Consider the following 114,666-nt stretch of genomic DNA (forward strand, 5'->3'; position numbering starts at 1 on the left):
CCAACGCTCCGCGTTGCCGCCCTCCTCCGCCTTGCGATCGCACGCACCAGACCCCGCTCCCTGATCCGGCCTGATCCAAACGAAAGACCCTAGTCAGCTCCCGAGCGGCCTGCGGTACGTCAACAGGTAGCGCCAGAAGAGCAGTTGGCGCATCCGGCTGCCGGGCAGGAGGCGGGCGGCCTCGGCGCGGATCTGCGGCAGTCTCATGTCCGGCTCTTTCACGGGCGGCTTGAGCGGGGGCGTGTACGTGCCGCGCAGGCGCTCGGTCGCGTACACCGCCACCCTGGCCACCGCGTTGGCCGGCGATGCCACGACGTCCCACGGGGTCATCCCGGCGTAGCAGCCGAGCACGAGCAGGGTGCCGCCGGGCGCTAGGGCGGCGCGCAGGCGCGTGACCGTGTCGAACGGCACGTGGTGCAGGCTCGCCAGACAGCTGATGACGTCGTAGCGCCCTTCGGGCAGCTCCTCGGTGGTCACGTCGGCCTGCCGGTACCGCACCCCGCCACCGGCCGCCGCCGCCTCGGCGACGACCTCCGCCGACGGGTCGAGCGCGTCGACCTCGTAGCCACGCTCGGCGAGCCGCCGCGCGAAGCGGCCGGTCCCGCAGCCGATGTCGAGCGCGGCGCGGCCGTGCGGCGGTCGGGTCGGGGGCAGCTGCCGCAGGAGCAGGCGGTGGTAGTGGTCGTTGTGGTCGAAGGGCATGCGGGGGAGCTTCGCACACGCCGCGGCGGCGGAGCAGCGCCGCACGGTCGGCGTCTGGCGACATCGATACCGCTGTGACCTGCGCAAACGTATGCCGACGTGGATGCGGGTCCGTGTCCGCGGAAGAAACTTCGAAGAATTTCGGTGACGATGTCGAAACGGGCGTCTCCCGTTCGACGCAGGGGTGAGAGGCGAGGAGAAGCCCCGCCGCCATCCGATGGGAGACCACCATGCCGCGCTATCTGACGATGATCCGCATCGACGAGAACAACGCCCCCGAGGGCGGCCCGAGCCCCGAGCTGCAGGAGCGCATGGGTGCGCTGCTCGAAGAGATCACCAAGGCCGGGGTCATGCTCGACACCGCGGGGCTGCGGCCGACCTCCGAGGGCACCCGGGTGACCTGGGACAAGGGTGAGCTGTCCACCACCGACGGGCCGTTCACCGAGACCAAGGAGGTCATCGGCGGCTACTCGATCTGCCAGGCGAAGGACATGGCGGAGGCGGTCGAGTGGACCAAGCGGTTCCTGAAGACCCACGAGGACTACTGGACGATCACCGCCGAGGTCCGCGAGATCGAGGGCTGACGCTCCGCCTTTGCGGCCGTGGCGCCGGGGTGCTCTGATGGGTGGCCGTGAGCCACCCTCCGGAGCACCCCCGCCGCACCGTGGAAACCGTCTTCCGCATGGAGTCCCCGCGGATCATCGCGGGCGTCGCGCGCATCGTGCGGGACGTCGGGATCGCCGAGGAGCTGGCGCAGGACGCGCTGGTCGCCGCCCTCGAACAGTGGCCGGCCGAGGGCGTGCCCGACAACCCGGGCGCCTGGCTCATGGCCACCGCCAAACACCGCGCCGTCGACCTGGTCCGCCGCCGCGAGCGCTACGCCCGCAAGCTCGCCGAGGTCGGCCGCGACCTGGAGAGCGCGCCGCCGCACGTCGATGAGCCCGCCGACCCGGACGACATCGACGACGACCTCCTGCGCCTCGTCTTCACCGCCTGCCACCCGGTGCTCTCCGCCGAGGCCCGCGTGGCGCTCACGCTGCGGCTGCTCGGCGGCCTGACCACCGCGGAGATCGCGCGCGCCGTGCTCGCCCCCGAACCGACCGTGGCGCAGCGCGTGGTGCGGGCCAAGCGCACCCTCGCCGCGAAGGGCGTCGCCTTCGAGGTCCCCTACGGGCCCGACCGCGACGACCGGCTCGGCTCCGTCCTCGAAGTCATCTACCTCATCTTCAACGAGGGGTACGCGGCCACGGCGGGCGACGACCTGCTGCGCCCCGCCCTCTGCGAGGACGCGCTGCGGCTCGCCCGGGTGCTCGCGGGCCTGATGCCCAAGGAGTCCGAAGTGCACGGCCTCGCCGCGCTGTTGGAGCTCCAGGCGTCCCGCTCGGCGGCGCGGACGGGCCCCGCGGGCGAGCCGGTGCTGCTCGAGGACCAGAGCAGGGCCCGCTGGAACCAGATGCTGATCCGGCGCGGTTACGCCGCGCTGACCCGCGCGCAGGCCACCTCCACCGGCGCCCTCGGCCCCTACGGGCTGCAGGCCGCGATCGCCGCGTGTCACGCCCACGCGGCTACGTACGAGGAGACCGACTGGCAGCAGATCGCCGTGCTCTACGGCCTGCTGGCTGCCCGCACCCCGTCACCGGTGGTCGAACTGAACCGTGCAGTCGCGGTGTCCCGGGCCGAGGGGCCCGAGGCGGGGCTGGCCCTGGTCGACGCGCTTTCCGGTGAACCGGCGTTGCGTGAGTACCACTTGCTGCCCAGTGTGCGGGGGGATCTGCTGGTGCGGCTTGGCCGTTCGGCCGAGGCGCGGGTGGAGTTCGAGCGGGCGGCCTCGCTTGCGCGCAATGTGCGGGAGCGGGAGTTGCTTTTGGTGCGGGCCGCCGGGTGCTGAGGTCTTTTCGGGCCGGTTCGGACTCTGCGGGCTCGCTGTGGCTGGTCGCGCAGCTCCCCGCGCCCCTTACGGGGCACTCAGCCCTGCGGCCCTTACGGGGCACTCAGTCCTGCGCCTCTTACAGGGCCGGGTGGCCGATCAGCATCGTCGGGGCGCCTGCCACCCGGGTCATGAAGACCGTCGCCGCGTTCTTCCCTTGCGGCTTCACCTTGCGGCGCAGTTCCTCCGGTTCCACCGCCGAGCCGCGCTTCTTCACGGTCAGGATCCCGACCTCCCGCTCCCGCAGCAGCGCCTTCAACTTCTTCACGCCGAAGGGGAGTTGGTCGGTGATCTCGTACGCCACCGCGTACGGGGTCGGGTGCAGTGCGTCGGACGTGACGTACGCGATGGTCTCGTCGATCAGCCCGCCCTCGACCCGCGCGGCCACCTCCGCCACCAGGTGCGCGCGGATGACCGCGCCGTCCGGCTCGTACAGATAGCGCCCCACGGGCCGTACCTCGGGGTCCGGCAGCATCGCGTCGAGCGAGGACCACAGGCTCGCGCCGCCGGGCAGCAGCGTCGCGCGGTGCGAGGCGGCGGCGTCCGTGCCGAACCACAGCACCGCCTCCTTCACGTCGCCGCCGTCCGAGATCCACTCCGCCCCCGCCTCGGCGGGTACCGCCTCGTGCGGGATGCCCGGCGCGATCTTCAGCGCGGCGAGCGGCGCCTTCAGCGCGGCGGTGACCGCCCAGGACAGCGGCGGCGAGTACGCCTCGGGGTCGAAGATCCGCCCGCCCGTCGCCCGGCCACCACCCCTGGCCGACGCGCTGCGCGCGGCTCCTCCTCTCGCGCCCCGGCGCGCCGGGTCCACGAAGACCGCGTCGTACGCCGACGTGTCGACCTCGGTGACATCCGCCTCGCGGACCTCGATCAGGTCGGTGAGCCCCAGCGCCTCGGCGTTGGCGCGGGCGACCGCGCAGGTCAGCGGGTCCCGGTCGACGGCGAGCACGGAGATGCCGGCCCGCGCGAGGGCGATCGCGTCGCCGCCGATGCCGCAGCAGAGGTCGGCGAGGGACCGGACGCCGAGCGCCCTGAAGCTCTCGGCGCGGTGCCCGGCGACGGAGGCACGGGTGGACTGCTCGACGCCGTTGGGCGTGAAGAACATCCGGGCCGCGTCCGCCGCGCCGAACTTCGCCGCGGCCCGCTGCCGCAGCCGCGCCTGCGCGAGGGCGGCCGACACCAGCGGGGCGGGATGGTCGCGGCGCAGCCGGGTCGCGGCGGCGAGTTCCTGCGCGGGCGCCACCTCCCGTACCTCGTCGAGCAGGGCCAGGCCCGCGTCGGTGCGCAGGGCGGCGAAGGCGGCGAGGGGGTCGCCGAGGTCGGTCTCGTGGCCGCTCGGCGTGTTCGGGTCGTTCACCTGCCCCATTGTGGGCCAGTCGGTGGATGGTGCGCGGCCGGCGGCGGTGTCGGCCGGTCGACAGGGCCTTGAGCTGCGAGGATCCGGCGCCATGCAACTAGTACGACAAAAGGAAGAATCCGCCAGAAGACGGAAGAATCAGGCTCGCGCAGCGGCCGCCGCGATCACGGTCGTCGCGATCGCGTCGGGCTGTACCGCCGGGGGCGGCTCCGACACCGCCGAACCGGCCCACGGACAGCAGCCGCTCCAGGCCCCGCCCGCCCGCGCCCTGGACTCCTACGCCCAGCGGCTCGGCGTCGCCCAGGCCGCGCGGGCCGCCGCGGCCAAGCGGTGGGGCCTGGCGAAGACCCCGCTCGCGGCGCCCCCGGCCCCCGCGACGAAGCCCCGCCTCACCACCCGCAAGGGCTTCGAGGTCAAGGGCCAGTCGAGCCTGCCGCCCGTCTTCACGACGATCCCGACCAAGGAGAAGGTCGTCTTCCTCACCATCGACGACGGCGCCGAGAAGGACCCGGCGCTGCTGAGGATGATGAGCGACCTGAAGATCCCGTACACCGCGTTCCTCAGCGACTACCTGGTCAAGGAGGACTACGCGTACTTCAAGAAGATGCAGTCGCGCGGCGTCACCCTGAACAACCACACCCTCAACCACCGCTATCTGCCCGGACTCTCGTACGAGGCGCAGCGCCGTGAGATCTGCGGCATGCAGGACGTCATCGCGAAGCACTACGGCAAGCGGCCCGAGCTCTTCCGCCCGCCCTACGGCAACTACAACCAGGACTCCCTGCGCGCCGCCAAGTCCTGCGGCGTCAAGGCGGTCCCGCTGTGGGCGTCGGAGGCGTTCGCCGACCACATGGAGTGGCGCGAGTGGGACCGGGACCTGCATCCCGGCGACATCATCCTCACGCACTTCCGGGGCCGCGCGGACTGGAAGGGCACGATGCCCGACATGGTCCGCAAGGTCATGAAGACGGTCACGGACAAGGGGTACGCGGTGGCCAGGCTGGAGGACTACCTGTGACCCCCCGGGCGCGAGCGCGCCGCCGCCTCCTCGCCGGGGCCCTGCTGTGCGGCGTACTCGCGCCCACGCTCCTCACGGGCTGCGCGGAATCGGTCGACCCGATCGAACGCCTGGGCAGAAAGGCGGCCCAGAAGGTCCCGAAACGAAAGCCGACGGGCCAGGCGGGCCCAGTGCCCCGCTGTGGGCAGGCGTTCCGCAAGGCGGAACCGGTGGGCACAGCCCCCGGCGCGGAGGAGCGAAAAACGAGGCAGGGTGACGTCGCGGAAAGGGAACCCCACCGGGGCGAGGCCCGTTGCCCTGACAGGGGCACCCCCACGCCAACCCCGTCGGGGAGCACCCCAACCCGCTAAAGCCAGGCGCAGCCGATTGGCACTCCGCTTGACCGAGTGCTAATCCCCGTCCTAGTCTCGCTTCTGGCACTCCCCGTTGGAGAGTGCCAACAGCGACGGGCAGGTCCGGCACCCGCGACGACGGATCCACCTGGTCGCCACCCAGACTGTTAACCCCGTAGATCTCCGAAGGGGGAGACCGGATCGTGACGACCGCAAGCTCCAAGGTTGCCATCAAGCCGCTCGAGGACCGCATCGTGGTCCAGCCGCTCGACGCCGAGCAGACCACGGCCTCCGGCCTGGTCATTCCGGACACCGCCAAGGAGAAGCCCCAGGAGGGCGTCGTCCTGGCCGTGGGCCCGGGCCGCTTCGAGAACGGCGAGCGTCTGCCGCTCGACGTGAAGACCGGCGACATCGTGCTGTACAGCAAGTACGGCGGCACCGAGGTGAAGTACAACGGCGAGGAGTACCTCGTCCTCTCGGCTCGCGACGTGCTCGCGATCGTCGAGAAGTAGTTCACCCGAAGCAGAAGCACTGCTTTGAGCTGCGCCCCTGGTCACCCAGCTGATGCCGGGCGGCGAGGGGCGCAGTTCGTTGCTGAACATTCCGGGGGATCCCCCCGGACCCCCCTGAGTTTTCGAGAGGGCTGAACCGCTCCCATGGCGAAGATCCTGAAGTTCGACGAGGACGCCCGTCGCGCCCTTGAGCGCGGCGTCAACAAGCTTGCCGACACGGTGAAGGTGACGATCGGCCCCCGCGGCCGCAACGTCGTCATCGACAAGAAGTTCGGCGCCCCGACCATCACCAACGACGGCGTCACCATCGCCCGTGAGGTCGAGGTCGAGGACCCGTACGAGAACCTCGGCGCCCAGCTGGTGAAGGAGGTGGCGACCAAGACCAACGACATCGCTGGTGACGGCACCACCACCGCCACCGTGCTCGCCCAGGCCCTGGTCAAGGAAGGTCTGCGCAACGTAGCCGCCGGCGCCTCCCCGGCCGCCCTGAAGAAGGGCATCGACGCCGCCGTCGCGGCCGTCTCCGAGGAGCTCCTCGCCACCGCCCGTCCGATCGACGACAAGGCCGACATCGCGGCCGTCGCCGGTCTGTCGGCCCAGGACCCGCAGGTCGGCGAGCTCATCGCCGAGGCGATGGACAAGGTCGGCAAGGACGGTGTCATCACCGTCGAGGAGTCCAACACCTTCGGCCTGGAGCTCGACTTCACCGAGGGCATGGCCTTCGACAAGGGCTACCTGTCGCCGTACATGGTGTCCGACCAGGAGCGTATGGAGGCCGTCCTCGACGACCCGTACATCCTGATCCACCAGGGCAAGATCTCCTCCATCCAGGACCTCCTGCCGCTGCTCGAGAAGGTCATCCAGGCCAACGCCTCGAAGCCGCTCCTGATCATCGCCGAGGACGTCGAGGGCGAGGCCCTGTCGACCCTGGTCGTGAACAAGATCCGCGGCACCTTCAACGCCGTCGCGGTGAAGGCCCCCGGCTTCGGCGACCGCCGCAAGGCCATGCTCGGTGACATCGCCACCCTCACCGGCGGCACCGTCATCGCCGAAGAGGTCGGCCTCAAGATCGACCAGGTCGGTCTCGACGTGCTCGGCACCGCCCGCCGCGTGACCATCACCAAGGACGACACGACGATCGTCGACGGCGGTGGCAACAAGACCGAGGTCGAGGGCCGCGTCGCCCAGATCAAGGCCGAGATCGACGCCACGGACTCCGACTGGGACCGCGAGAAGCTCCAGGAGCGCCTCGCGAAGCTGGCCGGCGGCGTGTGCGTGATCAAGGTCGGCGCCGCCACCGAGGTGGAGCTGAAGGAGAAGAAGCACCGTCTGGAGGACGCCATCTCCGCGACCCGCGCCGCGGTCGAGGAGGGCATCGTCTCCGGTGGTGGCTCCGCTCTGGTGCACGCCGTCAAGGTCCTCGAGGGCAACCTCGGCAAGGAGGGCGACGAGGCCACCGGTGTCGCCGTCGTCCGCCGCGCCGCCGTCGAGCCGCTGCGCTGGATCGCCGAGAACGCCGGCCTCGAGGGCTACGTCATCACCTCGAAGGTCGCCGAGCTCGACAAGGGCTTCGGCTTCAACGCCGCGACCGGTGAGTACGGCGACCTGGTGAAGGCCGGTCTCCTCGACCCGGTCAAGGTCACCCGCTCCGCCCTGGAGAACGCCGCGTCCATCGCGTCGCTGCTCCTCACGACCGAGACCCTGGTCGTCGAGAAGCCGGCCGAGGAAGAGGCCGAGGCCGGGCACGGCCACGGTCACGGTCACTCGCACTGAGGCACGAGCTTCCCGGAAAGCCCCCTGTTCCCCTCGGGAACAGGGGGCTTTCCCCATGCCGGTTTGGCACGATGGCGCCATGCGGGTGCGGGGGGATCGCGCGGTGGCGATCAGGGGAGACGCAGACGTCGTCGTCACGGGCGACCACAGTCCGGTGACCCTGGTCCCCCGGGCGCGCTCGGCGTACTGGGAGCAGGTCAAGCGCATCGTGCCGCCTCGATGCGCCGGGCGCGAGAGCGAGTTGGCGGCGCTCGCCGACATCTGCCGCGCGGCCGACGGGCCGTCCCACACCTGGCTGCGCGGCGGGGCCTGGGCGGGCAAGACCGGGCTCCTGTCCTGGTTCGCGCTGCACCCGCCGCCCGGGGTGCGGATCGTGCCCTTCTTCGTCACGGCCCACTACGGCGCGTACAACGGCGTCGCCGCCTACGTCGAGATCGTCATGGAACAACTCGCCGAACTCGTCGGCGAGAGCCTGCCCGCCCACCTCACCGCCGCGGGCCGCGAGACCCAACTGCTGCGCCTGTACGCGGAAGCCGCCCACGCCTGCGCCGCACGGGGCGAACGCCTGGTCCTCCTGGTCGACGGCCTCGACGAGGACTGCGACGCGACCACGGGACCGGCGGCCCACAGCATCGCGAGCCTGCTCCCGGCCGCCCCGCGCGCGGGCATGCGGATCCTGGTGTCGAGCCGCGACAACCTGCCGCTGCCCACCGACGTGCCGGAGGGGCACCCGCTGCGCGCCCCCGCCGCCGAGTGGCCCCTGACGGACTCGCCGCACGCCCAGGTGGTCCGTGCACAGGCCGAGCGCGAACTGAACCGGCTGCTCGCCGATTCCGAGGAAGCCGATCTGCTGGGTCTGGTCACCGCGGCCCGCGGCGGGCTCACCGTCGCCGACCTGGCGGCGCTGACCGGCAGGTCCCCCTACTGGGTGAAGGACACCCTGCGTACGCGCGCGGGCCGCAGCTTCGCGGTGCGCGAGGGAGCCTGCCTCCTCGCCCACGAAGCGCTGGACGCCATGGCCCTTGAGGTGCTCGAAGGGCCCGCACTGGACGGATACCGGCTGCGGCTGCACGCCTGGGCCGACGACTGGCGCGCCCGCGGCTGGCCGCCGGAGACGCCCGCCTACCTGCTGCGCGGCTACTTCCGGATGCTCCAGCGCGACGGCGACCGGGCACGCGTGGTGCGCTGCGCGCTGGACGAGGCCAGGCACGACCGGATGCTCGCGGTGACCGGAGCCGATGCGTCCGCCATGGCGGAACTGGACGCCGCGGAGCGCCGGCTCATCGCTTCGGACGACCCGGACACCCTGCTCCCGCTGTTCCGGCTGGACATCCACCGCGACAGGATCCGGGGCAGGAGCCACGGCCGTACGGAGACGCTCGCCTGGGCCTGGGCCGCGCTCGGACAGCCGTCGCGCGCGGAGGCCGTGGCGCGCGGCCTGACATCCCCGGTGTTCGTGCGGCCCGCGCTCGCCCGGGTGGCGGAGGAGCTGGCCCGGCAGGGCCACACCGAGCGTGCCACGGCACTGGCGGCCGAGGCCGAGGCGTCCCAGTGGCGCCAGCCGGACCGGCCAGGGGCCGCCGCGGACGCCGTCCTGGTGCACCGGGCCCTGGCCTCCGTGGGGTTGCACGAGCGGGCGGACGCGGTGCTGCGCACGCCCCGGACCCCCCTGGCCGACGCCGACCTCGCGCCGCGGGTCGTCGAGGCGTGGCTGGCGTACGGGGAGTTCGAGCGGGCGCTTGCGGCGGCCCTGGCACAGTCCGCGCCGGGGCCGCGGGCGTCCTGCCTGCGCGCGCTCGTGCGGGCCCTGCTCGTGGCGGGGGAGGAGGACCGGGCGGTGGAGGTCTTCCTGGCCGGTGCGGACGGACTGCCCGCCGGTGCCGGTATGCGCGTCGTGCTGGCCCTGACGCGCAGCGGGCGGGCCGAGGAGGCGAAGGCCCTCTGGCGGCAGGCCCGTTGGCGCGGCGTCACCCTGCGGGACGTCGTCGACGTCGCCGGGGTGCTGGCAGAGGCGGGCCACCCGGACGAGGCGCTCCACCTGTTCGACGAGATCGCGGACGGAGCCGACGGCATCAGCTCCCAGCACGTGGCCCTCCTCCTCGTACGAAGCGGTGAACTCGACTCCGCCGAGGCCCTGTTGACCGGCACGCCGGGTGGCGATGCGGCGTCGGCTCTGGCCGGAGCCCTGGCGCGCAGGGGCGAGGTCAACCGTGTGAAGCGCTTCCTCCGGACCGTTCTCCGGCCCGCCCGCGAGGAGGCGCTGGCCGCCGCCGTGGAGGGCCTCGCCGCGACCGGGCGGTTCCGCGCGGCGGAGTCGCTCGCGGGGTGGGACGGCGCGGCCACCGGGCTCGACCCGCTGGCCAGGGGCGCCGTCACCTGGGCACGGGCCGGGCACAAGGAGGAGGCGCTGGCCTTCCTGGCCCGCGTCGAGGACCGCGTCCGCGACCGGGCCGGCACGCTCGATGCCCTGTCGGACCGCGCCCGGGTGGCACGGGAACTGGCCGTCGCCGGGCACCGCGCCGCGGCCCGTGAGGTTCTCACGGGGATCGAGGAGGCTCTTCGGCGCACGGGTCCCTACTACCGGCCGTACGTGGCGAGCGCGGCGCGGGCGCTGGCGCACGCGGGCGAGGTCGACCGGGCGGGGAAGCTGATCGACCGCCTGCTCCGGGAGACGGAGGGGAACGGCAGCGCGGAGACGGAGGCGTGGCCCGCGTTCGTGCGGGCGTGCGTCGCGGCCGGGCGGTACGAGCGCGCCGAGGAGACGATGACCGCGGCGCGCGGCCGGTCCCGTGACGTACTCCTGGCCGGGGCCATGGCGGTCCTCGCCGAGTGCGGCGAGCGGGCACGGGCGGTGGAGTGCGCCGTCGCCGTGCGGGACTCCCCGTGGCTCTCCGCGGTGACGAAGGCCAGGGCGCTGCACCTGCGGGGACTGCGGGACGAGGCGCGCCTCCTGCTCGCGGCCCCGCCCGGGGCGACGGGGACGGGCCCGGCCCGGTCCGGTGCGGCGGTGGCCCTCGAACTGGCCGAGCGGTTCGAGGCCTGGGCCGCCATCGGGGACCGGCGCAGGGCCGGTGCGGTCGCCGACGAGGTCCTGCGCCGACGCCGCGCCACCTGGGAGATCTCCGTGGGCTGGCGGCTGGTCAGGGCCCTGGTGCGGTCCGGGCTGCACGACAGGGCGAAGTGGTTCGTCCGGCACATCCCGCAGGGCGACGCCCAGGACAGCGCGCGGGAGTCCCTCGTCGAGGCGCTCGTCGAGGCGGGCGAGACCGCGGACGCGCTGAACTGGGCCCGGCCGTTCCTGGTCAGGGGGAGCGGGTTCGCCGATGCCGCCGCGGCCCTCGTGCCCGCGGTCGACGCGGGACGGGGCCGCTCGCTGGCGCTGCACGCGCTGCGGGAGGGCGAGTGGTCGTTCGCGCTCCCCGCGCTCCTGCACCTGGAACCGGCCGCCGTCCCCCTCCTCGTCGACGCCTTCCGCGACAGGCCTACCGCGGCCCGTACTTCCGCCCCGTCCGCGACGTCACCCCACCCAGCAGCGCCCGCGGCGTCACCTTCACCACGCCCATGAGGGCCTTGTAGCGCGGGTCGGGGATCGACAGGGTCCGGCCGCGCGCCAGGTCGGTGAGGGCCGTGGTGACCAGTTTGTCCGCGTCGAGCCACATCCAGTTGGGGATGTTGGACGTGCCCATCCCCGCGCGGTCGTGGAACTCGGTCCGCACGAAGCCGGGGCACAGCGCCATCAGCCGTACGCCGGAGCCCGCCAGGTCCTTCGCCGCGCCCTGGGTGAACTGCGCGATCCACGCCTTGGACGCGCCGTACGTCCCGCGCGGCACGAACGCCGCCACCGACGCCACGTTGACGACGCCGCCCCTGCCCCGCTCCCGCATCGACTCCGTCGCCGCCGACGTCAGCCGGAGCACCGCCTCGCAGTGCACCTTGAGCATGGTCAGCTCGTCGGCGAGGGAGACCTCCAGATAGCGGCCCTTGTTGGCGAACCCGGCGTTGTTGATCAGCAGGTCGACGGGGTCCCTGCGCCGCGAGAGCCGCTCCTCCACGGACTCGATGCCCGGGTCCGTGGAGAGGTCCGCGGTGAGCACCTCCGCCTCGATGCCGTGCCGGTCGTGCAGCTCGGTCGCCTGCTCCCGCAGCCGTTTGGTGTCGCGCGCCACCAGGACGAGGTTGTGCCCGTCGCCCGCGAGCCGCCGCGCGAACGCGGCGCCGATGCCGGCGGTCGATCCCGTAATCAGAGCCGTAGTCATGGTCCAAGGCTAGTGAGCCCGGATCACCGCGGGCGACGTGGTCAACTTCCGTACGCCCTCGGGGGACTACTCCCCGGTTCCGTACTTCTCGACGTACTCGCGTGCGTCGTGGATCGTCTCGGGGTGCAGCGCGGCACCGGCCGCCAGCATCCGCGGCAGCAGCGAACGCTCCGTGGTGATGGCCCGGAAGTGGAGGGCGACGGTGACGTCGTGCGCGGGGCGGTGCGCTATCTCCACCGTGTCGCCCGCCCGGATCTCGCCCGGCTCGATGACCCGCAGATACGCCCCGGGGACGCCGTGCTGGGTGAACCGCTTCACCCACGCCTTCTCGCCGAGGTGCCCCTGGAACGTACGGCAGGGGATGCGGCTGCTCGTCACTTCGAGGAGCGGGCCGGAGCCGCCGATCCGCCAGCGCTCGCCGATGCGCGCGCCGTTCACGTCGATCCCCGACGTCGTGAGGTTCTCGCCGAAGCCGCCGTTGGCCAGCGGCCGCCCAAGGAGCGACTCCCAGGTGTCGAGGTCCTCGCGCGCGAAGACGTACACCGCCTGGTCGTGCCCGCCGTGGTGGCGCTTGTTGCCGATCTCGTCGCCCGCGAGGCCGCTGCCGCCGACGCCCTTCACGCCCGGCGCGGTCACCAGAACGGGTTCGGCGGTCGGCTTCTTGTCGATGGCGGTGCGGCCGTCCGCGGCGTCGGTGTACTCGACGGTCGTGCGGCGGCCCAGATTCACGGAGAGCAGCTTCATGAGAGAAAGGCTAGGCCAGCCCACCCCAAAGCCGCGATGCAATATTTCGCGACATGTCCAAGTGTCGCTTATGCTCGAATCATGATCGAGGCCCGTCATCTCCGTGTCCTGCGCGCCGTGTCCGCCACCGGCTCCTTCTCGGCGGCCGCGCGCGAGCTCGGCTGCACCCAGCCGGCCGTGAGCCAGCAGATGAAGGCCCTCGAATCCTCGGCGGGCACCCCGCTGCTCATCCGCACCGGCCGCGAGATGCGGCTGACCCAGGCCGGAGACGCCCTGGTCAGGCATGCCGCGGGCATCCTCGCCGGGCTCACCGCCGCGGAGGAGGAGGTCGCCGCCATCGCGGGCCTGCGCGCGGGCCGGGTCCGGCTCGTCTCCTTCCCCAGCGGCAGTTCCACGCTTGTGCCCGGCGCCCTCGCCGCGCTGCGCGCCGCGCACCCGGGCACCCGCGTCTCCCTCGTCGAGGCCGAGCCGCCGCGCTCCGTGGAGATGCTGCGCGAGGGCGACTGCGACGTGGCCCTCGCCTTTCGGTACGAGGGGGCCACGGGCGCGGAGGAGTGGGAGGACCTCGTCGTACGTCCGCTGCTAGCGGACCGGCTCGTCGGGCTCGTGCCCGAGGGGCACCGGCTCGCCTCGGCCGCGTCGGTCACCATCGGTGAGTTCGCCGACGAGTCGTGGATCGCGGGCTGCCCGCGCTGCCGCAGGCAACTGGTGGAGGTCTGCGAGGGCGCGGGCTTCGTACCCCGCATCGACTTCGCGACCGACGACTACCCGGCGGTGATCGGTCTGGTCGGCGCGGGTCTGGGCGTCGCGGTGCTGCCCGAGCTCGCCATCGAGTCGGTGCGCCCCAAGGGGGCCCGCACCGTGACGGTCGAACCGGCCGTGCAGCGCGAGATCGTGGCGCTCACACTGCCCGATCTGGCCCAGGTGCCGGCCGTCGCCGCCACCCTGGACCACCTCGCGCGGGCCGCCGCCCGCTGATCATCCGTACGTACGCGGACATGCCGGTGCCCTTGCCCGTACGCGCCAGAGGAAACGTTCCTTCAGTGGTGTGACGCCGCGGCCGCCGTCGTGGCCGACGCCGTGACCAGGCGGTTGCGGGCCCGCCCCATGAGCTCCTCGCGCTCGTCCTCGGTCAGTCCGCCCCATACGCCGTACGGCTCGCGCACCGCGAGCGCGTGAGCGGCGCACTCCGCGCGCACCGGGCAGCGCATGCAGACCTCCTTGGCGGAGTTCTCACGCGCGCTGCGCGCCGCGCCCCGCTCGCCCTCCGGGTGGAAGAAGAGCGAGCTGTCGACCCCGCGGCAGGCCGCGAGGAGCTGCCAGTCCCAGAGATCTGCGTTCGGTCCGGGAAGGCGGGAGAAATCTGCCATTGCTGGTCCCCTTGAAGCCGTTTTGACGCGGATACGGTGCCCATGACCGTACATCTACTGTCTAAGGAGATGAAAATATGACTCATTGCGAATCTAGCCACAGACACCAGGAAAAGGGAAGAAAAGGCGCTAAATGGGGCATAGCTTGTGATGAAAGGTTGAGGGTCTCTCGCGCTGTCTGCGCTGTGTCCGCGCCCTCACGTAGAGTGCCGAAGATGGCCGACCGCCCCGTAACTCTTTCGGGTGACCGTCGTTGAGAGTGCGAGGCGGTTGAAAGAACAAGCGCTCGGGCAGGTGTCCGAGAGCGTCAACCGCACAGGTGACGAATATGTACCAGCCTGGAGGCTCAAGGTGACGCGCAGCAGCTGTGAGAGCCGCGGAGGACAGTCATGACATCCGTCCTCGTCTGCGACGACTCCCCGCTTGCCCGAGAGGCGCTCCGCCGCGCGGTCGCGACCGTGCCCGGTGTCGAGCGTGTGACGACGGCGGCCAACGGCGAGGAAGTCCTCCGCCGCTGGGGCGCCGACCGCTCGGACCTGATTCTGATGGACGTACGCATGCCCGGTCTGGGCGGCGTCGAGACCGTCCGGCGGCTGCTGTCCGCCGACCCCGGTGCGCGCATCATCATGCTCACCGTCGCCGAGGACCTGGACGGCGTCGCGCTCGCGGTCGCCGCCGGTGCCCGCGGCTATCTGCACAAGGACGCCTCGCGCGCCGAACTGCGGGCGACGGTGACCCAGGCGCTCGCCGACCCGACCTGGCGGCTCGCGCCGCGCAGACTGCGCTCGGCCGAGATGGGCGCCGCGCCCACGCTCACCGCGCGTGAGATCCAGGTCCTCGAGGGCATGAGCCACGGCCGCTCCAACGCGGAGATCGGACGTGAGCTCTTCCTCTCGGAGGACACGGTGAAGACGCACGCCAGGCGCCTCTTCAAGAAGCTCGGCGCCTCGGACCGGGCGCACGCGGTGGCGCTCGGTTTCCGCTGGGGCCTGGTCCGCTAGATGTGTCGCCGCGGGGGCCCGTCGCTCCCCGCCCGCCACCTGGTGGGCGGGGTCGCGGACGCCCGTCGCGGCCCGCATCGGGAGCGATTGCTGTCGCTTCGCCGCCGATGCCGCATCCTTGAGGTGTGGAGTTCCTCGGGGACGAGTCGATCGAGCGGGAGGGGAGGGCGCAGGAGATGACTTCCGGCGCGCCTGCTCATAACGCTTCAGTGCACAACTATGGACGCGGTGCCACGGAACAGTCGCCGTCAAGGCACCATGGACCGATGCGCGATGACAAGACGACGGTGATCGGTGCCCTCGTCCTTCGCGCCGTAGAGGGTGACGAGCAGGCCACGCACGACCTCCTGGCGCACGTGCACCCGCTCGCGCTGCGCTACTGCCGTACGCGTCTCTCCCGACTGCCGGGTGACGCTCGGCACTTCGTGGAGGACCTGGCGCAGGAAGTCTGTGTCGCCGTGCTGCTCGCGCTGCCGCGCTACAAGGACACCGGGCGCCCCTTCGAGGCGTTCGTCTTCGCGATCGCCGCGCACAAGGTGGCCGATCTCCAGCGGGCGGCGATGCGCCATCCCGGATCGACCGCCGTGCCCTCCGACGAGATGCCGGAGCGGCCCGACGATTCGCTCGGTCCCGAGGAGCGCGCGCTGCTCAGCAGTGACGCGGAGTGGGCCAAGAAGCTCATGGCCAACCTTCCGGAGAACCAGCGCGAGCTGCTGTTGCTGCGGATCGCGGTCGGTCTCACGGCCGAGGAGACCGGGCAGATGCTGGGGATGTCGCCGGGTGCGGTGCGGGTCGCGCAGCACCGGGCGCTGAGCCGGCTGCGGGCGCTCGCCGAGCAGTAGAAGGCCGGGTGCGGGGCGGTGGCGCGGGGCCGTGCCGCGTACGTGTGAACGTACAAAGCTTGCGGATGATCTTGATCGTGGAATGAGACACCCTCGGATCCCGTTAGCATGGACATCCGCACCGATCAAGGCCATTTGGGGAAGGTGTCATGACTGCAAACGGCGGTTCTTCGACTGGGGTGCCCGATAAATTCGCGACGCTCGGGCTGACCTACGACGACGTGCTGCTGCTGCCGGGCGCGTCGGACATGGCGCCCGACCAGATCGACACTTCCTCGCTCATCTCGAAGAACGTGCGGGTGAACGTCCCGCTGCTCTCCGCCGCGATGGACAAGGTCACCGAGTCCCGCATGGCGATCGCCATGGCGCGGCAGGGTGGCGTCGGCGTGCTGCACCGCAACCTCTCCATCGCCGACCAGGCCAACCAGGTCGACCTGGTGAAGCGCTCCGAGTCCGGCATGGTCACCGACCCGATCACGGTGCACCCGGACGCGACGCTGGCCGAGGCCGACGCGATCTGCGCGAAGTTCCGCATCAGCGGCGTCCCGGTGACCGACCCGGCGGGCAAGCTTCTCGGCATCGTCACCAACCGTGACATGGCCTTCGAGTCGGACCGCTCGCGCCAGGTGCGCGAGGTCATGACGCCGATGCCGCTCGTCACCGGCAAGGTCGGCATCTCCGGCGTGGACGCCATGGAGCTGCTCCGCCGCCACAAGATCGAGAAGCTTCCGCTGGTCGACGACGCGGGCATCCTCAAGGGCCTCATCACGGTCAAGGACTTCGTGAAGGCCGAGAAGTACCCGAACGCCGCCAAGGACGGCGAGGGGCGCCTCCTGGTGGGCGCCGCCGTCGGTGTCGCGGGTGATGCGTTCGAGCGCGCCCAGGCGCTGGTCGCCGCGGGCGTCGACTTCATCGTCGTCGACACCGCGCACGGCCACTCCCGCCTGGTCGGCGACATGGTCGCCAAGATCAAGTCCGACGCCCCCGGCATCGACGTGATCGGCGGCAACATCGCCACCCGTGACGGCGCGCAGTCCCTCATCGACGCCGGTGTCGACGGCATCAAGGTCGGCGTGGGACCGGGCTCCATCTGTACGACGCGTGTCGTCGCCGGCATCGGCGTGCCGCAGGTGACGGCCATCTACGAAGCCTCGCTCGCCGCCAAAGCGGCCGGCGTCCCGGTCATCGGCGACGGTGGCCTGCAGTACTCCGGAGACATCGCCAAGGCGCTCGTCGCCGGCGCGGACACGGTCATGCTGGGCTCGCTGCTCGCCGGCTGCGAGGAGTCCCCGGGTGAGCTGATGTTCATCAACGGCAAGCAGTTCAAGTCGTACCGCGGCATGGGCTCGCTGGGCGCCATGCAGACCCGCGGCGAGCAGAAGTCCTTCTCCAAGGACCGCTACTTCCAGGAGGGCGTCGCCTCCGACGAGAAGCTGGTTCCCGAGGGCATCGAGGGCCAGGTGCCCTACCGCGGCCCGCTCGCGGCCGTCGTCCACCAGCTGGTGGGCGGCCTGCGCCAGTCGATGTTCTACGTGGGCGGGCGCACCGTCCCGGACCTCCAGGCCAACGGCCGGTTCGTCCGCATCACGTCCGCGGGCCTCAAGGAGAGCCACCCGCACGACATCCAGATGACGGTCGAAGCGCCGAACTACAGCCGCAGCAAGTAGTCTTCCGGCGCCACGCGCGCGTGGAAGGGGCGGCCCCGGATCACCGGGGCCGCCCCTTCCGTGTGTGTCGGGGATACTGGACAGGCAGACCAAGAGGGAAAGGCCCCACAACGTGACTGAGATCGAGATCGGGCGCGGCAAGCGCGGCCGCCGCGCGTACGCGTTCGACGACATCGCCGTCGTACCGAGCCGGCGCACCCGCGACCCGAAGGAGGTCTCGATCGCGTGGCAGATCGATGCCTACCGCTTCGAGCTGCCCTTCCTGGCCGCCCCCATGGACTCGGTCGTCTCGCCGCAGACCGCCATCCGGATCGGTGAGCTCGGCGGCCTCGGCGTGCTGAACCTCGAGGGCCTGTGGACGCGGCACGAGGACCCGCAGCCGCTGCTCGACGAGATCGCCGAGCTGGACGCGGAGAACGCGACCCGCAGGCTCCAGGAGATCTACGCCGCGCCGATCAAGGCGGACCTGATCGGCCAGCGCATCAAGGAGGTGCGCGACTCCGGCGTCGTCACCGCCGCCGCGCTCTCGCCGCAGCGCACCGCCGAGTTCTCCAAGGCCGTCGTGGACGCGGGCGTCGACATCTTCGTGATCCGCGGCACCACGGTCTCCGCCGAGCACGTCTCCGGTGCCGCCGAGCCGCTGAACCTGAAGCAGTTCATCTACGAGCTGGACGTCCCGGTCATCGTCGGCGGCTGCGCCACGTACACCGCCGCCCTGCACCTGATGCGCACCGGCGCCGCGGGCGTCCTGGTCGGCTTCGGCGGCGGCGCCGCGCACACCACGCGCAACGTGCTCGGCATCCAGGTCCCGATGGCCACCGCCGTCGCCGACGTCGCGGCCGCCCGCCGTGACTACATGGACGAGTCCGGCGGCCGCTACGTGCACGTCATCGCCGACGGCGGCGTGGGCTGGTCCGGCGACCTGCCCAAGGCCATCGCGTGCGGCGCCGACTCCGTGATGATGGGCTCCCCGCTGGCCCGCGCCACGGACGCGCCCGGCAAGGGCCACCACTGGGGCATGGAGGCCGTCCACGAGGACGTGCCGCGCGGCAAGAAGGTCGACCTGGGCACCGTCGGTACGACCGAGGAGATCCTCACCGGTCCCTCGCACATCCCGGACGGCTCGATGAACTTCTTCGGCGCCCTGCGCCGCGCGATGGCCACCACGGGCTACAGCGAGCTCAAGGAGTTCCAGCGCGTCGAGGTGACGGTCGCGGACTCGCAGCACAAGCGGTGACGCGCGCGCTGGACGCGTGACGTCATGAGAGGCCCGGACGCCGACGCGTCCGGGCCTTTCCCGTGTACAGGGGGCACGCGTGCGTGCCTAGAGGCGGTGGGCGGCGCCCGCCGGGGTCGCGCCCCGGGTGTCCAGGAGGAGTTGGGCCTTCACCGCGAGTCCTTGCAGGTCGTACGTGCGGTGGTGCTGGAGCAGGATCGTGAGGTCGGCGTCGGCGGCCGCCTCGTAGAGGGAGTCGGCGCGCGGGACGGGGCGGCCGAGGATGCTCCAGTTCGGCACGTAGGGGTCGTGGTAGCTGACGGCCGCGCCCATCTCCATGAGGCGCGTCGCCACCTCCTGGGCGGGGGCGCCCTGCTGGTCGGCGAGGTCGGGCTTGTAGGTGACGCCCAGGAGCAGGACGCGGGCGCCGCGGGCGGACTTGCCGTGCTCGTTGAGCAGGGTCGCCGAGCGCTGGATGACGTACTGGGGCATGCGGTCGTTGACCTGCTGGGCCAGCTCGACCATGCGCAGGGGGCGGGCGCCGCGGGACGGGTTGGGGATGTCCAGGGGGACGCCGTGGCCGCCCACGCCGGGTCCGGGACGGAACGCCTGGAAGCCGAACGGCTTGGTCTCCGCGCAGCGGATGACGTCCCAGAGGTCGATGCCCAGGTCGTGGCAGAGCACCGCCATCTCGTTGACCAGGGCCATGTTCACGTGCCGGTAGTTGGTCTCCAGGAGGTGCACGGTCTCGGCCTCGCGGGGGCCACGCGCGCGTACGACCTTGTCGGTGAGGCGGCCGTAGAAGGCGGCGGCCGATTCCGTGCAGGCCGGGGTGAGGCCGCCGATGACCTTGGGGGTGCCCGCGTAGCCGTGCCTGCGGTTGCCCGGGTCGAGGCGGCCGGGGGAGTACGCGAGGTGGAAGTCGCGGCCCGCGCGCAGGCCCGATCCCTGTTCGAGGATGGGGCGGAGGAATTCCTCCGTGCTCCCCGGGTACGCGGGTGACTCCAGGATCACCGTGGTGTGCGGGCGCAGCCGTGCGGCCAGGGCCCGTGCGGCGTCGGCCACCTGGCTCAGGTCGAGCGAGCGGTCCGCGGCCGCCGGGGTGGGGGCGCAGATGACCGCGGTGCGGACCCGGCCGAGCTCGACCGGGTTGGTGGTCGGCCGGAAGCCCCCCGAGAGCATCCGGCGGACGTCGGCGGCGGTGAGGGTGCCCTCGGCGCCGTCGCAGGGCAGTCGGCCGCCCGCCAGGTCGGCGGCGCGGACGGGGTCGTATCCGATGGTGGCGATGCCGCCTGCGACGGCGGCCTGGGCGAGGGGCAGGCCGAGGTGGCCGAGACCGATGACAGCGAGATCTGCGGGCATGGCGGTGGGCCGTCCTCCCAATAGCCGGACCGGGACGAGTGCGCAAGCCCTGTGGACAAGGCGGACCAGCGCAATGTCAGACTAGGAGTAAATATGACCGATATACGGCATTGCCTGGCTCCCGAGTCCGGAGTGTTGTCCACAGGCCGCGGCGGCGATCAGCGGGCGCGGCCGAAATCTGGGCATGATGTGAGTCCGACCACACCCGATCGCAACGGGAGGCAGCGGTGAGGACAGCGACACTGGGGCCGGCGGAGCGTGCCGAGTCACTTGCGGGAATGGCCGACCGGGAGCTGGACATCCTGGTCGTGGGCGCGGGGGTGGTCGGCGCGGGCACGGCCCTCGACGCGGTCACCCGCGGCCTCTCCACCGGCCTGGTCGAGGCCAGGGACTGGGCGTCCGGCACGTCGAGCCGGTCGAGCAAGCTGATCCACGGCGGGCTGCGCTATCTGGAGATGCTCGACTTCGCGCTGGTGCGGGAGGCGCTGAAGGAGCGCGGGCTCCTCCTGGAGCGGCTCGCCCCGCACCTGGTGAAGCCGGTGCCTTTCCTCTACCCCTTGCAGCACAAGGGCTGGGAGCGGCTGTACGCGGGCTCGGGCGTCGCGCTCTACGACGCCATGTCGATGTCGCGCGGGCACGGCCGCGGCCTGCCCATGCACCGCCACCTGACCCGGCGCCACGCACTGCGCGTCGCCCCCTGCCTGAAGAAGGACGCCCTGGTCGGGGCGATGCAGTACTACGACGCGCAGATGGACGACGCCCGCTATGTGGCGACGCTGGTGCGCACCGCGTCGGCGTACGGCGCGAAGGTCGCCAACCGGGCGAAGGTGACCGGATTCCTGCGCGAGGGCGAGCGCGTGGTCGGCGCCCGGGTGCAGGACGTGGAAGGCGGCGGGGAGTACGAGATCAGGGCCAAGCAGATCGTCAACGCCACCGGTGTGTGGACGGACGACACGCAGGCCATGGTGGGTGAGCGCGGCCAGTTCCACGTCAGGGCGTCCAAGGGCATCCACCTGGTGGTGCCCAAGGACCGGATCAACTCCACGAGCGGGCTGATCCTGCGGACCGAGAAGAGCGTCCTGTTCGTCATCCCGTGGGGGCGGCACTGGATCGTGGGCACGACCGACACGGACTGGGACCTCGACAAGGCGCACCCGGCCGCGTCCAGCGCCGACATCGACTACCTCCTGGAGCATGTGAACTCGGTGCTCGCGGTGCCGCTCTCCCGCGACGACGTCCAGGGCGTGTACGCGGGGCTCCGGCCGCTGCTCGCCGGGGAGTCGGACGCCACGAGCAAGCTGTCGCGCGAGCACACGGTGGCGCATCCGGCGCCCGGCCTCGTGGTCGTCGCGGGCGGCAAGTACACGACGTACCGGGTGATGGCCAAGGACGCCGTGGACGAGGCGGTGCACGGCCTGGACCAGCGCGTCGCCGACTGTGTCACGGAGGACATCCCGCTGGTCGGCGCCGAGGGATACAAGGCGATGTGGAACGCGCGCGCGAGGATCGCCGCGCGGACGGGCCTTCATGTGGTGCGCGTGGAGCACCTGTTGAACCGGTACGGATCGCTCGCGGAGGAAGTGCTCGACCTGGTGACGGCCGACCCCACGCTCGGCGCGGTGCTCCAGGGAGCGGACGACTATCTGCGCGCCGAGGTGGTCTACGCGGCCTCGCACGAGGGGGCGCGGCACCTCGACGACGTGCTGACGCGGCGCACCCGCATCTCGATCGAGACCTTCGACCGGGGCACGCGCAGCGCCCGGGAGTGCGCCGAGCTGATGGCGCCCGTCCTGGGCTGGGACAAGGACCAGATCGAGCGGGAGGTGCAGCACTACGAGAAGCGGGTGGAGGCGGAGCGCGAATCGCAGCGGCAGCCGGACGACCTGACGGCGGACGCGGCGCGGCTCGGCGCGCCGGACATCGTGCCGCTCGGTTAGGAGCGGGCGGGCAGCGGCCGGGGTCGGGAAGCAGGGGGCGCGAGGGCGGAACTGGACGGTCGCGAGCGCCGGTTCCCGGCCGTGGCCGGCCGGTTCGTCCTTGTTGGCCCGGAAGGTGACGGTGCGTCGGCCGTCGCGCGTGGGGCCCGTGCGGGCGAAGTGCGCGAGGCGCGTCGCCGTCGGGCGCGCCGTGCCGACGTGCGCCGCTCCCGACGCGCGTGGCCGGTGTGACGGGACGGGCGATCGCGGGTGCCGTGAGCGGCGCGCGGACAGCGGGAGTTCGGACCCCGCGCGGGTCGGCGGCTCGGCGGTGGGGGCCTTGCCTCGGCCGGTGAGCAGCGGAAGAGTGGCGTCCACGGCCGGAGCCGAGGGCTGCGGCGGGCCGGCGGTCCCCCTGATGAGGGCCGCCGTGAGGAGGACGGCCGGGAGCGTGCCCGGTCTCGGCACGGCGGTCCCCTCCTCGTGCGCGGTCCCTCATGAGGGACGGTGGACCCTGGGCGTCGACCGGTCCCTGAGTAAGGGACAATGAAGGCTCTGTCAGGGCGGGTTGCGCGGGTAGCAGCGGGAGCAGCAGAGGGGACGCATGTCGGACGCGGAGCAGACGGGTGAGGCCCGTCGGGATGAGAGCGAACGTCTCCTCGCCGGCCGGTACCGGCTGGGAGAGGTGCTCGGCCGCGGCGGCATGGGCACGGTGTGGCGGGCCAAGGACGAGACGCTCGGCCGTACGGTCGCGGTGAAGGAACTGCGGTTCCCCTCGAGCATCGACGAGGAGGAGAAGCGGCGCCTCATCACGCGGACGCTGCGCGAGGCCAAGGCGATCGCGCGGATCCGCAACACCAGCGCCGTGACGGTCTACGACGTGGTCGACGAGGACGACCGGCCGTGGATCGTGATGGAGTTGGTCGAGGGCAAGTCGCTCGCGGAGGCGATCCGCGAGGACGGTCTGCTGACGCCGCGTCGGGCGGCCGAGGTCGGGCTCGCCGTGCTCGACGTGCTGCGGTCCGCGCACCGCGAGGGCATCCTGCACCGTGACGTGAAGCCGTCGAACGTGCTGATCGCCGAGGACGGCCGGGTCGTGCTCACCGACTTCGGCATCGCGCAGGTCGAGGGCGACCCGTCGATCACGTCGACCGGCATGCTCGTCGGCGCGCCGTCGTACATCTCGCCGGAGCGGGCGCGCGGGCACAAGCCCGGTCCCGCGGCCGACATGTGGTCGCTCGGCGGTCTGCTGTACGCGGCCGTGGAAGGCGTGCCGCCGTACGACAAGGGGTCGGCGATCGCGACCCTCACCGCGGTGATGACCGAGGACGTGGAACAGCCGCAGAACGCGGGACCGTTGGAGAAGGTCATCTACGGCCTGCTCGCCAAGGACCCCGAGCAGCGGCTCGACGACACGGGGGCGCGGGCGCTCCTGATGGACGTCATCCACGCGCCGGAGCCCACGGCGGATCCCGAGCCGGTCGAGGCGACCAAGGTGGTGCCGCTGCCGCCCCTGCCCGGCAAGAAGGGGCTCGGCAGGAAGGGCCTGGGCAAGCGGGGACTCGGTGGATCGGGCTCCGCGGGCGCCGCCGCGTCCGCCGCCGCGCCTGCCCCCGCCGCTCCCTCGACTCCTCCCGCCGCCCACGGATCCGGCGCGGCCGGGTCCTCAGGGACGCTCGGCGGGCGCAAGGCCGAGGAGACCGCCGACCGGCTGAAGGGCGCCATGCGGTCGGTCCGCAAGGCGGCCGCCGCGGCGACCGCGCGGGGCGCGGGTGCGGGCGGTGCCGGGGCGACGACGGGCACGGGCCCGGCCACCGGTTCCGCGGCGGGGAACGCCGCCGTGCCGCCGCGTCCCGGCACGGCGCCGCGGGCGCCGGTCAAGGCGTCGCTCACCGACGTGGTGCCGCGCAGGACCCTGGTGATCGTGTCCGTGGTCGCCGTGCTCGCGGTCCTCGGGACGGTGCTCGCCTTCGCGCTCGGGGGCGACGACAAGGGCTCCGACAAGGACAGCAAGGGCGGCGACAAGGCCGCGTCCAGCGGGGCGACCGCGGGCGGCGACGGCAAGGGGTCCGGGTCCGGCAAGGACGCCGACAAGAGCACCGGCGCCGGCGAGGACAAGGGCACCGGAGCCGACTCGGGCAAGGAGAAGGACGAGGACCCGGACGCGGGCAAGGGCGATCCGGGCAAGGACGAGGGCAAGGACGACAAGGACAAGAAGCCGGGTGGCGGCGCCGCGTCCACGTACAAGCACGGGCAGGGTTTCTCCATAGGACTGCCCAAGGGCTGGAAGTACCAGTCCACGGGCAGCGCGGGCGCACGGTTCACCGGGCCGAACGGGCAGAAGCTGCTGATCGGTTGGACCACCACTCCCAAGGACAACCCGGTGGCCGACTGGAAGAGCCAGGAGAACTACATGGTGCGCTCCCAGTACGACCGGATCCGCATAGAGAAGGTGGACTACCGGGACTGGAACACGGCGGACTGGGAATTCACCTATGTCGACGGCGGCACCAAGTACCGGTCGATAGACCGCGGCTTCGTCGTCAACGGCGGGCTCGGCTACGGAATGATGTACACCGCCAAGTCCGACGGCTGGGGCGGCGCGCAGCGCAAGGGCGCCTGGGAGACCTTCACCAAGACGTTCGAACCGAAGTCCTGAGGACCCGCGGGACGCACGCCGGAAGCTGAAGATCGGCCCCGGACCCAGGACTCATGAGGAGTCCTGGGTTCCGGGGCTGAGATGTCCTATCCCCTCAATGCGGGTCGTGCGGGACACGTATCGTGAGTGCTTGCGGACCGTACGCCGCCGCAACAGACCGTAAGACGAACGGAATTGACCGCCGGGCGGGACGGGGGATGCGTCGTGGACGACTATGCGGGACGGGTGCTCGCCGACCGCTACCGCCTGCCGTTGCCCCCCTCGGACGAGTACGAGCTGGCCGAGTCGCGCGCGTTCGACACGTACAGCGGGCAGGAAGTCCTGGTCAGGCAGGTTCCGTTGCCCGAGATCGTCGACGCGGAAGTGGTCGACGACGAGGAGCTGCACGATCTGCCCGCCGGGTTCGTGCCACGGGCCGGGGCGCCGGGCGGCACCGGCGTGCGGCGGGCATCGGCGCGTACGACGCGCAGCCCCGCCGACCCCGCGGTGCGGCGCGCCATGGAGGCGGCGCAGTCCGCCGCGCAGATCCCCGACCATCCACGGCTCGACCAGGTCTTCGACGTGTTCGCCGAGGGCGGCTCGCTGTGGATAGTCAGCGAGTTGGTGGCGGCCAGGCCGCTCGCCGCGCTGCTCGCCGACCGGCCGCTGAGTCCGTACCGGGCCGCGGAGGTCGCGGCGGATGTCCTCGCCGCGCTGCGGGTGCTGCACGGCCACGGCTGGGTGCACCGGAACATCACGGCGCGCACGGTCCTGATATGCGACGACGGCCGGGTGATGCTGACCGGGCTCGCGGCGGGCGCGGCCGAGGAGGCGCTGTGCGGGTACGACCCGCGGCCCGAGGAGGAGGGCGAGGCGACAGGCTCCGCGGGGTCCGTCGGGAACGTCGCGTCGTACGGGGACGCGCACGGGGAACCGGGCAGGGAGCCGGGCCAGGAGCCCGTCCGGCGCGGGGACGACCGATGGGACGACCGCTGGGGCGGGGACGAGAGCGGGCGGTCCGGGAATCGCGGGCTGCCGCTGTACCGGGATCAGATCGGGTACCAGGGGCAGGATCGAGGCCAGGATCGAGGCCAGGAACGAGGGCAGGACCCGGGCCGGGGACGCGATCAGGAGTACGGCGACCAGGGCAGCCGGTCCCGGAGCAGGGCGATCGAGCCCGCGCCGGAGTCCGCGGGGCTGCCGCCGGGTGACGCGCGCGCCGCGCGGGCCGGGGCCATCGCGGCGTACCGCGCGGGCACGCGGGCCGCGGGACGGGTGGGCGACGACGAGCCTGCCGTGCCCGGACGGATCTCGGACCCCTACGGAGTCGCAGGCGACACGAAGCCCTGGCACGGGGCGGTGCCGCGCAACAGGGGCTCCGCGCAGGACAGTTCCCGCGACCGTGACCGCGAACGCGAGCAGGAACACGCGCGCGAGCAGGAACACCAGCCCGAGCAGGAACACCAGCGCGAGTACCAGCCCGACCCCCTGATCCCTGCCCCGGCCCCTGCCCCCCGCCGCGGCCCCACCACCGCGCTCGACGCCGAGCGCGCCCGGCACGCGCGCATGGTCGTCGTCGGGGCCGTCACCGAGCGCTGGGCACCCGAGCAGGCCGGGCCCGTGCACGAGAACTGGCAGCTCGCCGCGCCCATCGGCCCGTCCACCGACCTGTGGGCCCTCGGCGCGCTGCTCTTCCGTGCCGTGCAGGGGCACGCGCCGTACCCGGAGGACAGCACGGCCGAGCTCGTGCAGATGGTGTGCGCGGAGCCGCCCGCCTTCGCCGAGGAGTGCGGGCCACTGCGCCCCGTCGTCGAGTCGCTGCTCCGCCAGGACCCGACCGAGCGGCTCGACTTCGAGGAACTGGGCGGCTGGCTGCGCTCCTTGGTGCGGTCGGCGCCGGAGCCGGAGGCGGGGGCGCACGTCGTGCCGGTGCCGCCGTACGACGCGGGCAGGCTGCCCGTCGTACGCCGCCGCGGCGAGATCGTGCGCAAGCGGCGCTCCGCCGCGCCCGCCACCACCGGGCAGGGGCACGGGAGGCACAAGCACAAGCGGGGCAGGGGCAAGGAGGGCAGGGCCGCGCGGGCACCGAAGACTGCCCGGGAGGCCAGGCCGCCCAAGGAAGCCCGGCTGAGCGAGACCACCAGACTCCGTGACCCGGGACCGCGCGCGTCCAGGCCGGGCGCGCCGCGTCCCGGCGGCGGGGCGCGGCCCCGTTCGCTCGGGCGGCTGCTGCTGATCGCGATCCTGATGGGGCTCGTCGCGGCCGTGGCGTACGCGATGGTGTTCATGCCCAAGTCCGGCGACCGCGGGTCGGACGGGCGCACCGGCTCGGCGGGCGAGGTCAGTTCGGCGCCGGGTACGCAGGACGGCGACAAGCCGGGCGGGCGGCCGAGCGGCGAGGAGAAGCCGGGCGGCAAGCCCAAGGAGAAGCCGACCAGGACCAAGAACCCGGGTTCACAGGAGCCGCAGACCACCGACCCCGATCTGCCCCGGGGGTTCGCGCTGCGCAAGGACGCCGAGGGCTTCCGGGTCGCCGTCGCCACCGGCTGGGACCGCCAGCCGAAGAACGGCAGGGGCCAGGTCCGCTACACGCACGGGGACTTCGAGCTGCTCCTGGTCCCGGGCCGGGACGGCACGGACAGCTACGGCAGCGACCCGATGAAGTACCAGCGCGAGCACGAGCGTGAGTTGCAGCCCTTCCGCGACTCGTCGTGGGCGACGTCCAGCGGGATGCGGCGGATCGACGTCGGCGGGCGGGCCATGGCCGAGGGGCAGTTCACCTGGCAGGACGCCGAGGGCCGCGAGGTCTTCGTACGCAATCTCGCGATGGTGGTCGGCGGGAAGTACCACGTGGTGCAGGTGCGCGGTCCCGAGGCGGAGCGGGACGAGGTGACGCGGCTGTACGAGCAGGCGTCCACCACCTATCAAGTCGTCGGCTGACGCCCTGTCCCGCCCTGCGGGGGCATATTTCGGCCACGCCCCGACGGCCCCTCCGACCAGCAGGGAACATCCACGACAAGCGTCACAGTGTGGTCTTGGTGGACCCCCGCCGGTTCCCTGTACGGGCTTCCCTCCTTAACCTGGGCCTGTCAAGACCATTGCGGGGGAACGTGAATCAGATGCAGGGCCTGCTCCTCGCGGGCCGCTACCGACTCGGTGAGTCCATCGGCCGCGGTGGCATGGGACGGGTGTGGCGCGCGCAGGACGAGGTGCTGCACCGTGCCGTCGCCGTGAAGGAACTGACGGCCGCGCAGTTCGTGCAGGAGGCCGACCGCGCGGTCCTCTTCGCGCGCACCCAGACGGAGGCGCGGGCCGCCGCCCGGATCAACCACCCGGCGGTCGTCACCGTCCACGACGTGGTGCAGTACGACGACCGGCCGTGGATCGTGATGGAGCTGGTCGAGGGGCGCTCGCTGGCGGACGCCGTCAAGGACGACGGCCGCGTCGAGCCCGTCGAGGCCGCGCGCATCGGCCTGTGGACCCTGAAGGCGCTGCGCGCCGCGCACGCCGCCGGAGTCCTGCACCGCGACGTCAAGCCGGGCAACGTGCTGCTCGCCGACGACCGGCGCATCCTGCTCACCGACTTCGGCATCGCCGCGATCGAGGGAGACTCCACGATCACGCGGACCGGCGAGGTCGTGGGCTCCGTCGACTATCTGGCGCCCGAGCGGGTCAGCGGCGCCAACCCCGGCCCCGCGTCCGACCTGTGGGCGCTCGGCGCCACGCTGTACACGGCGGTCGAGGGCAACTCCCCGTTCCGGCGCACCTCGCCGCTGGGCACGATGCAGGCCGTGGTCACCGAGGAGCCCTCGCCGCCCGAGCACGCCGGGGCCCTCACGCCCATCATCAGCGCGCTGCTCAGCAAGGACCCGGCGGCCAGGCCCTCCGCGGAGGAGGCCGAGGCGATGCTGGCCGAGGCCGCCGAGGGGCGCAGGCCGCACCAGGCGCAGGCGTACGTGCCGACGCAGGTGCACCCGTCCGGCGGGCCGTACGGGCAGGGGCAGACGCAGACCGCGCACGCACAGGGGCAGGCCGGGCAGACGCCGGCCTCTCCGTCGCATCACGGGCGGCAGGGCCAGGCGCCCACCGTCATCGGAGGCGCGGGCCCCGACGGCCCGTCCCCGCCCTCATCGATATCCTCGGCGTCTTCGGGGGCCTCGCCTTCGCGCGAGCGCCGCAGGTGGCCCGCGGCCATCGCCCTCGTCGTGGTGGCCGCGCTGCTCGGCGGCGCCGGTGTCTTCGGCTATCTGCACTACGCCGACAACAACGCGGCGCGCTCGGACGACGACGGCCCCGGCAGGGCCGTGGGCGGCATCCCCGCCGACTGGGAGCGGGTGGACGACCCGGAGGGCTTCAGCCTGCGGCTGCCCAAGAAGTGGAAGCGCGAGGTCAACGGCAACCAGATCGACTACACGCCCGACGGGGGCCGCCGCTTCCTGCGCATAGGCGTCGACAGGAACCCGCAGTTCGACTCGCCCTACGCGCACCAGACAGCCCTGGACAAGAACTTGGCGGTCAAACTGCCCGAGTACAAGCGGCTCTACCTGAACTCCAACACCTTCCGCGACCGCCCCGGCGCCCTCTGGGAGTTCAGCTGGACGGCGGGCGCCAACGACACGACCGCGGGTCAGCGCCGGGCCATCAGCCAGAACTACATCAGTGCCGGCGGCGTCGAGTACGCGATCTACATGTCGGCGCCCGCCAAGGGCTGGGACGCCACCCGGGAGCAGTTCGACGCGATGCTGGCGGGATGGCGTGAGCGCAAAGTGAACTGAGCGCCCGCGACCGCCCCTGGCACCCCTGAGGTGCCTGGGGGCAGCGGCCGGAACAGGACCGCGGCGCGGTCAAGCCCATTCCGTTCGCACACGTGTGGGGCATGATGGCCGCATGGGGAGCCTGGGAGACCACGCCGGCGGGGGCGCCGGTGGCGGCAACGCCCGTGTGATCGCGGGCCGTTACCGCCTGGAGGCACGGCTCGGCCGGGGCGGCATGGGGGTCGTGTGGCGCGCCACCGATCTGCTCCTGGGGCGCAAGGTCGCCGTCAAGGAACTGGACCGCGACGAGACGCTCTCCGAGATCGACGCGGACCAGCAGCGCGAGCGGACGCTGCGCGAGGCGCGGGCGGTGGCGCAGCTGCGGCATCCGCACGTCATCGTGGTGCACGACGTGGTCGTGCAGGACGAACACCCGTACATCGTCATGGAGTTGATCGAGGGCGGCTCGCTCGCCGGGCGGATCGCGCGCGGCGGGCCGCTGGACGCGCACGCGGTCGCCCGGATGGGCATCGATCTGCTGGGCGCCCTGCGCACCGCGCACGAGGCGGGCGTCCTGCACCGCGACCTCAAGCCCGCCAACGTCCTGCTCGAACGGGCGACCGGGCGCGTGGTGCTCACCGACTTCGGGATCGCGCAGGTCACCGGGGCGACCACGCTCACCGAGGTCGGCTCGTTCGTGGGTTCGCCCGAGTACACGGCGCCCGAGCGGATGGCGGGGGAGCGGACCGGGCCCGAGTCCGACCTGTGGTCGCTCGGCGCGCTGCTCGCCACCGCGCTGGCCGGTGAGTCGCCGTTCCGCCGCGATTCGATCGGCGGTGTCCTGCACGCCGTCGTCTACGACGAGATCCGCCCCTCGGCCGCCGTCGCGCCCCTGCTGCCCGTCGTGCTCGGCCTGCTCGACCGCGATCCGGTGCGCAGGCTCGACGCGGAGGAGGCGGAACGGCTCCTGACGGCGTACGTCGACACGGGCCGGATGCCGAATCCGGCGCGGGAGAGACCCGGCCCCGGCAGGAACGTTCTGCCAGGGCGGCCAGGGCGGCCGGGGCGCGGTGGGCCGCCCGGACGCGGCGGACCGCCCGGACCCGCCGGATACTCGCCCACGCAGTACGACCTACCCGCCGGGGCGCTGCCGCCCGCCGCCGCGCACGAGCGGGCGCGGCAGGTGCGCCAGGGCCACGGCAGGGCCGTGCTGATCGCGGCCGCGCTGGTGGCGGCCGTCGCCGGGGCCGGGCTCGCCACGGCCGCGCTCCTGATGGGCAGGGACGACGACGGCGGCGCGCCCGCGCACTCCGCGTCCGGCCATCCGGCGCCCACGGTCACCGTGACCACGCCCACCGCGGCCCCCTCGACGCCCGAGGCCCCCGACGGCTACCGCGTCGTCAAGGACCCGAAGGGCTTCACGCTCGCCGTCCCCGACGGCTTCCGGCGCGAGCTGCAGGGGCCGCGTGTCTTCTACGTCTCGCCGGGCGGCACCTACCGCATCGGCATCAAGGAGTCGGCCACCGAACAGGGCGGCCCGCTCGCCGTGCAGCGCCGCGCCGCCGCCGCCGGACCGCGCAACAACCCCGGTTACCGGGACGGCGAGGTCGCGGAGGCCACGCACAACGGCAGGCCCGCCGCCCTGTGGGAGTTCACCTGGGACGGCTTCACGGCGGCGGAGGGCGCCCGGCACACGTACGACCTGTGCTGGGAGGAGGGCGGCCGGATGTACGACGTGTGGGTCTCGGCGCCGGTCGGGGACGCGGAGGAGGCGCGGCGCTACTTCGACACGGCGGTCGACACGTTCGTACGCCGCTGAGGCGCCGCCGCGTGCATCACCCCGGTCACAAGTGGGCTTTCCGGCTGGAAACCGATGCGCCCGGCAGGGTAGTCATGAGGGCATGAGTGACAACGGGGGAGCCTCGTCCGGCCGGAACGATCCCACCAGTTTCGGACTGCGGCCGCCGCAACAGCCCGGTGTACCGGGACAGTCCGGGCAAGCGGGGCAGAGCGGTGGGGCGCTCCCGGGCAATCCGTATGCGCAGGACGGCGATCCGCAGGCGCAGGAGGGCAATCCGTACGCCCAGCAGGGCACTCCGCGGGGGCAGGACGGTGCCTCGTACGCGGCGGACGGTGCCTCGTACGCCCAGGACGGGACCCCGTACGCGCCGGACGGCGGTCAGCCGCAGCCTCCGTCGCACCAGCCGCAGTCGTCACCCCAGTCACAGCCGCAACCCCAGTCACCGCCGCACCGACAGCCTCCGCAGCCGCACCAGCAGCCCGCCGCCACGCAGGTCTCCGCCACCCCGTCGGCCGGCGCCGCTCCCACGCCGCCGTCCTCCCCGTACGCTCAGCCCACCCAGGCCGTGCCGCACCAGCAGGGCGGCGCGGCCGAGCCGGGCGCGGGGCGGCTCGTCGCGGGGCGCTACCGGCTGCTCTCCAAGCTCGGCCACGGCGGCATGGGCACGGTGTGGCGGGCCAAGGACGAGACGGTGGACCGCGAGGTCGCCGTGAAGGAGCCGCGCCTCCCCGACCACCTGCCGGAGCGCGAACGCGCCAACGCCTTCGAGCGGATGCGCCGCGAGGCGCGCGCGGCGGCGCGGCTCGACCACCCCTCGGTGGTCAACGTCCATGACGTGGCCGTCGAGGACGGGCAGCCCTGGATCGTCATGGAGCTGGTGCGGGGCCGTTCGCTCGGCGCCGCGCTCCAGGAGGGCACGCTCGGCGCCCGCGAGGCGGCCCGCGTCGGACTCGACGTCCTGAACGCCCTGGACGCCGCGCACCACGCGGGCATCCTGCACCGCGACGTGAAGCCGGACAACGTGATGCTCGGCAACCACGACCGGGTCGTCCTCACCGACTTCGGCATCGCCCAGATCGAGGGCGAGACCAATCTGACGGACACCGGCGGCTTCGTCGGATCGCCCGAATTCATCGCGCCGGAGCGGGTGTTGGGGCAGCGCCCCGGGCCCGCGTCGGACCTCTGGTCGCTCGGCGTGGTCCTGTACGCGGCCACCGAGGGCGTCTCGCCCTTCCGTCGCAGCAACACCCCCGCGACGCTCCAGTCCGTCCTGAACGCGACGCCCGCGGCCCCCGCTTCGGCGTCGGGGCCGCTCGCCGACGCGATCAACCGCCTGCTGGTCAAGGACCCCGCGCAGCGTCCGAACGCCGCGCGGGTCCGCGCCCTCCTGGAGGAGGCGGCCAAGCCCCCGCAGCCCGCGCCGACGCAGGTCGTCACGGTCGCGGACGCCGGCGGCGCGGGGCGGCGGGGCAAGGGGGTCTTCCTGGGCCCCAAGGCGCTGGCGGCCGTCGCCGGTGTGGTCGTCGTCGCGGTGGCCGCGGGCGTGCTCGTGGCCATGGACCCCTTCGGCGGCTCGGACGCGGAGGGCTGGAAGAAGCACGAGGCGAAGGCGGTCGCCGCCACCGTCTCCGCCCCCGAGGACTACGTGGAGAGCAAGCCCGAGGACACCGACACGGACAAGTCCTGGGTCAGGTACAGCGATCCCAGCGGTGCCGTGTTCATCACGCTCGACCGCGCGGAGAAGAAGGACACCTCGCTGGAGGTCGCGGGGACCGCGGCCGCCCAGGCGTACGCCGACGCGGAGAAGTTCGAGGCGAGCGGCGAGACCTCGTTCAGCAACATGTCCAGCGACCCCGCGCCCGTCGCGAAGACCAAGGAGACGAAGTACGAGGACCGGAGCGCCGCCGAGAACACGGTCACGTACACCGACTCGCAGTCCGAGCTGCCGCACGAGGCCAGGATCCTCTACTACCGGACCAAGTCCGGTGACATGTACCGGCTCTGGATCGACTATCCCGGCAAGGGCGACTTCACCGAGCGCGGCCGCGAGGTCGCGGAGACCGCCATCGCCGATCTCGAACTCGACAGGCTCTGAGGCGCCGGGTACTCATGTGGCATGAGCACTGACGGGGGACGCCAGGACGGGGCGGGTTCGGGCGGCGGACGCCTGATCGGCGGGCGCTACCGGCTCGCCGAACGCATCGGTTCCGGGGGCATGGGCACGGTGTGGCGCGCGGTCGACGAGCTGGTCGGCCGGGACGTCGCGGTCAAGCAGCCGCGGCTGCCGGGGGATCCGCACGACGCCGCGCACCGGCGCGCGTACGCCAGGCTGCACCGCGAGGCGCGCGCCGCGGCCGGGGTCGACCACCCGGCGGCGGTCACCATCCACGACGTGGTGGTCGAGGACGGACTGCCGTGGATCGTCATGGAGTTGATCCGCGGCGAGTCCCTGCACGAGGTGCTCCAGCGGGAGGCGCTGGCGCCCGCGGAGTCGGCCCGCGTCGGCCTCGCGCTCGTCGGCGCGCTGGCGGCGGCGCACGCGCGGGGCATCGTGCACCGCGACGTGAAGCCCGCCAACGTCCTCATCGGCACGCACGGCCGCGTGGTGCTCACCGACTTCGGCATCGCGCACATCAAGGGCGAGGAGTCGCTCACGGTGAGCGGCGAGTTCGTCGGCTCCCTCGAATTCATCGCCCCCGAGCGGATGTCGGGGCGCGCCGCGGGCCCCGAGTCCGACCTGTGGTCGCTCGGCGTGCTGCTCTACGCGGCCGTCGAGGGCTGGTCCCCGTTCCGCCGTACGACGGTGGAGTCCACGCTCGCCGCGGTCCTCTCCGCGCAGGCGCCGCCGCCGGTGCGGGCCGGTGCGCTGGGGCCGCTGATCGAGCGGCTGCTGACCAAGGACCCGGACCTCAGGCCCGACGCGTACGAGATCGCGGCGGCGCTCGAAGCGGTCGCGGAGGGCCGCGCGCTGCCGGAACCGTTCGGGCAGGTGCCCGCGCAGGACCCTTCGGGGATGCGGGAGTTGTCGGACGACGTGGGGACGCTGCGGATGTCGCGGGGGCGGGGTCCGGGGGCGGAGCGGGAGCGGGATGCGCGGGCCGGGCAGACGTCGGGGTCGGGTTCGGCGCCGCGGGCCGGGCAGATGTCGGGGTCGGGTTCGGCGCCGGAGGCCGGTCCTGGCGCCGGCACGACGACGCCCGCGCCCGACCCCAGCCCCAGCCCTACCTCCACCCCTACCTCCACCCCCAAGTCCCGCCGCACCCCCGCCCTGCTGGCCGCCGCGCTCGCCGGGGCGCTTCTCGTGGGCGGTGGTGTGTGGCTCGGGGTGTCCGTGGGCGGCGGGGGCGGCACGTCGTACGAGGAGGGCGAGGCGGGTCCCCCGGCCGACGGGCCGGACGACCCTCCTGGCGGCGGGACCCTGGCCACCGACGAGCCCGCCGAGAAGGCCCCGGCCTGGAAGACCCGGCCCGAACGCGAGCTCGACGCGCAGATCTCGGTGCCTTCCAAGTACAAGGTCTTCGCCCGCGAGGACAGCGACGCCGACCACGCGCGGCTCGCGGCCAGGCTCGTCGTCTACAGCCCCTCCGAGGGCAGCCTGCTCCAGGTGCGGCTGACCAAGGAGGACACGGCGTCGACGCCCGCCATGACCTGGGCGAAGCAGGAGGCGTCGGTCTGGCACGACAACGACACGAACGCGCGGACGAACTACACCAAGACGTCCTTCCACGGGTACGACGCCGCGATCGCCGACACGACGTACGACGACGGCACCGCGACCCGGGTCATGCAGCTCATGATCATCACGGCCGACCAGGAGTTCTACGAGCTGCGCGTGGACATGCCCAAGGGGACGCGGGAGGAGCGGGAGGGCACCGCGCTCTTCAAGGGAGTGCGCGACCGACTCAAGATCGGAAAGAGCATGACCGGCTCCGCCGCGGGCTCCTGAAATTGCCGGGAAGCCGGGTATCCGCCGTGACGACGCCCTGATCAGCGGCTTTGTCGCCAGCAATCACTGGCGTCGTGTGCCTGACTGGTGAAGGGCCGTTACCGATGGGTACCCAAAAGCCTGACGTGGGCCTACTCTCACGAGCATGACGGACTCGCAGGCCACCGCAGCGCCCCTCGGCACGAACCCGACAGCCCCGGCTCCCGAAGGCGCGCGCACCGCCGCCGACGTGGTCACGCCCGAGCTGATCGCCCAGCTCACCCGTGACGTCATAGGTTCCGGGCGGACCGCCAACCACACGCCGCTGACCGGCGAGAAGCTGGCGGACCTGCCCGAGTCCACCCCCGAGGACGTGGCCACCGCCTTCGAGCGGGCCCGCACCGCCCAGATCGCCTGGGCGAGGACCCCCGTCAAGCAGCGCGCCGCCGTCCTGCTGCGCTTCCACGACCTGGTGCTCCAGCGCCAGGCCGAGGTGCTCGACCTGATCCAGCTGGAGACCGGCAAGGCCAGGCTGCACGCGCACGAGGAGATCCAGTCCGTCGCCGTCGCCGCCCGGCACTACGGCCGCAAGGCCCCCTCGTACCTGAGCCCCAAGCGGCACACCGGCGTCGTCCCGACCCTCACCAAGGTCACCGAGAACCGCCAGCCGCGCGGCGTCGTCGGCCAGATCGCCCCCTGGAACTACCCCCTGGAGCTGTCCATCGGCGACGCCCTCCCCGCCCTCGTCGCGGGCAACGCGCTGGTGATGAAGCCCGACACGGAGACCTGCCTGACCGCCCTGTGGGCCCGCGACCTGATCATCGAGGCGGGGCTGCCCTCGGAGGTCTTCCAGGTCGTCCTCGGCGAGGGCCCGGTCGTCGGCCCCGAGCTCGTCAAGCACGCCGACTACGTCTCCTTCACCGGCTCCACCCGCACCGGACGCGAGGTCGCCCAGGGCGCGGCGGCCCGCCTGGTCGGCGTCTCGCTCGAACTCGGCGGCAAGAACGCCATGCTGGTGCTGCACGACGCCGACGTCGACAAGGCCGCCGCGGGCGCGGTGCGGGCCTGCTTCTCGTCCGCGGGCCAGCTGTGCATCTCCATCGAGCGGCTCTACGTCCACGAGTCGGTCGCCGACCGGTTCGTGGCGCGCTTCGCGGAGCGGACGAAGGCCATGCGGCTCGGCAAGTCCCTCGCCTACGGCGCCGACATGGGCTCCCTCGTCGGCGAGCGGCAGCTGGAGACCGTCACCCGGCACGTCGACGAGGCCGTCGCCAAGGGCGCCACGCTCGTCGCGGGCGGCGTCGCGCGCCCGGACATCGGCCCGTACTTCTTCGAGCCGACCATCCTGGACGGCGTCGAGGCCCCGATGTCCGTCTGCAACGAGGAGACCTTCGGCCCGGTCGTCTCCGTCTACCGCTTCACCGACGAGAACGAGGCGGTCGAGCTCGCCAACGCCACGCCGTACGGTCTGAACTCCTCGGTCTGGACGAAGGACGGCAGGCGCGGCCGCGAGGTCGCCGCCCGGCTGCGCACCGGCACGGTCAACGTCAACGAGGGCTACGCGCCCGCCTACGGCAGCGTGCAGTCCCCGATGGGCGGCATGAAGGACTCGGGCCTCGGCCGCAGGCACGGCTCCGAGGGCATCCTCAAGTACACCGAGGCGCAGACCGTCGCCACCCAGCGGATCATGCCGCTCGCACCGTCCTTCGGCCTGGACGACGAGAAGTACGCGGCGTTCATGAGCACGAGCCTGAAGGTGATGAAGGCGTTCCGCTTGCGCTAGCCCACGCGGAGAGCGCCCCGTCAGGGGCCCCGTAAAGGGGCGCGGGGAACCGCGCGAGCAACCACAGACGGCCTGCCGGTAATTCGACGAGGAGAGTCAATGTCACAGGAGAGCTCTGCCCAGAACCAGGTGGGCGACGACGCTACGTACGACTACGACGTCATCGTCGTGGGCAGCGGCTTCGGCGGCGCCGTCTCCGCGCTGCGCCTCACGGAGAAGGGCTACCGCGTGGGCGTGCTGGAAGCCGGGCGCCGCTTCACGCGCGCGAGCCTGCCGAAGAACTCCTGGGACCTGAAGAACTACCTCTGGGCCCCCGCCCTCGGCCTCTACGGCATCCAGCGCATCCATCTGCTCGGCAACGTGATGGTGCTCGCGGGCGCCGGGGTCGGCGGCGGCTCGCTGAACTACGCCAACACCCTGTACGTCCCGCCCGCGCCGTTCTTCAACGACCCGCAGTGGAAGGACATCACGGACTGGCAGGACGAACTGAGCCCCTACTACGAGCAGGCCAAGCGCATGCTCGGCGTGCGGCTCAACCCGACGACGACGCCCTCGGACGTCCATCTGAAGGCCGCCGCCCAGGAGATGGGGGTCGGCGACAGCTTCCACATGGCACCCGTCGGCGTCTTCTTCGGCGACAAGGAGGACGCGGACGGTCATTCAACGGCCAGGCCAGGCGCGGAAGTTCCCGACCCCTACTTCGGCGGCGCGGGCCCGTCCCGCAAGGCCTGCACCGAGTGCGGCGAGTGCATGACCGGCTGCCGGCACGGCGCGAAGAACACCCTCAACGAGAACTACCTCTACCTCGCCGAGAAGGCGGGCGCCGTCGTCCACCCGATGACGTCGGTCGTCGCCGTCACCGAGGACTCGCGCGGCGGTTACGCGGTGGCCACGCTGCCCACCGACGACAAGCGCAAGGGCAAGGGCCGTACGTTCAAGGCCCGCCAGGTCGTCGTCGCCGCGGGGACGTACGGCACGCAGACGCTGCTGCACCGGATGAAGGACTCCGGGCTGCTGCCGCGCGTCTCGGCGCGCCTCGGCACCCTGACCCGCACCAACTCCGAGGCCCTGGTGGGCGCCCAGACCACCGACCGCCGCTACCGCAAGCGGCACGGCGCGCGGAAGGTCGACTTCACCAAGGGCGTCGCGATCACCTCGTCGATCCACCCGAACGACAGCACGCACATCGAGCCCGTCCGCTACGGCAAGAAGTCCAACGCGATGGGCGGCATGACGCTGCTCCAGGTCCCGTACAGCGTCAAGGGCGGCAAGGACCGGGTCACCGGTTGGCTCGGCAACATGGCGCGCCACCCGCTGCTCGCCGTGCGGTCCCTGTCCAACCGGCGCTGGTCGGAGAGGACCATCATCGGCCTGGTGATGCAGTCGCTCGACAACTCCCTGACGACGTACCGCAAGGAGAAGGGGCTCGGCAAGGGGCTGCTGACCGCCCGGCAGGGCCACGGCGCGCCCAACCCCGACCAGATAGCCGAGGCCACCCGCGCCGCGACGATCCTCTCCGAGGAGATCAACGGCTTCCCCGGCTCGAACATCGGTGAGCTCATGGGCACCCCGCTCACCGCGCACTTCCTCGGCGGCTGCCCGATCGGCGACTCGGCGGACACCGGCGTCATCGACCCCTACCACCGGCTCTACGGACACCCCGGCATCTCGGTCGTCGACGGTGCCGCGGTCTCCGCGAACCTCGGTGTGAACCCGTCCCTGACGATCACCGCGCAGGCCGAGCGCGCCATGTCGTTCTGGCCCAACAAGGGCGCGCAGGACCCGCGTCCCGCGCAGGGCACCGGGTACGTGCGCCTCGCGGCGGTCGAGCCGAAGACCCCCGTGGTCCCCGCGGACGCCTTCGGCGCGCTGCGGCTGCCGTTCCTGGGGATGCCGTCGGTGCCGTCCAAGAAGTAGGCGGCGGCTGCGTCGCCGACAGCCCCGGACACGCGTCCCCGGACACACGTGCCCGGACACACGTAAGGACCTGCGCCCCCCTCCGAGCGCAGGTCCTTCCGCGTGATCAGGTGCCGCGGTCAGGCGGCTGCCGTGCGGACACGGCTGCCGCGGTTACGCGGCGGCGTCGGCCTTGCGGCGACGCACGACGAACACCGCGCCCGCACCGGCGACGACGGCGATGCCACCGGCGATGCCGATGGTCGGCAGCATCGAGCTGGAGCCGGTCTCAGCGAGGCTGCCGGTCACGGGGAGCTCCTTGGAGCCACCCTGCGGCTTGGTGACGTCGCTCGGCTTGTCCTTGCCCGGAAGCGGCTTCGGGGTGCCCGGGTTGTCGTTGTCGCTGCCGGCCTTGAGGATCGTCAGCTCGTAGTAGTCGATCGAGCTGTGCACGCAGTTCGCGTCGGAGTCGACGTAGCTGCCGATGCCGATCGCGTAGCCCGGACCCGCCGGGGCCTTGGCGCTGACCTTGAGGCGCAGCTTGATGTCGACCTTCTCCTGCGGACCGAGGTCGGTGACGCCGAAGGCGAGACCGCCGTCGAGGTCGCCGTCGATCGACTCCCAGGACTTGGTCTCGGGGTCGAAGTACTGCAGGTTGGCGTAGTTGCTCAGCCAGTTGTCCGGGGCCTCGCCGTCGCTGTCCACGGCGGCGATCCAGCGGACCTCGCCGAGGTCCTTGTCCGTCGGGTTGGCGGCGGTCAGCTTGAACTGGTGCCAGCCGCTGCCCGCGACGATCTTGCCGGGCAGACCGCCGAGGTTCATCTCCAGCTCGGAGTCGACGTCTTCGCCGTCCTCGTCGACCGCGCACTCGCTCGGCTCGTCGGTCGGCTCGGCGGTCTCGGTCGGCTCGGTCGTCTCGGTGGGCTTCTCCGTCGGCTTCTCGGTCTCGGTCGGCTTCTCGGTGGGCTTCTCGGTCTCGGTCGGCTTGTCCGTCGGCTTCTCGGTCGGCTTCTCGGTCTCGGTCGGCTTGTCGGTCGGCTTGGGAGTCTCGGTCGGCGCCTCCGTCTCGGTGACCGTCGGGGACGGGGAGGCGGTGGTGTCCTCGGTCGCGAACGCGGCGGGCGCCGACAGGAGCGCGAGCGGGGCTATGACAGCCGTAGCGGCCGCGGCGGCCATGGCACGACGAAGCTTCATGAAGACCTCAGGAAGTCCGGCGCACTGTGTGGTGGACAGTGCGGAGGTGGAGGCCTCCGCGGTGGGGCGCGGGTGTGGCCGTTGTTACTGCATGCATGACCTGCGATCCCTGTGAATGGTTGTCCTCGATTTCACAGAATTCTTATGTGCCGTGGATCACATCGCTTGTGCGGGTGGGACGGGGTGCCGTAGAAATTCTCCGCCCAACGGGCACGGCTCGAACGGGCACGGCTCGAACGGGCTCGGCTCCGACGGGCTCGGCTCAAGGGGGAGGAGACAGCGTGGCCATACCCGACGAGGTGTGGGAGAGATTCGAGAAGGACAGCGAGCGGGACATCCGCTCGAACGCGCCGAAGGAACCGTCCGCGCGGGCGCGCATGGTGGCCGAGCGGCTGCGGCGCCTTGACGAGGAGGCGGCCCGGCGGCAGGAGCGGGAGGCCGGACGCCTTCGCCGCATGCGCGGGAGGCGCAAGGCCGATCCCGAACCGTGGCGCCCCGACGACTGGCGCGCGATGCCCACGGGACCGAGCCGTGGCGGCCGCTCCGAACGCAGCCGCCGGGTGTGGAGCGTGGTGATCGTGATCGGCGGCATGGCCCTCGCGATCGTCCTGCTCAGCCCGTTCCGCTTCTGGCTCCTGGGCTGGTGAACCGCCGGCGTCCCGGCAGGTGAGCCCGTCGTACGGCGGGACGGAACCGTCGGCGATCTTCCTCCGTCGTAGCAAAGGTGCGGGTGACTCCGCACGGTGCGATACGTGAGTGAGTGGGGGAAGAGAGATCGTGAAGTCAGCTGTGGCGCGTGCCGTGGTGGCCGCCTCCGTCGTGGCCGCCCTCGGCTCGGTGGCCGCGTGCGGCGGGAGCGGTGACGACGACGCGAAGTCGGCGAAACCGGGTGCGAGCGAGGGCGCGGGCGCGGGAACGGGTTCCGGTGCGGACGGCGGGCAGGGCGACGGGCGGCGCGGCGGTGGTTCGCGGGCCGCCACCGCGCTGGAGAAGTCCGCCATCGCGGCCGACGACATCAAGGGCTACAAGGTCGAGAAGGCCGACGAGGCCGCGCCGCGCCCGGCGGGCCCCGTGTCTCCCGCGGTCTGCGCGCCGCTCGCCGCGGTGCTCGGCCCCGGCGCGCCGCCCAAGGCCGAGGCCCATGCCGGCCGCGTCCTGAACAGGTCCGGCGAGAACGACCCGACGACCACCGACGTCGGCCTCTCCGCCTATCCACGGGGCGTCGCCGAGAAGTCCATGGACGGCCTGCGCGCGGCCCTGAAGTCGAAGAAGTGCTCGACCTTCGGCGTCGGCGGCGACCGCTTCCTCGGCGTCCACGCGCTGCCGGGACAGGACCGGGGCGACGAGTCGGTCTCGTACCAACTGGCCCTTCGCAGAGGCAAGTTCATCACGCGCGAGAGCGTCACCATCGTCCGCGACGGCGGGACCCTCGTGGCCTTCGAGGCCTCCAACGCGTACGACCCCGAGGGCGTCCAGCAGGACCGGGAGAACGAGAAGGACGGCATGAAGGGCGGCGGTACGGCGACGGCGGACCAGGACCCGAAGGTGGCACCGGCGATCGTCGAGGCGCAGCTCGGCAAGATGTGAGGCACCTCGCGGATGTGCGGCGCCTCACGATCATTTGCGTCCCGGGCCGGCGTGGCCGCGTCCGTCACGGTCGCGCTGATCGCGCATGAGCACGCGGACTCCGAGTACCGCGACGTCGCCGCCCTGTCGGGCGCGATCGTCGAGGCCCAGACCGCCAAGTTGCCCACGGCGTAAGCGGGTCGGGACGGAGCGAAGGGCCCCGCGGGACGGATCCGCGGGGCCCTTGGCTGTCAGCACCGACGTCAGGGCGGCGTCGGTGCCTCGGGGCGGCGCCGGGGGGAGTGCGCCGCTGGTTCGAGTGCCGGTGGCCGCCCCGGCGCACAGCGGGCGCTCGGGTGGTATCGACCTCTGGCAATGAAGCTGTGGATGGGGGGACGTGGAGCCCCGCCCTCTTACGCATCGTGCTCGATGCGTTGTCGGGGGCGCAACCGTTTCGACCACATCTATAGGGGAAGGGGACGGAGGCCGGCCGACTCCGGGCGTCCCCGAAGCCGACCGTTCCCTTGGGTGACCGGGCTGCTGTCCCCTGCCGTCCGGTCACGTCTCTGGAGCGAGGTCCCACGGCGTACGAAAAGTGATCCGTACGCCTCATCGCTCCAGCGGAGCCACGCGTGGTTCTTACGGGCCCGCCCCTGGCTGACACGGACACCGGGACCAACGAAGCCCGCCGGGAACCGGTCACGCGCCGTACGGGTGAGAACGCATCCGAACTCAGGTCCGCAGGCGTCGGGCGCGGGCCCCACGGGGTCAGACCTGGCCCCTGCACAGCTCCAGGAGCGTCATCGCGAGCGTCGTGCCGGGCTTGCCGAGCGCGTCCCTGTAGTGGCCGAGGACCTCCATCTCGCGGGAGAGGTTCACGCGGCGGCCGCCGGACGTGATGCGCGCCTCCTGGATGACGGCCGAGACGGCCATCCGTTCCTGGATGAGACCGATGATCCGGTCGTCGAGCGTGTCGATCCGCTCGCGCGCGTTCTCGATCACGCCGACGGCCTCGGGGGTACGGGCGCCGGTCTTGTCGGCGGCGGTCTTGTTGGCGGTGGCGGCAGTGACGCTGGTGGCGGTGGCGGTCATCTGGGGCTCCTCGTGTCTGGGTCTTCGTGGGAGGGGAGCCCCGGAGCGGCAAGGACCGCGAACGTACAGAGCGCCCCGGGCCTTGTCGGCCCGGGGCGCCCGGTAAGTCGCTTGTCAGGAGATCAAGCAGCTCGACCATGGCAGCCGGCAGGCCGGTTGCCATAGGTAAAGAGGAAGTCGTAGCGCTTGGTCACGAGGTCAGTATGCCCCCACGCGCGCGTCGCCGGTCAAACGGGTTCGCCCGGCGGCCCGGATGCTGAGACGCCCCGTCCGCACCTCGGTGAGGCTGCCGCCCCGGGCGCCGCTCGGTTCCGTGCCCCGTTCCGTGCCCGGCGCCGTGCCTGGTGCCATGCCCGGTGTGGGGTTGGGGGCGGGGCCGGGTGCGGGGTCCGTCGGATGCGACGAGGGAGGTACCGCCAGGCCCGTTAGAATCGACAAATACAGACCCCCTGCTCACGCACTGAGCCTCTCGCTCACGCTCAACGCCGGAAGGCCGCCGCCGTGCCATCAGCGCCCCCCGCTGCCGCCGCTCCCGAGACCGTTCTGGTCGTCGACTTCGGAGCGCAGTACGCCCAGCTCATCGCCCGTCGCGTCCGTGAGGCGCGGGTCTACAGCGAGATCGTGCCGAGCACGATGCCGGTCTCCGAGATGCTCGCCAAGAAGCCCGCGGCGATCATCCTCTCCGGCGGCCCCTCCTCGGTGTACGCGGAGCACGCGCCCACCGTCGACCGTCAGCTCTTCGAGGCCGGGGTCCCCGTCTTCGGCATGTGCTACGGCTTCCAGCTGATGGCGACCGCGCTGGGCGGCACCGTCGACGACAACGGCGCCCGTGAGTACGGCCGCACGCCGCTGGCCGTCTCCAAGCCCGGCTCCACCCTCTTCGAGGGCACCCCGACCGAGCAGTCCGTGTGGATGTCGCACGGCGACGCGTGCAGCGCGGCGCCCGAGGGCTTCACCGTCACCGCGTCCACGGACGTCGTGCCGGTCGCGGCCTTCGAGGACGACGAGAAGAAGCTGTACGGCGTGCAGTACCACCCCGAGGTGATGCACTCCACGCACGGCCAGCAGGTCCTCGAGCACTTCCTCTACCGCGGCGCGGGCATCAAGCCGAACTGGACGACCGGCAACGTCATCGACGAGCAGGTCGCCGCGATCCGCGAGCAGGTCGGCGACAAGCGCGCCATCTGCGGCCTGTCCGGCGGCGTGGACTCGGCGGTCGCCGCAGCCCTCGTCCAGAAGGCCATCGGCTCGCAGCTGACCTGCGTGTACGTCGACCACGGTCTGATGCGCAAGGGCGAGACCGAGCAGGTCGAGAAGGACTTCGTCGCGGCCACCGGTGCGAACCTGAAGGTCGTCGACGCGAGCGAGCGCTTCCTCAACGCGCTGGCCGGAGTCTCCGACCCGGAGACCAAGCGCAAGATCATCGGTCGCGAGTTCATCCGCGTCTTCGAGCAGGCGCAGCTGGAGATCCTCCAGGAGGAAGGACCCGAGGTCGCCTTCCTCGTTCAGGGCACGCTCTACCCCGACGTCGTCGAGTCCGGCGGCGGCACCGGCACGGCGAACATCAAGTCGCACCACAATGTCGGCGGCCTGCCCGACGACATCGAGTTCGAGCTGATCGAGCCGCTGCGCCAGCTGTTCAAGGACGAGGTCCGGATGGTCGGCGCCGAGCTCGGCCTGCCGGACGAGATCGTCCAGCGCCAGCCGTTCCCCGGCCCCGGCCTCGGCATCCGCATCGTCGGCGAGGTCACCAAGGACCGCCTCGACCTGCTGCGCGAGGCCGACGCCATCGCCCGCGAGGAACTGACCGTGGCCGGTCTCGACCGGGACATCTGGCAGTGCCCCGTCGTGCTGCTCGCGGACGTCCGCAGCGTCGGCGTCCAGGGCGACGGCCGCACGTACGGCCACCCGATCGTGCTGCGCCCCGTCTCCTCCGAGGACGCCATGACGGCCGACTGGACGCGCATGCCCTACGAGGTGCTCGCGAAGATCTCGACGCGCATCACGAACGAGGTCGCCGACGTGAACCGCGTCGTCCTCGACGTGACCTCGAAGCCGCCGGGGACCATCGAGTGGGAGTGACTTCCCCGTATGCCTGAAGGCGTGGCCGAAGCCACGCCCCGAGCGGCGCCGTCCACGGACTGTGGGCGGCGCCGTCGGCGTATGCGCCGCTCGCGGACGACGCCCCGAGGTCAGGTCCTGCGGGTGGTGCGCGCCGGAGCGCCCGGCTTCCACAGCTGCACCGCGAGGTACGTGCCGTCCTCGAGCGAGGTGCGCACCACCTCCGTCAGCTCGGTGCGGAAGAGGTGGAACGTGTCCGGGTCCGGCGGGTCCACCACCTCGGTGTAGAGCGCGACGACCGCCGGATCCGTCACCTCGACGGCCCGGCCCGCGATCCGGACGTCGCCGTCCGCCATGTCCGCGCCCTGGCCCGGGTTCGCCTGCAGCGCGAAGCGCGGATCGCGGCGCAGGTCGAGCGCCTTGAGCGAGTTCGGCATCATGCCGAGCCACAACTCGTCGTTCAGGAAACGGACTTCCAGCCCGGTGGTCCGCGGCGCACCGTCCTTGCGGAGCGTCGCGAGTACATGGTGGGTGAACGCGGCGAAGCGCTTCTCGACGGACTCGGCGAGAGCCGGCTCCGCGGCGGTGAAGGCTGCCCAATTGCACGACGTGAACGACATACGCAGAGTCTGTCGCCGATACCCGACACCTCCTGTCTCCATTCGCCGCACCGTTGATCGTGTCGTGCCCCTGTCCTCCTGTGCTTCCCGCCGGTAACTTCCGCCCCGTACAGCCAGGGATGGAGGACACATGCAGGCGCCCACACCGATACCCGTCGAGCGATTGCAGTTCGCGATGCCGCCCGTGCACGACTCCGTGACGGACGAACGGCGCCACCGCAAGGAGCGCCTTGCCGGTGCCCTGCGGCTCTTCGGGCGGCTCGGGTACGAGGACGGTGTCTCCGGGCACATCACCGCGCGCGACCCGGAGTACGCCGACTGCTTCTGGGTGAACCCCTTCGGGATGCCGTTCAAGCACATCACCGTCGGCGACCTCGTGCTCGCCAACGCCGAGGGGCAGGTCGTCGAGGGGCGCCACCACGTCAACCAGGCCGCCTTCACCGTCCACGCCCAGGCGCATCTGGCCCGGCCCGACGTGGTCGCCGTCGCACACTGCCACTCGCTGCACGGCCGCGCGCTCGCCACGCTCGGCGAACTCCTCGACCCGATCACCCAGGAGGCGTGCGCCTTCTACGAGAGCCACGCGCTGTACGACGGCTACACCGGTGTCGTCGTCGACGCCGACGAGGGCCGCAGGATCGCGACCGCGCTCGGCGACCACAAGGCGGTCATCCTGCGCAACCACGGCCTGCTCACCGTGGGCGACTCCGTCGACGCCGCCGCCTGGTGGTTCATCACCATGGAACGCTCCTGCCAGGTCCAGCTGAGCGCGCGGGCCGCGGGCCGCCCGGTGCTCATCGGCCACAAGCAGGCGGTGCAGACCAGGGAACAGCTCGGCAGCGATCTCGTCGCGTGGATCAATTACCAGTCCCTGTGGCAGGACATCAGCCGCAGCGAACCGGATCTGCTGGCCTGAAGCATCCGCCCACCGCCTGCCCGAGAGCCCCGTCGACGCCCATGACCTGCCCGTCCTTGCCCCGCCCGTCAACGAGCGCCTGGCGCGTTCACCCCCGCTGACCTGAACCGTGGGATTCGTTCGTCCTTCAGTGCGGCACAATTCCCTTTCTCTGCAAGGAAGTTCACGGGCGGCCCCGGTCGCTCCCGGGGTGGGGAAGGCGGCGTACGCGGTGGCGGTGCAGGAGGCGAGGCAGGGCGCGCACGGGGGCGGCTGCACGTGCGGCGGCTGCCCGCATGGTGCGCGCGAGGGGCACCGGCGTGCCGTGGCCGAGTTCCTCGCCAAGCGCGACGCGCTCGCGGCGGGGGAGGGGCTGCCGCCCGCCGTCGCGCACTCGGCGGGCGCCTCCCGCCAGTGGGTGTCGGACGAACTGACCCAGTCCGCTCGGGCCCTCGCCGAACGCGGCAGGGCCGAGGGCGACGCCTGGTCGCACCGGCTGTGGACGCGCACGCTCGTCGTGGCCTGGGCCGCCTTCGTCGTGCTCCTCGTGGTCCAGGCGCTGACCGCGATCGGCACGGGCTGGACGGCCGCGCGCACCGCCGGACTCCTCGCTGCCCTGGTCGTGGGCGGGCTGCTGACCGGCGCCGGATACCTCCACCGGGCGCGCGGCGGGGTGCTCGCGCCGGTGATCGGCGAGGACAACCGGCTCTCCACCTCGCGCGCCGTGGCCGCCTGCTGGGTGTTCCTGGTCGTCTTCGCGGTGCTCGTCCTCGCGGGCCAGCTGGCCGCGGCGGCGGGCCCCGATCGGCGGGACGAGCTGATCGCCGGCCTTGAACTCGCCCGCGCCGCCGGGACGGTGACCGTCCTCGCCGTGGTCTGCGGCGTCGCGGTGCTCGTACGCCGCGTCGTCGGTGTGCGGGTGCTCGGCCAGCGGCTCCAGAAGGTGCGCGCCGACCGGCCGCGGGCTGCCGACACGCTGACCGACGACGCGGGGCGCGGCAGCTTCACCGACGTGCAGTACGTCCTGGTCAGTGCCGTCGCCGTGGTCTTCGCCGCGGTGCGGCTCGCGCGCCGCCCCGAGCATCTGCCCGACCTGCCGTGGGGGCTCGCCGTGCTCGTCCTGGTCTCCGCTGCGACGTACCTGGCCGGCAAGTACTCCGAAGGCGGCCGCCCCGTCATCCTCTCCGTCGTCCGCGCCCGGGAGGCCGGTGATCTGGACGCCCCCATCCGTACGGGTGACGACATCGAGATCCGTGGTGCGGGCTTCGTGCCGCCCGGCGCCGGTGCCGTGGACCGGCTCGCCCGCATGGTCGTCCGCATCGGCACCGTGCACGTCCATGTGCCGCTCGTCCCCGTGCCGGGCGGCTTCACCAACCCGACCGACTCCACCCTGACCGTGCCCGTCCCGGTGGACGTCGAGCCCGGCCGCGTCGACGTCCAGGTGATCACCGCCGCGGGCATCGAGACGAACCGCGTCACGATCGACGTCACGGACTGAATCGCTCCCCACCACCACTTCCGCATCAGGCTCCCCCCTCGAAGCTTCGGGTCGATCTCGTGAAATCCGCTGCACGTCGGTGAGCAGCGGCCCCTCTTCGTACGTATGGTCAGATGACGGGTCGACGGGAGAGGCGGCGGAGCGATGGCGCACGGCATGCGGACGGACAGCCACACCAGCTATGTCAGGCGCGACGACTGGCGGGAGTCCGCCACCCGATACGCCTTGCTCCCCCTGCGGGTCTTCCTCGGCGTCACCTTCATCTACGCGGGCCTGGACAAGCTCACCGACAGCGCCTTCATGCAGGCCAGCGGGTCGGGCTCGATCGGCGCGATGATGGAGGGCGTCCGCGACATCTCCGCGGTCCCCGCACTCGTCGACCTCGCCCTGAAGAGCCCCGTCGGCTTCGGCTACGCCATCGCCCTCGGTGAACTGGCCGTCGGCCTCGGTACCTTGTTCGGACTCTTCGCCAGGATCGCCGCGCTCGGCGGAGCGCTGATCTCGCTCAGCCTCTGGCTGACGGTCAGCTGGTCCACGGAGCCCTACTACTACGGCAACGACCTGGCCTACCTGATGGCATGGCTGCCCCTGGTGCTCGCCGGAGCCTCCGTCCTCTCCCTCGACGCACTGCTCGCCGAACGCCGCAGGAACGGGATGGGACTCGGCTAGCAGGCCGGCCCGGCCCGCCCTGGGCTACTCCAGCGGGCGTCGGTCGCCCGAACGGCCCGCGGACCGCGGGCGTATCCCATGGACCGCCGCCGCCACGCCCGCTATCAGCAGACCCGCCATCACCATCGGCAGCGCGACGAACCAGGGCGCGTCCCAGGCGCCGCCCGCATCGCCCGCGTACACGACGGCGACCGCCAGCAGGAAGAGGCCCGCGACCAGCTTTCCCGGGTGGAATTCATGACGTAGCACGGGTCACCTTCGCTTGTCCGACGCCGACTTCGAGGCGCAGATCGATCGTGCCGCCGGTCTTGCCGCCCGAGGACGGCTCCAGCGTCACCTTCTTCTCCCGGCCCGGAGCGATGTCCAGGTCCTTGTTCGTATCGGTCGGCAGCAGGATGTCTCCGACGCCCACTTCGGCGTCGAGGCGCACGGTGGCGTCCTTCGGCAGGATCACCCGCAGATCGCCCACGCCGACCTCGGCATGAGTCTTCAGCGTCTGCCCCTTGGCGACGCGGATCTTGCTCAGGTCGAGCTTGCCGGTGCCGAGGCCCACCTCGTACTGCGGTCGGAGGTCCGTCGCCGTCGCCGGTATCCAGTCGGCGCGTGCGTAGTACGTCGTGATGTTCTTCGGGATCGCCGCCGTGGCCGCGAGGAGTCCGGCCGTGAGTACCGCAAGCACGATCGACCCCGCTCCCGTGCGCCCGAAGAAGGCGCTGATCGCGATGCCGATGGCGAACACCGCGAGCCCACAGGCGAGACCGGTCTGCAACGTGGTGCCCAGCGGGTGGTCGTCCCAGGTCAGACGGGTACCCAGGCCGCCCGCGAGCAGGGCGGCGAGGAACACCCAGCCGCCGATCCAGCGCGGCCCGCGGGGCTTGGGCGCCGGGGCGGGCGCGGGAGTGTCGCCGCGGGGCACGCCGGGGTGGCGGCCGCTCGGCCGGTAGCCGACGTCGAGGCCCTCGGGGCCCCAGAAGTAGCCGGAGACCCCGTCGTGCGTGCCGTCCTTCACTATCGGGTCGCGCCACCACGAGGGGCCGCCCGCGATGGGCGGTGCCTTCGCCTCGGGCGGGGCGTCGGCCGCGGCGTGCGCCGCCACCGGGTCGGGATCGGGGGTGCCGCGCTGCTGCGACCAGTACCCCGCGCCCGCGAGGAGCAGGGTGAGGACGGAGGCGAAGGTGAGCGCCCCGCCGTTGTTCAACAGCGTGAGGAAGACGCCGCAGCCGACGAGGGCGAAGAGCACGGCCGTCAGGGCCTGCCCGTCGACCCGGCCGGAGAGCAGCCTGCGCGCCTCGTTCTCCTCCTCGTCCTCGTACGGAACGAAGAGCCAGGCGAAGCCGTAGACGACCAGGCCGATGCCGCTGGTGATCGCGAGCACCGCCAGACCGATGCGGAAGATCACCGGGTCCATGTCGCAGTGCTGACCGAGCCCCGCGCAGACGCCGCCGAGCTTCTTGTGCCTGCGGTCGCGGCGGAACTTGAGATCTTCGGCGGGCAGCCCGGCATCGGGATCGGCCGCGAGGCCGCCCGGCTCATCCCGCGTGCCGCGCAGGGCATCGCGGATGGCGGCCTCGGTCTCCGTCTCGGCGGGCTGCTGATCTGTCATGCGTCCATGGTGACTGCCGAGGAGCCGCCGCGGCAGTCGGGACGACCCTGGTCGAACCCTGATATCGCCCCTGAGACGCCTGGGGCCCCGACCCTGACAGGGGCGCTGCCGGGGCGGAGATCAGGGAAGTCTCGGGGGTCGACCCTGATGCCCGGCACCGCGCGCACGTGTGAATATCGGTGGCATGCCGGAAACCGCCGCACCGCCACTCGACGACGTCCGACCGCTGCGCAAGCTCTACCGCAGCGGTGACGGCCGTTGGCTCGGCGGTGTCGCGCGCGGTCTCGCCGGACATCTCGGGCTGCCCGTGATCTGGGTCCGGCTCGTCTTCGTCGGCCTGTTCACCGCGGACGGCCTGGGCGCGCTGCTGTACGCGGCCTTCTGGTTCTTCGTCCCGCTCGGCATCGGCGGTGTCGGCTCCGAGCGCCCGCCCGCGGCCGTCACCACCGAGACATCGACCGACGGCCGGCGCAGGCTCGTCGCCCGCAAGCCGGACAAGGGACAGATCGTCGCGCTCCTCGCGATGGTCGTCGTCGCCATGGTCTTCGTCAGCAGCGTGGACCTGGACGGCTCGACCAAGGCGTACGTCGTCCCGACGCTGCTCGTCGCGGCCGGTGTGGCCCTGGTCTGGCGGCAGGCGGACAACGCGCGCAGGGCCCGCTGGATGGCCGTCGGCCGACGCAGGCGCACCCTCACGATCGCCCGGTCGGCGGCCGGTGTGCTGCTGGTCGGTGCCGGTGTGACCGGCGTCTTCGTGTTGCAGGGCTCCGCCGCGCACCTGGGCGCCGTCCTCCAGGCCGCGCTCGCCGTGCTCGTCGGCATCGCGCTGCTCGCGGGCCCCTATCTCGTCCGCATGACACAGGACCTCTCCGAAGAGCGCCTGATGCGCATCCGCGCCCAGGAGCGGGCCGAGGTCGCCGCCCACGTGCACGATTCCGTGCTGCACACCCTGACCCTCATCCAGCGGAACGCGGAGAGTCCGGGCGAGGTCCGGCGCCTTGCCCGCGCGCAGGAGCGCGACCTGCGGGCCTGGCTCTACAAGCCCGAGGGCACCGGCAAGGACGAGGACGAGGAGCCCGACACCCTCGCCGAGGCGGTCCGCCGCAGCGCGGCGGAGGTCGAGGACAAGCACGGCGTCCCCATAGAGGTGGTCGTGGTCGGCGACTGCCCGCTCGACGAGGGCCTGACCGCACAGATGCAGGCCGCGAGGGAAGCGATGGTGAACGCCGCCAAGTACGGTGGCGAGGGCGGTGCGGTGCAGGTCTTCGCCGAGGTCGAGGGAGAGACGGTATTCGTGTCCGTCCGGGACCGCGGGCCCGGCTTCGATCTGGATTCCGTGCCGGACGACCGCATGGGCGTACGAGAATCGATCATCGGCCGTATGCGGCGCAACGGAGGCACGGCGCGGCTGCGCGCGGTGCCCGGGGGCGGCACGGAAGTCGAGCTGGAGATGGAGAGGACGGCGGCGACATGAGCGACGCGACCGAGGCGAACGAGCCCGCGGAGCAGGCCGGGGCGGGCGGGAGCGAGGGCGGCCGTCGTGTGCGGGTCGTCCTGGTCGACGACCACCGGATGTTCCGCACCGGGGTGCAGGCCGAGATCGGCCGTACCGACATCACGGGAGTCGAGGTCGTCGGGGAGGCGCCCGACGTCGATCAGGCGGTCACGGTCATCACGACCACGCGCCCCGAGGTCGTCCTCCTGGACGTGCACCTGCCCGGTGGCGGCGGGGTGGAAGTCCTGCGCCGCTGCGCGTCGTTGATGTCCGATGCCACGGACCCGGTGCGCTTCCTGGCGCTCTCGGTCTCCGATGCCGCCGAGGATGTCATCGGGGTCATCCGGGGCGGGGCCCGCGGCTATGTCACCAAGACCATCACCGGCACGGACCTGGTGGACTCGATCTTCCGGGTGCAGGAGGGTGACGCGGTGTTCTCGCCGCGGCTCGCGGGGTTCGTCCTCGATGCCTTCGCGTCCACCGACGCGCCGCCGGTCGACGAGGACCTGGACCGTCTCACCCAGCGCGAGCGGGAGGTGCTGCGACTCATCGCGCGCGGATACGCGTACAAGGAGATCGCCAAGCAGCTCTTCATCTCCGTGAAGACGGTGGAGTCGCATGTGTCCGCGGTGCTGAGGAAGCTTCAGCTGTCCAACCGGCATGAGCTGACCCGGTGGGCGACGGCGCGGCGGCTGGTCTGACGCGTCAGGTCCGCTGAGCGTGCTGCCCGTGTGCACGGGGGCTAGTTCGTGGTGTGGGTGGGGTAGACCTGGACGTCGGTGTAGGCGCCCTTGATGTCGGAGGCGTCGGTGGGCCAGTCGAGGGTGACGGAGTGGGTCTCGTTGGGGGGTGTGACGATGATGTTGGTGGGGGAGGCGAGGCTTTTGCCGCTGGTGTCGTTGGTGTAGGAGAGGTTGAAGACGGCGGCGTCGCCGGGCTTGAGGGTGGTGATGCGGGGCTGGGCCTGGCCGCGTTCGACGGGGTTGGAGGTGTTGTCCTCGTCCTTGATGTCGACGCCGGCGAATCCGGTGGCGGAGCAGGTGGTGGAGCCGCGGTTGATCATGGTGATGTTGATGCGGCCCTCGGTCTCGTCGGGGGCGGCGTCGGCGGCGTCTATGGCGAGGTCGGCCGTCTTGCAGAACGTGGTCTTGCCGCCGCCGGTCTGCGACGAGCCGCTGGCGGCTTCCGCCTTGGTGCCCTTGCCCTGACCGGAGTCCGCCTTGGCGTCGCCGGCCTCCGAGCCGCCCTGCGACTTGGCGTCGCTGCCCGAGTCCGAGGAGCCGCTGTTGGAGGACGAGGCCGAGCCGGAACCCTTGGAGGAGGAGTCCGCGGAGTCGTCTCCACCACAGGCGGTGAGCGAGAGCGAGGCGGCGACGGCGATGGCGGCGAGAGCGGTGAGGCGGGTGGTCTTCACGGTGTTCCCCCAGAAGGTCCGGTGCGTGTCGTGCTGTCGGAGATATTTGTATCCCGCACCGAGTCACAGGCGTTTTCCCGCGACGTCTTCGTTCTGCAACAGGGGTATCGGCCGCTCGGATACCGGCACTTGGGCGAAGCAGGGCCCTCGGGCCTGTCGTTTGGATCAGGCCCTAGCTGTGGCCGCCCGCGCTCGGGGCCGGGCCCAGCCTGCGCAGGGCCCAGCGGTAGTGGCGGGCCGCCTTCGTGCCGCCGATGAGGCCCGTCAGCCACAGGACCAGGCCGGTGCCCATGCCGAGGGCGACGTCGCTGTAGGTGTCGCGGCCCGGTTCGGCGTACGCGGCCGCGGCGAAGGACGCCCAGAGGCCGAGCACGCAGACGGCGAGGGAGGCCAGCAGCCAGACGAGGCTGAGGGCGGGGGAGCGCAGCCGGGCGTCACTGGCCGGTTGACTGTCCAACGCGAGCCAGGCGTCGGTGAGTTCCCGTATCCGCCGGTCGTGGCGGAAGCCGATGACGACTCCGATCACCGAAGGAACGAACGCCGCCACGCCGAGCACCATGAGGACCGGGCCGAGCAGGAAGCCACTGGGGTCCTTGTCGTCGATGAACTGCAACGGCATCACCAGGAGCGCCCAGCCGACGACGCCGCCGAAGCCGCACAGCCACAGCAGCAGGAGCCGGTGCACCCCCAAGTACCGCCTGCGCAGGTCGTCGAGGGCCATGCCGCGGTCGTTGAGCAACGTCTGCCGGTCGGGCCAGGTGCGCAGATGCGCGGGTGGCGGGGGCGGCGGCAGCGTACGGCTAGGCATGGACGCGACATTACCCGCGGCTTCCTGGCCGGATCACACCTGGCCGACCGGCCCTCTCACACCACGCGGGTGGCGCCCGCGAACGGCATCTGGTCGATGGGCGCGAGCCGCACGGGAGCGCTCGGGTTGGGGGCGTGGATCATCTCGCCGTGGCCCACGTAGATGCCGACGTGGCTGATGCCGGAGTAGAAGAACACCAGGTCACCGGGGCGCAGCGCGGAGCGTGGAACCCGTTGGCCCGCGGCGATCTGGGCGTAGGTGGTGCGGGGCAGCGAGACGCCCGCGGAGCGGTAGGCGGCCTGGGTGAGCCCGGAGCAGTCGAAGGCGTTCGGTCCCGTGGCGCCCCAGACGTAGGGGCTGCCGAGCGCCTTGTAGGCGTACGAGACGGCGGCCGCGGCGCGGGCGTTGGGAGCCTTGGCCGTGCCGCCCAGGGCGGCGTCACGGACGTCTGAGCGGGTGGCGCGGTCGCCTTCGGGGTTCGCCAGCTCGGCGCGCTCGTCGCCCGTGAGCCGGGCGAGGAGGCGCTTGGCCTCGTCGAGCTTTCCGGTGACCGTCTTCTTCTGCTTCTTCAGCTCCGCCTGGCGCTCGTGGAAGGAGGCAAGACGGTCGTCGGCCTCGGAGTGCAGCTGGCGGATCTCCTGGAGCTGCTTGCGTATGTCGCTGACGGTCGCGGCCTGGCGGTTGCCGGCGCGGTCGGCGAGCGAGGCGCGCTCCAGGAACTGGTCGGGGTCGGAGGAGAGGGCCAGCTGCATGGCCGGGTCGACGCCTCCGGCGCGGTACTGGGCGGCGGCGTACGAACCGAGCTCGTCGCGCGCGGAGTTGAGCTCGTCCGTCTTGCGGGCCGCCTCGTCGCGCAGCACTCCGAGGGACTTCTCGGCCTTGTCGGCCTTCTCCTTCGCGCCGTTGTACTTCTCGGTGGCGATCTCCGCCTCGCGGTAGAGCGAGTCGACCTTGGACTTCACCTCGGCCGGGCTGAGCCGGGGGTCCGCGTGTCCCACGCCGTCGAACGCGGTCGCCGACGCGGCTCCCGCGAGGGCGAGGGTGACGGCGGTGCGGGCCGTGTTGCCGCTGAGCGAGCGCTGTTTGGGCTTGCGGTGCGCTGACACGAAGAGGGGCTCCTTACGTGTCCGGCGGCGGCCCGCACAGGGGGAGCGGACCGCCGCCGGTTCCTCGGCGGTGGTGTCCGACTGCCGCCCCGGGTCCGGGCGGCGGTGGGGAGCCGGTCACCTGGTGGAGGACGCTAAACCTGACCGTCACGGCTTGGTGTCCGATTGCGCGGAAGTGGCAGTAGTGGACGGATCGGTGACGGAAGACGACCGTGTCGATCACTGTTGGAGGACCACTTCACACGGCTGTGCGACCGATCTGCGGCTTGTGCCCCGGGTGTCCGCGTGACGGTGGTAAGGGACCGCCCGCAGTGGCCGGAACGCGCCCGGTTAGGCTCCGGCTCATGGACGTACTCATCCATCTCTTCGTCGGCCTGCACATCATCGGCATCGCGTCGCTCCTGGGCGGCTTCCTGACCCAGATGAAGCAGATGGGCCAGGGCACCGCCCGGTTCAGCCCCGCGATGCTGCACGGCGCGCTGACCATGCTCGTCACCGGCGTCCTCCTGGTGGGCCTGAACCAGGCGGACGACAACCCGGTCAACAACCTCAAGATCGGCATCAAGATGGCCGTGCTGATCGTGATCCTCGCGCTGGTCTACGTGAAGCGGGACGAGGAGAAGATCGACAAGGGGATGTTCGGCGCGGTCGGTCTGCTGACCGTGGTGAACATCTTCATCGCGGTGCTCTGGACCTGAGTTCTCCCGACCTCTACGCGCGCGTGGCCCGCATCCCCGAGAGGATGCGGGCCACGCGCGCGTAGAGGGTGCTTTTCGCCGTCGGGCCGTGACCACCAGGCCGTGACCGCCGGGCCGTCAGGCCCTCACGCGGGGCGCACCACGCTGTGGATCGGCATGTAGTAGATCGACTCGACGCGGACGTTCGCGCCCGGCTTCGGGGCGTGGATCATCTTGCCGTTGCCGATGTAGATCCCTACGTGACTGATGTCGTCGTAGAAGAACACCAGGTCACCCGGTTTGGCGTCGGCCGTCTTCACCGTCGTGCCGACCTTCACCTGGTCCCACGTGGTGCGCGGCAGAGAGATCCCGGCGGCCTTCCACGCGTCCTGGGTGAGCCCGGAGCAGTCGTAGGAGTCGGGGCCCGTGGCGCCCCAGACGTACGGCTTGCCGATCTGCGCCTCGGCGAAGTCGATCACCTTCGCGGCCTTGGTGGCGTAACTGCCGTCGGTGCTTCCGGAGCCGGAGCCGGAGCCGGAGCCCGAACCGGAACCTGAGCCCGAACCGCTGCCCGAGCCCGCGCCGGAACCCTGGCCCTCGTCCTGCTCCTGCTTCTCCTTCTGCGCCGCTTCCTCCGCCTTGCGCTCGCGCTCCGCCTCCGCGGCCTGCTTGCGGGCCAGTTCGTCGGCCTTGCGCTTGGCCTCCCGCTCCTTCTTCCGCTCGATCGCGGCGAGCCTGGCCTTCTCCTCGGCGGTCAGCTCCGACAGGACCTTGCGGGCCTCACCCAGCTTCTGCTGGACGGTCCGCTTGCTCGTCCTGAGGTCGTCGCGCGAGTCGGTCAGCGTCCTGAGGCTCTTCGCCGCCTTCGTGCGCTGCTTCGTCGCCGAGACCTGCTCGGTCTGGTAGTCGTCGACCGCCTTCTTCTGGCGTTCGGTGAGCCGGTCCGACAGGTGGTTCTGGTCGAAGTAGCCCTGCGGGTCGTCGGCGAGCATCATCGTCGCCGTCCCGGAGATGGCCCCGGTGCGGTACTGCGCGGCGGCGAAGGAGCCGAGCTCCTGGCGGGCCTCGTTCAGCTTCTCGGTGCGCTTGGCCACGTCGTCCAGGAGGTGATCGACCTTCTTGCGCTGCTTGTCGGTCCTCTCCTTGGCCGAGTTGTACTTCTGGGTGGCCACGCCCGCCTGGTGGTAGAGGTCGTCGACCTTCTTCTGTACTTCTTCGAGGCTGGGCTTCGTCGGCGCGGAGGGGGCAGCCTGCGCGCTCTGCGAGAGGAGGGCCACCGAGGTGAGGGCGGCCGTGGTGATGCCGATGGCGGGGGCCGTGCGTTTGCCGGCCGTCCGGTTCCGCGGTTTGCGGTGCGACGCCAAGAGAGGCGACTCCTTCCGTAGACCGCCTACCGGGTTAGCTGTCGGGTTCGGGCGGGTGCTTCGGAAGGTTGCCCTACGGTCCCGTACTACGTACGGGACCGATTCACCCCAAGGTCTTGGTGGGTCCCCGGCTCCGAACACGTCGGACTCGGCGTAGGCCACCCGTTCCCGGCGGGGTTCGCCGGTGGCGGTACGAGCGGCCCGCGCAGCACGCTAGCCAACTCGTGTGGCCCGTGTGAAGGTTGATGTTCGATATGCCCGATACATTTTCGTGACTTTTCGAATCGCCCGATGAGGGTATGTCGCGCGGTGGCGGAATGTGATCGTCCACGGGCGGGCCGTGACCGGGAGGGACCGGTGGGCCGTCTTCGGAGGGCGTTCGCGAGCCGATGCCAGAGGTGGTCCCGCCGTCACCGAGGGGCGGGATCCCCGTCAGCAGGGGGCAGGAGGGCCTTCGGCCGGGGAAGGTGGCCGGAACCCGGGGCGGGTTGTCAGTGGGGCCGCCTAGACTCGGGAGGCGATGAGCAGCCTCTTTGATGACAGCTTCCTGGCGGACCTGCAGCCCTCCCGGGCCGCGGACGAAGAGCCCCCGCCGCCGCCCGAGGACAACACTCCGGAGCCCATTCCGGATGATCTGTTCGACGGGAAGTTCGACGCGCCCCTGAGCAGGGACGCGCACTATCGCGGCGGTGCCCCGCGCCCGGTCATCGACCCGGCGGCGCTTCTCGACGGGCTCAACGAGAACCAGCGCGCGGCCGTCGTGCACGCGGACTCCCCGCTGCTCATCGTGGCCGGCGCCGGTTCCGGCAAGACCCGCGTGCTGACCCACCGCATCGCGTACCTCCTCGCCGAGCGCGGTGTGCACCCCGGCCAGATCCTCGCGATCACCTTCACGAACAAGGCCGCGGGCGAGATGAAGGAGCGCGTCGAGCAGCTCGTCGGCCCGCGGGCGAACGCGATGTGGGTGTCGACCTTCCACAGCGCCTGCGTCCGCATCCTGCGCCGCGAGTACAAGAAGCTGGGCTTCACGTCCTCCTTCTCGATCTACGACGCCGCGGACTCCAAGCGCCTGATGGCCCTGGTCTGCCGCGATCTGGACCTCGACCCGAAGAAGTTCCCGCCGAAGTCCTTCAGCGCCAAGATCTCCAACCTGAAGAACGAGCTGATCGACGAGGAAGACTTCGCGGGCCAGGCCGCCGACGGCTTCGAGAAGACCCTCGCCCAGGCCTACGCGATGTACCAGTCGCGCCTCCGCGAGGCGAACGCGATGGACTTCGACGACCTGATCATGACGACGGTCCACCTCCTGCGCGCCTTCCCCGACGTCGCCGAGCACTACAGGCGCCGCTTCCGGCACGTCATGGTCGACGAGTACCAGGACACCAACCACGCGCAGTACGCCCTGGTGCGCGAGCTGGTCGGCCCCTCCGGAGGCGAGGGCGACGACCCCGGCGAGCTCTGCGTGGTGGGTGACGCGGACCAGTCGATCTACGCCTTCCGCGGCGCCACCATCCGCAACATCCTCCAGTTCGAGGAGGACTACACGGACGCGACGACGATCCTCCTGGAGCAGAACTACCGCTCCACGCAGACGATCCTGACGGCGGCGAACGCGGTCATCGAGCGGAACGAGAGCCGTCGCCCGAAGAACCTGTGGACCAACCAGGGTGCGGGCGCGCGCATCACGGGATACGTCGCGGACACCGAGCACGACGAGGCGCAGTTCGTCGCCGACGAGATCGACCGCCTCACCGACGCGGGCGACGCGAAGGCCGGCGACGTCGCGATCTTCTACCGCACGAACGCCCAGTCCCGTGTCTTCGAAGAGATCTTCATCCGCGTCGGCCTGCCCTACAAGGTCGTCGGCGGCGTGCGCTTCTACGAGCGCAAGGAGGTCAGGGACGTCCTCGCCTACCTGCGCGTGCTCGCCAACCCCGAGGACGCGGTGCCGCTGCGGCGCATCCTCAACGTCCCCAAGCGGGGCATCGGCGACCGCGCGGAGGCGATGATCGACGCGCTGTCGCAGCGCGAGAAGATCTCCTTCCCGCAGGCGCTGCGCCGCGTCGACGAGGCGTACGGGATGGCGGCCCGCTCGACCAATGCCGTCCGGCGTTTCAACACGCTGATGGAGGAGCTGCGGACCATCGTCGAGTCCGGCGCGGGCCCTGCGGTCGTCCTGGAGGCCGTGCTCGAACGGACCGGCTATCTGGCCGAGTTGCAGGCGTCCACCGACCCGCAGGACGAGACGCGCATCGAGAACCTCCAGGAACTCGCCGCCGTCGCGCTGGAGTTCGAGCAGGAGAACGGTGCGGCGGCCGAGGGCGCGGAGGGTGCCGAGTCCGCGGAAGGCGCCGGGGGCACGGAAGGTGCCGAGGCGGCGGAAGTCGCTGCGGACGCGGAGGACGCGGCGGGTGGGCCTCCCCCCGGCTCGCTCTCCGACTTCCTGGAGCGCGTCGCCCTTGTCGCCGACTCCGATCAGATCCCCGACGAGGAGGACGACGGCTCCGGAGTCATCACCCTGATGACGCTGCACACCGCCAAGGGCCTCGAATTCCCCGTGGTGTTCCTGACCGGCATGGAGGACGGCGTCTTCCCGCACATGCGCTCCCTCGGGCAGGTCAAGGAGCTGGAGGAGGAGCGGCGCCTGGCGTACGTGGGCATCACGCGCGCGCGTGAGCGGCTCTACCTGACGCGGTCCTCGATGCGCAGCGCCTGGGGCCAGCCCTCGTACAACCCGCCTTCGCGCTTCCTGGAGGAGATTCCGGACGCCCATCTGGACTGGAAGCGGACGGGCTCCGTCGGCGCTCCGGTCTCGTCGGGTCCGGCGGGCGGCATCGCCTCGTCGCTGTCCTCGTCGCGGTCGCGGTCCGGGGGCGCGCAGGGCTTTGCCACGCGCCGGGCCACGGAGAAGCCGGTGGTCTCGCTCGCGGTCGGCGACCGGGTCACGCACGACCAGTTCGGCCTCGGGACCGTGGTCGGCGTCAAGGGATCGGGTGCGAACGCGGAGGCGACGGTGGACTTCGGCGAGCCCAAGCCGAAGCGGCTGCTGCTGCGGTACGCGCCGGTGGAGAAGCTGTAGGAGCCGGCTGAGATCCCGCGGGGTGCGGCCCCGCGGGACGACGGCTTGGTTTCACGTCGTGGGCAGGGCCGAGGAGTTCGCCGCGTCGCCGCGGGCGACGGCGTTCGTTACGTCGGGTCGAGGCCGTGGCTGCGCAGCCACGGCAGCGGGTCGATCGCGGAGCCGCCGCCGGGACGCACCTCGAAGTGCAGGTGCGGTCCGGTGGAGTTGCCCGAGTTGCCGGAGAAGGCGATGGGGTCGCCCGCCTTCACGGGGCCGCTGGAGACCTTGTGCGTGGAGAGGTGGCAGTACCACGTCTCCGTGCCGTCCTTGGCGGTCACGATCGCCATGTTGCCGTAGGCGCTGTTCCACTTCGTGGACACGGTGCCGTCGGTCGCGGCGAGCACCTCCGTGCCGTACGACACGGGGAAGTCGATGCCGGAGTGCGCGGACATCCAGTTGACGCCCGCCTGGCCGTAGTACGCGCTCAGGCCGTGCTGCTTCACCGGCAGCGCGAACTTGGGGCGCAGCCGCTCCTTGCGCGCGGCCTCCGCGGCCGCCTTCTTCTCCGCGGCCGCCTTCTGGGCCTTGAGGTCGATGCGTTCCTGCGTACGGCTCGCGCGGTCCGCGAAGTCGCCCGCGTCGGCGGAGAGGTTCGCCAGCTGGGTGTCGAGCTTGTTGTTGGCGGCGGACGGCTTCACGGACGTGGGGTCCGGGGCGGACGCCGTCGTGTCCTTGCTCTCGTCGCCGCCGAAGTTGCCCACGGACGCCGCGGCGACACCCGCGACACCCATCACGCAGGCCGACGGCACGGCGACGGTGAAGAGCGCGGAGCGCTTGGCGGGGCTGCGGCGGCGGGTCCTCGAACGGCCCGCGCCGCGACCGCCGCGGGGCTCGGCACCCGCGCTCCGGTCCTCCGCGATCGGCTCGTCGTCCGGGTAGTCGGCGATCCCGGCTTCGTACGCCGCCTCCGCCTCGTACGCGGCCTCGGTCCCGTAGGGGCTGTCGGCCTCGTACGCGGATTCGGGCCCGCCGCTCGTCAGGTCGTACGGGTCGGTGAGTTCGTAGGAACCCGTCGACTCGTAGGCGTCGGTGGGCTCGTACGACGTCGGCTCGTGCGGGGCGGGGTGCGCGTGGGAGGCGGGGGACTCGTGGGGCTGGCCCGCCGAGTTCCACGCGGTCGCGTCGTACGCACCCGTCTCGAAGGTCTGCGTATCGAAGACCTGCGTGTGGTCGAAGGCCTGCGTGTCCCACTGGCCGGTCGCCGGTGCCTGGTTCCAGGCGGTGGCGTCCCACTGGCCCGAGGTGTCGGGGCCCGGCTGCGCGGGGATGTCGGCGAGCTGCTGATAGCCGCCCGTCGCCCACATCCCGGTGGTGTCGTAGCTGCCGGTGTCGTAGGCGGCCGCGTGGTGCTGCGCCGCGTACGCGTCGTAGTTCAGCGTCTGCTGGGTGCCCGTGGTGGTCGCCCACTGGCCCGTGTCGTACGCGCTCTGGCCGCCGTTCATGTCCCCGAAGAGCGGGTCGGCGGCGAAGCCTCCGGTGTCGAAACTCCCGGTGCTGAAGCTGCCGGTGGAGTAGGCGTCATACCCCTGGGGGGCGGCATCGTGCTGATCGTACGTCGCGTAGTGCGCGTAGTCGGCGCCGGGTGCCGAGGGCTGGGGAGTCGAGCTCCCCGACGGGTGACGGTCGTTCACCAACTTCTCTTTCGCCTCGGCAGCAGGGGCAGAGCAGTGCGGCGACTGTACCCGGCGGTATACGGGCGCGACAATCTTCGGCAGGTTTCGTTGTCTCAGGAAACGGGCATTCGGCCGTCTTTCGGCGGTCCCCGGGCACAGCTTTGGCCTTGCGTTCGAAGCCCGTTCGAGGTCTGGGCGGTGTTTCGGTGGCCGACGGCTTCGGGGTCAGGCGACCGTCAGGCCGCCGGGTGCGCCCTTGGCGTCCGTGCCCGGGTGCGCCAGGTCCAGCGCCTGGATGATGCCGTTCGCGACCGCGGGGTGCACCGGGAGCGCCAGGTGTCCGATGCCGGTGACGCGTACGTTCTGCGCGGTCAGGTCGGGGTGGTCGACGCAGGCCGTCTCCAGTGGGTCCATCAGCTGGTCGAGATCGCTCCAGAAACTCACGAAGTGCGTGCGGCAGCCCGGCGCCGGTTCCTTCAGCTCCTCGATCACCGCGGATCCCGGGCGCATCTGCCGCACGATCGGATGCGCGTCCGCGAGCGGCGCGACCCGGGTGCCCGCGTGCGGGGTGCCGAGGGTGACGAGGGTGCGTACGCGTACGTCGCCGCCGAGGCGCTGCGCGTAGTAGCGGGCGATCAGGCCGCCGAGGCTGTGCCCCACGACGTCGACCCTGGTGTGACCCGTGCGCTCACAGAGTTCCGCTATGTGCCGGCCCAGTAACTCGGCGGCGGCGGGGACGTCGCAGGTGAGCGGCGAGTAGTTGAGCGACTCCACACGGCGTCCGCCGTGTTGGGCCAGGGCGCGACGCAGCAGTACGAAGACGGAACGGTTGTCGATGAAGCCGTGCAGGAGGAGGACCGGGGGCCTGGCGTCCGGGGGGAGGCGCGGGGCGTCCGGGGGCGGCTGGAGCGGGGCCGGCCTGCGTTCCTGCGCGATGCCCGAGGGATAGAGGAGCAGGTGGCCCGCGAGGATCGTCAGCTCCAGGGCGGATGCCTTGAGCAGGGTCAGGGAGATGCCTGCGGTTTTGGTCCTGGAGAGGAGGGAGAAGAGGGGGGCGGTTTGGAGCGGTGGCAGTTTCGGCAGCAGCGTGCCGAGCTGGCGGAGTGGGCGCAGTGTGTGGAGTGGGTTGAGCGTGTGGAGTGAGCTGAGTGTGCTGAGCGGGTTGAGTGCGCTCAGTTGGCGAAAGGGGTGGGCCCCTGTGACCGGCATCGTCGACCTCCCGTTTGGCGCGCGGAAGGACGGCTCTGTCCCCCGTGTGCCCTAGGGGGAGTCGTGGGCGAGGAGTCGGCTGTGCGGAGGTCTTCTCCGTGGCCCCCGTGCGGCGGCGTGCCGCGCACCCTGACAGTGCGCTCCTTGCCCCCGTGCATCGCCGATGCACCGCACCACCACGCCGGGCGGCTGCCGGCGTGGTGGTCCGGCGATCTCGTTGCGGCTCCCCTCGCGCCTGGTCCGGTCCGGATGCGGAGCGTGAGCCCCCTGGGGCCGGAGTGGCGCGCAGCGAACGTGTCCCACCGTGTGATTTCCCCCTCGCTCTCCACCGTGAAACTGCCGGGTGCGCGATCCTGGAGATAACGTTCGTTCACTTGCCGTGCTTGGGCAGGTGGATATCGGTGCAGGGATATCGGTATCGGTACTCGGTACTTGGTACATGGAGGCAGTGATGGGTGTGGCAGCCGGTCCGATCCGCGTTGTGGTCGCCAAGCCGGGGCTCGACGGGCACGATCGTGGGGCCAAGGTGATCGCGCGGGCGCTGCGGGACGCCGGTATGGAGGTCATCTACACCGGGCTGCACCAGACGCCCGAGCAGGTGGTGGACACCGCGATCCAGGAGGACGCCGACGCGATCGGGCTCTCCATCCTCTCCGGGGCGCACAACACGTTGTTCGCGCGCGTCATCGAGCTGCTCAAGGAGCGGGACGCGGAGGACATCAAGGTGTTCGGGGGCGGGATCATCCCGGAGGCGGACATCGCGCCGCTGAAGGAGAAGGGCGTCGCGGAGATCTTTACGCCGGGGGCCACCACCACGTCGATCGTGGAGTGGGTTCGGGCCAACGTGCGGCAGCCTGCGGGGGCGTAGCTGGGCGGGTCGCTGGGCGCGGGCGCTGGCGCGGGCCGGGGCGGGGATCGTCTGCGGGTCCGGGTGGGCTGGTGCGCGGGGTTCGTCTGTGGGGCGGGGCCGTGGGGGTATGTACGTACTCGCTATCCCGGGGCGGGAGTTGGTCGGGCTTGCTTCCTTGCCTTGGTGGCCACTTGTGCTCCGTGCGCACATACCCCCACGTCCCCTCGGGCCGGTTCCGCGGCCGCGCCCCGGTGGGGGCTGCCCCACACACGTCCGGACAGCGTGACCGGAGAGGACGTGGCGGTAGGTCGGGCCGGTCCTGTGGCCGTGCCCCGGTGCGGGGTGCTTTTCCGTACACCCCGGACTGCGCCGATGCCCCAGTTCACCCGGTGCCCCACCGGCCTGCAGCCGCGAGTGCTCCTGAGGGGACGTGGCGGTTCACCGGGATAGCGAGGACGGACATACCGGCGCGGCCCCGCCCCACAACCGCACCCAAGGCGCACGACCACCGAGCGGGACAAAGGAGGCCCACCGCCTCCCCCACCCGCCCCATCGCGTCAGGGCGAGAGTTCCGTGGTGATCGCGGATCGTAGGCGGAGCGTGGTCACCAGGCGCTGGAACGCTTCCGACCAGTAGCTGCCCGCGCCGGGAGACGCGTCTTCGCGTTCGTCGGGGATGGCCGTGAGTGCCTCCAGGCGGACCGCCTCCGCGGGGTCCAGGCAGCGTTCCGCCAGGCCCATCACTCCGCTGAAGCTCCAGGGGTAACTGCCCGCGTCCCGGGCGATGTTCAAGGAGTCCACCACCGCGCGGCCCAGGGGTTCCGACCAGGGGACCGTGCAGACCCCCAGGAGCTGGAAGGCCTCCGACAGGCCGTGGGCGTCGATGAAGCCGGCCACCCAGTCCGCGCGCTCCCGTGCGGGCAGGGACGCCAGGAGCTTGGCGCGCTCGGCCAGGGAGACCGCGCCGGGGCCCCCGGCGTCGGGGGACGCGGGCGTGCCGAGCAGCGCTCTGGACCAGGCCGCGTCCCGTTGCCGTACGGCCGCTCTGCACCAGGCCGCGTGCAGTTCGTCGCGCCAGTCGTCGGCCACCGGGAGCGCCACTATCTCGGTGGGCGTGCGGTGGCCGAGGCGGCCGGGCCAGATGTCGAGTGGGGTCGAGTCCACCAACTGGCCCAGCCACCAGGAGCGTTCGCCCCGGCCCGTGGGGGGCTTGGGCGTCACGCCGTCCCGTTCCATCGCCGCGTCGCACTCGTGCGGGGCCTCCACCGTGAGCGTCTGCGTGCTCGCCACGTGGTCCACCGCCACGCAGGAGGCCGCTCGGGCCGCCATCCGCGCCGCCAGGGCCGAACCGGGGAGCGCGGAGAGGAGTTCGGCAGCCGTGGCGCGGACGTTGCGGCTGCGGTCGGTGAGGGCCTCCTCCAGGAAGGGCTCGTCCGCCGCGGAGAGGCCCGTGCGTAGGGTGTCGAGGAACATCAGGCGGTCCTCGGCGCGCTCCGTCCGCCAGGTGGAGGAGAGCAGGGCGCGGGCCGCTCCGGAGTCGTGCTCGCGGAGTGCGGTGAGCAGGGCCACCCGTTCCGCGAACAGGCCCTCCTGCCAGAGGGTATGGATCTGTCCGGTGTCCTCCGGGGGCGGGAGGGATATGCCCCCGCCGGGGGTCGAGCGCAGCGCGAACTTCCAGTCCGGGTTGAGGCGGGCCAGCCACAGGGCCCGGGGGCCCGCGAAGGTGAGGGCCTGGGGGCGCAGGTCCGTGCGGCCGCGTGCCGCGTTGAGTAGGGCGGGCAGCAGCTCGGGCGGTGCCCCGTAGCCCCGCGCGTTCGCCAGGGCGAGCCACTGGGGCAGGAGTTCCATCAGGTCCGGTGCCGCGCCCCGTCTGCCGCTGCCGCCGGTGCCCGGCTGGTCGGTGAGCAGGGTCGCGAGCCGCTGCCTGGCCGCAGTGGGCAGCGGCGGCCTGGGGTCGTCCGCCGCGGGCTCGGGCGGTGTGGCCGCCGGGGCGGGGCGCAGGCCCGCCCTGCGCCGTACGGTCTGTGCCGCCGCCGCGTCGAGGAGGGCGAGAGGCGCCTCCTTGCCCGGGGCGGCGAGCGCGCGGCGGTCCGTGCCGAGGAGGGCCGTGGTGACGAGCTCCTCCCAGGGCGTGAGCGCGGGCATCCTTGCCTCCTGAGGTGTCAGCACAGCGGGACCGGTCCTTCCGCGTCCTTCGGCCAGGCAGCCAACGGCGTGAAGCCGCGGTGGCCGCACTCCCCGAACACCGTGAGCGGTGTGCCGCCGGACAGGGCGACCAGGCGCCACAGGCCCGGTCGGGACGCCGCCGACGGGGAGATGGGGAGCGCCAAGTTCTCTTCCGGGTCGGTCAGTTGCCAGGTGTCCTGGGGCTTGGTCGGGATGACTCCGGACAGTGTCACGGGGTGTGACTCCAGCCAGGGGTCCTTCCGCAGCGCTTTTCCGTAGTGGGCCGTCGCCTCGGACACGCGGACGCCAGGCGGGCGCAGTGGCGTGGGGGCCGGGGCGGTGAACTGCTCGCCTAGGTCCGCCCGGAGCTGGCCCGCGCCCGGGTAGCGCGACAGCTCGGCGTCGAACGCCAGGCCGACCGGCAGAGTGAGGGCCGGGGCCCGGCCCGCCGCCCCGTAGGAGAGGAGCAGTGCCGTGCGGCCGGAGTCCGCGCCGTACATCCATATGCGGCGCGTGGTCAGTTTGCTGTCCGCCGTGTCGTACTGCGCGAGGACCAGCCAGTGGTCCCGCAGCGGCGGGTCATGCGGCTGGGCGGGCAGGCCGACGCGGGAACGGACCGTCGCGGCCAGCTCGGCCGGCAGCTCCTCGCGGTGCAGCCAACCCTGGTCGAGGAGGTGCAGCAGCGCGCACTCCTCCAGGAGACGGACCGGCCAGCCAGGACCCGACGAGGGGATCGCCCCCAACTCGCGTACGCGCGCGGCCAGTCCAGGAGCCTGCGCGTCGACCATCCGGGCGGCCGTCTCCTCCCACAGCCCGTACCCCGTCTGCTCGGCCGCCGCCGTGCCGCCGCGCAGCAGGTCCGACAGGCGCTGCTCCAGCTCCGTCACGCCCGCCGTGATCCGCTCGGCCCGCTTCTCCGCGCGGCGGTGCGCCGCTTCGGGGTCGGCCGGGGCGGCCTGCGCGGGCGAACTCCGCTTCTCCTTCGTTCTCTTACGTCGTGCCGCCAGCCATTCCTCCGCCCAGGGCGGAGGCTCGCCCTCCGGCACGGTGCCGTCCTGGCCCGCCCAGACCAGCAGCAGCCCGAGCGCGTGCTTGCACGGGAACTTGCGGCTCGGACAACTGCATTTGTACGCCGGGCCCGCCGCGTCGCCCGTGCCCGTGATGTCGACGACCGTCTGATACGGCTTGCTGCCACTGCCCTTGCACAGTCCCCACACCGTCCCCTCGCCAGAACTGCCCGCCTCCGACCATGGGCCGGCAGCGCCGAGTTTGCTGCCCGCCTTTCGTGACGGGGCATCAGGAGCCAGTGCCAGCACCTGATCCACCGTCCAGCGCACCCCCTGCTGAGTCATGTCTCGAAGGTAGGCGCCGCCACTGACAATCGGTCGAGTGGTGACCATCCATGCAGGTCAGAGGCTTGCGCGGGTCGATTGTCAGTGGCGTGGTGCACGGTGGAGACACATCCGGGCCAGATGCGCCCGGACGAGTTGGAGGGGGATCGCTCCATGACCGTTTCCGTCGACCCGACGACGTCCGCGACCGCGAACGGACCCGCGTCCGCAACCGATTCCGCGACAGGCTCCGGCACCGGTTCCGCGAGCGGCGCGGAGGTCCTGCGGGCGCACGCGGAGCATGCCTTCGCCGACGAGCTGGCCGCGCTCGGCGCGCAGGACGATCGGCCCAGGCCCGCCCGTTGGAAGCTCTCGCCGTGGGCCGTGGCGACGTATCTGCTCGGCGGCACGCTGCCCGACGGGACCGTGATCACGCCGAAGTACGTGGGGCCGCGACGCATCGTCGAGGTCGCCGTCACCACGCTCGCCACCGACCGCGCCCTGCTCCTGCTCGGCGTCCCCGGCACCGCCAAGACCTGGGTGTCCGAGCATCTGGCCGCCGCGGTCAGCGGGGACTCGACGCTGCTCGTGCAGGGCACGGCGGGCACCCCCGAGGAAGCCATCCGGTACGGCTGGAACTACGCGCAGTTGCTCGCGCACGGGCCGAGCCGTGACGCGCTCGTGCCCAGCCCCGTCATGCGCGCGATGTCCGAGGGCATGACGGCGCGGGTCGAGGAGCTGACCCGCATCCCCGCCGACGTGCAGGACACGCTGATCACGATCCTGTCGGAGAAGACCCTGCCGATCCCGGAGCTCGGCCAGGAAGTACAGGCCGTGCGCGGCTTCAACCTCATCGCCACCGCCAACGACAGGGACCGCGGCGTCAACGACCTGTCGAGCGCGCTGCGCCGCCGCTTCAACACCGTCGTCCTGCCCCTGCCGGCGAGCGCCGACGCCGAGGTCGACATCGTCGCGCGCCGCGTCGACCAGCTGGGCCGCTCGCTCGAACTGCCCACCGGGCCCGAGGGGTTCGACGAGATACGGCGCGTCGTCACCGTCTTCCGCGAGCTGCGCGACGGCGTCACGACCGATGGACGTACCAAGGTGAAGTCGCCCAGCGGCACGCTGTCGACCGCCGAGGCGATCTCCGTCGTCACCAACGGCCTGGCGCTCGCCGCCCACTTCGGGGACGGGGTGCTGCGCCCCGGTGACGTCGCGGCGGGCATCCTCGGCGCCGTCGTGCGCGACCCGGCGGCCGACCGCGTGATCTGGCAGGAGTACCTCGAAGCGGTCGTGCGTGAGCGCGACGGATGGAAGGACTTCTACCGCGCCTGCCGTGAGGTGAGCGCATGACGACGGCGTCGGAGCCGCTGCTGCTCGGCGTGCGGCATCACGGCCCCGGCTCCGCGCGGGCCGTGCGGGCCGCCCTCGACGAGGCGCGTCCCCAGGTCGTCCTCGTGGAGGGGCCGCCCGAGGCCGACGCCCTGGTGGAGCTCGCCGCCGACGAGGGCATGCGGCCGCCCGTCGCGCTGCTCGCGCACGTGGTGGACGAGCCGGGCCGCTCGGCGTTCTGGCCGCTCGCGGAGTTCTCTCCGGAGTGGGTGGCCATCCGGTGGGCCCTCGGGCAGGGCGTGCCGGTGCGCTTCATCGACCTGCCCGCGGCGCACTCGCTCGCCCTGCGCGCCGAGGACGACAGCGCGCCGCAGGGAGAGGGCGAGGGAGCGGGAACGGGAGCGGGAGAGGGAGAGCAGGCTCCGGAGGCGGGAGGAGAGGCCGCGGGGGAGGGGCCGGGGGATGTGCGGATCGATCCCATCGCCGTTCTCGCCGAGACCGCCGGGTACGACGATCCCGAGCGCTGGTGGGAGGACGTCGTCGAGCACCGGGGGCCGGGCGGCGACGCGTTCGCGCCGTTCGAGGCGCTGGGCGATGCCATGACGGCGCTGCGTGAGGAGTGCGGGGACGGCGGGCACGCGCGCGACGCGGTGCGCGAGGCGTACATGCGACTTCAAGTGCGCGCCGCGCAGAAGGAGTTCGGGGCTGGGGGTGTTGCCGTGGTGTGCGGCGCCTGGCACGTTCCCGCGCTGCGGCAGAAGGTCGCGGTGGCCGCCGACCGGGCGCTGCTCAAGGGGCTGCCCAAGGTGAAGGCGGAGATGACGTGGGTGCCCTGGACGCACCGCCGGCTCTCCCGCACCAGTGGATACGGCGCGGGCATCACCTCGCCCGGGTGGTACGGCCATCTGTTCGGCGCCCCCGACCGGCCCGTCGAGCGCTGGATGACGAAGGTCGCGGGGCTGCTGCGCGCCGAGGACAGCCCGGTGTCGTCCGCGCACGTGATCGAGGCGGTACGGCTCGCCGACACGCTCGCCGCGATGCGCGGGCGGCCGCTCGCCGGGCTCACCGAGGCCACCGACGCCGTGCGGGCGGTGATGTGCGAGGGCTCGGACGTGCCGCTCGGGCTCGTGCACGACAGGCTCGTCGTCGGGGACGTTCTGGGGGAGGTGCCCGACGCGGCGCCCGCGGTGCCGTTGCAGCGCGACCTCACCCGTATCCAGCGCAGGCTGCGGCTCAAACCGGAGGCGATGGAGCGGCAGTTGGAGCTCGACCTGCGCAAGGAGACCGACGCCGCGCGCAGCACGCTGCTGCACCGGCTCCGGTTGCTCGGCATCGGCTGGGGCGACCCGGCGGCGTCCCGGGGGAGCACGGGCACGTTCCGGGAGACCTGGCGGCTGCGCTGGGAGCCGGAGCTGTCCGTGCGGGTCGCGGAGGCGGGGGTGTGGGGGACCACGGTGCTCGGCGCGGCCACCGGCAGGGCGTCGGCCGACGCGGTCGAGGCGGTCGCGCTCGCCGATGTCACCGCGCTCGCGGAGCGGTGCCTGCTCGCCGGACTCCCGGACGCGCTGCCCGTGGTGATGCGGGTGCTCGCGGACCGGGCGGCGCTGGACACGGACGTCGGCCATCTCGCGCAGGCGCTGCCCGCGCTGGTGCGTTCGCTGCGGTACGGGGACGTGCGGGGCACCGACACGGAAGCCCTCGGCGAGGTGGCGCTCGGCCTCGCCGAGCGGGTCTTCGTGGGGTTGCCGCCCGCGTGCGCGGGGCTCGACGCGGATGCGGCGCTTGCCATGCGGGGGCATGTCGACGCGGTGCATCAGGCGGTGGGGCTGTTGGGCGAGTTGGCGCCGTCGCCGTCGCCGTCTCCGTCTCCGTCTCCTTCGGCCTCGGGGGGTGCTGCGGACGTTCGTGTCCGGTGGTACTCCGTCCTGCGGGCGCTCGCGCGGCGGGAGGCCGTCGCCGGAGTCGTACGGGGGCGGTGTGTGCGGTTGCTCCTGGACGGCGGGGAGTTGGGGGACGAGGACGTCGCCCGGCTCATGGGGCTCGCGCTCTCCCGGGGGAGCGAGCCCGCAGAGGGCGCCGCCTGGATCGAGGGGTTCGTCGGGGGCGCGTCCGGCGGCGGGATGCTGCTCGTGCACGACGAGCGGCTGCTCGGCCTGGTCGACGACTGGCTGAGCGGAGTCTCCGGAGAGGCGTTCACCGACGTACTGCCGCTGCTGCGGCGCACGTTCTCGGCGTACGAGTCGGGGGTGCGGCGGACGCTGGGGGAGCTGGTGCGGCGCGGACCCGGCGGGGGAGCCGGCGCGGTGGCCACGGGGGCAGGAGGGATTCCCGGGTTCGACGAGGAACTCGACGTCGCGCGGGCGGATGCCGTGCTGGGGGTTGTCGAGCTGTTGCTGGGGGTGGGGGTCGGGTTCGAGGGCGAGGCTGGGGCTGGGGTCGGTGCGGGCGGTGGCCGAACGCCCCGTGTCGGCGCGGACGGCGCCGGTTCGGACGGCACCGGTGAGGAGGGCACCAGAGCGGACGGCGCTGGTGGCGTCGGGGTGGACGGGCACAACGATCTTGCGGGGGTGGGCTGATGAGCGGGATTCCGGATGAGCGGCTGTGGCGGTGGCGTCTCGTGCCCCGGGGTGGTGACGCGAACGGCACCGGTGCGGGCAGTGCCCAAGTCGGTGGGGCCAGAGCCGGCGGCGCCGGCGCAAGTGGCACCGGAGTGGACGGGCGCAACGATCTTGCGGGGGTGGGTCGATGAGTGGGGCGGCGGACGAGTGGCTGCGGGGGTGGCGCCGCGTGCTCGGGGGCGGCGCGGACGGCACCGGTGCGGGCGGTGCCAAAGCTAGCGGTGTCAGAGCGGGCGGGCGCAACGAGCTTGCGGGGGTGGGGCGATGAGTGGGATTGCGGATGAGCGGCTGCGGCGGTGGCGGCTCGTGCTTGGGGGCGGTGACGCGGACGGCACCGGATGTGGGCTAGCCGGGCGGGACGCGGCGATGGACGGGGCGCTCACCGCGTTGTACGGGGGCGGGGACGCCAAGGACGCCCGGGGACGGGAGCGTTCGGCGGGTCTCGGGGGGTCCGCGCCGTCCGTGGCGCGCTGGCTCGGGGACATCCGGACGTACTTCCCCTCGTCCGTCGTCCAGGTCATGCAGCGCGACGCCATCGACAGGCTCGGCCTCTCCACGCTGCTCCTGGAGCCCGAGATGCTGGAGGCCGTCGAAGCGGACGTCCACCTGGTGGGCACGCTGCTCTCGCTCAACAAGGCGATGCCCGAGACCACCAAGGAGACCGCGCGGGCCGTCGTGCGCAAGGTCGTCGAGGAGTTGGAGAAGCGGCTCGCGACGCGGACCCGCTCCACGCTCACCGGCGCGCTAGACCGCAGCGCCCGGATCAGCAGGCCCCGCCACCACGACATCGACTGGAACCGCACCATCGCGGCCAACCTCAAGAACTACCTGCCGGAGCACGGGACGATCGTCCCCGAGCGCCTCATCGGGTACGGGCGGGCTTCCCAGTCGGTGAAGAAGGAGGTCATCCTCTGCATCGACCAGTCGGGGTCGATGGCCGCGTCCGTCGTGTACGCGTCGGTGTTCGGCGCCGTGCTCGGTTCCATGCGGTCGCTCAACACCCGGCTCGTCGTCTTCGACACGAACGTGGTGGACCTGACCGAGCAGCTCGACGACCCCGTGGACGTCCTGTTCGGCACCCAGTTGGGCGGTGGGACCGACATCAACAGGGCGCTCGCGTACTGCCAGTCGCAGATCACCCGGCCCGCCGACACGGTCGTCGTCCTGATCAGCGACCTCTACGAAGGGGGCATACGCGACGAGATGCTGAAGCGGGTCGCGGCGATGAAGGCGTCCGGGGTGCAGTTCGTGACGCTGCTGGCGCTCTCCGACGAGGGGACACCGGCGTACGACCGCGAGCACGCGGCGGCGTTGGCCGCGCTCGACGCACCGGCTTTCGCCTGCACACCCGACCTCTTCCCGGACGTGATGGCGGCGGCGATCGAAAGGCGCCCACTTCCCATACCGGACACGACTGTTGGGAACCGGACATGAGTACGCATCGGTAACAGGGGGCTTGCGCTACCGCGGGCGTCCCGTGCGAGGATCGTCGCGCCGTACCCGCGGAGCGAGAGGTTCCGCCTGGCCGCCCTGCGTGCGTGCGGGCCTGTGGGCCTGTGGCCGCCATGACGTGGACATCTGTTCTCCCAGTTCTCCTCCCGCCCCTCCTTTGTAGAGGACTTCTCCCGCAGTGACTTCCGCTTTCGCAGCCGCGCCGAACGGTGCCGCCGTGCGCGTCGCACGTGCGGTCGCCCGGCGGCGCGGGCTGCAAGTGGTGCTGTTGCTCGGGGCGTTGCTGGTGCTCGGGTTCCTCTTCGGGGAGCGGGCGCAGGCGGCCGACGGGCTGGTGCCGGGCGACGGTGCCGGGATGGGGCAGGTCCAGCCGCTCAGGCAGGCCAAGCCGGTGACGCAGGCCAAGCCGGTGACGCTAGAGAAGACAGTGACGCAGGCTCAGCCGGTCAAGGAGGCCGCCTCCGTGCGGCGGGCTGTCGAGCCGGGTGCTGAGCCTGTCGCTCGCGCGGTGCGGCACGTCGCCGAGCCGGGTGTGGAGCCTGTGGTGCGGCCCGTGGGCGAGACCGTGCATCGGGTGACCGGTGCGTTGCGTGCGGCGCCTTCTCCTCGGGAGCTGCTGCCCGAGCGGTCACGGCCGGGTTCGGGTGACGGTCGCGGCGAGGGCCGTGGCCATCGCGATAGCCGTGACCGTGGCTCTGACGGTGGCGTCGAGCACGCGCCTGACGCCGAGGCCGCGCACATACGGAAGCAGCCTTCGGACGCCCCCACTGGGCCGTGGGCCGACACGTCGCACTCCTCGTATCCCTCGTACGGAGGCGGGAGTTGGCACAGTGGCGCCGACGCCGATCGCGGCACGACCGCAGGCGAGTACGGCAGCGGTACCGGGCGTGCGCCTCTGCCCGGACCTGTTGATCCCGGTGGGTCCCTCGGCAAGGCGACCGCCGGGGACGGTGGCGCCTCGCGGCACGCCGATCTGTACGCCGCCGTGCTCGACGGGCGCGCGCCGGTCGATCTCCTCGTCGGTCCCGGCCTGTCCGGGGGCTCCGCGGCGATCCGCGACAGACAGCGGGACATTCCCGAATTCCCTGGCTAGGGCAGCCCTCTCCCCGCGATGACCTGCCGCGCGCGGGGGCGGAACAGGTCTGCCCGCCGGTCCCGGTCCATGAGGACTCGGTACCGGAGCCACAGCCAGTACGAATTCGAAGGATCTGACGCAAGCATGAACAAGAACATCCGCCGTTCCATCGTCATAGCCGCCGGTGTCACCGGTGCGTGGGCGCTCGGTTCCGCAGTCGCCAGCGCGGACGAGCTGCCGCAGCACTCCGTCGCGGTGCCGGACCAGGCGTCCGACGTGGTCCAGGACGTCAAGGGCGACGTCCCGGACGTGAAGGACGTCAAGAAGGGCGCCGACGTCGAGAAGGTCACCGACGTCAAGAAGGTTGCGGGCGTCAAGGGCAAGGTCGCCGAGGTGACCGACGGCTCGGGCGTGGACCAGGTCAAGAAGTCCGCGACCGGTGCGGCCGCGAAGGCGAAGTCCCTCGACACGGGTGACATGGGTGACACGGTCGACACGGGTGACACCGGCGCCGTCACCCCGGACGCCGTCGGCGACAAGCTCCCCGCCCCGGAGGGGATCGGCTCCGTCGACGACATCGACTACCTCTTCGGCCCCCTCTCCGCCTTCGCCCCCGACCTGGACGGCTCGCTCGCCCAGGCCCCGGAGCACGTGCGGACCGCCACCGACACCGCCACCACCGCGGCGGCCACCACCGCGACCCCGGTCGTCGGCCAGACCGCCGCGTCCGTGCTGCCGCCCGTCGCCGCGAGTGCCGTCGACGGTGTCGTGCCGGTCGCGGAGCAGGCCGTGGGTGACGTGTCGTACCTGGCGCAGGGTGTGGTCGGCGACGTGCAGCCCTTCGCGGGCGGCGTCGTCGGTGAGGTCCAGCCCTTCGCGGGCGGGGTCACGAGCCAGGTCCAGCCGTTCGCGGGCGGCGTCACCGGGCAGGTGGGGCCCTTCGCGCAGGACGTCACCCGTACCGCCGCCCCCGACGCGGGGGCCCTCGCGGGCAACGCCGTCGGCGGTGTGCGGGGCGTGACGGGCGACGTCATCCCGGGTTACGTGCACACCGCCTGACCGCGGGAAGCAAGCGCGGAAGTAATCGCGGGAAGTAACAGCGGCAACGGGAGCAAACGGGCGGCCTCCGACGCAGCGGGGGCCGCCCGCGGCCCATCGAGCCGGTGATCTGTGACAGTCATCACCGCCCAAATGTGATCTGCGATTTAGGGACCTACGTCCCACGGCGATAACCTGCGAGACGGACATGCCGCGTACCGGACTCCGTCCTACGCCTCCCTTGTGACAGCGCAGTCACGTTGCCCTCCGCGGCACGCCCACGCAGACAGCTGACACCAAAGCAGCGAGATCGCAGCGAGATCACGGAAAAGGGACGGACGCGCGTGGACCTGTTCGAGTACCAGGCGAGGGACCTCTTCGCCAAGCACGGTGTACCGGTGCTGGCCGGTGAAGTCATCGACACGCCTGAGGCGGCGCGCGAGGCCACCGATCGCCTTGGCGGCAAGTCGGTCGTCAAGGCACAGGTGAAGGTCGGTGGCCGCGGCAAGGCCGGCGGCGTGAAGCTGGCGGCGAACCCGGACGAGGCCGTCGCTCGCGCGACGGACATCCTCGGCATGGACATCAAGGGCCACACGGTCCACAAGGTGATGATCGCCGAGCTGTCCCCGGAGATCGAGGCGGAGTACTACGTCTCGTACCTCCTCGACCGCACCAACCGCACCTTCCTGGCCATGGCGTCGGTGCAGGGCGGCATGGACATCGAGGAGGTCGCGGAGAAGACCCCCGAGGCCCTCGCGAAGGTCCCGGTCAACGCCGTCGAGGGCGTCGACATCGAGAAGGCCCGCGAGATCGTGGCCCAGGCGAAGTTCCCGGCCGACGTGGCCGAGGGTGTCGCCGAGGCCATGGTGACCCTGTGGGACACCTTCGTCGCCGAGGACGCGCTCCTCGTCGAGGTCAACCCCCTGGTGAAGACCAAGGACGGCCGCATCCTGGCGCTGGACGGCAAGGTCTCGCTCGACGAGAACGCCGACTTCCGCCAGGCGGACCACGAGGCCCTCGAGGACAAGGACGCAGCCAACCCGCTCGAGGCTGCTGCCAAGGCCAAGAACCTCAACTACGTCAAGCTCGACGGCGAGGTCGGCATCATCGGTAACGGTGCCGGTCTGGTCATGTCGACCCTGGACGTCGTCGCGTACGCCGGTGAGAACCACGGTGGCGTGAAGCCCGCCAACTTCCTCGACATCGGTGGCGGCGCCTCCGCCGAGGTCATGGCGAACGGCCTGGAGATCATCCTCGGCGACTCGGACGTCAAGTCCGTCTTCGTCAACGTCTTCGGTGGCATCACCGCGTGCGACGAGGTCGCCAACGGCATCGTGCAGGCCCTGGAGCTGCTCGCCTCGAAGGGCGAGAAGGTCGAGAAGCCGCTGGTCGTGCGCCTCGACGGCAACAACGCGGAGCTGGGTCGCAAGATCCTGAGCGACGCCAACCACCCGCTCGTGCAGCGCGTGGACACCATGGACGGCGCGGCCGACAAGGCCGCCGAGCTCGCGGCCGCACGGTGACATTGCGCGTCTCCGACACGACAAGGGACTAGGTACAGAACAGCCATGGCTATCTTCCTCAACAAGGACAGCAAGGTCATCGTCCAGGGCATGACCGGTGCCACGGGCATGAAGCACACCAAGCTCATGCTGGGTGACGGCACCAACATCGTCGGCGGCGTGAACCCGCGCAAGGCCGGCACGTCCGTCGACTTCGACGGCACCGAGGTCCCGGTCTTCGGCACGGTCAAGGAGGCCATGGAGAAGACGGGCGCCAACGTGTCCGTCCTCTTCGTGCCGCCGGCCTTCTCCAAGGCCGCCGTCGTCGAGGCGATCGACGCCGAGATCCCCCTCGCCGTCGTCATCACCGAGGGCATCGCCGTCCACGACTCCGCCGCCTTCTGGGCGTACGCGAAGTCGAAGGGCAACAAGACCCGCATCATCGGCCCGAACTGCCCCGGTCTCATCACCCCGGGCCAGTCGAACGCCGGCATCATCCCGGGCGACATCACGAAGCCGGGCCGCATCGGCCTGGTCTCGAAGTCCGGCACGCTGACGTACCAGATGATGTACGAGCTCCGTGACATCGGCTTCTCGTCGGCCGTCGGCATCGGTGGCGACCCGGTCATCGGTACGACGCACATCGACGCCCTGGAGGCGTTCGAGGCCGACCCCGAGACCGATCTGATCGTCATGATCGGCGAGATCGGCGGCGACGCCGAGGAGCGCGCGGCGGACTACATCAAGGCCAACGTGACGAAGCCGGTCGTCGGCTACGTCGCCGGCTTCACCGCGCCCGAGGGCAAGACCATGGGCCACGCCGGCGCCATCGTCTCCGGCTCCTCCGGCACGGCGCAGGCCAAGAAGGAGGCCCTTGAGGCCGCCGGCGTCAAGGTCGGCAAGACGCCGACGGAGACCGCCAAGCTTGCTCGCGCGATCCTCGCCGGCTGAGGGTGCCTTAGCAGGTGAAAGCGGGCCCGCACCTCTTTTGAGGGTGCGGGCCCGCTTTCGTTTTCGGGTGCGTACGGGCTGGCCGCGCAGTTCCCCGCGCCCCTGACGGGGCGCTCCCCCCGTGTGACTACTCCGGCTGCGGGAGCATGCGTTCCGGGCCGCTGTGCATGGCCGTGCGGAGCTTCTTGCGGAGTTCCGTGTCTTCGTACGAGAGCGGGCCGGGGCCCATCCGGGGCGGTACTCCGCTGATCGCCTTGCCGGGGGACTGCGGGGGCTCGTAGTGCGTGGGGGCCGTTTTCAGGGTGAGGGCCGTCGCGCCGATGATCAGGGCCGTGAAGGCGATCGCCGCGCGGGTCCAGAAGCGGGCGCGGTGCTCGCTGCCGGTGCGGATCCATTCGGCCTTCGGCGTCCCCAGCTTCTCCGCGCCGCCCAGTTCGCCGAGGCGCCGGTGGAGTGCCTCGGGCGCGGCCAGGTCGGGCAGCCGCTCGGCGACCGCCTCGCGCGCGTGCAGCAGCCGGTTGGCCGCGGCGGGCGTGCTCGCCTCCGTCTCCGCCGCGGTCTCGGGCAGGCCGAGGCCGACGCCGTCGTAGAGCAGCAGGGTGCGGCGCTGCGCGGGCGGCAGGCTGAGGAGTACGTCGAGGAAGGCGCGGTCCGCGGGCGCGGCGGGTGGTGCGTCGGGGTGGCGCTGGCTGGGCCGGAAGCGGTGCCAGGGCGACATCGCGTACTCGTACGCCGCCGCGCGCACCCAGCCCGCCGGGTCACGGTCGACGGCCACCTCGGGCCAGCGCTGCCAGGCCAGTTGGAAGGCCCGCTCCACCGACTCCTGGGCGAGGATCCTGCGCCCGGTGAGCAGGTACGTCTGGCGTACGAGGCCGGGGGCGCAGTGGGCGCAGAGCGCGTCGAAGGCCTGTGCGGGGGTGAGGTCGGGCTCTCGGGAGGACTCTGCCGCCGGTGAGGCGGGGGCCGTCCGGCGGGTGTGGCCGTTCGCGTGGGCCGTCGCGGCGGCGCCGACGGGGACGGGGCCGCGGTGCGGGACCTTGCGGGTGCCGCGCGGGGCGGGCCCCGGCTTCGCCGCCCGCTTGGCGGCGGGCTCGGGCCGCGTCCGTGATCTGCCGCGGTCTCCGGAGAGGAGGGCGGCGATCTTCACAGGGCCTGGACGGGCGGTCCCGTGGTGCGGGGCGGCGGTGCCGTTGCGCGCGGGGGCCGGTGGCGCGGGAGGCTCGGACGAGGGGCCGGGATCGGCCGTCCGGCCTACCGGCGGCCGCGCGGACGGCTTCGCGTACGGCTTGGCGAAGGGCCGGTCGGACGGCTGCGCGGTGGGCCGCGGGGACTGTTGGGCGGACTGGGCGGACTGGGCGGACTGGGTCGACTTGGCCGGCTGGGGCGGAGGCTGCGGGGAGCGCTGCGCGGACGTCTCCTCCGCGATCGCGTTCAGCAGCTTCGCGTACGCCTCGCGCTTGCGGCCCCGGGGGCTGGTGCGGCCCGTCTCCCACGAGCGCACGGTCTCCCGGGTGACGCCCACCTTGGTGGCGACATCGGCCTGGCTCAGCGACTTCGCCTCGCGCAGCCTGCGTCGTTCCTTGGGGGACGGCAGAGGCGTGGCAGGGCTCTGGGTCATCGGACTCTCCGCACGGTGGGCCGACGTGCGGCGGACGGCCGGGCGCAGCCGTTCCGCCGTACGAAAAAGTACATAAACGTATCTTGAGCGACACATCCGGTATTCGCCTGTTACGGGAAGAAAGCGCGTGTCGTTGGGAGCATGGCCGGGTGAACCGAACGACCGACCTCAGCGCCTCGTCGCCGCCCGTGAAGACGTCGGCCGAACGAGCCGACGACCGTTCGCCCGGCCTTGCCACCTGTGTCCTCGGCGGGGCCGTCGCCGCGGGGCTCGGGCTCGGCTCGTCCGCCGTCCTCGTGATGGTGTTGTGGATCAGCTCGCCGTACCCGGACAGCGGACCCGGTGGCGCGCTGCACGTGGCGGCGGGGCTCTGGCTGCTCGCCCACGGCACCGAGCTGATCAGGACGGACACGCTCTCCGGGGTGCCCGCGCCGGTCGGCGTCACGCCGCTGCTGCTGGTCGTCCTGCCGGGCTGGCTCGTGCACCGGGCGGCCAGGGACGCGGCGGCGCCCGAGGGGCGCGGGCACCCGGTGCGCACGGCCTGGTGCGGGGTGGTCGCCGGATATCTGCTGGTCGGCGCGGCCGCGACGCTCTACGCGGCGGGCGGTGAGCTGCGCGCGTCCTGGGGCAGCGCCGCCGTGCACCTGCCGTTGCTCGCGGTGGTCGCCGCCGGGTTCGGGGTGTGGACGGCGCACGGCCGTCCGCGCGGTCCGCTGCCGGTGGCGCTGCGGCGCGTGCTGACCGCGCTGCCCGGCGGGGCGCGGGCGCTCTTCGTGCGCGGCTTCTTCGTGCGCAGGCGGGCGCTGGCCCTGGCGCGGGCCGGGGTGGCGGCGACGCTGGTGCTCGTCGGCGGCGGTGCGCTGCTCGTCGCGGTGTCCCTGGTGGTGCACGCGGGGCCGACGCAGGAGTCGTTCGCGCAGGTCACCGACGTGTGGTCGGGGCGGTTCGCGGTGCTTCTGCTCTCGCTCGCGCTGGTGCCGAACGCGGCGGTGTGGGGCGCCGCCTACGGGCTCGGCCCCGGTTTCGCGCTCGGCACGGGCACGGTGGCGGGTCCGCTGGCGGTGGGCGCGGGGCCGCTGCTCCCGCCGTTCCCGCTGCTCGCCGCGGTGCCGCCGGAGGGGCCTGGATCGCCGCTGACGTGGGCCGCGGCGGCGGTGCCTGTCGCCGCGGGGGTCACGGTCGCGTGGTGCACGGTGCGGGCGGCCGCGCCCGCCTCCGGCGAACGGGCCGAGGCGTGGTCGCGGGGCAGGACCGCCGCGGGCGCGGCGGCGGCAGCGGCGGTGTGCGGGGCGGCGACGGCGGTGCTCACCGCGCTCGCGGGCGGGCCGATGGGTGTGGCGGTGCTCGCCGACTTCGGTCCGGTCTGGTGGCAGACGGGGCCCGTGGCACTGGGGTGGGCGGCGGTGGTCGGGGTGCCGGGAGCGCTGGCGCTGCGCGCGTGGCGGCTGCGGGAACCGGCCGCGCCCCGGGAGCCAGGGCCGCGCCGCGGGTGGCTTCCGCGCATCGGGCTGCCGTCCCTGCGGCCGCGACTTCCCCGGGTGCGGGTGCCGATGCCCCGGGTACGCGGCCGGGTGCGCGTCCCGAAGGTCCGGCTCCCCTGGCCCGCCCGCACCCCGGCCGTCCCGCCGACCACGGAACCCACGGCACCGGACCCGGCCGACTTCGAACCGTACGACTTCGGCACCCCGGCCCCCGCCTGGCACGACGACTCCCGAAGGGAGGCACGCTGGCAGGCACTGAAGGAGGCCGGCGAGCGGTCCTCGCAGACGGAGCCGGTACGGCCGGGGGTCCCCCCGGGGACACAGCACTCCGTGGAGCCGGGCCAGCCATCGGAGGTCGAGTGGCTGCCGGTGGCGGAACGGCCGTGGGAGACGGGGCGACCGGTGGCGGAGAGGGAGCCGACACCGGAGGTGCAGTGGCCACCCGTGGCGAGGCCGTCGGCGGAGGGGGAGCGGGGGCCGGACGCCGACTAGGCGCGGGTGGGCGCCCTCGGCGGCGAGGCCGTTCCGGGAGCGGTGTGAATCGCGAAGGGCCCGCCCCCCCCGTACGGGAAGAGCGGGCCCAGGCAGTCTCGCGGAGGGTGAGGGTCAGTCGTCCTGTTCGCCCAGGAGCGGGCGCAGCGGCTTGGGGAGGAGGTCTTCGCAGGACTGCTTCGACGCGCTGGTCAGCGCGTCGTCCACGCACGTGTAGTAGTCCCGGTACACCAGCTGCGCCGTGAACGTCGCCGCCACCATGGCCAGCGCGAGCGCACCCGTCACCAGGCCGCTGATCGCCGCCGTCGTCTGCGGCCGCGTGCTGGTCGGGGCCTGGTCGGCCTGCGGTGCGCCGTCGCGGCCCGCGGCCGCCCCGGCCACCGCGGCCGTCGGGTCGGCGGCGCGCTTCTTCGCGCGCAGCGACTGGATCGCCCACATCAGCGCGAGCGCGCCGAGCAGCAGCGCGACGTACCGCCAGCCGAAGAGCGCGAAGAAGAAGGCCCACATGCCGGAGAGCAGGGCGTAGCGCGCGCGGCGCTGGGCCGGGTCGGTGGGGTCCCAGCGCATTCCGCCGCCGGAGGAGCCCGAAGGGCCCTCCTGGCCGGGGCCGTTCTGCTGCTGGCCGGGGCGGTCGCCGAAGCCGCCGGGGGAGCGCCCCGGCTGCCGGTCGCTCCACTGGCTGCCCCAGGGCGAGCCCGAGCCCTCGCCGTCCTCGGAGGAGTCGCCCGAGGGGCGGCGCGGCTGCCAGGGCCGGTCCGGCGTCCCCTCCGGCGGCGGCGCGAAGGGGTTGTCGTCGTCCTTGCCCGTTCCCTGCGAGCCCGAGCCCCGGGACTCCGGTCCCTGGGAATCGGAGTCCTGCGGTGGAGACGAAGGGCGGCTACGGTCCGGCATCAGGTGTGCGTCTTCCCCTTGGTTGGGCCGTGCCGGAACCGTGGCGCGGTTCGGCAACTCGGCATTCGTCGGTATTCAGGCGCCTTTCCGTCAGACGCTACCTTCCCCTCGCGCCACCGTCCCGTGAGGGGCGGTTCCGTGTGCCGGTATCGTTGCTGGCGGTCGGCCGCTTCGTAGAGTTCCCCGTATCGCGGGGCTCGAAGCCTTCGTACGACCATACAAAGACGCACCTCCCGAGAAAGGGCCCCGCTGTGGCCAAGAGCGCTGTGGTCGCGCGTCCCGAGCGCCTCGTCGTACTGGTGTCCGGGTCGGGCACGAATCTGCAGGCCCTGCTGGACACCATCGAGGCCGAGGGTGCCGGGGCCTACGGAGCCGAGATCGTCGCCGTCGGCGCCGACCGGGAGGGCATCGCGGGCCTGGAGCGCGCCGAGCGCGCCGGGATCCCGACGTTCGTCTGCCGGGTGAAGGACCACGACACCCGCGAGGCCTGGGACGCGGCGCTCGCCGAGGCGACGGCCGCGCACGAGCCGGACCTGGTGGTCTCCGCCGGGTTCATGAAGATCGTGGGGAAGGCGTTCCTCGCGCGCTTCGGCGGGCGGTTCGTGAACACGCACCCCGCGTTGCTGCCCAGTTTTCCGGGGGCCCACGGCGCGCGCGACGCGCTCGCGTACGGCGTGAAGGTCACCGGCTGCACCGTCCACTTCGTCGACGACGGCGTCGACACCGGCCCGATCATCGCCCAGGGCGTGGTCGAGGTCCGGGACGAGGACGACGAGAGCGCTCTGCACGAGCGCATCAAGGAAGTCGAGCGCACGCTGCTCGTCGATGTCGTGGGGCGTCTGGCCCGGCACGGCTACCGCATTGAGGGACGAAAGGTTCTTATCCCGTGACCGCCGAAGCTACGAACGCTGCCGACGCGAACGCCGCGCAGCGCCCCATCAAGCGCGCGCTCGTCAGCGTCTACGACAAAACCGGCCTGGAAGAGCTCGCGCGCGGGCTGCACGAGGCGGGCGTCGAGCTCGTCTCCACCGGCTCGACCGCCGGACGGATCGCCGCCGCCGGGGTGCCGGTCACCAAGGTCGAGGAGCTCACCGGGTTCCCCGAGTGCCTGGACGGCCGGGTCAAGACCCTGCACCCGAAGGTCCACGCGGGCATCCTCGCCGACCTGCGCCTGGAGGACCACCGCCGCCAGCTCGCCGAGCTCGGCGTCGAGCCCTTCCAGCTCGTGGTCGTGAACCTGTACCCCTTCAAGGAGACCGTCGCCTCGGGCGCCACTCCGGACGAGTGCGTCGAGCAGATCGACATCGGCGGCCCCTCGATGGTCCGCGCCGCCGCCAAGAACCACCCCTCGGTCGCGGTCGTCACCGACCCGAAGCGCTACGCCGACGTGCTCGCGGCCGTCAAGGCGGGCGGCTTCGACCTGACCGCGCGCAAGCGGCTCGCGGGAGAAGCGTTCCAGCACACGGCGGCGTACGACGTGGCGGTGGCGTCCTGGTTCGCCGATGACTACGCGGCGGCGGACGACTCCGGCCACCCCGGCTTCCTCGGCGCCACGTACGAGCGCAAGAACGTCCTCCGCTACGGCGAGAACCCCCACCAGGGGGCGGCCCTCTACGTCGACGGCACCGGCGGTCTCGCCGAGGCCGAGCAGCTGCACGGCAAGGAGATGTCGTACAACAACTTCACGGACACGGACGCCGCGCGCCGTGCCGCGTACGACCACGACGAGCCCTGCGTCGCGATCATCAAGCACGCCAACCCGTGCGGCATCGCGATCGGCGCGAACGTCGCGGAGGCGCACCGCAAGGCGCACGCCTGTGACCCGCTGTCCGCGTTCGGCGGCGTGATCGCCGTGAACCGCCCCGTCTCCAAGGAGATGGCGGAGCAGGTCGCCGAGATCTTCACCGAGGTCATCGTCGCGCCGGAGTACGAGGACGGCGCCCTCGAAGTCCTCACCAAGAAGAAGAACATCCGCGTGCTGCGCGCCCACCGGGCGCCGTCCAACGCCGTCGAGGTCAAGCAGATCGACGGCGGCGCGCTGCTCCAGGTCACCGACCGGCTCCAGGCCGACGGCGACAGCCCCGCCAACTGGACGCTCGCCACGGGCGACGCGCTCAACGCGGGCGAACTCGCCGAGCTGGCCTTCGCCTGGAAGGCGTCCCGCGCGGTCAAGTCCAACGCGATCCTGCTCGCCAAGGACGGCGCATCGGTCGGCGTCGGCATGGGCCAGGTCAACCGCGTCGACTCCGCGAAGCTCGCGGTCGAGCGCGCGGGCGAGGAGCGGGCCCGTGGCGCCTACGCCGCGTCCGACGCGTTCTTCCCCTTCCCCGACGGCCTGGAGATCCTGACCGCCGCGGGCGTCAAGGCCGTGGTCCAGCCGGGCGGTTCGGTCCGCGACGAGCTGGTCGTGGAGGCCGCGAAGAAGGCGGGCGTCACGATGTACTTCACCGGGACGCGGCACTTCTTCCACTGAGCCGTAGCCGTAGCCTCAGCCGCACATGACGGTGGCCGCGCCCCTCGCAGGGGGCGCGGCCACCGTCGTACGTACCCGACTCGCTCAGTAGCGCGGGCGGTTGAACCACGCGGTGCCGCTCGGCACGACCGGGGCCATCGTGATGATGACGGCGAAGACGACCCAGATGAGCGGGCCGATGATCGCGGTCGCCAGGCCGGTGTCCAGGCCGACGAAGAGGTAGATCAGACCGACGATGCCGCCGAGGGCGCCGTACACCACCGTCGTGATGCGCACGCCCTGGCCGCCGCGGCCGAACTTCACGCCGAGCGTGATCGACAGGGCGGCGAGTCCCGCGGCGATCAGCGCGAAGACCACGAAAAGGCCGGTGGCCGCGTCGCCGAAGTTGCTCGTGTCGTTGAACCCGAAGTCGTCGGCGCTGTCGGAGACGTCGTTGGCGACGGCCGCGCCGTAGAGGAAGCCGATCGCCGAGAGGATCTGCACCGACGAGATGAGGAACAGGAAGACCCGCGCGGTCATCAGGAGACCCGGCATCGACTGCTGCATCATGTTGCCGCCCGGGTAACCGGGGTAGCCCGGCTGCTGCTGCGGGTAGCCGTAGGCCTGCTGCGGCGGGACGCCGGGCGGGCCCTGCTGGGGGTAGCCGTACCCGGGAGCGGCCGGGGGCTGCTGGGGCGGCTGCCCGTATGGGTTGTTCGGGTCGCCGTAACTCATGGCGGTCTTCCTCCGTCGGGTAGTGCGGGGACGACGCGGCACATCACGGAGGAAGGTTCTACAGATGCGGTCCGTCCCCCCGACACTGCCCGCGGCACTGTGCCGCATATCGTTCTTTAGGCGTGGCTTATTTGTCCAGCCGCATTCCCTATGTGTTGTGCAAGTGCAACCTCGCTGATCAGCGTGGGGACGGTGGTACGCCCGGGGGAGCGCCCTGATTGGTACCGGGCGGGGCTCATCCGGGAAGATGGGGGCATGACCGCCCAGATTCTCGATGGCAAGGCCACCGCAGCCGCGATCAAGTCCGAACTGACCGCCCGCGTGGCGGCCCTGAAGGAGAAGGGCGTCACGCCCGGACTCGGTACCGTCCTGGTCGGCGACGACCCGGGCAGCCAGAAGTACGTCGCGGGCAAGCACCGCGACTGCGCGCAGGTGGGCATCGCCTCCATCCAGCGCGAACTGCCCGCCACCGCCTCGCAGGAGGAGATCGAGGCGGTCGTCCGCGAGCTCAACGAGGACCCGGACTGCACGGGTTACATCGTCCAGCTGCCGCTGCCCAAGGGCATCGACGAGAACCGCGTCCTGGAGCTCATGGACCCGGACAAGGACGCCGACGGCCTGCACCCGATGAACCTCGGCCGCCTCGTCCTGAACGAGCCGGCGCCGCTGCCCTGCACGCCGTACGGAATCATCCGGCTGCTCCGGCAGCACGACGTGGAGATCAAGGGCGCCGAGGTCGTCGTCGTCGGCCGCGGCGTGACCATCGGCCGGCCGATGCCGCTGCTTCTCACCCGCAAGTCGGAGAACGCCACCGTCACGCAGTGCCACACCGGCACCCGTGACCTCGCCGTGCACCTGAAGCGCGCCGACATCATCGTCGCCGCCGCCGGTGTGCCGCACCTGATCAAGCCCGAGGACGTGAAGCCGGGCGCCGCCGTCCTGGACGTCGGCGTCTCGCGCGACGAGAACGGCAAGATCGTCGGGGACGTCCACCCGGGCGTCGCCGAGGTGGCGGGCTGGATCTCGCCGAATCCGGGCGGCGTCGGCCCGATGACCCGCGCGCAGCTCCTGGTGAACGTCGTCGAGGCGGCGGAGCGCTCCGCGCGCTGAACGGGAAAGGTGCGAGGCCATGAGTGCAGGACCTGAGCCGGGGCGGACCCCGGATGTTCCCGAGGCCAAGGGCGCGGTCAGCGCCCCCAGCCCGGACGGGCGGCCGCGGAAGGTGTCGCGCCGCTTCCCGCTGTTCACCCGGGACACCGCGCGGCCCGAGGGCGGCGGCCGTGCCGCGCCCGGCGACGCGCCCGCGCCCGCCCGGCAGTGGCCGCTGCTCACCGTGGTCTCCACGGTCGGGCTCGGGCTGCTGCTCACCGCGCTCGACGTGTTCCGCTTCGGCACGATCCTGATCGGTCTCGCGCTGATCGGCGGCGCCGTGCTGCGCTGGATGCTGCCGGACGTCGGGATGCTGGCGGTCCGTTCGCGGTTCACGGACATGGTCACCTACGGGGTGCTCGGTGGCGCGATCGTGCTCCTGGCGCTGATGGCGCAGCCGGAGCCGGTCCTGGAGATCCCGTTCCTGGACGACACGCTGCACTACACGATCTGAGACAGCACGCCGCGCGCGTGCGGCGAGTGGGCGATGGCCCGTCCTTCCCCCGGAGAGGACGGGCCATCGCCGTCGGGCCGGCCGGTCCGGTGCGTCCCGGCACTGCCTGCTCCCGACCGAATCTACGGACCCGCACGGCGGACGTCATCGCGTGCTGGGTGGAGGCCGGGGTCACCCTGTGCGGTAGCCGCGCGGTTCCTACAACTTTCGCGGTACCGCCGCTGGTTGACGTGACGCCGCCCGAACGCGGGCTACGCTGCGGCGATGCGGATCCACCCCCTCGTCGTCGACGCGCTCATCGCGGTCGCCCTGGCCACGGTGGCGGTGCTGCTCGGGCAGGAGTCCGTGCGCCAGGGCTGGCCCGAACTCGACGCCAGGGCTTACGTATTGGTGGCTTTCGTCAACCTGCCGGTCGTGCTCAGGAGCCGGCTGCCGCTCACGGTGCTGCTCGTCGTCCACCTCGCGTGCGTCGTGTACGTCACCCTCGGCTACTGGCCGGTCGTGAACACCTTCGGGCCGATGATCGCCGTCTACACGGTCGCGTCCGTGTACCCCGTCCGCGTCTCCCTGCCGGGTGCCGGGCTGATGTGCGCCGTATGGATCTACGCGGGCCTGGTCAGCAAGGACGCCGTGATGGCGTCCGTCGTGGGGCAGGCCGTCGGGTTCTCGCTCGTGCTGTGGCGCTTCGGCTTCGTGGCGCGTCAATCGGCCGAACTGGCACGGCAGTTGAAGCGCGAGCAGGACGAGCGGGCCCGGCGCGAGGTCGCCGAGGAGCGCGGCAGGATCGCCCGTGAGCTGCACGACGTCGTCGCCCACCACATGTCGGTGATCTCCGTGCAGGCGGGCCTCGCGCGGTTCGTCTTCACCTCAGACCCCAGCACCGCGCACGCGGCCCTCGGCACCATCTCCGGCACCAGCGGCGAGGCGCTCGAAGAGCTGCGGCGCATGCTGCGCGTGCTGCGCTCGGGGCCCGACGACGGCGAGGACGGGCCGGACGCCCCCGACGCGCCCATGCCGGGGCTCGCCCGCCTGGGCGAGATGGTCGAGCGGGTGGGCGGCGGCGGGGTCGCCGTCGAACTGCGCGTCACGGGCACGCCGCGCGAACTCGCGCCCGGCGTCGAACTCTGCGCCTACCGCGTGGTCCAGGAGGCGCTGACCAACGTCCTCAAGCACGCCCCCGGTGCCGAGGCGACCGTCGAACTCGCCTATCTGCGCCAGCACATCGAGGTGTCCGTCACCAACACCGAACCGTCCGGCGGAGAGGGGAGGATTCAGGACAGAGTACGGACCGGTAGCGGGCACGGCTTGCTTGGGATGCGGGAGCGGGCCAAGCTCTACGGCGGGACGATCAGCATCGGCCCGCTGAGCGAGGGAGGGTTCGCCGTGCGACTCACCCTGCCGACCTCGGCGCGGGCCGCAGCGCAGGGGGACGACGCTACGGAATGACCGGATGACCGGCTGCATCAAAGTGCTCGTGGTAGACGACCAGTTCCTCATCCGCGCGGGCCTGGTGGGGCTGCTCAGGGCTGCGCCGGGCGTCGAGGTCGTGGGTGAGGCGGGGGACGGTGCGGAGGCGGTCGCGCTCGCCGCGCGGACCCGGCCCGACGTGATCCTCATGGACATCAGGATGCCGGGCATGAGCGGCATCACCGCCACCTCGAAGATCCTCGCGCAGGCACCCGAACCGGCGCCGCGCGTCCTGGTGTTGACCACCTTCGACCTCGACGAGTACGTCTACGGGGCGCTGCGGGCCGGAGCCTCCGGGTTCCTGCTCAAGGACTCCGGGCCCGAGCGCCTGCTCGCCGCGGTGGCGGCGGTCGGCGGCGGCGACGCGCTCTTCGCGCCCAGCGTGACGCGGCGCCTGGTGGAGGCGTTCGCGCGGCAGACGGCGGGTCCCGGCGGCGCGGGCGAGGAGCCGCCGCCCGACCTGACGGCGCTGACCCTGCGCGAGGTCGAGGTCCTGAAGCTGATCGCGCGGGGCCTGACCAACGCGGAGATCGCCGAGCGCCTCTACATCAGCGAGGCCACGGTCAAGACGCACCTCAACCGCACGATGAGCAAGCTCGACCTGGACAGCAGGGCGCAGGCCGTGGTGGTCGCCTACGAGACGGGGCTCGTCACGCCCGGCGCGTGAGGAGCCCCGGGCGGGCGGTTCAGCAGGTGACCACCTTGCCGTACGAGCCGCGGCCCCAGTTCCACTCCCACTGCTCGCCGTGCTGGTAGGTCAGGCACGGCGAGTCGTTGCCCCAGTCGATGACGACCTTCAGGTGCATCGCCTCACCGCAGAGGTTGGTCACCTTCACGTACTTCTTGTGCTTGATGACGTCCCGTTTCACGCAGGCGGGAGCGGTGCCCCGGATCGCGGCGTGCGGGGCGGCCTGGGCGGGCGCCGCCGTCGCCGCGGGTGCCGAGGCGAGGCCGGTGGCGAGGAGTGCGCAGGCGGCGAGTGCGCCGCCTGCGAGACGGGCGATGTGGGTTCCGTACGTCATGTCCGGGTCCCTTCGTGAGGTGGCTTGTGTTGCCTCACGAACTCTGCCGATCCCGCGTGCTTCCGGGCCGCGGCACGCGGCGGTGCGCGGCACTTAGACCCTTTCGTGGGACGACGCCCGTCCTCACCCCCGTGGGAGGACGAGCGCCGCCGCTCAGGAGGCCGATCCTGGTCGGAATCAGCCGATGTAAGCGATGTGTTTCGCTCGAGATCCAGAGTCATGGACCCGCCAATCCCGGACAAGGGATGACCGGTGCCTGTGGCACGGAGGTGACCATTCCGCAACGGTGTTCGGGGCGCGCAACGGGCCTGGTCCGATGTCCTTACAAAACGAGCGGAAAGCGGCCGGAACCGGTGGAAGGAACCAATCGCCGTTCCGCCGCCGTCACTTCGACTGAACGGGCCGCACCGGGGGGTGAGTCATGGGCACGTGCTGGCAGCCGCTTCCTGACGAGCTCCCCCCTGAGGTACGCCACTTCGTCGAACAGCTGCGGCTGCTCAAGGACCGCACGGGCCTCAGCCTCGTCGCGCTCGGGGAGCGGACCGCGTACAGCAAGTCCTCCTGGCAGCGCTATCTCAACGCCCAGCAGCCACCGCCCCGGCAGGCCGTCGCGGCGCTGTGCCGGGTGGCGGGCGCGGACGGCGAACGGTTCGGCGCGCGGTGGGAGCTGGCGGTGCGGGCGTGGCCCCGGGGCGCCCCGGACGCGCGGGACGCCGCCGTGCCGGACGTGGACGCTGTGGACGCTCCGGGGGGCGGTGAAGAGCCCACGGTGCCGTGGTGGGAGCCGCTGCCCCCGGAGCCGGGGACGCCGCCGCCCGCGCGGCGCGAACCGCCGCCCTGGCGGCTCCTCGCCTGCGCCGCGTTCGGCCTCGTGGTCGTCCTGCTCGTCGGCTTGATCCTGCTGCTCGGGGAGCTGGCGGGGGCGCGCTGAGCGGGGCGGTGCGGGCGGGCGGTGCGGGCAGGGGTCGGGGGACCGTCCCGTGCGTGACGGCCCCCCTGTGGTCCCGTGCGTGACGGTCCCCCTGCGGCCGGCCGGTGCGACCGCCGTCGTCGATCGGCTGCGGCAGTCGGTCGATCAGCTGCGCCAGTCGTACGACGCCTTCTTCCAGTGGCCGCCGACCTTCACGTAGTACGTGCCGTCGAGGCGCTTGAACGCCACGTCGTGGCTGTAGCCGGTGTACGTGACCCAGCCGCCGCCCCCGTGCGGGCCGTCGAGGAAGTCGTCGGCCGCGCCGAACGTCTCCTTGCCCGCGATGCCGTCGACGTCCTCCAACTCCTCGTTGTGCTGCCAGTAGCGCGTCGCGGACTCCGTCCGCTTGCCGAAGCGGCCGTCGATGTCCCACTTCGTGAAGGCGTGCCGCTTGCCGTTGCCGTCCTTCCACTTCGCCCCGTCCGCGTACAGGACGGTCTGCCACAGCCGGGTGGCGTTGCTGTCGGCGTGGCTCCAGCGGGAGAGGTCGCCCTCGTCGCCCCAGTCGTTGTACGCGGCTCCCCTGCCGTCCACGACGTGCGGCCCGGTCGCCTGGGCCAGCGGGGCCAGCCCGCCGAGCGCGATGCCGGCCCCCGCCGTCACGGCCACCGCCGTCCTCAGCAGCCGCCTGGACCTGCTCGTGGTCTTGCGCATGTGATCCCCCTAGTGGTGCGCTGTCCGTTCCGATCCTCGCGGGACCGGAGCGGGGGAAAAAGGGCCAACTCCCGCAATCGGGAGGCTTCGGGACGTCCCGGGCCGCTACCAGGGGTTCCGCATCGTGGAGCGGGACGGCGGTGGGACACTGGTCCGCGGATCGCGGGGAGTGCGGCACTGCACGCCAGTGGCCCGAACGCTCCCGTGCGCCCCCACAGCGGGAACTGACATCCTGGCTTTGCGCATCCCTCTGGGTAGTCCAGAACGGGATCGCGGCGAGACGGACGCGCGGGGGCAGGACAGGCACGTACGGGGTGAATAGGGGGAGCAATGCCTCGTTGGAAGGCGCTACCGGATGAGCTCGACCCGCAGGTCAGGGAGTTCGCCAGCCAGTTGCGCAGGCTCGTCGACCGCAGTGGGCTGAGCATCGCGGCCGTGTCCGACAGGACCGGCTACAGCAAGACGTCGTGGGAGCGCTATCTGAACGGGCGGCTGCTCGCACCCAAGGGTGCGATCGTCGCGCTCGCCGAGGTGACCGGGACGCAGCCCGTGCATCTCATCACCATGTGGGAGCTCGCGGAGCGGGCGTGGAGCCGTTCCGAGATGCGGCACGACATGACCATGCAGGCGATCCGGATCTCGCAGGCGCGGGCCGCGCTGGGGGAGTTGGGGCCGAATCCGACCGGTTCCTCCTCGGCGTCGGGTGGCGCGGGCGGCGGCGCGGGCAAGGCCGCCAAGTCGCCCAAGGGCAAGGGCGACGGGGCGGCCCCCCGGAACGGGGTCGGTGGGATCGGGATCGCCGGGCCCGCGGGCGTCTCGCCCACGGTGCCGCCGCAGCGACCGGCCTCGTCGCCGTCCGCCGCCCCGTCCGCGTCCCCCTCCTCACCTCCTTCATCACCTTCCGCTTCTTCTCCTTCTCCTTCTCCGTCGGCTCCCGGCACCTTCGGCGCGCCCTCGTCCTCGTACGAGGATGTCTCGGCGTCGGCGTTCGGGGCGGGTGGCGCGGGCGGTGCGGGTGCACCCCCTTCTCCCACTCCTCCTGCTCCTCCCGCTTCCTCCTCCTCTCCTGACGGGCAGCGGCGGCGCAGGAAGCTGACGATGTTCCTCGCGGGGACGGTCGGGGCGCTCGTCGTCATCGCGGCGGCGGTGCTGTTGACGCGGGGCGGTGACGACAAGAACGACGAGGCGAAGCCGTCCGCCACGCCGAGTTCCAGCGGGGCGGATCTGCCCGCGGGGGTCGAGTGCAGTGGCACGGACTGCGCGGGCAAGGACCCCGAGAACATGGGCTGCGGCGGGGAGTTGGCGAAGACGACGTCGCGGGCGACGATCGGCACCAAGACCGTGATCGAGGTGCGGTACAGCAAGGTGTGCGGGGCGGCGTGGGCGCGGATCACGCAGGCGGCGCCGGGGGACGAGGTCGAGATCACCGGGGGCGGTGGGGGTACGGGGGCGAAGCAGACGGGGACGGTCGACAAGGACTTCGACGCGTATACGCCGATGGTGGCGGCGAAGTCGGGCACGGCGGCGAAGGCGTGCGCGACGCTGAAGTCTGGGCAGACGGGCTGCACGGAGTAGTTGGTTCGTCTGTCGGTTGCGTGCGCTGGGCGCGGGCCGGGGCGGGTTCGTCTGCGGGTCCGGGTGGGCTGGTGCGCTCTGTTCGTCTGTGGGGCGGGGCCGTGGGGGTATGTACGTACTCGCTATCCCGGGGCGGTGCTCACTTGGACTTGCTTCCTTGCCTCGGTGGCCGCTTGTGCTCCGTGCACACATACCCCCACGTCCCCTCGGGCCGGTTCCGCGGCCGCGCCCCGGTGGGGGCTGCCCCACAGACGCCCGGACCGTGCTGCTGCCCCACCGGCCCGCAGCCGCGAGTGCTCCTGAGGGGACGTGGCGGTATGTCTGCCCGGAGCACTGGTGGCCGCGTGCCGAGGTGCATGGCGACGAGGGTTCACCGGGATAGCGAGGACGGACATACCGGCGCGGCCCCGCCCCACACCCGCACCCGAGGCGCACGACCACCGAGCCGCACGAAGAGACCCACCGCCTCCCCCACCACCCCAACGCGCCACCGTAGACACGGTGCCGTCGCGCCGGACGTGGGGAGTTCCCGCCGTGGGCAATCGTGCCGCTGGGTGCCGAGGGGCGATCACGGGGGCGTAGGACGCCGTGTCCCCCGGTGCCGGGAGAAGAAAATGAGGGGAGGGGGGAATGACACGCTTCCCGGAGGGCAGGCGCACCGTACCCCCACGGGAGTGGTCACACCCCCACGGCGGCCGCCACGCTCCCTCTCCCGAGGTGGCGGCCGCCCCCCCACGGGGCTTGTGTGCTGGGCCACACGGACCCGGGGACCAGGGGTGCCCGGGGCGCGATAGCCTGACGGCGGATCTCTCTTGATGCCAAGAGATCGATCATCGAGAGGCGATCGAGGACTCGGCGCGGCGTCGGCGGGGATCCAGGAACCAGGGGATCCACGTACGAAGGACAGGGACCCCCACCGCCAGCTGTCTTACGGAGATCGCCATGACCCGCACTCCCGTGAATGTCACCGTCACCGGCGCGGCCGGCCAGATCGGCTACGCGCTGCTCTTCCGCATCGCCTCGGGCCACCTGCTCGGCGCGGACGTGCCGGTCAACCTGCGCCTTCTGGAGATCACGCCGGCGCTGAAGGCCGCCGAGGGCACCGCCATGGAGCTCGACGACTGCGCCTTCCCGCTGCTGAACTCGATCGAGATCAGTGACGACCCGAACGTCGCCTTCGACGGCGCCAACGTGGCGCTGCTCGTCGGCGCCCGCCCCCGTACCAAGGGCATGGAGCGCGGCGACCTGCTCGAGGCCAACGGCGGCATCTTCAAGCCCCAGGGCAAGGCCATCAACGACCACGCCGCGGACGACATCAAGGTCCTCGTCGTGGGCAACCCGGCCAACACCAACGCGCTCATCGCGCAGGCCGCCGCCCCGGACGTACCGGCCGAGCGCTTCACCGCGATGACCCGTCTGGACCACAACCGCGCGCTCTCGCAGCTCGCGAAGAAGACCGGTTCCTCGGTCTCCGACATCAAGCGGCTCACCATCTGGGGCAACCACTCGGCCACCCAGTACCCGGACATCTTCCACGCGGAGATCGCCGGCAAGAACGCCGCGGACGTCGTGAGCGACCAGGCCTGGCTCTCCGACGAGTTCATCCCGACCGTCGCCAAGCGCGGCGCCGCGATCATCGAGGCCCGTGGCGCGTCCTCGGCCGCCTCCGCCGCCAACGCCGCCATCGACCACGTCCACACGTGGGTGAACGGCACGGGCGCCGGCGACTGGACCTCCATGGGCATCCCGTCGGACGGTTCGTACGGCGTTCCGGAGGGCCTCATCTCCTCCTTCCCCGTCACCACCGAGGGCGGCAGGTACGAGATCGTCCAGGGCCTGGACATCAACGAGTTCTCGCGCACCCGCATCGACGCCTCCGTGCAGGAGCTCGTCGAGGAGCGCGAGGCCGTGCGTGGTCTTGGTCTGATCTGATCGGTCTGATCAGGTCTGGTCTGATCTCGTATTCGGGTTACAGGTGCCCCCTGGCTGCCGCTCTTCGCGGTCGCCAGGGGGCACCTGTCGTGTACGGGGCGGTCAGGCGCGAGGGCGCGTCCTGCCGTAGCCGAGCGTGACCAGGCCCGCCGCCGCGATCACCACCAGCGCCACGATCCGCAGCGCAGCCGCCATGCCGCCCGCGAAGCCGTCCCCGCCGTGCGAGGCGAGGACCGTGCCGGTGACGGCCACGCCGAGGGCCGCGCCCACCTCGCGCGCCGAGGTGCTGAGGCCGGAGCCGAGGCCCGCCTGGTGGGGCGGGAGCGAGCTGACGACGCTCAGGGTCAGTGCGGGCATGCACAGGCCCGTGCCCGCGGAGATGATCAGGAGCCAGCAGGCGTAGAGCGCGTAGGGCGTCGAGCCGGTCGCGGTGGACGCGCCGAGCAGGCCGATGCCGATCAGGAGCAGGCCGCCGCCCACCACGGGGCGGGGGCGCGCCGACCAGCGCGCGGCGAGCCGGGGGATCAGCACCATGCCGATCGTGAGCGGGATGATCGCGAGGCCCGCGCGTGCGGCGTCGTACCCCTTCTCGTACTGCAGGAACTGCGAGTTGACGTAGAAGAGCGAGAAGAGGCCGAAGAAGCTCACCGCCGTGCCCAGGGTCGCCGCGCGCAGCGGTGCCGAGGCGAAGACCCGGGGGTCGAAGAGGGGCGCGGGGGAGCGCAGCGCGTGCAGGACGAAGAGGGCGATGAGTACGGCGCCCGCGGCGAACGCCGTCAGGATGCGTGCGGACGTCCAGCCGTGCAGCGGGCTCTCGATGATGCCGAAGAGCAGGGCGAGGAGCCCGCCGGTGAGCAGCAGCGTGCCGAGGGGGTCGAGGGCGGGTGCCTCGACTGCCTTGTCCGTACGGGGAGTTGTCAGCGCGACCGCCAGCGCGAGGAGCGCGGCGAACGGCACCATCACCCAGAACAGTGCCTGCCAGGGCAGGTAGGAGCCGATGAGTCCGCCGCCGATGTTGCCCGCGAGGCCGCCGAGTCCCGCGGAGAGCGCCCAGGAGGCCAGGGCGCGCGGGCGGTGGGCGAGCGGGGTGACGCGCATCAGGATGGAGAGGGTGGCGGGCATGATCAGCGCGGCGCCCGCGCCGGAGACGGCCCGTCCGGCGATCAGCGTCGCCGGTGCGGCGGCGAGCGCGCTGACGGCGGCGCCCGCGGCGAAGAGGCCGAGGCCGCCGAGGAGCGCGCCCTTGCGTCCGTAGCGGTCGCCGAAGGCGCCGGCCGGGATGAGGAGGCCGGCGAACGCGATGACGTAGGCGTCGACGGTCCACAGGAGCTGGCTGGGGGAGGGGTGCAGCGAGGACGAACTCAGCTGCGGGACAAGGAGGTTGATGGCGGCGACCATGCCCTGGGCGGCGAGGACGCAGGCGCAGAGGGCGAACAGCACCGAGCGGCGCGGGGGTGGTGCGGGCGTCGGGGTGCGGGCCGGGGTGTCGACGGGTGTGCGGGCAGGCGAGAGCAAGGCTCCTCCTCGGGAGCGGCGTGGTGTGGGGTGCCCTGTCACCGTAGGCTCGGCACCGACTTGCTTTCCAGTGCATCTTTCGCAAGGGATGAATGCGTGTGACGCAATCCGGAGGCGCCGTGGGTGGTGCCGTGGGGATCGATCTCAATCTGCTGGTCGCGCTCGACGTGCTGCTCGACGAGCAGAGCGTGTCGGGCGCTGCCCGTCGGCTGCATCTGTCGGAGCCCGCGATGAGCCGCACGCTCGGCCGCATCCGCAAGGCGCTCGGTGATCCGGTGCTGGTCAGGGCGGGGCGGCAGATGGTGCCCACGCCGCACGCGCTGGCCGTGCGGGCCGAGGTGGGCGCCGTGGTGGAGCGGGCCCGCGCGCTCTTCGCCGGGCCCGGCGCCGTGGATCTGCGCACGGTCTCGCGCACGCTCACGATCCTCGGCTCGGACGCGTTCGCCGCCGCGTACGCGCCGGGGCTCTTCGCCCGCGCCGCCGACGAGGCCCCCGGCGTGCGCCTGCGCTTCCTCGGCGAGAGCCATCTGGACGCGCCCGTGCTGCGCCAGGGCACCGCGGATCTGGAGGTCGGGGTGATCGACACGGTCGCGCCCGAGGTGCGGGTCGAGCACTTCCGTGAGGACCGGATGCTCGGTGTCGTACGGCCAGGACACCCGCTGCTCAAGGGGAAGTTGACGCCCCGTCGGCTCGCGGACGCGAGTCATCTGACCGTCTCGCGCCGGGGTCGTCTCGCCGGACCGCTGGACGCGGCGCTCGCCGAACTCGGCCTGGCCAGGCGGGTGGTGGGCAGCGTGGCGACGTTCTCCTCGTCGGTCTTCGTCCTGCGACGCACCGACCTGGTGGGCCTCACCACCTCCTGGGCCCACCCGCTCGCGAAGGAGGTGGGCCTGATCGCCTTCGACATCCCCCTCGACCTCCCTCCACTCCCCCTGGGAATGGCCTGGCACCCCCGCCACGACGCGGACCCCGCACACGCGTGGCTGCGGGGGTGTGTGCGGGGGCTGGTGGCGGGGGAGCGGGGGGCGGTGGCCTCGGGGTGACCTCGACGGCCCGGCCGGTCACCGGCGCCGGGCGGGTCGGCTCCTCGGCGCCGAGGAGCCCGCTACGCCTCCGCCGCCTCCTTCGTCAGCTGTACCGCCGCCACCAGGGTCAGGCCCGGTTCCATCTGGCGGAGGGCCTTGACCGCCGCCACTGAGTCCAGGGCTCCCTCGTAGCCGGCTTCCGCGAGGCGCTGGCGGACCCAGCGGGCGCGGAGTTCGGGGGCCGTGTCGGTCAGGGTGGCCTCCGCGACGAGTGCGGCCGCGCGTTCGAGGCCGGGGCGCTCCGCCTCGGGTGCCCGCTCCAGTGCCTCCGCGATGCGCTCCGCGATCCGCTCCGTGATCAGGTCCGCGTCGCGCAGGACCACCACCGACGTCTCCCGCTTGCCGAACATGCAGTCACTCCCTGTGTGCGTGGCAGATATTGCTCACCTGCTCATGGATGTAGTACTTCTTATACATGAGCGAGCAAGTGCACAACAGGTTGGCGATGGTGCGCGCCGAGCGGAAGGTATCGCGTCAGAGCCTGGCCGAGGCAGTGGGAGCCCACTACCAGACCATCGGCTACATCGAGCGGGGGCAGTACAACCCGAGCCTCGACCTCGCGCTGAGGATCGCGAAGTTCTTCGAGCTGCCGGTCGAGGCGCTGTTCTCCCTCGACCCGTTCCGCCCGCTCACCGATCAGGTCTACGGGAGGAATCAGTGATGAGCGGAGCGAGCGGGACGAGCGGGACGAGCGGCGAGGGCACGCAGGGGCGGATGACCGGATACGACCGGCGCATGTACGCCGTCATGAACCGCCGCGAGGCCGCCCCGCTGTACGCCACCGCCGGGCGCCGCCGCGCCGTCGTGGTCGCGCACATCGCGCTGACCGCGGTCGGCATCGCGTTCTGGATCTCCTCCGTACTCGGGGACGAGCGCTGGGCGACGTACGGACTGCTCGGCGTCCTGCTGCCGTGGTGCGTCGCGACCGGCGTGATCAACGGCGCCACCCGCGGCCTGCTCGAACTGCGCGCCCGCGCCCTCGACGAGCGCCAGCGCGCCGAGAAGGACCGTGTGGTCAGCCGCGCCCACCGGACGATGATGTGGCTGCTGCTCGGCGTGACCGTCGCCGTGGGCGTCGCGGGTCTCGCCGGGTTCGAGATCGAGGGGATGATCTTCCCGGTCCTGTTCGGCGTCTTCGTCGTGCACTGGCTGATGCCGCTGTGGACGGCGGGCCTGACGGCCGTCGACGAGCCGGCGGACGACTTCGACGAGGAGCCCGTCGGAACCGCCGCCGCGGCCGGCTGACTCAGGTCTTCCGCAACTGGTCCTGGAGCTTGGAGACGTCGACCGACTCGTCGGGTGACGGCGTCTTCGAGGGGACCGGCTCGCCGTAGCCGGAGAAGGTCGTCGTCGTGTCGTCGCCGTCGCCCTTCTCCACCGCCTTCAGCAGGTACGGCTTGCCCTCGGTGGCCACGTAGAGCGTGGTCTCCTTGCCGTCGTCCTTGCCGGTCAGCGTGATGGCGGGGGTGTCGCCGACCTTCGCGGACCCGCCCTTGCGCAGCGACTTCGCCTCGTCGTCGGTGTCGTCGGCGTCGTCTGTGATGTCCTTCTGGATCTTGCCGAGGTCGCAGATGCCGGTGACCTCCCTGAGCATCGGGTCGCTCGTGCTGCCGTGGACGTAGCGGTTCTTGAAGATCTCGGCGGCCGCCTCGCCCTGGCCGCCGGGCACCTGCGTCCGCCAGAACTCCGCGTTCGGCTTCATCCACACCTTGTCGCCGCGTTTGACCAGGTCGAGGGCGGCGCCGTTCGCCATCTTCATCGAGCCGACGCAGTTGCCGTCGCGGTCGAGGGTCAGCTCCATCGACGCCGGGTCGTCCGAGTCCGAGTCCGAGTCCGAGTCCGAGTCCGTGCCGGAGTCGGAATCCGGGTCGGAATCCGCGTCGGACTCGGTGTCCGAATCCGTGCCCCTCGTGGCGTCCGCCCCCGTCGCCTTCATCGAAAGGTGCACCGATGTCGCGTCGAGCAGTTCCTGCTTGGCCTTGTCGGAGATCTCCCGCGCGCTGAGGTCCGCGACGCCGTTCCCGTCGCCGCCCCCGCTCCCGGTCTCGTTCCCGGTGTCTGCACTGCTGGTGCCCCGGGTCTTGTCCTTGCCGTCGCCGTCGGACGAACATGCGGGGAGGATGAGGAGCGCGGCCGCGCAGCAGGCCGCGCTCGCCGTCAGCTGCTTCCTGGACATTCCACTCCTCACGTCACCTCCGGTGACAAACCATGCATCGAGCGTACGTTTGGGTCCGAGTGCCCGCACACGCAGTGACACAGCGCACTTTCGGCCACGGGTTGCGCATGCTTTCTCCACCTCAGGGCAGGTGCACCCGGCTACCGCGAGTGACAGGCGGGGCAAATGACAGGAACGGAAGGCAAACGGGACGTGTCCGCACAACAGACCATCCATGTGGGCGGAGAGTGGCTGAGCGCCGCCTCCGGAGCCACCCGCGAGATCCTCGACCCGGCGGACGCCAAGCCGTTCGCCGTGATCGCCGAGGGCTCCACGGAAGACGCGGACGCCGCCATCGCAGCAGCCCGCACGGCCTTCGACGAGGGCCCCTGGCCGGGCACGCCGGTCGCCGAGCGCGCCGCGCTGCTTCGCCGGGTCGCCGATCTCCTCGTACGCGACCGTGAGGAGATCGGTCTCCTGGAGAGCCGCGACGCCGGCAAGACCCTCGAAGAGGGCCGGGTCGACGTGGACTGCGTCGCCGACGCCTTCCGCTACTTCGCCGACCTGGTGATCGGCGAGGGCGCGGGCCGTGTGGTCGACGCCGGGTCCGACGACATCCACAGCGTCGTCGTGCACGAGCCCGTCGGCGTCTGCACGATGATCACGCCCTGGAACTACCCGCTCCTGCAAGCCAGTTGGAAGATCGCCCCGGCGCTCGCCGCGGGCAACACCTTCGTCATCAAGCCGAGTGAGGTCACTCCGCTGACGACGGTCGCGCTGATCGAGCTGCTCGTCGAGGCGGGCCTGCCCGCCGGCGTCGCCAACATCGTGACGGGCCCCGGCCACACCGTCGGCGCCCGGCTCTCCGACCACCCCGACGTCGACCTGGTCTCCTTCACCGGCGGCCTCGTCTCCGGCACCAAGGTCGCCCAGGCCGCCGCGCTCGGCGTGAAGAAGGTCGCCCTCGAACTCGGCGGCAAGAACCCCAACGTGGTGTTCGCCGACGCCTGCGCCACCGACGAGGACTTCGACACCGCCGTCGACCAGGCGCTCAACGCCGCCTTCATCCACAGCGGGCAGGTCTGCTCCGCGGGTGGCCGCCTCATCATCGAGGAGTCGGTCCGCGAGCGCTTCGTCGCCGAACTCGCCCGCAGGGCGCAGAAGATCAAGCTCGGCCGCGGCACCGAGGAGGGCGTCGAGTGCGGCCCGCTCGTCTCGGTGCAGCAGCGCGAGAAGACCGAGATGTACGTCGCCTCCGCCCTGGAGGAGGGCGCGGTGCTCCGCTCCGGCGGCAAGCGCCCCGAGCCCAGCGACGTGCGTCCCGCCGAGGGCTACTTCTACGAGCCGACCGTGCTCGACCAGTGCCACCGTGAGATGAAGGTCGTGCGCGAGGAGGTCTTCGGCCCGGTCCTGACCGTCGAGACCTTCCGCACCGAGGACGAGGCCGTCGCGCTCGCCAACGACACCGAGTACGGTCTCGCGGGCGCCGTGTGGACCACCGACTCGGGCCGCGCCCGCCGCATGGCCCGCCGGATGCGCCACGGCACCATCTGGATCAACGACTTCCACCCCTACCTGCCGCAGGCGGAGTGGGGCGGCTTCGGCAAGAGCGGCGTCGGGCGCGAGCTCGGCCCCGCCGGACTCGCCGAGTACCGCGAGTCCAAGCACATCTACCAGAACCTGGCGCCACAGCCGGTCCGCTGGTTCGCGGGCTGAGCCCCGGCACGTAGCGGTACGCGCGGGGCGGCACCCACCGCCCCGCGCACGTACGTCAAGCACCTTCACTCCCCCAGAGCACCCCCCCGCTCATTACGCGCAAGCACCTTCGCACGACCTCGCAGGAAGAGGAGCACGCACGCATGTCTGACCAGACCGAGTACGACTACGTCATCGTCGGTGGCGGCACCGCGGGATCGGTGATCGCTTCCCGCCTCACCGAGAACCCGGACGTCACCGTCGCCGTGATCGAGGGCGGCCCCAGCGACATCGACCGCGAGGACGTCCTCACGCTCAGGCGCTGGCTCGGCCTGCTCGGCGGCGACCTCGACTACGGCTACACCACCACGGAACAGCCGCGCGGCAACTCGCACATCCTGCACAGCCGCGCCAAGGTGCTCGGCGGCTGCTCGTCGCACAACACCCTGATCTCCTTCAAGCCGCTGCCCTCCGACTGGGACGAGTGGGAAGAGGCGGGCGCCACGGGCTGGGGCGCCAAGGCCATGGATCCCTTCTTCGGCAAGCTGCGCAACAACGTCGTGCGCGTCGCCAAGAAGGACCAGAACCAGATCGCCACCGACTGGGTCGAGGCGACGAAGAGCGCGCTCGGCGTCCCCGAGGTCGTCGGCTTCAACGACAAGCCCTTCGACGAGGGCGTCGGCTTCTTCGACCTCTCGTACCACCCGGAGAACAACAAGCGTTCCTCCGCGTCGGTCGCCTACCTGCACCCCCACATGGAGGCCGGTGACCGTCCGAACCTCCACCTTTTCCTGGAGACCTGGGCCACCAAGCTGGAGCTCGACGGCAAGACCGCCCGCGGCGTCCACATCCGCACCAAGGACGGCGCCGAGAAGCTGCTGACCGCGCGCGACGAGGTGCTGGTCTGCGCCGGCGCCGTCGACACCCCGCGGCTGCTCATGCACTCCGGCATCGGCCCGAAGAAGGACCTCGAAGCCCTCGGCATCCCGGTCGTGCACGACCTGCCCGGCGTCGGCGAGAACCTCATCGACCACCCCGAGTCGGTCATCGTGTGGGAGACCAACGGGCCGATCCCCGGCAACTCCGCGATGGACTCGGACGCCGGTCTCTTCGTGAAGCGGGACCCGGACCACAAGGGCCCGGACCTGATGTTCCACTTCTATCAAATCCCCTTCACCGACAACCCGGAGCGGCTGGGCTACGAGCGCCCCGAGCACGGTGTGTCGATGACGCCGAACATCCCCAAGTCCCGCGCCCGCGGCCGTCTCTACCTGACGTCGGCGGACCCGGAGGTCAAGCCCGCGCTCGACTTCAAGTACTTCGAGGACGAGGGCGACTACGACGGGCAGACGCTCGTCGACGGCATCAAGCTCGCGCGCAAGGTCGCGCAGGCCGAGCCCTTCAAGAAGTGGCTCAAGCGCGAGGTCTTCCCCGGCCCCGAGGTCACCGAGGACGCTGACATCAGCGAGCTCGTCCGCAAGGCCGCGCACACCGTCTACCACCCGGCGGGCACCTGCCGAATGGGTGCTTCCACTGATGAACTCGCCGTGGTCGACCCGGAGTTGCGCATCCGGGGCATGGCAGGAATCCGTATCGCGGACGCATCCGTCTTCCCGACGATGCCCGCCGTGAACCCGATGATCGGAGTACTCATGGTCGGGGAGAAATGTGCCGAGATGCTGGGCGGTGACGGCCGATGAGCGAGGCCGCCGTGACGACATCCACGGACACCGCGAAGACGAACGGCGAGGGCGGCCCCGTCTTCGCCGTCAAGAACCTCTGGAAGGTCTTCGGCCCCAGGGCCGAGCGCATACCCGAGGACACCTCGCTGCACGGCCTGAGCCCCGCCGAACTGCGTGAGCGGACCGGCTGCACCGCCGCCGTGCGCGATGTGTCCTTCGAGGTCAACAAGGGCGAGGTCTTCGTCGTCATGGGCCTGTCGGGCTCCGGCAAGTCCACCCTCGTACGCTGCCTGACCCGGCTCATCGAGCCGACATCGGGCGCCCTCGCCATCGACGGCGAGGACGTCCTCGCCATGGACAAGGCCCGCCTGCGCGAACTGCGCAGGCACCGCGCCGCCATGGTCTTCCAGCACTTCGGCCTGCTGCCGCACCGCTCGGTCCTCGACAACGTCGCGTACGGCCTGGAGATCCAGGGCGTCGGCAAGGCCGAGCGCCGCGCCAAGGCGCTCGAAGTCGTCGAGAAGGTCGGCCTCGAAGGCCTCGAACAGCGCAAGCCCGGCCAGCTCTCCGGCGGCCAGCAGCAGCGCGTCGGCCTGGCCCGCGCCCTCGCCGTGGACCCCGAAGTCCTGCTGTTCGACGAGCCGTTCAGCGCGCTCGACCCGCTGATCCGCCGCGACATGCAGGAAGAGGTCGTCCGGCTGCACCGTGAGGAGGGCCGCACGATGGTCTTCATCACCCACGACCTCAGCGAGGCCCTCAAGCTCGGCGACCGCATCGCCCTGATGCGCGACGGCGAGGTCGTCCAGCTCGGCACCCCCGAGGAGATCGTCGGCTCCCCGGCCGACGACTACGTCCGCGACTTCGTCCGCGACGTGGCCCGCGCCGACGTGATGAGCGTGCGCAGCGCGATGCGCCCCGCCGACGCCGACGAGGAGTCCCGCGGCGCGGCCCTCGCGCCCGACGCCAAGGTCGCCGAGGCCATCGAGGCCGTCGCCCGCTCCGGCTTCCCGGTACGCGTGATGGACGGCAAGCGCTGTCTGGGCGTGGTCGACCACGCCGGACTGCTCGCCGTGGTCGCGGGCACCACGTCCGCGGCGCGAACGGCCCCCGGCAAGGGCGAGGTGGTCGCCTGATGGCCACCGCCACCGCATCGGGTCCCGTACGAGATACCGGAATCGGTGCGCTCCTGCGCCACCGTGCCGTCGGCAAGCTCCTGCTGCTCGCCGTCGCCGCGGCTGTCGTCGTGCCGATCCTCAACGCCAAGTGGGCGTCCGGCGCCTGGCCGGGCGCGCTCACCGTCGACCTGTCCGAGCCGCTGGGCAAGACCACCGACTGGATCATCGACAACCGGGACAGCCACTGGCTGTTCACCTACTTCTTCGGGCACGTCAGCAACGCCATCGTGCTCTCGGTGCGCGGCGTCTACCTGGTGCTGCTCGCCGCGGGCTGGGCCGGCGTGACCGCCGCCGCCGGGCTGATCGCCTGGCGCGTCGCGGGCGTCAAGCTCGCCGTCATGTCGGCCGCCTCGTTCGCCGTGTGCGGTCTGCTCGGCATGTGGGTGCCGACCATGCAGACGCTCGCCCTGATGATCGTGGCGGTCCTCGCCTCGGTCGTCCTGGGCCTGCTGCTCGGTCTCGCGGGCGGCCTCAACGACCGGATCTTCCGGATCCTGCGGCCCGTCCTCGACACCATGCAGGTCCTGCCCGCCTACGCGTACCTGCTGCCGTTCGCCCTCGTCTTCGGCATGGGCGTCCCCGCCGCCGTCATCGCGACGGTCGTGTACGCGGCGCCGCCCATGGCCCGGCTCACCGCGCTCGGCCTGCGCGGCGCCGACGGCGGCGTGATGGAGGCGGTGAGCTCGCTCGGCGCGACCGCGCGCCAGCGGCTGTTCTCCGCCCGCCTGCCGCTCGCCCTCAAGCAGCTGCTGCTCGGCGTCAACCAGACGATCATGATGGCGCTCTCCATGGCCGTCATCGCCTCGGTGATCGGCGCCGGCGGCCTCGGTGACCGCGTCTACCAGGCGCTGTCCACCGTCGACGTCGGTCAGGCGCTCGCCGGCGGCATCCCGATCGTGCTGCTCGCCGTGGTCCTCGACCGGGTGACCGGCGCGGCCGGTGAGCGCATGGGCGCGCACGTGGAGGACACCTCGGCGCTGCGCGGCTGGCGCGGCTGGTCGATCGCCGCAGCGGTCACCGTCGTCGCCGCGCTCGCCGCCCGCTTCGCGGACCGCGTGGACTGGCCGACCGGCTGGGTCGTGAACATCGCCCCCTCGGTCAACACGGCCAAGGACTGGATGGTCGACCACCTCTACACCGACGTGCCCGTCGTCGGCGGCACCGCCGACTGGGCCGCGCACTTCACCACCTGGGTCCTCAACCCGGTCCGCGACGGCCTCCAGGGTCTGCCCTGGTGGTCGGTGCTGCTCATCGTCGCCGCGCTCGCCTGGCTGATCGGCACCTGGCAGACGGCGCTGACCGCCGTCGCCGCGATGGCCGCGATCGGCGTGCTCGGCGTGTGGAACAAGTCCCTGGACACGCTCTCGCAGGTCCTCGCCGGTGTCGCCGTGACGGTGGTGCTCGGCTTCGCGATCGGCATCGCCGCATCCCGCAGCGCACGGCTCGAACGGCTGCTGCGCCCGGTGCTCGACGTCTTCCAGACGATGCCGCAGTTCGTCTACCTCATCCCGGTCGTCGCCCTCTTCGGCATCGGCCGCGCCCCCGCGGTCGCCGCGGCCGTCGTCTACGCGCTGCCCGCCGTCGTGCGCATCACCACGCAGGGCCTGCGCGAGGTCGACGGCGCCGCGATGGAGTCCTCGCGCTCCCTCGGTGCCACCAGCTGGCAGCAACTGCGCCAGGTCCAGCTCCCGCTGGCCCGCCCCGCCCTGCTGCTCGCCCTCAACCAGGGCGTCGTCCTGGTCCTCGCCGTCGTCGTCATCGGCGGTCTGGTCGGCGGTGGCGCGCTCGGCTACGACGTGGTGTTCGGCATCGCACAGGGCGACCTGGCGACCGGCCTGGTGGCCGGTGCCGCGATCGTCTGCCTCGGCCTGATGCTCGACCGGGTGACGCAGCCGACGGAACGCCGCGCCAAGAAGGGAGCGTGACCATGCGTGTACGTACGCGTGTACTGAGCGCTGTCACGGCGGGCGGCGCCCTCATCGCGCTCTCCGGCTGCGGTGCCGCCGACATGACCAAGCAGTCGTCGCCGTACGCGAACGCCGCGGGCGCCAAGACGGTGACCCTCTCGGTCCAGTCCTGGGTGGGCGCGCAGGCGGACGTCGCGGTCGCCGAGTACCTGCTCAAGAACGAGCTGGGCTACCGGGTCGACAAGGTCCAGATCGACGAGGTCCCCGCCTGGGACGCCCTCAGCCAGGGCCGCGTCGACGCGATCATGGAGGACTGGGGCCACCCCGAGCAGGAACAGCGCTACGTCAAGGACAAGAAGACGATCGTCCCCGGCGGCGACGTCGGCGTGACGGGGCACATCGGCTGGTACGTCCCGACGTACTTCGCCAAGAAGCACCCGGACGTCACGGACTGGAAGAACCTCAACAAGTACGCCGACCAGTTCCGTACGTCCGAGAGCGGCGACAAGGGCCAGCTCATGGACGGCTCCCCGTCGTACGTGACGAACGACAAGGCCCTGGTGCAGAACCTCGACCTGGACTACGAGGTCGTCTTCGCGGGGTCCGAGGCGGCGCAGATCACCCAGATCGAGCAGTTCGCCAAGAAGCAGAAGCCGTTCCTCACCTACTGGTACAAGCCGCAGTGGCTGTTCGAGAAGGTGCCGATGACGGAGGTGAAGCTGCCCGAGTACAAGGAGGGCTGCGACGCCGACCCCGCCAAGATCAAGTGCGCCTACCCGCACACGCCGCTCCAGAAGTACTTCAACGCGGACTTCGCCAAGAACGGCGGCGAGGCCGCGAAGTTCCTGAAGAACTTCAAGTGGTCGGAGGCGGACCAGAACGAGGTCTCGCTGATGATCGCCGACAAGAAGATGTCGCCGGACGACGCGGCGAAGGCGTGGATCGACAAGAACGAGGCGAAGTGGAAGGCGTGGCTTCCTAAGTAGGGCGGTCGGCAGCAGGACCGTCGTCGCACGTTGTGCCGGGTGCCTCTTTCGGAGGGCACCCGGCACTTCCACGTCCGACGACTGTGCCTACGCCTCTGCCTACGCCTTGGTCAGCTCCTCGGCGATGCCCCGCAAGGCCGACATGCTCCTGTGCAGCAGTCCGGGCCCGAAGGTGATCCGCGTGGCGCCGAGCTCCCCCAGCTCCTGGGGAGAGGGCCCACCCGCCCGCGCCAAAAGGTTGAGAGGTCCCTCAACTCCCGCCCGCAGCGCGGGAATCGCCTCGACCGGCGCCAGGATCGGGTAGACACAGTCCGCGCCCGCCGCCACGTACAGCCGCGCCCGCTCGACGGCCCGCTCCGGATCGGTGACGCCCCGTACGAACGTGTCGACCCGCGCGTTGATCACGAGCCGGTCGCCCGCGGCCGCCCGCACCCGCGCGAGCCAGTCCGCCTGCTCCTGGGGGTCACGCAGCACCCCCGCCTCGTGGCCCCCGTGGGAGTCCTCCAGGTTGCAGCCGACCGCGCCCGCTTCGAGCAGCCGGTCCACCAGCTCCCCGGCGCCGAGGCCGTAGCCCGCCTCCGCGTCCATCGTCACCGGCACGGACACGGCACGGGTGATCCGGGCGACCGCCGCGAACATCTCGTCCGGCGGCACCTGCCCGTCCTCGTACCCGAGGGAGAGGGCGATGCCCGCGCTCGGCGTGGCGAGCGCCGGACTGCCCGCCTCCTCGAAGACCCGCGCGCTCGCCGCGTCCCACGGGCCCGGCAGGACCAGCGGATCGCCGGGCGCCCGGTCGTGGTGCAGGGCGCGCAGCGTGTCGACGGCGCTCACCACGCGGGTCCGCCGGCCTCGATGCGGCGGCTGACCATCAGCCGGTTCCAGCTGTTGATGACGGCGATCAGGCCGATGAGATGGGCGAGTTCGGCCTCACCGAAGTGCTTGGCCGCCTCCGCGTACACCTCGTCCGGCACGAATCCGTCGGTGAGCACGGTGACCGCCTCGGTCAGCGCGAGCGCCGCCCGCTCGCGCGCGTCGAACAACTCCCCGCCCTCGGCCCAGGCGTTGAGCAGAGCGATCCGCTTGGTGTCCTCGCCGTTCTTCACCGCGATGTCGATGTGCATGTCCAGGCAGAACGCGCAGGCGTTGATCTGCGAGGCCCTGATCATCACCAGTTCGGCGAGCGCGGGGTCGCCGAACCCCTGCTTGGCGGCGGCGCTCAGCGCGCTCATCGCCCCGGCGACCCCCTTGTCCAAGTGCGTCGTACGCGCGCTCACTTGGCTTCCCCCGCCTTGTAGTGGCCCGGCACCTGGCGGGTGCTGACGCCGAAGCGGTTCCAGGCGTTGATGACGGTGATCGCGGCGATGAGCTGGGTCAGCTCCGCCTCGTCGAAGTGCGCGGCGGCCTTCTCGTACACCTCGTCCGGCACGAATCCGTCGGTCAGCACGGTGATCGCCTCGGTCAGCTCGATCGCGGCGACCTCCTTGGCGGTGTAGAAGTGCTGCGACTCCTCCCAGGCGCTGAGCTGGATGATCCGCTCCACGCTCTCACCGGCCGCGAGGGCGTCCTTGGTGTGCATGTCGAGGCAGAGCGCGCAGTGGTTGAGCTGGGAGGCGCGGATCTTGACGAGCTCGAAGATCACCGGGTCGAGGCCCTTACGGGCGGCCGTGTCGAGCTTGATCATGGCCTTGAAGACCTCGGGCGCGTGCTGGGCCCAGGCCAGGCGGGGGGTGTGCTCGTGGACGTACTCCTTGGTGGCGCCTGTGGTGGTCCCGGTGGTGTTCTCGTTCGTCGTCATGAAACCGAGCCTACGATCGCGGTAGCCCACGGGTATGGTCCATTTCCATGGGAGAATCTTGGGCCACTCTGGGCGTCGACCTGCACCTGGAAACCGGCGGTGGCGCCTCGCGGGGCGGGGTCCGCAAGGGCCTGACGGACGCGCTGCGCGAGGCGGTGCGCGGCGGCCGCCTGGCCCCCGGCACCCGGCTGCCGTCCTCGCGCTCGCTCGCCGTCGACCTGGGCATCGCGCGCAACACGGTCGCCGACGCCTACGCCGATCTGGTCGCCGAGGGCTGGCTCACCGCGCGGCAGGGCTCGGGCACGCGCGTCACCGAGCGGGCCGTCGCGCCGCCGGTGCGGGCCGCGCGGCCGCGCAGGAAGGGCGGGGCGCCCACCTACGACCTGACGCCGGGCTCGCCCGACCTCTCCGCCTTCCCGCGCGCGGAGTGGCTCAAGGCGGCCCGTCGCGCGCTCGCCGCGGCCCCCAACGACGCGCTCGGGTACGGCGATCCGCGCGGCCGCGTCGAACTGCGCGAGGCGCTCGCCGGATATCTCGCACGGGCCCGCGGCGTGCGCGCCGACCCCGACCGCATCGTCATCACCGCCGGCTTCGTGCACGGGCTCTCCCTCATGGGCCGGGTGCTGCGTGCGCGGGGACTGCGGCAGGTGCAGGTCGAGTCGTACGGCCTGGACATCCACTGGAACCTGCTGCACCGCGCCGGCCTGCGCACCACACCGCTCGCCCACGACCAACTGGGCACCCGCACGGACGGGTTGGGCGGGGGAGCGGGCGTGAACGCGGTGAAGGCGGTACTCCTGACACCCGCCCACCAGTTCCCGATGGGCGTGCCGCTGCACCCCGACCGGCGCGCGGCGGCCGTCGACTGGGCGCGGCGCGAGGGCGGGGTGATCCTTGAGGACGACTACGACGGGGAGTTCCGCTACGACCGCCAGCCCGTCGGCGCGCTCCAGGGCCTGGACCCCGAGCGCGTGGTCTACCTCGGCACGGCGAGCAAGTCCCTCGCCCCCGGGCTGCGCCTCGGCTGGCTGGTGCTGCCGTCCGGGCTCCGCGACGAGGTGCTCGGCGAGAAGGACGCGGCGGGCGTCTCCTGCGGCGCCCTCGACCAGCTGACGCTCGCGGAGTTCCTCACCTCCGGCGCGTACGACCGCCACGTGCGCGCCGCCCGCCTGCGCTACCGGCGCCGCCGCGACCACCTGGTGGCCGCCCTCGCCGAGCGGGCCCCCGACACCCACGCCACTGGCATCGCGGCGGGCCTGCACGCTCTGGTCGAACTCCCCCCGGGCACCGAACAGTCCGTAGTCCAGGCGGCCAACTGGGAACGCCTGGCGGTCCAGGGCCTCTCCCGCTTCCGCCACCCCCTGTCGACGGAACGCCCGGGAGACGCGCTGGTGGTGGGCTACGGGACTCCTGCGGAGCATGCGTGGGCGGGGGCGTTGGAGGCGCTGTGCAGAGTGCTTCCCTGACGTAGGGCTGGTGCTGAACGGTGGGCGTAGGGGCGGATGCCTCAGGGGCGCGGGGAACTGCGCGAATCTCTGGTGGGCTGGTGCTGAACGGTGGGCGTAGGGGCGGATGCCTCAGGGGCGCGGGGAACTGCGCAAAACCCCGGTGGGCCGGAGCCGAACCGTGGGCGTAGGGACGGCTACCGCTCAGCCGGCGCCTCGCCGAACCGCGCCAACGCCAACGCCCCGGCCACCGCCACCGCGAACCCCAGAACCGCCAGCCACCCGAGCCCGTCCCGCGTCCGATCGCCCAGCCAGACGACCCCGACCAGAGCCGGACCGATCGTCTCCCCGATCACCATCCCCGCCGTGGCCGTCGTCACCGACCCCCGCTGCAGCGCCGACGTGAGCAGCAGGAACGCCGAACCCCCGCCCACCAGCAACGCGTACGTCGCCGGGTTGGTCAGCAACGCCCCCGGCGAGACCTCGTCGATGAGGCGCACCGCGACCTCGACCACGCCGAACCCGAGCCCGGCCCCGAGGCCGAGCGCGAGGGCACGCCCCCGGTCGGGCAGCCGCCCCGCGACCGCGCCGAGGAGCAGGACGGCGAGCGCGACCCCGAGGATCACGTACCGCAGAGTCGTCGATCCCGTGCGCTCGCCCTCCTCGCCCGAGGCGAGCCCCAGCATCGCGAGCCCCGCGCAGACGACGCCGACCGCGCCCCATTCGACCCCGCTCAGCCGGACGTGCAGCAGCCGCGCCGCGACCACGGCCGTGACGGCGAGGCTCGCGGCGAGCGCCGCGCCCACCGCGTAGATCGGGATGGAGCGCAGGGCCACGATCTGCAACAGGAAACCGAGCCCGTCGAGCGCGAGCCCCGCGAGGTAGCGCCACTGCCGCAGCGCGCGCAGCAGCAGCGCGGGGTCGACACCTGACCCGGTGCCGGGCGCGGTGGCGCGGGCGGCGACCGCCTGGAGTACGGAGGCCGTGCCGAAGCAGACCGCGGAGCCGAGCGCGCAAATCATCCCAAGAGACACGAAGTGACTGTAGAGGAAGGTGAGTCAAAGGAGACCCAAGGGACATCCGGTGGAGGTGCCTGGCACGGCCCGCGGGGCTTTCCCTACGCTGATCGCCGACGACGTACGCGGCATCGCGTACGCGGCACGCGACGGGGGACAGTGACACATGGCACAGAAGCAACCACGACGGCTGCGCTCCAGCACGGTCGTGCTCGGCGGCATGGGCGTCCTCGCCGCGGCCCTCACGTCGTGCGGCTCGGACCCGGACCGGCGCTGCGTGGACCGGGACAGCTACGACGCCTACCGCGGGTACAAGGTCATCGGGGACCAGAGCTGTTCGTCGGGTTCGTCGGGGTCCTCGTCGGCCGGCAAGGCACGGAAGGCGGGCTCCGGTTCGTACGGCACGGGGTCGGGCTCCGGCACCGGTAAGAGCTCCGGACGTACCGAACCCGCCTGGTACTACGACTCCGACGTCGACGGCCGCTACGCCGACCACGGCACCTTCAGCCGCAGCGAGGCCGTGGACCGCGACGGCTTCGGCTGCTCGGGCAGCGGCAGCGGCGGCGGCTGAGCGCGCGGACGGACGGACGACACGTACGACGGACGGACACGTACGCCATGGAACGCCGCACCATCGAACCCCGGCCCGGCTGGCAGCGGACCGTCGAGGACCAGGGGCTCATCTACCCGCTCACCCGCTACCCCGACGACACGCTGCGCCCCTACTGGGACGAGAGCGCGTACTACGTCTTCTCGCTCCCCGAGGTCGAGGCGCTGGAGGAGGTCGTCGAGGAGCTGCACGCGATGTGCCTCGCGACGGCGGAGCACATCGTCGAGCACGACCGCTTCGCCGACCTCGGCATCACGGATCCCCGGGTGGCCGACCGGGTCGCGGAGGCGTGGCGCCGCAGGGACGAACTCCCGTACCTGTACGGCAGGTTCGACCTGCGCTACGACGGTACGGGCCCGGCCAAGATGCTGGAGTACAACGCCGACACCCCCACCTCCCTGGTCGAGGCGGCGAGCCCCCAGTGGTTCTGGATGGAGGAACGCTTCCCCGGCGCCGACCAGTGGAACTCCCTCCACGAACGGCTCGTCGCCGCCTGGAAGAAGCAGGCCCCGCTGCTGCCGCCCGGCGGCCCGCTGTACTTCGCGCACTCCGCCGCCGACGAACTCGGCGAGGACCTGATGACCGTCGCCTACCTGCGCGAGACGGCCGAACAGGCGGGCCTGGCCGCCGAGTCGATCTCGGTGGAGGACATCGGCTGGGACCGTCTCTCGCGGCGCTTCGTGGACAAGAAGCTCCGGTTCATACGGAGTTGCTTCAAGCTCTACCCGTGGGAATGGCTGACCACGGACCGCTTCGCGCCGCACGTCCTGGAGACCCTAGACAACGGCGGCGGCACCGGTTCGACCCTGTGGATCGAGCCCGCCTGGAAGATGCTGCTCTCCAACAAGGCGCTGCTCGCCGTGTTGTGGGAGCTCTATCCGGGCCACCCGAACCTCCTCCCCGCCTATCTGGACGGACCGCGCGAGCTGGCCGCCACGGGCGGCTACGTGGCGAAGCCGCTGCTCGGCAGGGAGGGCGCCGGAGTGACGGTGCACGATCCTGGCGCCGCACCCGTCCTCCGCGAAGAGCCTTGCTGTTACCAGGAGTTGGCCCCCCTGCCGGACTTCGACGGCAACCGGGTCGTCCTCGGCGCGTGGGTCGTCGAGGACGAGGCGGCGGGTCTCGGCATCAGGGAATCGGCGGGTCCGATCACGGACGAGTACGCCCGTTTCATCCCCCACGTGATCCTCTAGATCCTTCAGGTGGATCCTTCGGGCAGCTCCTTCAGGGGATGCGGACCAGCATCTTGCCGGTGTTCGCTCCGCGCAGCACCCCGAGGAACGCCTCGGGCGCTCGCTCGACGCCGTCCACGACGGTCTGCTCGGTGCGCAGACGGCCGTCGGCGAGAAGCGGCACCGCCCGGCCGATCCACTCCGGGAACAGGTCCAGGTGGCTGGTGACGAGCATGCCGCGCAGCGTCGCCTCCTGCTTGGCGGCCTGGAAGAGGTTGTCAGGACCGGGCGGCGGCGTGGGGGAGTTGTACGTGCTGACGGCGCCGACGAGCGCGATGCGGCCACCCGGACGGATCGCGCCGATCGCGGCCTGGAGGTGGTCGCCGCCGACCGAGTCGAGGTAGACGTCCACGCCGTCGGGCGCGGCCTGCGCGAGCTGCTCGGGCAGGCCGCCCGCGCGGTAGTCGATGGCCGCGTCGTAGCCGAACGTGTCGAGCAGCTTCTTCGTCTTCGCGGGCCCGCCCGCCGAGCCGATCACCCGCGAGGCGCCGAGCTCACGGGCGATCTGCCCCGCGACACTGCCGACCGCCCCGGCCGCCGCCGAGATGAACACGACATCACCCTCGCGCACCGGAGCGGTACGAGTCAGCGCGGCGTACGCCGTCAGGCCCGTCGCACCGAGCGGGCCGAGGTAGGCGTCGGCCGGTGCGACCGAGGTGTCGACGACCGTCGCGGCGGCCGCGTCGAGCACGGCGTACTCCCGCCAGCCCAGGAAGTGCGAGACGGTCGCGCCGACCGGCACGTCCGGCACGTTGGACGCGACGACCTCGCCGACCGCGCTGCCCTCCAGCGGCGCGCCCAGCCGGAACGGCGGGATGTAGGACGGCACATCGTCCATCCGGCCCCGCATGTACGGGTCGACCGACATCCAGGTGTTGCGTACGAGGATCTGCCCGTCAGCGATTTCGCCGGGAACCTCGACGGTCGCCAACGCGAAGTCGGCGGCGGTGGGCTGGCCCTGAGGGCGGGCGGCGAGACGGATTTCGCGGGAGAGGTTCATGGTGGCTCCTGGTCCGGGGCGGGGGCTGCTGTTCCTGTGATCGCGGGGTCGCGATCACAGGAACACCGTGCCGGGGGACGCGCACGGAACGCCGACGGTCCACGCACGGACCGCCGTCAGCGCTGGTAGGGCCCCGAATTAACGTGACCCCATGCGATTCGAGGTGCTTGGCCCGCTGACGGTGCGCACGGAGGACGGGACGGCCGTGCCTTCCCCCGAGCCGAAGGTGCGCGCGCTGCTCGCCGCGCTCCTCGTGCGGGCGGGCCGCCCCGTCCCGGTGGACACGCTCGTCGACGACCTCTGGGGAGACCGCCTCCCTTCGTCGCCCGCCAACTCCCTCCAGACGAAGGTCTCCCAGCTGCGCCGCACCCTGGAGGCGGCCGAGCCGGGCGGCCGGGCGCTCGTCGCACACGGTCCCGCCGGGTACGAGCTGCGCATCACGCGCGTGGGCGTGGGCGTGGATGTGGACGGGGACGTGGACGCCGACCGCTTCGCGGCGCTGACCTCGCGTGCGTACGACACGGGCGCCGATCCTCGTACGAAAGCGGCACTCCTGACCGACGCCCTGGCACTGTGGCGCGGCCCCGCGTACGCCGACTTCCGCGATGCCGCGTTCGTACGCGAGACGGCGTCGCGCCTCGACGAGCAGCGGCTCACCGCCCAGGAGACGCTGGCCGAACTCCGCCTCGACCTCGGCGAACACACCCTTCTGGCCGATGAGTTGGCACCTCTGGTCGCCCGCGAACCCCTCCGCGAACGGCTGCGCGGAACCTACCTGCGCGCCCTGTACCGATCGGGGCGTCCCGCCGAGGCCCTGGACTCCTACCGCGAACTGCGGCTGCGCCTCGCCGACGAACTCGGCATCGACCCCGGCCCCGAACTGGCCTCCCTGCACGCGGCGATGCTGCGCCAGGACGCGTCCCTGTCGGCGCCGGGACCCGCCGCGTCATCTCTTCCCACCGTGTCGGCCCTTACCGGCGCGTCAGCCCCTCCCGCCGTGGAGCGGCCGCTCACCAACCTGCCCGCGCAGGTCACCGACCTCGTCGGCCGCGAACGGTCGGTCCAGCGCATACGCGAACTGATCACCACGTCCGGACGCCGCCTGGTCACCCTCACCGGGCCCGGCGGCGTCGGCAAGACCCGCCTCGCCCTGGAGTCGGCGGCGGGCCTGGCGGAGAACTTTCCCGACGGCATCCGCTTGGCCGAACTCGCGGGCACCCGGGGCGAGGTGACCGCCACGGTCGCGGCGGCCCTCGGCATCCGCGACGACGCCCCGGCGGGCCCGGCGGAGCCCGAGGGAGGGGAGGGAACCAAGGACGGGGAGGGAATCAAGGGAGGGGAGGGGGCCGAGCGTCTCGGGCGGGC

Annotated in this window: 93 protein-coding genes and 1 riboswitch (1 of these 94 only partly in view); of the genes, 61 read left to right on the forward strand and 32 right to left on the reverse strand. The window is 72.0% G+C overall.

Going from position 1 to position 114,666, the window contains the following annotated elements; translation table 11 throughout:
- Positions 1-93: 93 nt before the first annotated feature.
- Positions 94-702 (reverse strand): class I SAM-dependent methyltransferase, encoded by a 609-nt coding sequence (locus ACIO9J_RS05635; RefSeq protein WP_401993095.1) that lies wholly within the window; start codon positions 700-702, stop codon positions 94-96.
- A gap of 230 nt (positions 703-932) precedes the next feature.
- Between ACIO9J_RS05635 and ACIO9J_RS05640 the strand changes: the two genes are divergently transcribed.
- Positions 933-1,286 carry a YciI family protein gene (locus ACIO9J_RS05640; RefSeq protein ID WP_401993098.1) on the forward strand — a complete coding sequence of 118 codons (354 nt, stop codon included), beginning with the start codon at positions 933-935 and terminating at the stop codon, positions 1,284-1,286.
- A gap of 98 nt (positions 1,287-1,384) precedes the next feature.
- Positions 1,385-2,590: an RNA polymerase sigma factor gene (locus ACIO9J_RS05645; RefSeq protein WP_401995821.1), complete on the forward strand. Its 1,206-nt coding sequence runs from the start codon at positions 1,385-1,387 to the stop codon at positions 2,588-2,590.
- Between the two features lie 118 nt (positions 2,591-2,708).
- Here the strand turns inward: ACIO9J_RS05645 and ACIO9J_RS05650 are convergent, their stop codons facing one another.
- On the reverse strand, positions 2,709-3,995 hold the full coding sequence (locus tag ACIO9J_RS05650) for a methyltransferase domain-containing protein (RefSeq protein WP_401993101.1): 1,287 nt from the start codon (positions 3,993-3,995) through the stop codon (positions 2,709-2,711).
- 82 nt (positions 3,996-4,077) lie between these two features.
- Here ACIO9J_RS05650 and ACIO9J_RS05655 point away from each other — a divergent pair, with 82 nt between their 5' ends.
- The 4 genes from ACIO9J_RS05655 to ACIO9J_RS05670 all read left to right on the forward strand — a co-directional run bounded on the left by ACIO9J_RS05655 (position 4,078) and on the right by ACIO9J_RS05670 (position 11,186).
- Positions 4,078-5,004, forward strand: a complete 927-nt coding sequence (locus tag ACIO9J_RS05655) for a polysaccharide deacetylase family protein (protein WP_401993104.1) — start codon at positions 4,078-4,080, stop codon at positions 5,002-5,004.
- Between the two features lie 535 nt (positions 5,005-5,539).
- Entirely contained in the window at positions 5,540-5,848 is a 309-nt protein-coding gene (gene groES, locus ACIO9J_RS05660; RefSeq protein ID WP_016434667.1) for a co-chaperone GroES, read from the forward strand.
- A gap of 144 nt (positions 5,849-5,992) precedes the next feature.
- The gene (gene groL / locus ACIO9J_RS05665) at positions 5,993-7,621 is read left to right on the forward strand and encodes a chaperonin GroEL (RefSeq protein ID WP_401993107.1); all 1,629 of its coding nucleotides are present in this window, start codon (positions 5,993-5,995) and stop codon (positions 7,619-7,621) included.
- A 79-nt stretch (positions 7,622-7,700) separates the two neighbouring features.
- Positions 7,701-11,186, forward strand: a complete 3,486-nt coding sequence (locus ACIO9J_RS05670) for a hypothetical protein (protein WP_401993110.1) — start codon at positions 7,701-7,703, stop codon at positions 11,184-11,186.
- Here ACIO9J_RS05670 and ACIO9J_RS05675 read toward each other — a convergent pair.
- Both ACIO9J_RS05675 and ACIO9J_RS05680 read right to left on the reverse strand, forming a co-directional pair.
- Positions 11,104-11,877 carry an SDR family NAD(P)-dependent oxidoreductase gene (locus tag ACIO9J_RS05675; protein WP_401993113.1) on the reverse strand — a complete coding sequence of 258 codons (774 nt, stop codon included), beginning with the start codon at positions 11,875-11,877 and terminating at the stop codon, positions 11,104-11,106. The genes ACIO9J_RS05670 and ACIO9J_RS05675 overlap by 83 nt on opposite strands.
- A gap of 66 nt (positions 11,878-11,943) precedes the next feature.
- Positions 11,944-12,621, reverse strand: a complete 678-nt coding sequence (locus tag ACIO9J_RS05680; protein ID WP_401993115.1) for an MOSC domain-containing protein — start codon at positions 12,619-12,621, stop codon at positions 11,944-11,946.
- Between the two features lie 81 nt (positions 12,622-12,702).
- On the opposite strand from ACIO9J_RS05680, the gene ACIO9J_RS05685 reads away from it, so the two are divergent.
- Complete coding sequence (locus ACIO9J_RS05685) at positions 12,703-13,599, forward strand: LysR family transcriptional regulator (RefSeq protein ID WP_401993118.1); 897 nt, start codon at positions 12,703-12,705, stop codon at positions 13,597-13,599.
- 62 nt (positions 13,600-13,661) lie between these two features.
- On the opposite strand, the gene ACIO9J_RS05690 is transcribed toward ACIO9J_RS05685, so the two are convergent.
- On the reverse strand, positions 13,662-13,991 hold the full coding sequence (locus ACIO9J_RS05690) for a WhiB family transcriptional regulator (RefSeq protein WP_401993121.1): 330 nt from the start codon (positions 13,989-13,991) through the stop codon (positions 13,662-13,664).
- A 389-nt stretch (positions 13,992-14,380) separates the two neighbouring features.
- Here ACIO9J_RS05690 and ACIO9J_RS05695 point away from each other — a divergent pair, with 389 nt between their 5' ends.
- From ACIO9J_RS05695 to ACIO9J_RS05710, 4 genes are all read left to right on the forward strand, one after another.
- Positions 14,381-14,992: a response regulator transcription factor gene (locus ACIO9J_RS05695; RefSeq protein WP_003948568.1), complete on the forward strand. Its 612-nt coding sequence runs from the start codon at positions 14,381-14,383 to the stop codon at positions 14,990-14,992.
- A 266-nt stretch (positions 14,993-15,258) separates the two neighbouring features.
- Positions 15,259-15,834 carry a sigma-70 family RNA polymerase sigma factor gene (locus ACIO9J_RS05700; protein WP_055549856.1) on the forward strand — a complete coding sequence of 192 codons (576 nt, stop codon included), beginning with the start codon at positions 15,259-15,261 and terminating at the stop codon, positions 15,832-15,834.
- Positions 15,835-15,983: 149 nt separating this feature from the next.
- Entirely contained in the window at positions 15,984-17,501 is a 1,518-nt protein-coding gene (gene guaB / locus ACIO9J_RS05705) for an IMP dehydrogenase (RefSeq protein ID WP_401993124.1), read from the forward strand.
- A gap of 112 nt (positions 17,502-17,613) precedes the next feature.
- Complete coding sequence (locus tag ACIO9J_RS05710) at positions 17,614-18,738, forward strand: GuaB3 family IMP dehydrogenase-related protein (protein WP_401993127.1); 1,125 nt, start codon at positions 17,614-17,616, stop codon at positions 18,736-18,738.
- Between the two features lie 87 nt (positions 18,739-18,825).
- On the opposite strand, the gene ACIO9J_RS05715 is transcribed toward ACIO9J_RS05710, so the two are convergent.
- The gene (locus ACIO9J_RS05715) at positions 18,826-20,079 is read right to left on the reverse strand and encodes a nucleotide sugar dehydrogenase (protein ID WP_401993130.1); all 1,254 of its coding nucleotides are present in this window, start codon (positions 20,077-20,079) and stop codon (positions 18,826-18,828) included.
- 227 nt (positions 20,080-20,306) lie between these two features.
- Here ACIO9J_RS05715 and ACIO9J_RS05720 point away from each other — a divergent pair, with 227 nt between their 5' ends.
- The 9 genes from ACIO9J_RS05720 to ACIO9J_RS05760 all read left to right on the forward strand — a co-directional run bounded on the left by ACIO9J_RS05720 (position 20,307) and on the right by ACIO9J_RS05760 (position 38,813).
- A complete protein-coding gene (locus ACIO9J_RS05720) occupies positions 20,307-22,016 on the forward strand; it encodes a glycerol-3-phosphate dehydrogenase/oxidase (protein ID WP_401993133.1) in 1,710 nt (569 codons plus the stop codon).
- Positions 22,017-22,599: 583 nt separating this feature from the next.
- Positions 22,600-24,654: a serine/threonine-protein kinase gene (locus ACIO9J_RS05725; protein ID WP_401993136.1), complete on the forward strand. Its 2,055-nt coding sequence runs from the start codon at positions 22,600-22,602 to the stop codon at positions 24,652-24,654.
- A gap of 204 nt (positions 24,655-24,858) precedes the next feature.
- On the forward strand, positions 24,859-27,573 hold the full coding sequence (locus ACIO9J_RS05730) for a protein kinase (protein ID WP_401993139.1): 2,715 nt from the start codon (positions 24,859-24,861) through the stop codon (positions 27,571-27,573).
- 179 nt (positions 27,574-27,752) lie between these two features.
- A complete protein-coding gene (locus ACIO9J_RS05735) occupies positions 27,753-29,408 on the forward strand; it encodes a serine/threonine-protein kinase (RefSeq protein ID WP_401995824.1) in 1,656 nt (551 codons plus the stop codon).
- A gap of 112 nt (positions 29,409-29,520) precedes the next feature.
- On the forward strand, positions 29,521-31,206 hold the full coding sequence (locus ACIO9J_RS05740; protein ID WP_401993142.1) for a protein kinase: 1,686 nt from the start codon (positions 29,521-29,523) through the stop codon (positions 31,204-31,206).
- Positions 31,207-31,288: 82 nt separating this feature from the next.
- Entirely contained in the window at positions 31,289-33,283 is a 1,995-nt protein-coding gene (locus tag ACIO9J_RS05745; RefSeq protein ID WP_401993145.1) for a serine/threonine-protein kinase, read from the forward strand.
- A gap of 21 nt (positions 33,284-33,304) precedes the next feature.
- A complete protein-coding gene (locus ACIO9J_RS05750; RefSeq protein WP_401993148.1) occupies positions 33,305-35,134 on the forward strand; it encodes a serine/threonine-protein kinase in 1,830 nt (609 codons plus the stop codon).
- A gap of 145 nt (positions 35,135-35,279) precedes the next feature.
- Positions 35,280-36,896, forward strand: coding sequence for a succinic semialdehyde dehydrogenase (locus ACIO9J_RS05755; RefSeq protein WP_401993151.1), 1,617 nt, complete (start codon positions 35,280-35,282; stop codon positions 36,894-36,896).
- A 99-nt stretch (positions 36,897-36,995) separates the two neighbouring features.
- Positions 36,996-38,813 (forward strand): GMC family oxidoreductase N-terminal domain-containing protein, encoded by a 1,818-nt coding sequence (locus tag ACIO9J_RS05760; protein WP_401993153.1) that lies wholly within the window; start codon positions 36,996-36,998, stop codon positions 38,811-38,813.
- 153 nt (positions 38,814-38,966) lie between these two features.
- Here ACIO9J_RS05760 and ACIO9J_RS05765 read toward each other — a convergent pair whose 3' ends face one another.
- A complete protein-coding gene (locus tag ACIO9J_RS05765; RefSeq protein WP_401993156.1) occupies positions 38,967-39,986 on the reverse strand; it encodes an LAETG motif-containing sortase-dependent surface protein in 1,020 nt (339 codons plus the stop codon).
- A 281-nt stretch (positions 39,987-40,267) separates the two neighbouring features.
- Between ACIO9J_RS05765 and ACIO9J_RS05770 the strand changes: the two genes are divergently transcribed.
- The 3 genes from ACIO9J_RS05770 (at position 40,268) to ACIO9J_RS05780 (ending at position 41,747) form a co-directional block, all read left to right on the forward strand.
- On the forward strand, positions 40,268-40,633 hold the full coding sequence (locus ACIO9J_RS05770; protein ID WP_401993159.1) for a hypothetical protein: 366 nt from the start codon (positions 40,268-40,270) through the stop codon (positions 40,631-40,633).
- A gap of 130 nt (positions 40,634-40,763) precedes the next feature.
- Complete coding sequence (locus ACIO9J_RS05775) at positions 40,764-41,573, forward strand: hypothetical protein (RefSeq protein WP_401993161.1); 810 nt, start codon at positions 40,764-40,766, stop codon at positions 41,571-41,573.
- Positions 41,574-41,624: 51 nt separating this feature from the next.
- Complete coding sequence (locus ACIO9J_RS05780; protein WP_401993164.1) at positions 41,625-41,747, forward strand: hypothetical protein; 123 nt, start codon at positions 41,625-41,627, stop codon at positions 41,745-41,747.
- Between the two features lie 573 nt (positions 41,748-42,320).
- Here ACIO9J_RS05780 and ACIO9J_RS05785 read toward each other — a convergent pair.
- Positions 42,321-42,644: a chorismate mutase gene (locus ACIO9J_RS05785; protein WP_401993166.1), complete on the reverse strand. Its 324-nt coding sequence runs from the start codon at positions 42,642-42,644 to the stop codon at positions 42,321-42,323.
- Between the two features lie 501 nt (positions 42,645-43,145).
- Between ACIO9J_RS05785 and guaA the strand changes: the two genes are divergently transcribed.
- Positions 43,146-44,726 carry a glutamine-hydrolyzing GMP synthase gene (gene guaA, locus ACIO9J_RS05790; RefSeq protein WP_401993168.1) on the forward strand — a complete coding sequence of 527 codons (1,581 nt, stop codon included), beginning with the start codon at positions 43,146-43,148 and terminating at the stop codon, positions 44,724-44,726.
- 110 nt (positions 44,727-44,836) lie between these two features.
- On the opposite strand, the gene ACIO9J_RS05795 is transcribed toward guaA, so the two are convergent.
- Positions 44,837-45,325 carry a pyridoxamine 5'-phosphate oxidase family protein gene (locus tag ACIO9J_RS05795; protein WP_401993171.1) on the reverse strand — a complete coding sequence of 163 codons (489 nt, stop codon included), beginning with the start codon at positions 45,323-45,325 and terminating at the stop codon, positions 44,837-44,839.
- A gap of 130 nt (positions 45,326-45,455) precedes the next feature.
- Between ACIO9J_RS05795 and ACIO9J_RS05800 the strand changes: the two genes are divergently transcribed.
- The 3 genes from ACIO9J_RS05800 (at position 45,456) to ACIO9J_RS05810 (ending at position 48,387) form a co-directional block, all read left to right on the forward strand.
- Positions 45,456-46,241, forward strand: coding sequence for a class II aldolase/adducin family protein (locus ACIO9J_RS05800; RefSeq protein ID WP_401993174.1), 786 nt, complete (start codon positions 45,456-45,458; stop codon positions 46,239-46,241).
- Between the two features lie 211 nt (positions 46,242-46,452).
- Positions 46,453-47,718, forward strand: a complete 1,266-nt coding sequence (locus tag ACIO9J_RS05805) for a hypothetical protein (RefSeq protein WP_401995827.1) — start codon at positions 46,453-46,455, stop codon at positions 47,716-47,718.
- Between the two features lie 144 nt (positions 47,719-47,862).
- Positions 47,863-48,387 carry a DoxX family protein gene (locus ACIO9J_RS05810; RefSeq protein WP_401993177.1) on the forward strand — a complete coding sequence of 175 codons (525 nt, stop codon included), beginning with the start codon at positions 47,863-47,865 and terminating at the stop codon, positions 48,385-48,387.
- 24 nt (positions 48,388-48,411) lie between these two features.
- Here the strand turns inward: ACIO9J_RS05810 and ACIO9J_RS05815 are convergent, their stop codons facing one another.
- Positions 48,412-48,636: a hypothetical protein gene (locus tag ACIO9J_RS05815; protein WP_401993180.1), complete on the reverse strand. Its 225-nt coding sequence runs from the start codon at positions 48,634-48,636 to the stop codon at positions 48,412-48,414.
- Positions 48,623-49,990: a PspC domain-containing protein gene (locus tag ACIO9J_RS05820; RefSeq protein WP_401993183.1), complete on the reverse strand. Its 1,368-nt coding sequence runs from the start codon at positions 49,988-49,990 to the stop codon at positions 48,623-48,625. Before ACIO9J_RS05820 ends, ACIO9J_RS05815 begins: the two co-directional genes overlap by 14 nt.
- 184 nt (positions 49,991-50,174) lie before the next feature.
- On the opposite strand from ACIO9J_RS05820, the gene ACIO9J_RS05825 reads away from it, so the two are divergent.
- Entirely contained in the window at positions 50,175-51,464 is a 1,290-nt protein-coding gene (locus ACIO9J_RS05825; protein ID WP_401993186.1) for a PspC domain-containing protein, read from the forward strand.
- Positions 51,461-52,186 (forward strand): LuxR C-terminal-related transcriptional regulator, encoded by a 726-nt coding sequence (locus tag ACIO9J_RS05830; protein WP_401993189.1) that lies wholly within the window; start codon positions 51,461-51,463, stop codon positions 52,184-52,186. The genes ACIO9J_RS05825 and ACIO9J_RS05830 overlap by 4 nt, the downstream gene beginning before the upstream one ends.
- A 41-nt stretch (positions 52,187-52,227) precedes the next feature.
- Here the strand turns inward: ACIO9J_RS05830 and ACIO9J_RS05835 are convergent, their stop codons facing one another.
- The 3 genes from ACIO9J_RS05835 to ACIO9J_RS05845 all read right to left on the reverse strand — a co-directional run bounded on the left by ACIO9J_RS05835 (position 52,228) and on the right by ACIO9J_RS05845 (position 54,813).
- Complete coding sequence (locus tag ACIO9J_RS05835; RefSeq protein ID WP_401993192.1) at positions 52,228-52,899, reverse strand: DUF4232 domain-containing protein; 672 nt, start codon at positions 52,897-52,899, stop codon at positions 52,228-52,230.
- Between the two features lie 172 nt (positions 52,900-53,071).
- Positions 53,072-53,707 carry a hypothetical protein gene (locus ACIO9J_RS05840; RefSeq protein ID WP_401993194.1) on the reverse strand — a complete coding sequence of 212 codons (636 nt, stop codon included), beginning with the start codon at positions 53,705-53,707 and terminating at the stop codon, positions 53,072-53,074.
- Between the two features lie 56 nt (positions 53,708-53,763).
- Positions 53,764-54,813, reverse strand: coding sequence for an NlpC/P60 family protein (locus ACIO9J_RS05845; protein ID WP_401993197.1), 1,050 nt, complete (start codon positions 54,811-54,813; stop codon positions 53,764-53,766).
- Positions 54,814-55,157: 344 nt separating this feature from the next.
- Here ACIO9J_RS05845 and ACIO9J_RS05850 point away from each other — a divergent pair, with 344 nt between their 5' ends.
- Entirely contained in the window at positions 55,158-55,511 is a 354-nt protein-coding gene (locus ACIO9J_RS05850) for a hypothetical protein (RefSeq protein ID WP_401993200.1), read from the forward strand.
- 125 nt (positions 55,512-55,636) lie between these two features.
- Here the strand turns inward: ACIO9J_RS05850 and ACIO9J_RS05855 are convergent, their stop codons facing one another.
- On the reverse strand, positions 55,637-56,854 hold the full coding sequence (locus ACIO9J_RS05855) for an NlpC/P60 family protein (protein ID WP_401993203.1): 1,218 nt from the start codon (positions 56,852-56,854) through the stop codon (positions 55,637-55,639).
- Between the two features lie 7 nt (positions 56,855-56,861).
- Positions 56,862-57,018: riboswitch (cyclic di-AMP (ydaO/yuaA leader) on the reverse strand.
- A gap of 356 nt (positions 57,019-57,374) precedes the next feature.
- Here ACIO9J_RS05855 and ACIO9J_RS05860 point away from each other — a divergent pair.
- On the forward strand, positions 57,375-59,933 hold the full coding sequence (locus ACIO9J_RS05860; RefSeq protein ID WP_401993206.1) for an ATP-dependent DNA helicase: 2,559 nt from the start codon (positions 57,375-57,377) through the stop codon (positions 59,931-59,933).
- Between the two features lie 107 nt (positions 59,934-60,040).
- Here the strand turns inward: ACIO9J_RS05860 and ACIO9J_RS05865 are convergent, their stop codons facing one another.
- Entirely contained in the window at positions 60,041-61,606 is a 1,566-nt protein-coding gene (locus ACIO9J_RS05865; protein WP_401993209.1) for a M23 family metallopeptidase, read from the reverse strand.
- Between the two features lie 207 nt (positions 61,607-61,813).
- Positions 61,814-62,797 carry a lipase family alpha/beta hydrolase gene (locus tag ACIO9J_RS05870; protein ID WP_401993212.1) on the reverse strand — a complete coding sequence of 328 codons (984 nt, stop codon included), beginning with the start codon at positions 62,795-62,797 and terminating at the stop codon, positions 61,814-61,816.
- A 451-nt stretch (positions 62,798-63,248) separates the two neighbouring features.
- On the opposite strand from ACIO9J_RS05870, the gene ACIO9J_RS05875 reads away from it, so the two are divergent.
- Entirely contained in the window at positions 63,249-63,665 is a 417-nt protein-coding gene (locus ACIO9J_RS05875; protein ID WP_401993215.1) for a cobalamin B12-binding domain-containing protein, read from the forward strand.
- Positions 63,666-64,204: 539 nt separating this feature from the next.
- Here the strand turns inward: ACIO9J_RS05875 and ACIO9J_RS05880 are convergent.
- Together ACIO9J_RS05880 and ACIO9J_RS05885 are read right to left on the reverse strand one after the other, a co-directional pair.
- Complete coding sequence (locus ACIO9J_RS05880; RefSeq protein WP_401993218.1) at positions 64,205-65,791, reverse strand: DUF5691 domain-containing protein; 1,587 nt, start codon at positions 65,789-65,791, stop codon at positions 64,205-64,207.
- 17 nt (positions 65,792-65,808) lie between these two features.
- A complete protein-coding gene (locus ACIO9J_RS05885) occupies positions 65,809-67,164 on the reverse strand; it encodes an SWIM zinc finger family protein (RefSeq protein WP_401993221.1) in 1,356 nt (451 codons plus the stop codon).
- Between the two features lie 153 nt (positions 67,165-67,317).
- On the opposite strand from ACIO9J_RS05885, the gene ACIO9J_RS05890 reads away from it, so the two are divergent.
- From ACIO9J_RS05890 to sucD, 7 genes are all read left to right on the forward strand, one after another.
- Positions 67,318-68,496: an AAA family ATPase gene (locus tag ACIO9J_RS05890; protein WP_401993224.1), complete on the forward strand. Its 1,179-nt coding sequence runs from the start codon at positions 67,318-67,320 to the stop codon at positions 68,494-68,496.
- On the forward strand, positions 68,493-71,051 hold the full coding sequence (locus ACIO9J_RS05895; protein ID WP_401993227.1) for a DUF5682 family protein: 2,559 nt from the start codon (positions 68,493-68,495) through the stop codon (positions 71,049-71,051). The genes ACIO9J_RS05890 and ACIO9J_RS05895 overlap by 4 nt, the downstream gene beginning before the upstream one ends.
- Before the next feature lie 306 nt (positions 71,052-71,357).
- Positions 71,358-72,527: a VWA domain-containing protein gene (locus ACIO9J_RS05900; RefSeq protein WP_401993229.1), complete on the forward strand. Its 1,170-nt coding sequence runs from the start codon at positions 71,358-71,360 to the stop codon at positions 72,525-72,527.
- Between the two features lie 235 nt (positions 72,528-72,762).
- Positions 72,763-73,638 (forward strand): hypothetical protein, encoded by an 876-nt coding sequence (locus tag ACIO9J_RS05905; RefSeq protein WP_401993232.1) that lies wholly within the window; start codon positions 72,763-72,765, stop codon positions 73,636-73,638.
- A gap of 126 nt (positions 73,639-73,764) precedes the next feature.
- Positions 73,765-74,679 (forward strand): hypothetical protein, encoded by a 915-nt coding sequence (locus ACIO9J_RS05910; protein WP_401993234.1) that lies wholly within the window; start codon positions 73,765-73,767, stop codon positions 74,677-74,679.
- 323 nt (positions 74,680-75,002) lie between these two features.
- On the forward strand, positions 75,003-76,181 hold the full coding sequence (gene sucC, locus ACIO9J_RS05915; RefSeq protein WP_401993237.1) for an ADP-forming succinate--CoA ligase subunit beta: 1,179 nt from the start codon (positions 75,003-75,005) through the stop codon (positions 76,179-76,181).
- Between the two features lie 45 nt (positions 76,182-76,226).
- The gene (gene sucD / locus ACIO9J_RS05920) at positions 76,227-77,111 is read left to right on the forward strand and encodes a succinate--CoA ligase subunit alpha (protein WP_359331074.1); all 885 of its coding nucleotides are present in this window, start codon (positions 76,227-76,229) and stop codon (positions 77,109-77,111) included.
- Positions 77,112-77,238: 127 nt separating this feature from the next.
- Here sucD and ACIO9J_RS05925 read toward each other — a convergent pair whose 3' ends face one another.
- On the reverse strand, positions 77,239-78,729 hold the full coding sequence (locus ACIO9J_RS05925; protein WP_401993240.1) for a helix-turn-helix domain-containing protein: 1,491 nt from the start codon (positions 78,727-78,729) through the stop codon (positions 77,239-77,241).
- A 149-nt stretch (positions 78,730-78,878) separates the two neighbouring features.
- Between ACIO9J_RS05925 and ACIO9J_RS05930 the strand changes: the two genes are divergently transcribed.
- Entirely contained in the window at positions 78,879-80,702 is a 1,824-nt protein-coding gene (locus ACIO9J_RS05930; protein WP_401993243.1) for a DUF6350 family protein, read from the forward strand.
- A gap of 114 nt (positions 80,703-80,816) precedes the next feature.
- On the opposite strand, the gene ACIO9J_RS05935 is transcribed toward ACIO9J_RS05930, so the two are convergent.
- Positions 80,817-81,593 carry a hypothetical protein gene (locus ACIO9J_RS05935; RefSeq protein ID WP_401993245.1) on the reverse strand — a complete coding sequence of 259 codons (777 nt, stop codon included), beginning with the start codon at positions 81,591-81,593 and terminating at the stop codon, positions 80,817-80,819.
- A 251-nt stretch (positions 81,594-81,844) separates the two neighbouring features.
- On the opposite strand from ACIO9J_RS05935, the gene purN reads away from it, so the two are divergent.
- Both purN and purH read left to right on the forward strand, forming a co-directional pair.
- Positions 81,845-82,483, forward strand: coding sequence for a phosphoribosylglycinamide formyltransferase (purN, locus tag ACIO9J_RS05940; protein WP_401993247.1), 639 nt, complete (start codon positions 81,845-81,847; stop codon positions 82,481-82,483).
- Positions 82,480-84,066, forward strand: a complete 1,587-nt coding sequence (gene purH, locus ACIO9J_RS05945) for a bifunctional phosphoribosylaminoimidazolecarboxamide formyltransferase/IMP cyclohydrolase (protein ID WP_401993250.1) — start codon at positions 82,480-82,482, stop codon at positions 84,064-84,066. The genes purN and purH overlap by 4 nt, the downstream gene beginning before the upstream one ends.
- A gap of 84 nt (positions 84,067-84,150) precedes the next feature.
- On the opposite strand, the gene ACIO9J_RS05950 is transcribed toward purH, so the two are convergent.
- Entirely contained in the window at positions 84,151-84,780 is a 630-nt protein-coding gene (locus tag ACIO9J_RS05950) for a hypothetical protein (RefSeq protein ID WP_401993252.1), read from the reverse strand.
- A gap of 255 nt (positions 84,781-85,035) precedes the next feature.
- Between ACIO9J_RS05950 and ACIO9J_RS05955 the strand changes: the two genes are divergently transcribed.
- The 4 genes from ACIO9J_RS05955 (at position 85,036) to ACIO9J_RS05970 (ending at position 88,517) form a co-directional block, all read left to right on the forward strand.
- Entirely contained in the window at positions 85,036-85,890 is an 855-nt protein-coding gene (locus ACIO9J_RS05955) for a bifunctional methylenetetrahydrofolate dehydrogenase/methenyltetrahydrofolate cyclohydrolase (protein WP_401993255.1), read from the forward strand.
- 19 nt (positions 85,891-85,909) lie between these two features.
- The gene (locus tag ACIO9J_RS05960) at positions 85,910-86,383 is read left to right on the forward strand and encodes a DUF3017 domain-containing protein (RefSeq protein ID WP_401993258.1); all 474 of its coding nucleotides are present in this window, start codon (positions 85,910-85,912) and stop codon (positions 86,381-86,383) included.
- A gap of 264 nt (positions 86,384-86,647) precedes the next feature.
- Positions 86,648-87,829, forward strand: a complete 1,182-nt coding sequence (locus tag ACIO9J_RS05965; protein WP_401993261.1) for a sensor histidine kinase — start codon at positions 86,648-86,650, stop codon at positions 87,827-87,829.
- Between the two features lie 4 nt (positions 87,830-87,833).
- Positions 87,834-88,517: a response regulator gene (locus ACIO9J_RS05970; RefSeq protein WP_401993263.1), complete on the forward strand. Its 684-nt coding sequence runs from the start codon at positions 87,834-87,836 to the stop codon at positions 88,515-88,517.
- 19 nt (positions 88,518-88,536) lie between these two features.
- On the opposite strand, the gene ACIO9J_RS05975 is transcribed toward ACIO9J_RS05970, so the two are convergent.
- Positions 88,537-88,872 (reverse strand): hypothetical protein, encoded by a 336-nt coding sequence (locus ACIO9J_RS05975; RefSeq protein WP_401993266.1) that lies wholly within the window; start codon positions 88,870-88,872, stop codon positions 88,537-88,539.
- Between the two features lie 421 nt (positions 88,873-89,293).
- On the opposite strand from ACIO9J_RS05975, the gene ACIO9J_RS05980 reads away from it, so the two are divergent.
- The gene (locus ACIO9J_RS05980) at positions 89,294-89,803 is read left to right on the forward strand and encodes a helix-turn-helix domain-containing protein (protein ID WP_401993269.1); all 510 of its coding nucleotides are present in this window, start codon (positions 89,294-89,296) and stop codon (positions 89,801-89,803) included.
- Between the two features lie 144 nt (positions 89,804-89,947).
- Here ACIO9J_RS05980 and ACIO9J_RS05985 read toward each other — a convergent pair whose 3' ends face one another.
- Positions 89,948-90,496, reverse strand: a complete 549-nt coding sequence (locus ACIO9J_RS05985) for a peptidoglycan-binding protein (protein ID WP_401993272.1) — start codon at positions 90,494-90,496, stop codon at positions 89,948-89,950.
- Positions 90,497-90,826: 330 nt separating this feature from the next.
- Here ACIO9J_RS05985 and ACIO9J_RS05990 point away from each other — a divergent pair, with 330 nt between their 5' ends.
- Both ACIO9J_RS05990 and ACIO9J_RS05995 read left to right on the forward strand, forming a co-directional pair.
- The gene (locus ACIO9J_RS05990; protein WP_401993274.1) at positions 90,827-92,071 is read left to right on the forward strand and encodes a DUF2690 domain-containing protein; all 1,245 of its coding nucleotides are present in this window, start codon (positions 90,827-90,829) and stop codon (positions 92,069-92,071) included.
- Between the two features lie 942 nt (positions 92,072-93,013).
- Positions 93,014-94,003 (forward strand): malate dehydrogenase, encoded by a 990-nt coding sequence (locus ACIO9J_RS05995; protein ID WP_401993277.1) that lies wholly within the window; start codon positions 93,014-93,016, stop codon positions 94,001-94,003.
- Between the two features lie 102 nt (positions 94,004-94,105).
- On the opposite strand, the gene ACIO9J_RS06000 is transcribed toward ACIO9J_RS05995, so the two are convergent.
- The gene (locus tag ACIO9J_RS06000; protein ID WP_401995830.1) at positions 94,106-95,443 is read right to left on the reverse strand and encodes an MFS transporter; all 1,338 of its coding nucleotides are present in this window, start codon (positions 95,441-95,443) and stop codon (positions 94,106-94,108) included.
- 167 nt (positions 95,444-95,610) lie between these two features.
- On the opposite strand from ACIO9J_RS06000, the gene ACIO9J_RS06005 reads away from it, so the two are divergent.
- Complete coding sequence (locus ACIO9J_RS06005; RefSeq protein ID WP_401993279.1) at positions 95,611-96,561, forward strand: LysR family transcriptional regulator; 951 nt, start codon at positions 95,611-95,613, stop codon at positions 96,559-96,561.
- A gap of 62 nt (positions 96,562-96,623) precedes the next feature.
- Here the strand turns inward: ACIO9J_RS06005 and ACIO9J_RS06010 are convergent, their stop codons facing one another.
- Positions 96,624-96,953, reverse strand: a complete 330-nt coding sequence (locus tag ACIO9J_RS06010; protein WP_401993282.1) for a hypothetical protein — start codon at positions 96,951-96,953, stop codon at positions 96,624-96,626.
- Between the two features lie 65 nt (positions 96,954-97,018).
- Here ACIO9J_RS06010 and ACIO9J_RS06015 point away from each other — a divergent pair, with 65 nt between their 5' ends.
- Positions 97,019-97,264 (forward strand): helix-turn-helix transcriptional regulator, encoded by a 246-nt coding sequence (locus tag ACIO9J_RS06015; RefSeq protein ID WP_401993285.1) that lies wholly within the window; start codon positions 97,019-97,021, stop codon positions 97,262-97,264.
- Entirely contained in the window at positions 97,264-97,848 is a 585-nt protein-coding gene (locus ACIO9J_RS06020) for a hypothetical protein (RefSeq protein WP_401993288.1), read from the forward strand. The genes ACIO9J_RS06015 and ACIO9J_RS06020 overlap by 1 nt, the downstream gene beginning before the upstream one ends.
- Before the next feature lies 1 nt (position 97,849).
- Here ACIO9J_RS06020 and ACIO9J_RS06025 read toward each other — a convergent pair whose 3' ends face one another.
- Complete coding sequence (locus ACIO9J_RS06025; protein ID WP_401993291.1) at positions 97,850-98,779, reverse strand: hypothetical protein; 930 nt, start codon at positions 98,777-98,779, stop codon at positions 97,850-97,852.
- A 165-nt stretch (positions 98,780-98,944) separates the two neighbouring features.
- On the opposite strand from ACIO9J_RS06025, the gene ACIO9J_RS06030 reads away from it, so the two are divergent.
- The 5 genes from ACIO9J_RS06030 to ACIO9J_RS06050 all read left to right on the forward strand — a co-directional run bounded on the left by ACIO9J_RS06030 (position 98,945) and on the right by ACIO9J_RS06050 (position 106,203).
- A complete protein-coding gene (locus tag ACIO9J_RS06030; protein ID WP_401993294.1) occupies positions 98,945-100,474 on the forward strand; it encodes an aldehyde dehydrogenase family protein in 1,530 nt (509 codons plus the stop codon).
- Between the two features lie 143 nt (positions 100,475-100,617).
- Complete coding sequence (locus tag ACIO9J_RS06035; RefSeq protein WP_401993297.1) at positions 100,618-102,153, forward strand: GMC family oxidoreductase; 1,536 nt, start codon at positions 100,618-100,620, stop codon at positions 102,151-102,153.
- A complete protein-coding gene (locus ACIO9J_RS06040; RefSeq protein ID WP_401993299.1) occupies positions 102,150-103,268 on the forward strand; it encodes a glycine betaine/L-proline ABC transporter ATP-binding protein in 1,119 nt (372 codons plus the stop codon). Before ACIO9J_RS06035 ends, ACIO9J_RS06040 begins: the two co-directional genes overlap by 4 nt.
- Entirely contained in the window at positions 103,268-105,235 is a 1,968-nt protein-coding gene (locus tag ACIO9J_RS06045) for an ABC transporter permease (RefSeq protein WP_401993302.1), read from the forward strand. Before ACIO9J_RS06040 ends, ACIO9J_RS06045 begins: the two co-directional genes overlap by 1 nt.
- A 2-nt stretch (positions 105,236-105,237) precedes the next feature.
- Positions 105,238-106,203: a glycine betaine ABC transporter substrate-binding protein gene (locus tag ACIO9J_RS06050; RefSeq protein WP_401993305.1), complete on the forward strand. Its 966-nt coding sequence runs from the start codon at positions 105,238-105,240 to the stop codon at positions 106,201-106,203.
- 99 nt (positions 106,204-106,302) lie between these two features.
- On the opposite strand, the gene ACIO9J_RS06055 is transcribed toward ACIO9J_RS06050, so the two are convergent.
- From ACIO9J_RS06055 to ACIO9J_RS06065, 3 genes are read right to left on the reverse strand one after another with little or no spacing between them, the layout of a single operon-like run.
- Positions 106,303-107,034: an isocitrate lyase/phosphoenolpyruvate mutase family protein gene (locus ACIO9J_RS06055; RefSeq protein ID WP_401993308.1), complete on the reverse strand. Its 732-nt coding sequence runs from the start codon at positions 107,032-107,034 to the stop codon at positions 106,303-106,305.
- Positions 107,031-107,477, reverse strand: coding sequence for a carboxymuconolactone decarboxylase family protein (locus tag ACIO9J_RS06060; RefSeq protein WP_401993311.1), 447 nt, complete (start codon positions 107,475-107,477; stop codon positions 107,031-107,033). Before ACIO9J_RS06060 ends, ACIO9J_RS06055 begins: the two co-directional genes overlap by 4 nt.
- Positions 107,474-107,998, reverse strand: a complete 525-nt coding sequence (locus tag ACIO9J_RS06065) for a carboxymuconolactone decarboxylase family protein (protein WP_401993314.1) — start codon at positions 107,996-107,998, stop codon at positions 107,474-107,476. The genes ACIO9J_RS06060 and ACIO9J_RS06065 overlap by 4 nt, the downstream gene beginning before the upstream one ends.
- A gap of 47 nt (positions 107,999-108,045) precedes the next feature.
- Between ACIO9J_RS06065 and ACIO9J_RS06070 the strand changes: the two genes are divergently transcribed.
- Positions 108,046-109,464 carry a PLP-dependent aminotransferase family protein gene (locus tag ACIO9J_RS06070; protein ID WP_401993316.1) on the forward strand — a complete coding sequence of 473 codons (1,419 nt, stop codon included), beginning with the start codon at positions 108,046-108,048 and terminating at the stop codon, positions 109,462-109,464.
- A gap of 176 nt (positions 109,465-109,640) precedes the next feature.
- On the opposite strand, the gene ACIO9J_RS06075 is transcribed toward ACIO9J_RS06070, so the two are convergent.
- The gene (locus tag ACIO9J_RS06075; RefSeq protein WP_401995833.1) at positions 109,641-110,465 is read right to left on the reverse strand and encodes a hypothetical protein; all 825 of its coding nucleotides are present in this window, start codon (positions 110,463-110,465) and stop codon (positions 109,641-109,643) included.
- A gap of 160 nt (positions 110,466-110,625) precedes the next feature.
- Between ACIO9J_RS06075 and ACIO9J_RS06080 the strand changes: the two genes are divergently transcribed.
- Positions 110,626-111,030, forward strand: a complete 405-nt coding sequence (locus ACIO9J_RS06080) for a hypothetical protein (protein WP_401993319.1) — start codon at positions 110,626-110,628, stop codon at positions 111,028-111,030.
- 47 nt (positions 111,031-111,077) lie between these two features.
- Positions 111,078-112,262 carry a glutathionylspermidine synthase family protein gene (locus tag ACIO9J_RS06085; RefSeq protein WP_401993322.1) on the forward strand — a complete coding sequence of 395 codons (1,185 nt, stop codon included), beginning with the start codon at positions 111,078-111,080 and terminating at the stop codon, positions 112,260-112,262.
- Positions 112,263-112,293: 31 nt separating this feature from the next.
- On the opposite strand, the gene ACIO9J_RS06090 is transcribed toward ACIO9J_RS06085, so the two are convergent.
- The gene (locus ACIO9J_RS06090) at positions 112,294-113,301 is read right to left on the reverse strand and encodes an NADP-dependent oxidoreductase (RefSeq protein ID WP_401993325.1); all 1,008 of its coding nucleotides are present in this window, start codon (positions 113,299-113,301) and stop codon (positions 112,294-112,296) included.
- A gap of 151 nt (positions 113,302-113,452) precedes the next feature.
- Here ACIO9J_RS06090 and ACIO9J_RS06095 point away from each other — a divergent pair, with 151 nt between their 5' ends.
- Positions 113,453-114,666 carry the start of an AfsR/SARP family transcriptional regulator gene (locus ACIO9J_RS06095; protein ID WP_401993327.1) on the forward strand. It continues 2,167 nt past the right edge of the window, so the window shows 1,214 of its 3,381 coding nt (coding positions 1-1,214); it begins with the start codon at positions 113,453-113,455; the stop codon falls past the right edge of the window.

Source organism: Streptomyces sp. NPDC087300 (assembly GCF_044744425.1).
Lineage (GTDB): Bacteria > Actinomycetota > Actinomycetes > Streptomycetales > Streptomycetaceae > Streptomyces.

Coding starts and splice junctions, on each gene's coding strand:
- ACIO9J_RS05800 (WP_401993174.1), top strand. CDS start 45,456: ATGCAGGCGCCCACACCGATACCCGTCGAGCGATTGCAGTTCGCGATG.
- ACIO9J_RS05795 (WP_401993171.1), bottom strand. CDS start 45,325: ATGTCGTTCACGTCGTGCAATTGGGCAGCCTTCACCGCCGCGGAGCCG.
- ACIO9J_RS05965 (WP_401993261.1), top strand. CDS start 86,648: ATGCGGATCCACCCCCTCGTCGTCGACGCGCTCATCGCGGTCGCCCTG.
- ACIO9J_RS06040 (WP_401993299.1), top strand. CDS start 102,150: ATGAGCGAGGCCGCCGTGACGACATCCACGGACACCGCGAAGACGAAC.
- ACIO9J_RS05955 (WP_401993255.1), top strand. CDS start 85,036: ATGACCGCCCAGATTCTCGATGGCAAGGCCACCGCAGCCGCGATCAAG.
- ACIO9J_RS05680 (WP_401993115.1), bottom strand. CDS start 12,621: ATGAAGCTGCTCTCCGTGAATCTGGGCCGCCGCACGACCGTCGAGTAC.
- ACIO9J_RS05985 (WP_401993272.1), bottom strand. CDS start 90,496: ATGCGCAAGACCACGAGCAGGTCCAGGCGGCTGCTGAGGACGGCGGTG.
- ACIO9J_RS05635 (WP_401993095.1), bottom strand. CDS start 702: ATGCCCTTCGACCACAACGACCACTACCACCGCCTGCTCCTGCGGCAG.
- ACIO9J_RS05900 (WP_401993229.1), top strand. CDS start 71,358: ATGAGTGGGATTGCGGATGAGCGGCTGCGGCGGTGGCGGCTCGTGCTT.
- ACIO9J_RS05655 (WP_401993104.1), top strand. CDS start 4,078: ATGCAACTAGTACGACAAAAGGAAGAATCCGCCAGAAGACGGAAGAAT.
- ACIO9J_RS06025 (WP_401993291.1), bottom strand. CDS start 98,779: ATGTCCAGGAAGCAGCTGACGGCGAGCGCGGCCTGCTGCGCGGCCGCG.
- ACIO9J_RS05830 (WP_401993189.1), top strand. CDS start 51,461: ATGAGCGACGCGACCGAGGCGAACGAGCCCGCGGAGCAGGCCGGGGCG.
- ACIO9J_RS05935 (WP_401993245.1), bottom strand. CDS start 81,593: ATGCCGGACCGTAGCCGCCCTTCGTCTCCACCGCAGGACTCCGATTCC.
- ACIO9J_RS05850 (WP_401993200.1), top strand. CDS start 55,158: ATGGACGTACTCATCCATCTCTTCGTCGGCCTGCACATCATCGGCATC.
- ACIO9J_RS05970 (WP_401993263.1), top strand. CDS start 87,834: ATGACCGGCTGCATCAAAGTGCTCGTGGTAGACGACCAGTTCCTCATC.
- ACIO9J_RS06075 (WP_401995833.1), bottom strand. CDS start 110,465: ATGATTTGCGCGCTCGGCTCCGCGGTCTGCTTCGGCACGGCCTCCGTA.
- ACIO9J_RS06065 (WP_401993314.1), bottom strand. CDS start 107,998: ATGACGACGAACGAGAACACCACCGGGACCACCACAGGCGCCACCAAG.
- ACIO9J_RS06045 (WP_401993302.1), top strand. CDS start 103,268: ATGGCCACCGCCACCGCATCGGGTCCCGTACGAGATACCGGAATCGGT.
- ACIO9J_RS05870 (WP_401993212.1), bottom strand. CDS start 62,797: ATGCCGGTCACAGGGGCCCACCCCTTTCGCCAACTGAGCGCACTCAAC.
- ACIO9J_RS05980 (WP_401993269.1), top strand. CDS start 89,294: ATGGGCACGTGCTGGCAGCCGCTTCCTGACGAGCTCCCCCCTGAGGTA.
- ACIO9J_RS05890 (WP_401993224.1), top strand. CDS start 67,318: ATGACCGTTTCCGTCGACCCGACGACGTCCGCGACCGCGAACGGACCC.
- ACIO9J_RS05960 (WP_401993258.1), top strand. CDS start 85,910: ATGAGTGCAGGACCTGAGCCGGGGCGGACCCCGGATGTTCCCGAGGCC.
- ACIO9J_RS06010 (WP_401993282.1), bottom strand. CDS start 96,953: ATGTTCGGCAAGCGGGAGACGTCGGTGGTGGTCCTGCGCGACGCGGAC.
- ACIO9J_RS05995 (WP_401993277.1), top strand. CDS start 93,014: ATGACCCGCACTCCCGTGAATGTCACCGTCACCGGCGCGGCCGGCCAG.
- ACIO9J_RS05675 (WP_401993113.1), bottom strand. CDS start 11,877: ATGACTACGGCTCTGATTACGGGATCGACCGCCGGCATCGGCGCCGCG.
- ACIO9J_RS05760 (WP_401993153.1), top strand. CDS start 36,996: ATGTCACAGGAGAGCTCTGCCCAGAACCAGGTGGGCGACGACGCTACG.
- ACIO9J_RS06020 (WP_401993288.1), top strand. CDS start 97,264: ATGAGCGGAGCGAGCGGGACGAGCGGGACGAGCGGCGAGGGCACGCAG.
- ACIO9J_RS05880 (WP_401993218.1), bottom strand. CDS start 65,791: ATGCCCGCGCTCACGCCCTGGGAGGAGCTCGTCACCACGGCCCTCCTC.
- ACIO9J_RS05725 (WP_401993136.1), top strand. CDS start 22,600: ATGTCGGACGCGGAGCAGACGGGTGAGGCCCGTCGGGATGAGAGCGAA.
- ACIO9J_RS05840 (WP_401993194.1), bottom strand. CDS start 53,707: ATGCCTAGCCGTACGCTGCCGCCGCCCCCGCCACCCGCGCATCTGCGC.
- ACIO9J_RS06070 (WP_401993316.1), top strand. CDS start 108,046: ATGGGAGAATCTTGGGCCACTCTGGGCGTCGACCTGCACCTGGAAACC.
- ACIO9J_RS05715 (WP_401993130.1), bottom strand. CDS start 20,079: ATGCCCGCAGATCTCGCTGTCATCGGTCTCGGCCACCTCGGCCTGCCC.
- ACIO9J_RS05645 (WP_401995821.1), top strand. CDS start 1,385: ATGGAGTCCCCGCGGATCATCGCGGGCGTCGCGCGCATCGTGCGGGAC.
- ACIO9J_RS05825 (WP_401993186.1), top strand. CDS start 50,175: ATGCCGGAAACCGCCGCACCGCCACTCGACGACGTCCGACCGCTGCGC.
- ACIO9J_RS05990 (WP_401993274.1), top strand. CDS start 90,827: ATGCCTCGTTGGAAGGCGCTACCGGATGAGCTCGACCCGCAGGTCAGG.
- ACIO9J_RS05885 (WP_401993221.1), bottom strand. CDS start 67,164: ATGACTCAGCAGGGGGTGCGCTGGACGGTGGATCAGGTGCTGGCACTG.
- ACIO9J_RS05785 (WP_401993166.1), bottom strand. CDS start 42,644: ATGACCGCCACCGCCACCAGCGTCACTGCCGCCACCGCCAACAAGACC.
- ACIO9J_RS06085 (WP_401993322.1), top strand. CDS start 111,078: ATGGAACGCCGCACCATCGAACCCCGGCCCGGCTGGCAGCGGACCGTC.
- groL (WP_401993107.1), top strand. CDS start 5,993: ATGGCGAAGATCCTGAAGTTCGACGAGGACGCCCGTCGCGCCCTTGAG.
- ACIO9J_RS05910 (WP_401993234.1), top strand. CDS start 73,765: ATGAACAAGAACATCCGCCGTTCCATCGTCATAGCCGCCGGTGTCACC.
- ACIO9J_RS05895 (WP_401993227.1), top strand. CDS start 68,493: ATGACGACGGCGTCGGAGCCGCTGCTGCTCGGCGTGCGGCATCACGGC.
- ACIO9J_RS05670 (WP_401993110.1), top strand. CDS start 7,701: ATGCGGGTGCGGGGGGATCGCGCGGTGGCGATCAGGGGAGACGCAGAC.
- ACIO9J_RS05740 (WP_401993142.1), top strand. CDS start 29,521: ATGGGGAGCCTGGGAGACCACGCCGGCGGGGGCGCCGGTGGCGGCAAC.
- ACIO9J_RS05690 (WP_401993121.1), bottom strand. CDS start 13,991: ATGGCAGATTTCTCCCGCCTTCCCGGACCGAACGCAGATCTCTGGGAC.
- ACIO9J_RS05735 (WP_401995824.1), top strand. CDS start 27,753: ATGCAGGGCCTGCTCCTCGCGGGCCGCTACCGACTCGGTGAGTCCATC.
- ACIO9J_RS05695 (WP_003948568.1), top strand. CDS start 14,381: ATGACATCCGTCCTCGTCTGCGACGACTCCCCGCTTGCCCGAGAGGCG.
- ACIO9J_RS05950 (WP_401993252.1), bottom strand. CDS start 84,780: ATGAGTTACGGCGACCCGAACAACCCATACGGGCAGCCGCCCCAGCAG.
- ACIO9J_RS06030 (WP_401993294.1), top strand. CDS start 98,945: ATGACAGGAACGGAAGGCAAACGGGACGTGTCCGCACAACAGACCATC.
- ACIO9J_RS05745 (WP_401993145.1), top strand. CDS start 31,289: ATGAGTGACAACGGGGGAGCCTCGTCCGGCCGGAACGATCCCACCAGT.
- ACIO9J_RS05700 (WP_055549856.1), top strand. CDS start 15,259: ATGCGCGATGACAAGACGACGGTGATCGGTGCCCTCGTCCTTCGCGCC.
- ACIO9J_RS06090 (WP_401993325.1), bottom strand. CDS start 113,301: ATGAACCTCTCCCGCGAAATCCGTCTCGCCGCCCGCCCTCAGGGCCAG.
- ACIO9J_RS06050 (WP_401993305.1), top strand. CDS start 105,238: ATGCGTGTACGTACGCGTGTACTGAGCGCTGTCACGGCGGGCGGCGCC.
- ACIO9J_RS05765 (WP_401993156.1), bottom strand. CDS start 39,986: ATGAAGCTTCGTCGTGCCATGGCCGCCGCGGCCGCTACGGCTGTCATA.
- ACIO9J_RS05810 (WP_401993177.1), top strand. CDS start 47,863: ATGGCGCACGGCATGCGGACGGACAGCCACACCAGCTATGTCAGGCGC.
- ACIO9J_RS06035 (WP_401993297.1), top strand. CDS start 100,618: ATGTCTGACCAGACCGAGTACGACTACGTCATCGTCGGTGGCGGCACC.
- ACIO9J_RS05975 (WP_401993266.1), bottom strand. CDS start 88,872: ATGACGTACGGAACCCACATCGCCCGTCTCGCAGGCGGCGCACTCGCC.
- ACIO9J_RS05875 (WP_401993215.1), top strand. CDS start 63,249: ATGGGTGTGGCAGCCGGTCCGATCCGCGTTGTGGTCGCCAAGCCGGGG.
- guaB (WP_401993124.1), top strand. CDS start 15,984: ATGACTGCAAACGGCGGTTCTTCGACTGGGGTGCCCGATAAATTCGCG.
- ACIO9J_RS05755 (WP_401993151.1), top strand. CDS start 35,280: ATGACGGACTCGCAGGCCACCGCAGCGCCCCTCGGCACGAACCCGACA.
- ACIO9J_RS05820 (WP_401993183.1), bottom strand. CDS start 49,990: ATGACAGATCAGCAGCCCGCCGAGACGGAGACCGAGGCCGCCATCCGC.
- ACIO9J_RS05925 (WP_401993240.1), bottom strand. CDS start 78,729: ATGACCCAGAGCCCTGCCACGCCTCTGCCGTCCCCCAAGGAACGACGC.
- sucD (WP_359331074.1), top strand. CDS start 76,227: ATGGCTATCTTCCTCAACAAGGACAGCAAGGTCATCGTCCAGGGCATG.
- ACIO9J_RS05640 (WP_401993098.1), top strand. CDS start 933: ATGCCGCGCTATCTGACGATGATCCGCATCGACGAGAACAACGCCCCC.
- ACIO9J_RS06005 (WP_401993279.1), top strand. CDS start 95,611: ATGCGTGTGACGCAATCCGGAGGCGCCGTGGGTGGTGCCGTGGGGATC.
- ACIO9J_RS05685 (WP_401993118.1), top strand. CDS start 12,703: ATGATCGAGGCCCGTCATCTCCGTGTCCTGCGCGCCGTGTCCGCCACC.
- ACIO9J_RS05650 (WP_401993101.1), bottom strand. CDS start 3,995: ATGGGGCAGGTGAACGACCCGAACACGCCGAGCGGCCACGAGACCGAC.
- ACIO9J_RS05750 (WP_401993148.1), top strand. CDS start 33,305: ATGAGCACTGACGGGGGACGCCAGGACGGGGCGGGTTCGGGCGGCGGA.
- ACIO9J_RS05860 (WP_401993206.1), top strand. CDS start 57,375: ATGAGCAGCCTCTTTGATGACAGCTTCCTGGCGGACCTGCAGCCCTCC.
- ACIO9J_RS06015 (WP_401993285.1), top strand. CDS start 97,019: ATGAGCGAGCAAGTGCACAACAGGTTGGCGATGGTGCGCGCCGAGCGG.
- ACIO9J_RS06080 (WP_401993319.1), top strand. CDS start 110,626: ATGGCACAGAAGCAACCACGACGGCTGCGCTCCAGCACGGTCGTGCTC.